This is a genomic window from Gordonia caeni (genome assembly GCF_039537105.1).
Taxonomy (GTDB): Bacteria; Actinomycetota; Actinomycetes; order Mycobacteriales; family Mycobacteriaceae; genus Gordonia; species Gordonia caeni.
The window spans coordinates 171076-281804 of sequence record NZ_BAAAZW010000006.1; the positions used below are offsets into that span (position 1 = coordinate 171076).

The 110729-nt window shown below is 69.5% G+C and carries 124 protein-coding genes and 2 tRNA genes (2 of these 126 only partly in view); 89 read left to right on the forward strand and 37 right to left on the reverse strand.

The window, feature by feature from the left end:
* From ABD732_RS11630 to ABD732_RS11660, 7 genes are all read left to right on the forward strand, one after another.
* A protein-coding gene (locus ABD732_RS11630; RefSeq protein ID WP_344783821.1) for a F0F1 ATP synthase subunit B crosses the window boundary here: on the forward strand, positions 1-316 show its 3' portion. The gene continues 242 nt to the left of window position 1, outside the view; the window shows 316 of its 558 coding nt (coding positions 243-558); its start codon lies off the left edge, out of view; it ends in the stop codon at positions 314-316.
* A 15-nt stretch (positions 317-331) separates the two neighbouring features.
* Positions 332-1147: a F0F1 ATP synthase subunit delta gene (locus ABD732_RS11635; protein WP_344783823.1), complete on the forward strand. Its 816-nt coding sequence runs from the start codon at positions 332-334 to the stop codon at positions 1145-1147.
* 61 nt (positions 1148-1208) lie between these two features.
* Positions 1209-2843 carry a F0F1 ATP synthase subunit alpha gene (gene atpA, locus ABD732_RS11640; protein WP_344783826.1) on the forward strand — a complete coding sequence of 545 codons (1635 nt, stop codon included), beginning with the start codon at positions 1209-1211 and terminating at the stop codon, positions 2841-2843.
* Between the two features lies 1 nt (position 2844).
* On the forward strand, positions 2845-3807 hold the full coding sequence (locus tag ABD732_RS11645; protein ID WP_344783828.1) for a F0F1 ATP synthase subunit gamma: 963 nt from the start codon (positions 2845-2847) through the stop codon (positions 3805-3807).
* A gap of 29 nt (positions 3808-3836) precedes the next feature.
* Positions 3837-5282, forward strand: a complete 1446-nt coding sequence (gene atpD / locus ABD732_RS11650) for a F0F1 ATP synthase subunit beta (protein WP_344783830.1) — start codon at positions 3837-3839, stop codon at positions 5280-5282.
* Positions 5283-5291: 9 nt separating this feature from the next.
* Positions 5292-5669 (forward strand): F0F1 ATP synthase subunit epsilon, encoded by a 378-nt coding sequence (locus tag ABD732_RS11655; RefSeq protein WP_344783832.1) that lies wholly within the window; start codon positions 5292-5294, stop codon positions 5667-5669.
* A 96-nt stretch (positions 5670-5765) separates the two neighbouring features.
* Positions 5766-6218 (forward strand): DUF2550 domain-containing protein, encoded by a 453-nt coding sequence (locus tag ABD732_RS11660; RefSeq protein ID WP_344783833.1) that lies wholly within the window; start codon positions 5766-5768, stop codon positions 6216-6218.
* 1 nt (position 6219) lies between these two features.
* Here ABD732_RS11660 and ABD732_RS11665 read toward each other — a convergent pair whose 3' ends face one another.
* Positions 6220-6810, reverse strand: a complete 591-nt coding sequence (locus tag ABD732_RS11665; protein ID WP_344783835.1) for a cob(I)yrinic acid a,c-diamide adenosyltransferase — start codon at positions 6808-6810, stop codon at positions 6220-6222.
* A 64-nt stretch (positions 6811-6874) separates the two neighbouring features.
* On the opposite strand from ABD732_RS11665, the gene murA reads away from it, so the two are divergent.
* From murA to ABD732_RS11700, 7 genes are all read left to right on the forward strand, one after another.
* Positions 6875-8131 carry a UDP-N-acetylglucosamine 1-carboxyvinyltransferase gene (gene murA, locus ABD732_RS11670; protein ID WP_344783837.1) on the forward strand — a complete coding sequence of 419 codons (1257 nt, stop codon included), beginning with the start codon at positions 6875-6877 and terminating at the stop codon, positions 8129-8131.
* Between the two features lie 312 nt (positions 8132-8443).
* Entirely contained in the window at positions 8444-9715 is a 1272-nt protein-coding gene (gene mdo / locus ABD732_RS11675; protein ID WP_344783839.1) for an NDMA-dependent methanol dehydrogenase, read from the forward strand.
* A 101-nt stretch (positions 9716-9816) separates the two neighbouring features.
* Positions 9817-10902 (forward strand): MadB family AAA-type ATPase, encoded by a 1086-nt coding sequence (locus ABD732_RS11680; RefSeq protein ID WP_344783841.1) that lies wholly within the window; start codon positions 9817-9819, stop codon positions 10900-10902.
* Between the two features lies 1 nt (position 10903).
* Positions 10904-12439, forward strand: a complete 1536-nt coding sequence (gene madC / locus ABD732_RS11685; protein WP_344783843.1) for a MadC family VWA domain-containing protein — start codon at positions 10904-10906, stop codon at positions 12437-12439.
* On the forward strand, positions 12426-13634 hold the full coding sequence (locus ABD732_RS11690) for an iron-containing alcohol dehydrogenase (RefSeq protein ID WP_425553035.1): 1209 nt from the start codon (positions 12426-12428) through the stop codon (positions 13632-13634). The genes madC and ABD732_RS11690 overlap by 14 nt, the downstream gene beginning before the upstream one ends.
* A gap of 2 nt (positions 13635-13636) precedes the next feature.
* The gene (locus tag ABD732_RS11695; RefSeq protein ID WP_344783845.1) at positions 13637-14950 is read left to right on the forward strand and encodes a MadS family sensor histidine kinase; all 1314 of its coding nucleotides are present in this window, start codon (positions 13637-13639) and stop codon (positions 14948-14950) included.
* The gene (locus tag ABD732_RS11700) at positions 14947-15606 is read left to right on the forward strand and encodes a MadR family response regulator transcription factor (RefSeq protein WP_344783847.1); all 660 of its coding nucleotides are present in this window, start codon (positions 14947-14949) and stop codon (positions 15604-15606) included. Before ABD732_RS11695 ends, ABD732_RS11700 begins: the two co-directional genes overlap by 4 nt.
* Positions 15607-15637: 31 nt before the next feature.
* On the opposite strand, the gene mftM is transcribed toward ABD732_RS11700, so the two are convergent.
* The 4 genes from mftM to ABD732_RS11720 form a co-directional block, all read right to left on the reverse strand.
* Positions 15638-16453, reverse strand: a complete 816-nt coding sequence (mftM, locus tag ABD732_RS11705; RefSeq protein WP_344783849.1) for a mycofactocin oligosaccharide methyltransferase MftM — start codon at positions 16451-16453, stop codon at positions 15638-15640.
* 112 nt (positions 16454-16565) lie between these two features.
* Positions 16566-18020 carry an NAD-dependent succinate-semialdehyde dehydrogenase gene (locus ABD732_RS11710; protein ID WP_344783851.1) on the reverse strand — a complete coding sequence of 485 codons (1455 nt, stop codon included), beginning with the start codon at positions 18018-18020 and terminating at the stop codon, positions 16566-16568.
* Entirely contained in the window at positions 18017-19315 is a 1299-nt protein-coding gene (locus ABD732_RS11715) for a hypothetical protein (protein ID WP_344783853.1), read from the reverse strand. The genes ABD732_RS11710 and ABD732_RS11715 overlap by 4 nt, the downstream gene beginning before the upstream one ends.
* Positions 19316-19406: 91 nt before the next feature.
* Positions 19407-20750 carry an MFS transporter gene (locus tag ABD732_RS11720; RefSeq protein ID WP_344783855.1) on the reverse strand — a complete coding sequence of 448 codons (1344 nt, stop codon included), beginning with the start codon at positions 20748-20750 and terminating at the stop codon, positions 19407-19409.
* Positions 20751-20858: 108 nt separating this feature from the next.
* Here ABD732_RS11720 and ABD732_RS11725 point away from each other — a divergent pair, with 108 nt between their 5' ends.
* Positions 20859-21095, forward strand: coding sequence for a phosphopantetheine-binding protein (locus ABD732_RS11725; protein ID WP_344783857.1), 237 nt, complete (start codon positions 20859-20861; stop codon positions 21093-21095).
* On the opposite strand, the gene ABD732_RS11730 is transcribed toward ABD732_RS11725, so the two are convergent.
* The gene (locus ABD732_RS11730; protein WP_344783859.1) at positions 21082-22194 is read right to left on the reverse strand and encodes an isochorismate synthase; all 1113 of its coding nucleotides are present in this window, start codon (positions 22192-22194) and stop codon (positions 21082-21084) included. The genes ABD732_RS11725 and ABD732_RS11730 overlap by 14 nt on opposite strands.
* Before the next feature lie 251 nt (positions 22195-22445).
* Here ABD732_RS11730 and ABD732_RS11735 point away from each other — a divergent pair, with 251 nt between their 5' ends.
* Entirely contained in the window at positions 22446-23738 is a 1293-nt protein-coding gene (locus ABD732_RS11735) for a lysine N(6)-hydroxylase/L-ornithine N(5)-oxygenase family protein (protein ID WP_344783862.1), read from the forward strand.
* 8 nt (positions 23739-23746) lie between these two features.
* On the opposite strand, the gene gabT is transcribed toward ABD732_RS11735, so the two are convergent.
* Positions 23747-25096: a 4-aminobutyrate--2-oxoglutarate transaminase gene (gene gabT, locus ABD732_RS11740; RefSeq protein ID WP_344783864.1), complete on the reverse strand. Its 1350-nt coding sequence runs from the start codon at positions 25094-25096 to the stop codon at positions 23747-23749.
* Between the two features lie 86 nt (positions 25097-25182).
* Between gabT and nucS the strand changes: the two genes are divergently transcribed.
* Positions 25183-25866, forward strand: a complete 684-nt coding sequence (gene nucS / locus ABD732_RS11745; RefSeq protein WP_344783866.1) for an endonuclease NucS — start codon at positions 25183-25185, stop codon at positions 25864-25866.
* A 46-nt stretch (positions 25867-25912) separates the two neighbouring features.
* Here nucS and ABD732_RS11750 read toward each other — a convergent pair whose 3' ends face one another.
* Together ABD732_RS11750 and mce are read right to left on the reverse strand one after the other, a co-directional pair.
* Positions 25913-26794 (reverse strand): hypothetical protein, encoded by an 882-nt coding sequence (locus tag ABD732_RS11750; protein WP_344783868.1) that lies wholly within the window; start codon positions 26792-26794, stop codon positions 25913-25915.
* 124 nt (positions 26795-26918) lie between these two features.
* Positions 26919-27401 (reverse strand): methylmalonyl-CoA epimerase, encoded by a 483-nt coding sequence (gene mce / locus ABD732_RS11755; RefSeq protein WP_344783870.1) that lies wholly within the window; start codon positions 27399-27401, stop codon positions 26919-26921.
* 77 nt (positions 27402-27478) lie between these two features.
* Between mce and ABD732_RS11760 the strand changes: the two genes are divergently transcribed.
* Genes ABD732_RS11760 through ABD732_RS11770 form a run of 3 tightly spaced genes read left to right on the forward strand, consistent with a single transcriptional unit; the run spans position 27479 to position 30032 of the window.
* Positions 27479-28672: an acetyl-CoA C-acetyltransferase gene (locus ABD732_RS11760; RefSeq protein WP_344783872.1), complete on the forward strand. Its 1194-nt coding sequence runs from the start codon at positions 27479-27481 to the stop codon at positions 28670-28672.
* 5 nt (positions 28673-28677) lie between these two features.
* Complete coding sequence (locus ABD732_RS11765; protein ID WP_344783874.1) at positions 28678-29091, forward strand: DUF3817 domain-containing protein; 414 nt, start codon at positions 28678-28680, stop codon at positions 29089-29091.
* 53 nt (positions 29092-29144) lie between these two features.
* Positions 29145-30032 carry a tetratricopeptide repeat protein gene (locus ABD732_RS11770; protein ID WP_344784113.1) on the forward strand — a complete coding sequence of 296 codons (888 nt, stop codon included), beginning with the start codon at positions 29145-29147 and terminating at the stop codon, positions 30030-30032.
* A gap of 267 nt (positions 30033-30299) precedes the next feature.
* Here the strand turns inward: ABD732_RS11770 and glgB are convergent, their stop codons facing one another.
* The 4 genes from glgB to ABD732_RS11790 are packed head-to-tail and all read right to left on the reverse strand — an operon-like array spanning position 30300 to position 36053.
* Complete coding sequence (gene glgB / locus ABD732_RS11775; RefSeq protein WP_344783876.1) at positions 30300-32129, reverse strand: 1,4-alpha-glucan branching protein GlgB; 1830 nt, start codon at positions 32127-32129, stop codon at positions 30300-30302.
* Entirely contained in the window at positions 32126-34132 is a 2007-nt protein-coding gene (locus tag ABD732_RS11780) for an ATP-dependent DNA helicase (protein ID WP_344783878.1), read from the reverse strand. The genes glgB and ABD732_RS11780 overlap by 4 nt, the downstream gene beginning before the upstream one ends.
* Positions 34129-34719: an isochorismatase family protein gene (locus ABD732_RS11785; protein WP_344783880.1), complete on the reverse strand. Its 591-nt coding sequence runs from the start codon at positions 34717-34719 to the stop codon at positions 34129-34131. The genes ABD732_RS11780 and ABD732_RS11785 overlap by 4 nt, the downstream gene beginning before the upstream one ends.
* Positions 34716-36053 (reverse strand): nicotinate phosphoribosyltransferase, encoded by a 1338-nt coding sequence (locus ABD732_RS11790; RefSeq protein ID WP_344783882.1) that lies wholly within the window; start codon positions 36051-36053, stop codon positions 34716-34718. Before ABD732_RS11790 ends, ABD732_RS11785 begins: the two co-directional genes overlap by 4 nt.
* On the opposite strand from ABD732_RS11790, the gene clpS reads away from it, so the two are divergent.
* The 9 genes from clpS to ABD732_RS11835 all read left to right on the forward strand — a co-directional run bounded on the left by clpS (position 36052) and on the right by ABD732_RS11835 (position 42403).
* On the forward strand, positions 36052-36354 hold the full coding sequence (gene clpS, locus ABD732_RS11795) for an ATP-dependent Clp protease adapter ClpS (RefSeq protein WP_344783884.1): 303 nt from the start codon (positions 36052-36054) through the stop codon (positions 36352-36354). The two genes, ABD732_RS11790 and clpS, sit on opposite strands and share 2 nt — an antisense overlap.
* On the forward strand, positions 36354-36935 hold the full coding sequence (gene aosR / locus ABD732_RS11800; RefSeq protein ID WP_344783886.1) for an oxidative stress transcriptional regulator AosR: 582 nt from the start codon (positions 36354-36356) through the stop codon (positions 36933-36935). Before clpS ends, aosR begins: the two co-directional genes overlap by 1 nt.
* Positions 36929-38029, forward strand: a complete 1101-nt coding sequence (locus ABD732_RS11805) for a P1 family peptidase (protein ID WP_344783888.1) — start codon at positions 36929-36931, stop codon at positions 38027-38029. Before aosR ends, ABD732_RS11805 begins: the two co-directional genes overlap by 7 nt.
* A 62-nt stretch (positions 38030-38091) precedes the next feature.
* Positions 38092-38658, forward strand: coding sequence for a rhomboid family intramembrane serine protease (locus tag ABD732_RS11810; protein ID WP_344784115.1), 567 nt, complete (start codon positions 38092-38094; stop codon positions 38656-38658).
* Positions 38655-39449: a glutamate racemase gene (gene murI / locus ABD732_RS11815; RefSeq protein WP_344783890.1), complete on the forward strand. Its 795-nt coding sequence runs from the start codon at positions 38655-38657 to the stop codon at positions 39447-39449. Before ABD732_RS11810 ends, murI begins: the two co-directional genes overlap by 4 nt.
* Positions 39450-39531: 82 nt before the next feature.
* Entirely contained in the window at positions 39532-40311 is a 780-nt protein-coding gene (locus tag ABD732_RS11820; RefSeq protein ID WP_344783892.1) for a cyclic nucleotide-degrading phosphodiesterase, read from the forward strand.
* Between the two features lie 209 nt (positions 40312-40520).
* Positions 40521-41276, forward strand: a complete 756-nt coding sequence (gene rph / locus ABD732_RS11825) for a ribonuclease PH (protein WP_344783894.1) — start codon at positions 40521-40523, stop codon at positions 41274-41276.
* A 6-nt stretch (positions 41277-41282) separates the two neighbouring features.
* Entirely contained in the window at positions 41283-41915 is a 633-nt protein-coding gene (rdgB, locus tag ABD732_RS11830) for an RdgB/HAM1 family non-canonical purine NTP pyrophosphatase (protein ID WP_344783896.1), read from the forward strand.
* Complete coding sequence (locus tag ABD732_RS11835) at positions 41912-42403, forward strand: MarR family winged helix-turn-helix transcriptional regulator (RefSeq protein WP_344784117.1); 492 nt, start codon at positions 41912-41914, stop codon at positions 42401-42403. The genes rdgB and ABD732_RS11835 overlap by 4 nt, the downstream gene beginning before the upstream one ends.
* A 37-nt stretch (positions 42404-42440) precedes the next feature.
* Here the strand turns inward: ABD732_RS11835 and mmsB are convergent, their stop codons facing one another.
* The 5 genes from mmsB to ABD732_RS11860 all read right to left on the reverse strand — a co-directional run bounded on the left by mmsB (position 42441) and on the right by ABD732_RS11860 (position 46964).
* Positions 42441-43307, reverse strand: a complete 867-nt coding sequence (gene mmsB / locus ABD732_RS11840) for a 3-hydroxyisobutyrate dehydrogenase (protein ID WP_344783898.1) — start codon at positions 43305-43307, stop codon at positions 42441-42443.
* 11 nt (positions 43308-43318) lie between these two features.
* Positions 43319-44491, reverse strand: coding sequence for an acyl-CoA dehydrogenase family protein (locus tag ABD732_RS11845; protein ID WP_344783900.1), 1173 nt, complete (start codon positions 44489-44491; stop codon positions 43319-43321).
* Between the two features lie 5 nt (positions 44492-44496).
* On the reverse strand, positions 44497-46047 hold the full coding sequence (locus ABD732_RS11850; RefSeq protein ID WP_344783902.1) for a CoA-acylating methylmalonate-semialdehyde dehydrogenase: 1551 nt from the start codon (positions 46045-46047) through the stop codon (positions 44497-44499).
* Between the two features lie 66 nt (positions 46048-46113).
* Positions 46114-46491 carry a DUF3817 domain-containing protein gene (locus tag ABD732_RS11855; RefSeq protein WP_344783904.1) on the reverse strand — a complete coding sequence of 126 codons (378 nt, stop codon included), beginning with the start codon at positions 46489-46491 and terminating at the stop codon, positions 46114-46116.
* Positions 46488-46964, reverse strand: a complete 477-nt coding sequence (locus tag ABD732_RS11860; RefSeq protein WP_344783906.1) for a transcriptional regulator — start codon at positions 46962-46964, stop codon at positions 46488-46490. Before ABD732_RS11860 ends, ABD732_RS11855 begins: the two co-directional genes overlap by 4 nt.
* Positions 46965-47099: 135 nt before the next feature.
* Between ABD732_RS11860 and ABD732_RS11865 the strand changes: the two genes are divergently transcribed.
* From ABD732_RS11865 to ABD732_RS11875, 3 genes are all read left to right on the forward strand, one after another.
* Positions 47100-49643 carry an ABC transporter ATP-binding protein/permease gene (locus tag ABD732_RS11865; RefSeq protein WP_344783908.1) on the forward strand — a complete coding sequence of 848 codons (2544 nt, stop codon included), beginning with the start codon at positions 47100-47102 and terminating at the stop codon, positions 49641-49643.
* On the forward strand, positions 49640-51346 hold the full coding sequence (locus ABD732_RS11870; RefSeq protein ID WP_344783910.1) for an ABC transporter ATP-binding protein: 1707 nt from the start codon (positions 49640-49642) through the stop codon (positions 51344-51346). The genes ABD732_RS11865 and ABD732_RS11870 overlap by 4 nt, the downstream gene beginning before the upstream one ends.
* Before the next feature lie 34 nt (positions 51347-51380).
* A tRNA-Leu gene (locus tag ABD732_RS11875) sits at positions 51381-51463 on the forward strand.
* Between the two features lie 90 nt (positions 51464-51553).
* Here the strand turns inward: ABD732_RS11875 and ABD732_RS11880 are convergent.
* Positions 51554-53230, reverse strand: coding sequence for a hypothetical protein (locus ABD732_RS11880; RefSeq protein WP_344783912.1), 1677 nt, complete (start codon positions 53228-53230; stop codon positions 51554-51556).
* Between the two features lie 126 nt (positions 53231-53356).
* On the opposite strand from ABD732_RS11880, the gene ABD732_RS11885 reads away from it, so the two are divergent.
* Positions 53357-54859 (forward strand): DUF7782 domain-containing protein, encoded by a 1503-nt coding sequence (locus ABD732_RS11885; protein WP_344783913.1) that lies wholly within the window; start codon positions 53357-53359, stop codon positions 54857-54859.
* Between the two features lie 14 nt (positions 54860-54873).
* On the opposite strand, the gene ABD732_RS11890 is transcribed toward ABD732_RS11885, so the two are convergent.
* From ABD732_RS11890 to ABD732_RS11900, 3 genes are all read right to left on the reverse strand, one after another.
* Positions 54874-56088: a trans-sulfuration enzyme family protein gene (locus ABD732_RS11890; protein WP_344783916.1), complete on the reverse strand. Its 1215-nt coding sequence runs from the start codon at positions 56086-56088 to the stop codon at positions 54874-54876.
* Positions 55997-57199, reverse strand: a complete 1203-nt coding sequence (gene opgC, locus ABD732_RS11895) for an OpgC domain-containing protein (protein WP_344783918.1) — start codon at positions 57197-57199, stop codon at positions 55997-55999. The genes ABD732_RS11890 and opgC overlap by 92 nt, the downstream gene beginning before the upstream one ends.
* Positions 57200-57331: 132 nt before the next feature.
* Positions 57332-59119, reverse strand: a complete 1788-nt coding sequence (locus tag ABD732_RS11900; protein WP_344783920.1) for an AMP-dependent synthetase/ligase — start codon at positions 59117-59119, stop codon at positions 57332-57334.
* Positions 59120-59270: 151 nt separating this feature from the next.
* Between ABD732_RS11900 and ABD732_RS11905 the strand changes: the two genes are divergently transcribed.
* Positions 59271-61007 (forward strand): DEAD/DEAH box helicase, encoded by a 1737-nt coding sequence (locus tag ABD732_RS11905; protein WP_344783922.1) that lies wholly within the window; start codon positions 59271-59273, stop codon positions 61005-61007.
* A 6-nt stretch (positions 61008-61013) separates the two neighbouring features.
* Here ABD732_RS11905 and ABD732_RS11910 read toward each other — a convergent pair whose 3' ends face one another.
* Complete coding sequence (locus tag ABD732_RS11910) at positions 61014-61607, reverse strand: TetR/AcrR family transcriptional regulator (RefSeq protein WP_344783924.1); 594 nt, start codon at positions 61605-61607, stop codon at positions 61014-61016.
* Positions 61608-61701: 94 nt separating this feature from the next.
* Between ABD732_RS11910 and ABD732_RS11915 the strand changes: the two genes are divergently transcribed.
* Positions 61702-62694 (forward strand): ABC transporter permease, encoded by a 993-nt coding sequence (locus tag ABD732_RS11915; protein WP_344783926.1) that lies wholly within the window; start codon positions 61702-61704, stop codon positions 62692-62694.
* A 13-nt stretch (positions 62695-62707) separates the two neighbouring features.
* Here ABD732_RS11915 and ABD732_RS11920 read toward each other — a convergent pair whose 3' ends face one another.
* From ABD732_RS11920 to ABD732_RS11940, 5 genes are read right to left on the reverse strand one after another with little or no spacing between them, the layout of a single operon-like run.
* Positions 62708-63439, reverse strand: a complete 732-nt coding sequence (locus ABD732_RS11920) for an SIR2 family NAD-dependent protein deacylase (RefSeq protein ID WP_344783928.1) — start codon at positions 63437-63439, stop codon at positions 62708-62710.
* The gene (locus ABD732_RS11925) at positions 63436-63645 is read right to left on the reverse strand and encodes a hypothetical protein (RefSeq protein ID WP_344783930.1); all 210 of its coding nucleotides are present in this window, start codon (positions 63643-63645) and stop codon (positions 63436-63438) included. The genes ABD732_RS11920 and ABD732_RS11925 overlap by 4 nt, the downstream gene beginning before the upstream one ends.
* A gap of 32 nt (positions 63646-63677) precedes the next feature.
* Positions 63678-64115, reverse strand: coding sequence for an HIT family protein (locus tag ABD732_RS11930; protein WP_344783932.1), 438 nt, complete (start codon positions 64113-64115; stop codon positions 63678-63680).
* 29 nt (positions 64116-64144) lie between these two features.
* Complete coding sequence (locus ABD732_RS11935; RefSeq protein ID WP_344783934.1) at positions 64145-64861, reverse strand: S1 family peptidase; 717 nt, start codon at positions 64859-64861, stop codon at positions 64145-64147.
* Between the two features lie 9 nt (positions 64862-64870).
* A complete protein-coding gene (locus tag ABD732_RS11940) occupies positions 64871-65407 on the reverse strand; it encodes an MTB12 C-terminal domain-containing protein (RefSeq protein WP_344783936.1) in 537 nt (178 codons plus the stop codon).
* Positions 65408-65704: 297 nt separating this feature from the next.
* Between ABD732_RS11940 and ABD732_RS11945 the strand changes: the two genes are divergently transcribed.
* Both ABD732_RS11945 and acpS read left to right on the forward strand, forming a co-directional pair.
* Positions 65705-74947 (forward strand): fatty acid synthase subunit beta domain-containing protein, encoded by a 9243-nt coding sequence (locus tag ABD732_RS11945; RefSeq protein ID WP_344783938.1) that lies wholly within the window; start codon positions 65705-65707, stop codon positions 74945-74947.
* Positions 74944-75339, forward strand: coding sequence for a holo-ACP synthase AcpS (acpS, locus tag ABD732_RS11950; protein WP_344783941.1), 396 nt, complete (start codon positions 74944-74946; stop codon positions 75337-75339). The genes ABD732_RS11945 and acpS overlap by 4 nt, the downstream gene beginning before the upstream one ends.
* 37 nt (positions 75340-75376) lie before the next feature.
* Here acpS and ABD732_RS11955 read toward each other — a convergent pair whose 3' ends face one another.
* Positions 75377-76009, reverse strand: coding sequence for a TetR/AcrR family transcriptional regulator (locus tag ABD732_RS11955; protein WP_344783943.1), 633 nt, complete (start codon positions 76007-76009; stop codon positions 75377-75379).
* A 17-nt stretch (positions 76010-76026) separates the two neighbouring features.
* Positions 76027-76500: a thioredoxin-dependent thiol peroxidase gene (bcp, locus tag ABD732_RS11960; RefSeq protein WP_344783945.1), complete on the reverse strand. Its 474-nt coding sequence runs from the start codon at positions 76498-76500 to the stop codon at positions 76027-76029.
* A 135-nt stretch (positions 76501-76635) separates the two neighbouring features.
* Here bcp and ABD732_RS11965 point away from each other — a divergent pair, with 135 nt between their 5' ends.
* A complete protein-coding gene (locus ABD732_RS11965; protein ID WP_344784119.1) occupies positions 76636-76860 on the forward strand; it encodes a DUF3618 domain-containing protein in 225 nt (74 codons plus the stop codon).
* A 118-nt stretch (positions 76861-76978) separates the two neighbouring features.
* Positions 76979-77051: transfer RNA gene (locus ABD732_RS11970), tRNA-Lys, on the forward strand.
* An 85-nt stretch (positions 77052-77136) separates the two neighbouring features.
* On the opposite strand, the gene ABD732_RS11975 is transcribed toward ABD732_RS11970, so the two are convergent.
* From ABD732_RS11975 to ABD732_RS12000, 6 genes are all read right to left on the reverse strand, one after another.
* Complete coding sequence (locus ABD732_RS11975) at positions 77137-78174, reverse strand: site-specific integrase (protein ID WP_344783947.1); 1038 nt, start codon at positions 78172-78174, stop codon at positions 77137-77139.
* 111 nt (positions 78175-78285) lie between these two features.
* A complete protein-coding gene (locus tag ABD732_RS11980) occupies positions 78286-78498 on the reverse strand; it encodes a DUF3263 domain-containing protein (RefSeq protein WP_344783949.1) in 213 nt (70 codons plus the stop codon).
* Complete coding sequence (locus ABD732_RS11985; RefSeq protein ID WP_344783951.1) at positions 78492-78944, reverse strand: hypothetical protein; 453 nt, start codon at positions 78942-78944, stop codon at positions 78492-78494. The genes ABD732_RS11980 and ABD732_RS11985 overlap by 7 nt, the downstream gene beginning before the upstream one ends.
* Before the next feature lie 51 nt (positions 78945-78995).
* Positions 78996-79532, reverse strand: coding sequence for a hypothetical protein (locus ABD732_RS11990; protein WP_344783953.1), 537 nt, complete (start codon positions 79530-79532; stop codon positions 78996-78998).
* A 33-nt stretch (positions 79533-79565) separates the two neighbouring features.
* Positions 79566-80543 (reverse strand): hypothetical protein, encoded by a 978-nt coding sequence (locus ABD732_RS11995; protein ID WP_344783955.1) that lies wholly within the window; start codon positions 80541-80543, stop codon positions 79566-79568.
* Between the two features lie 46 nt (positions 80544-80589).
* Entirely contained in the window at positions 80590-81912 is a 1323-nt protein-coding gene (locus ABD732_RS12000; RefSeq protein ID WP_344783957.1) for a hypothetical protein, read from the reverse strand.
* A 228-nt stretch (positions 81913-82140) separates the two neighbouring features.
* On the opposite strand from ABD732_RS12000, the gene ABD732_RS12005 reads away from it, so the two are divergent.
* The 49 genes from ABD732_RS12005 (at position 82141) to ABD732_RS12245 (ending at position 105583) form a co-directional block, all read left to right on the forward strand.
* A complete protein-coding gene (locus ABD732_RS12005) occupies positions 82141-82377 on the forward strand; it encodes a helix-turn-helix transcriptional regulator (RefSeq protein ID WP_344783959.1) in 237 nt (78 codons plus the stop codon).
* 77 nt (positions 82378-82454) lie between these two features.
* Positions 82455-83261, forward strand: coding sequence for a BRO family protein (locus ABD732_RS12010; protein WP_344783961.1), 807 nt, complete (start codon positions 82455-82457; stop codon positions 83259-83261).
* Positions 83258-83560 carry a hypothetical protein gene (locus tag ABD732_RS12015; RefSeq protein ID WP_344783963.1) on the forward strand — a complete coding sequence of 101 codons (303 nt, stop codon included), beginning with the start codon at positions 83258-83260 and terminating at the stop codon, positions 83558-83560. The genes ABD732_RS12010 and ABD732_RS12015 overlap by 4 nt, the downstream gene beginning before the upstream one ends.
* Positions 83557-83871 (forward strand): hypothetical protein, encoded by a 315-nt coding sequence (locus tag ABD732_RS12020; protein WP_344783965.1) that lies wholly within the window; start codon positions 83557-83559, stop codon positions 83869-83871. The genes ABD732_RS12015 and ABD732_RS12020 overlap by 4 nt, the downstream gene beginning before the upstream one ends.
* Positions 83868-84032, forward strand: coding sequence for a hypothetical protein (locus ABD732_RS12025; protein WP_344783967.1), 165 nt, complete (start codon positions 83868-83870; stop codon positions 84030-84032). The genes ABD732_RS12020 and ABD732_RS12025 overlap by 4 nt, the downstream gene beginning before the upstream one ends.
* Positions 84029-84373, forward strand: coding sequence for a helix-turn-helix domain-containing protein (locus tag ABD732_RS12030; RefSeq protein WP_344783969.1), 345 nt, complete (start codon positions 84029-84031; stop codon positions 84371-84373). The genes ABD732_RS12025 and ABD732_RS12030 overlap by 4 nt, the downstream gene beginning before the upstream one ends.
* Before the next feature lie 139 nt (positions 84374-84512).
* Complete coding sequence (locus ABD732_RS12035; RefSeq protein ID WP_344783971.1) at positions 84513-84671, forward strand: hypothetical protein; 159 nt, start codon at positions 84513-84515, stop codon at positions 84669-84671.
* The gene (locus ABD732_RS12040) at positions 84668-85549 is read left to right on the forward strand and encodes a YqaJ viral recombinase family protein (RefSeq protein ID WP_344783973.1); all 882 of its coding nucleotides are present in this window, start codon (positions 84668-84670) and stop codon (positions 85547-85549) included. Before ABD732_RS12035 ends, ABD732_RS12040 begins: the two co-directional genes overlap by 4 nt.
* Positions 85546-86490: a hypothetical protein gene (locus ABD732_RS12045; protein WP_344783975.1), complete on the forward strand. Its 945-nt coding sequence runs from the start codon at positions 85546-85548 to the stop codon at positions 86488-86490. The genes ABD732_RS12040 and ABD732_RS12045 overlap by 4 nt, the downstream gene beginning before the upstream one ends.
* Positions 86487-87044: a hypothetical protein gene (locus ABD732_RS12050; RefSeq protein WP_344783977.1), complete on the forward strand. Its 558-nt coding sequence runs from the start codon at positions 86487-86489 to the stop codon at positions 87042-87044. The genes ABD732_RS12045 and ABD732_RS12050 overlap by 4 nt, the downstream gene beginning before the upstream one ends.
* Positions 87041-87349, forward strand: a complete 309-nt coding sequence (locus tag ABD732_RS12055) for a hypothetical protein (protein ID WP_344783978.1) — start codon at positions 87041-87043, stop codon at positions 87347-87349. Before ABD732_RS12050 ends, ABD732_RS12055 begins: the two co-directional genes overlap by 4 nt.
* The gene (locus ABD732_RS12060; RefSeq protein ID WP_344783980.1) at positions 87342-87650 is read left to right on the forward strand and encodes a hypothetical protein; all 309 of its coding nucleotides are present in this window, start codon (positions 87342-87344) and stop codon (positions 87648-87650) included. The genes ABD732_RS12055 and ABD732_RS12060 overlap by 8 nt, the downstream gene beginning before the upstream one ends.
* A 37-nt stretch (positions 87651-87687) precedes the next feature.
* Positions 87688-87948 (forward strand): hypothetical protein, encoded by a 261-nt coding sequence (locus ABD732_RS12065; RefSeq protein WP_344783982.1) that lies wholly within the window; start codon positions 87688-87690, stop codon positions 87946-87948.
* Complete coding sequence (locus tag ABD732_RS12070; RefSeq protein WP_344783984.1) at positions 87932-88300, forward strand: hypothetical protein; 369 nt, start codon at positions 87932-87934, stop codon at positions 88298-88300. Before ABD732_RS12065 ends, ABD732_RS12070 begins: the two co-directional genes overlap by 17 nt.
* Positions 88297-88500 (forward strand): hypothetical protein, encoded by a 204-nt coding sequence (locus tag ABD732_RS12075; protein ID WP_344783986.1) that lies wholly within the window; start codon positions 88297-88299, stop codon positions 88498-88500. The genes ABD732_RS12070 and ABD732_RS12075 overlap by 4 nt, the downstream gene beginning before the upstream one ends.
* A complete protein-coding gene (locus ABD732_RS12080; RefSeq protein WP_344783988.1) occupies positions 88493-88651 on the forward strand; it encodes a hypothetical protein in 159 nt (52 codons plus the stop codon). The genes ABD732_RS12075 and ABD732_RS12080 overlap by 8 nt, the downstream gene beginning before the upstream one ends.
* Positions 88652-88745: 94 nt before the next feature.
* The gene (locus ABD732_RS12085) at positions 88746-88973 is read left to right on the forward strand and encodes a hypothetical protein (protein WP_344783990.1); all 228 of its coding nucleotides are present in this window, start codon (positions 88746-88748) and stop codon (positions 88971-88973) included.
* Positions 88970-89092 (forward strand): hypothetical protein, encoded by a 123-nt coding sequence (locus tag ABD732_RS12090; RefSeq protein WP_344783992.1) that lies wholly within the window; start codon positions 88970-88972, stop codon positions 89090-89092. The genes ABD732_RS12085 and ABD732_RS12090 overlap by 4 nt, the downstream gene beginning before the upstream one ends.
* Positions 89093-89198: 106 nt before the next feature.
* The gene (locus tag ABD732_RS12095) at positions 89199-89711 is read left to right on the forward strand and encodes a helix-turn-helix domain-containing protein (RefSeq protein ID WP_344783994.1); all 513 of its coding nucleotides are present in this window, start codon (positions 89199-89201) and stop codon (positions 89709-89711) included.
* Positions 89708-90286, forward strand: a complete 579-nt coding sequence (locus tag ABD732_RS12100; RefSeq protein ID WP_344783996.1) for a hypothetical protein — start codon at positions 89708-89710, stop codon at positions 90284-90286. The genes ABD732_RS12095 and ABD732_RS12100 overlap by 4 nt, the downstream gene beginning before the upstream one ends.
* On the forward strand, positions 90283-90834 hold the full coding sequence (locus tag ABD732_RS12105; protein ID WP_344783998.1) for a hypothetical protein: 552 nt from the start codon (positions 90283-90285) through the stop codon (positions 90832-90834). The genes ABD732_RS12100 and ABD732_RS12105 overlap by 4 nt, the downstream gene beginning before the upstream one ends.
* 181 nt (positions 90835-91015) lie before the next feature.
* Positions 91016-91789 (forward strand): hypothetical protein, encoded by a 774-nt coding sequence (locus ABD732_RS12110; RefSeq protein ID WP_344784000.1) that lies wholly within the window; start codon positions 91016-91018, stop codon positions 91787-91789.
* Positions 91786-92154: a hypothetical protein gene (locus tag ABD732_RS12115; protein WP_344784002.1), complete on the forward strand. Its 369-nt coding sequence runs from the start codon at positions 91786-91788 to the stop codon at positions 92152-92154. The genes ABD732_RS12110 and ABD732_RS12115 overlap by 4 nt, the downstream gene beginning before the upstream one ends.
* Entirely contained in the window at positions 92151-92297 is a 147-nt protein-coding gene (locus tag ABD732_RS12120; protein ID WP_344784003.1) for a hypothetical protein, read from the forward strand. Before ABD732_RS12115 ends, ABD732_RS12120 begins: the two co-directional genes overlap by 4 nt.
* Positions 92294-93067, forward strand: a complete 774-nt coding sequence (locus tag ABD732_RS12125; RefSeq protein ID WP_344784005.1) for a DUF7340 domain-containing protein — start codon at positions 92294-92296, stop codon at positions 93065-93067. Before ABD732_RS12120 ends, ABD732_RS12125 begins: the two co-directional genes overlap by 4 nt.
* Positions 93068-93357: 290 nt before the next feature.
* The gene (locus tag ABD732_RS12130; protein WP_344784007.1) at positions 93358-93768 is read left to right on the forward strand and encodes a hypothetical protein; all 411 of its coding nucleotides are present in this window, start codon (positions 93358-93360) and stop codon (positions 93766-93768) included.
* 4 nt (positions 93769-93772) lie between these two features.
* Positions 93773-94024, forward strand: coding sequence for a DUF7427 family protein (locus ABD732_RS12135; protein ID WP_344784009.1), 252 nt, complete (start codon positions 93773-93775; stop codon positions 94022-94024).
* A 115-nt stretch (positions 94025-94139) separates the two neighbouring features.
* Positions 94140-94298, forward strand: a complete 159-nt coding sequence (locus ABD732_RS12140; RefSeq protein ID WP_344784011.1) for a hypothetical protein — start codon at positions 94140-94142, stop codon at positions 94296-94298.
* Positions 94299-94351: 53 nt separating this feature from the next.
* Positions 94352-94495 carry a hypothetical protein gene (locus ABD732_RS12145; RefSeq protein WP_344784013.1) on the forward strand — a complete coding sequence of 48 codons (144 nt, stop codon included), beginning with the start codon at positions 94352-94354 and terminating at the stop codon, positions 94493-94495.
* Positions 94492-94689, forward strand: a complete 198-nt coding sequence (locus ABD732_RS12150) for a hypothetical protein (RefSeq protein ID WP_344784015.1) — start codon at positions 94492-94494, stop codon at positions 94687-94689. Before ABD732_RS12145 ends, ABD732_RS12150 begins: the two co-directional genes overlap by 4 nt.
* Complete coding sequence (locus ABD732_RS12155; protein WP_344784017.1) at positions 94686-94862, forward strand: hypothetical protein; 177 nt, start codon at positions 94686-94688, stop codon at positions 94860-94862. Before ABD732_RS12150 ends, ABD732_RS12155 begins: the two co-directional genes overlap by 4 nt.
* Before the next feature lie 261 nt (positions 94863-95123).
* On the forward strand, positions 95124-95351 hold the full coding sequence (locus ABD732_RS12160) for a hypothetical protein (protein ID WP_344784019.1): 228 nt from the start codon (positions 95124-95126) through the stop codon (positions 95349-95351).
* A 164-nt stretch (positions 95352-95515) separates the two neighbouring features.
* Positions 95516-95854 carry a hypothetical protein gene (locus tag ABD732_RS12165; RefSeq protein ID WP_344784021.1) on the forward strand — a complete coding sequence of 113 codons (339 nt, stop codon included), beginning with the start codon at positions 95516-95518 and terminating at the stop codon, positions 95852-95854.
* Positions 95832-97406, forward strand: coding sequence for a hypothetical protein (locus ABD732_RS12170; protein WP_344784023.1), 1575 nt, complete (start codon positions 95832-95834; stop codon positions 97404-97406). The genes ABD732_RS12165 and ABD732_RS12170 overlap by 23 nt, the downstream gene beginning before the upstream one ends.
* Before the next feature lie 11 nt (positions 97407-97417).
* A complete protein-coding gene (locus ABD732_RS12175) occupies positions 97418-98701 on the forward strand; it encodes a phage portal protein family protein (RefSeq protein ID WP_344784025.1) in 1284 nt (427 codons plus the stop codon).
* On the forward strand, positions 98698-99975 hold the full coding sequence (locus ABD732_RS12180) for a head maturation protease, ClpP-related (RefSeq protein WP_344784027.1): 1278 nt from the start codon (positions 98698-98700) through the stop codon (positions 99973-99975). Before ABD732_RS12175 ends, ABD732_RS12180 begins: the two co-directional genes overlap by 4 nt.
* 11 nt (positions 99976-99986) lie before the next feature.
* Positions 99987-100340 (forward strand): capsid cement protein, encoded by a 354-nt coding sequence (locus ABD732_RS12185; RefSeq protein ID WP_344784029.1) that lies wholly within the window; start codon positions 99987-99989, stop codon positions 100338-100340.
* Positions 100341-100369: 29 nt separating this feature from the next.
* A complete protein-coding gene (locus ABD732_RS12190) occupies positions 100370-101299 on the forward strand; it encodes a phage major capsid protein (protein ID WP_344784031.1) in 930 nt (309 codons plus the stop codon).
* Positions 101299-101631: a hypothetical protein gene (locus ABD732_RS12195; RefSeq protein ID WP_344784033.1), complete on the forward strand. Its 333-nt coding sequence runs from the start codon at positions 101299-101301 to the stop codon at positions 101629-101631. Before ABD732_RS12190 ends, ABD732_RS12195 begins: the two co-directional genes overlap by 1 nt.
* Entirely contained in the window at positions 101628-102020 is a 393-nt protein-coding gene (locus ABD732_RS12200; protein WP_344784035.1) for a hypothetical protein, read from the forward strand. Before ABD732_RS12195 ends, ABD732_RS12200 begins: the two co-directional genes overlap by 4 nt.
* A complete protein-coding gene (locus tag ABD732_RS12205) occupies positions 102017-102373 on the forward strand; it encodes a hypothetical protein (protein WP_344784037.1) in 357 nt (118 codons plus the stop codon). Before ABD732_RS12200 ends, ABD732_RS12205 begins: the two co-directional genes overlap by 4 nt.
* A 2-nt stretch (positions 102374-102375) precedes the next feature.
* Positions 102376-102696 (forward strand): hypothetical protein, encoded by a 321-nt coding sequence (locus tag ABD732_RS12210; RefSeq protein ID WP_344784039.1) that lies wholly within the window; start codon positions 102376-102378, stop codon positions 102694-102696.
* 8 nt (positions 102697-102704) lie between these two features.
* Positions 102705-103022 (forward strand): hypothetical protein, encoded by a 318-nt coding sequence (locus tag ABD732_RS12215; RefSeq protein WP_344784041.1) that lies wholly within the window; start codon positions 102705-102707, stop codon positions 103020-103022.
* Positions 103022-103354: an HK97 gp10 family phage protein gene (locus ABD732_RS12220; protein WP_344784043.1), complete on the forward strand. Its 333-nt coding sequence runs from the start codon at positions 103022-103024 to the stop codon at positions 103352-103354. The genes ABD732_RS12215 and ABD732_RS12220 overlap by 1 nt, the downstream gene beginning before the upstream one ends.
* Positions 103355-103423: 69 nt before the next feature.
* Positions 103424-103864, forward strand: a complete 441-nt coding sequence (locus ABD732_RS12225; protein WP_344784045.1) for a minor capsid protein — start codon at positions 103424-103426, stop codon at positions 103862-103864.
* A 2-nt stretch (positions 103865-103866) separates the two neighbouring features.
* The gene (locus tag ABD732_RS12230) at positions 103867-104391 is read left to right on the forward strand and encodes a phage tail tube protein (RefSeq protein WP_344784047.1); all 525 of its coding nucleotides are present in this window, start codon (positions 103867-103869) and stop codon (positions 104389-104391) included.
* A gap of 58 nt (positions 104392-104449) precedes the next feature.
* A complete protein-coding gene (locus ABD732_RS12235; protein ID WP_344784049.1) occupies positions 104450-104602 on the forward strand; it encodes a hypothetical protein in 153 nt (50 codons plus the stop codon).
* Between the two features lie 34 nt (positions 104603-104636).
* Positions 104637-105236 carry a DUF7426 family protein gene (locus tag ABD732_RS12240; RefSeq protein ID WP_344784051.1) on the forward strand — a complete coding sequence of 200 codons (600 nt, stop codon included), beginning with the start codon at positions 104637-104639 and terminating at the stop codon, positions 105234-105236.
* 143 nt (positions 105237-105379) lie between these two features.
* Entirely contained in the window at positions 105380-105583 is a 204-nt protein-coding gene (locus ABD732_RS12245; protein ID WP_344784053.1) for a hypothetical protein, read from the forward strand.
* Here ABD732_RS12245 and ABD732_RS12250 read toward each other — a convergent pair.
* Positions 105555-106121 (reverse strand): hypothetical protein, encoded by a 567-nt coding sequence (locus ABD732_RS12250; protein ID WP_344784055.1) that lies wholly within the window; start codon positions 106119-106121, stop codon positions 105555-105557. The two genes, ABD732_RS12245 and ABD732_RS12250, sit on opposite strands and share 29 nt — an antisense overlap.
* Before the next feature lie 40 nt (positions 106122-106161).
* On the opposite strand from ABD732_RS12250, the gene ABD732_RS12255 reads away from it, so the two are divergent.
* Positions 106162-110729: the 5' portion of a hypothetical protein gene (locus ABD732_RS12255; protein ID WP_344784057.1), read on the forward strand. Its footprint extends 349 nt past the window's final position; the window shows 4568 of its 4917 coding nt (coding positions 1-4568); it begins with the start codon at positions 106162-106164; its stop codon lies beyond the right edge, outside the window.

Here is a 110729-nt window from a genome sequence, read left to right on the forward strand (position 1 = left end):
CGAACAGCTGGCCGGCGCCCGTGAAGAGGCCGCCCAGATCCGCGAGGAAGCTCGTACCCAGGGAACGCAGATCATCTCCGACATGAAGGCCCAGGCCACCACGGAGAGCGATCGGATCATCGCCAACGGCGCAGCCCAGCTCGCAGCCCAGCGTCAGCAGGTCGTCTCCGAACTGCGCGGCGACGTCGGCCGTCTGTCGGTCGATCTGGCTGAGAAGCTGGTCGCCGCCGAACTGTCGGACGAGGCCAAGCAGGCCGGCACCGTCGATCGATTCCTCGCCGAACTCGACGACGTCGCCGACGAGACCGCGAAGTAAAGGACTGTCAAGTAGATGTACGCAGCGTCAAGCCGTGAGGCCCTCGCCGGTGCCCGCGTCGAACTGGAAGCCGCACTGCGCGGCGTGACGAGTGACGAAGCGGTCACCGTCGGTGACGAATTGCTGTCGGTCGCCGAGACCGTCTCCGGCGATCGTTCGCTGCGTACCGCTCTGGCCGACTCGGCCACGTCGCCCGATGCCCGCGCGGCGATCGCCCGCGGGCTGCTGGACGGCAAGGTCGGCGACCTCACCCGGCAGACGGTGGCCTCGGCCGCCGCCCGCCAGTGGTCCAGCGACGCCGATCTGGCGTCGGCGCTGACCGCTCTCGGGCGGGAGGCCATGCTCCTGGCGGCGAAGGAGGCCGGGCGCCTGGACACCGTCGAGGACGAGCTGTTCCGGCTCGGCCGGACCGTCAAGGACAACACCGAGCTCGAGCAGGCGCTCTCCGACCGTGCGCGGTCGGAGGCCGACCGCGGCGGGTTGCTGGTCACCCTGATCGGCGGCAAGGTGGACGATGTGACCCGGCGGCTGGCCGTCCAGGCGGTGGTGACCAGCTCGGAGGCTCCCGGTGACGCCATCGACGAGCTGTCCGCACTCGCCGCGGCCGCCAACGGCCGCAAGGTCGCGTACGTGACGTCCGCCGGGGAGTTGTCGGCCGCTCAGCGCACCGCGCTGGCCGACAAGCTGTCCGGCATCTTCGACGCGCCGGTCACCCTGCACGTCGATGTCGATCCCGAGCTTCTCGGTGGTGTCGTGGTCCGCGTGGGCGACGAACGCATCGACGGAAGCACCGCCGGCAAGCTGGCGGCACTTCGCCGCAGCCTGCGGTGACCACCCAAGCAACAACGATTCCCAGACCCTTTAAGAAAGCCCAGGAAGAGCAGGCAGGAATATGGCCGAGTTGACCATCTCCTCCGATGAGATTCGGAGCGCGATCGCAAATTACACCGAGGAGGTGCGCGGGGAGGCCACTCGTGAAGAGATCGGCCTCGTCACCGACACCGGCGACGGTATCGCTCACGTGAGCGGGCTGCCCGGCGCCATGGCGAACGAGCTGCTGGAGTTCCCGGGTGGAATTCGCGGCGTCGCGCTGAACCTCGACCTGGACCAGGTCGGTGCCGTCATCCTCGGTGACTACGAGAACATCGAAGAGGGCCAGGAGGTCAAGCGGACCGGCAACGTGCTGTCCGTGCCGGTCGGCGACGCCTTCCTGGGCCGCGTCATCAACCCGCTCGGTCAGCCGATCGACGGCCTCGGCACCATCGACGCCGAGTCCGAGCGCGTGCTGGAACTGCAGGCCGCTTCGGTGCTCGAGCGCCAGCCGGTCGAGGAGTCCCTCGCCACCGGTATCAAGGCCATCGACGCGATGACCGCCATCGGCCGCGGCCAGCGCCAGCTGGTGATCGGCGACCGCAAGACCGGCAAGACCGCGGTCTGCATCGACGCCATCCTGAACCAGAAGGACAACTGGGCGACCGGCGATCCGGACAAGCAGGTCCGCTGCATCTACGTCGCGATCGGCCAGAAGGGCTCGACCATCGCCGGCGTCAAGACCGCGCTGGAAGAGGCCGGTGCGATGGAGTACACCACCATCGTCGCCGCCCCCGCCTCCGACTCGGCCGGCTTCAAGTGGCTCGCCCCGTACACCGGCTCGGCCCTCGGCCAGCACTGGATGTACCAGGGCAAGCACGTTCTGATCGTGTTCGACGATCTGTCGAAGCAGGCCGAGGCCTACCGCGCGATCTCGCTGCTGCTGCGCCGCCCGCCGGGCCGCGAGGCCTACCCGGGTGACGTCTTCTACCTGCACTCGCGGCTGCTGGAGCGTTGTGCCAAGCTGTCCGACGAGCTGGGCGGCGGCTCGATGACCGGTCTGCCGATCATCGAGACCAAGGCCAACGACGTCTCAGCGTTCATCCCGACCAACGTCATCTCGATCACCGACGGCCAGGTGTTCCTGGAGTCGGACCTGTTCAACAAGGGCGTCCGCCCCGCGATCAACGTCGGTATCTCGGTCTCCCGAGTCGGCGGTGCCGCGCAGACCAAGGGCCTCAAGGACGTCTCCGGGTCGCTGCGTCTGGAACTGGCGCAGTTCCGTGAGCTGGAGGCCTTCTCGGCGTTCGCTTCGGACCTGGACGCCGCGTCGAAGGCGCAGCTCGAGCGCGGCGCCCGCTGGGTGGAGCTGCTCAAGCAGGATCAGTACAGCCCGGTCGCCGTCGAAGACCAGATCGTCTCGCTGTACCTGTGCGGTGAAGGCTTCATGGACACCGTGCCGGTGGCCGACATCCGCCGCTTCGAGTCCGAGCTCCTGTCGGACCTGCACCACAGCGCCAAGGACGTCTACGCCAACATCGCCGGCGGCAAGAAGCTCTCGGACGAGGACAAGAAGGCCCTGGCGACCGCCACGGACAACTTCAAGGCCGGCTTCATCGCCGCCGACGGCAGTCGCGTGGTCGAAGTGGCCGCCGACCCGCTGGCCGCTGAGGACGTCGAGTCCGAGACGATCCGAGTGACGAAGAAGACGAAGTAGCATGGCGACCATTCGGGAGCTGCGTTCGCGGATCCGGTCGATCCAGTCGACCAAGAAGATCACCAAGGCGCAGGAATTGATCGCGACCTCGCGGATCACCAAGGCGCAGGCCCGGGTAGCTGCTGCCCGGCCCTACTCCGAGGAGATCACCGAGGTGGTCGCCACGCTGGCCAGCCGTGCGAACCTGGCCGATGTGGCACTGCTGAACGAGCGGCCCTCGCCCAAGCGCGCGGCGGTCCTGGTGGTCACCAGTGACAGCGGTCAGTGCGGCGGCTACAACGCCAACGTGCTCAAGGAGACCGAGGAGTTGCTCTCGCTGCTCCGCTCGGAGGGCAAGGAACCGGTGCTTTACGTCTTCGGGCGCAAGGGGATCGGCTACTACACCTTCCGGGACCGTCCGATCGCCGGCAGCTGGTCGGGCTTCTCGCAGCAGCCGGTCTTCGCCGACGGTGCACCCGCGGTGCACCATCTGGTGGACCTGTTCCTGGCCGGCTCGGGCACCGAAGTGGAGCTGCCCGACGGCAGCGGCCAGATCGATGGCGTCGACGAACTGCACATCGTCTACACGCGCTTCGTGTCCATGCTGACTCAGCAGCCGGTGGTGCGCCGGATGGCGCCGATCGACGTCGATTTCGAGCTGGAGCAGCTCGACCTCGGCAGCGACATGCTCGACGAGTCGCCGGCGGCGGCCGGGGTGCAGGCCGACATCGAGTTCGAGGGTGACAGCCCCAATGAGCTGCTCGACGCCCTGCTGCCCAAGTACGTCGCAGCGCGGATCTTCGCCGCGCTGCTGGAGGCCGCGGCCTCGGAGAGTGCGGCGCGACGGACCGCCATGAAGGCGGCCACCGACAACGCCACGGAGCTGGAGCGGACGCTGAGCCGTCAGGCCAACGCGGCCCGCCAGGCGCAGATCACCCAGGAAATCAGCGAGATCGTCGGCGGCGTCGAAGCGCTCGCGCACTGACCAGACATATCGAGGAAAGAGAAGAAACCATGACTGCAGCAGTCACCGACACGACCTCGGCCGCTTCGGCGACCGCCGGTCGCGTCGCCCGGGTCATCGGCCCGGTCGTCGACGTCGAGTTCCCGCGCGGAGCCGTACCCGAACTGTTCAACGCGCTCCACGCCGAGATCTCCCTCCCGGCCGTGGCCAAGGTGCTGACCCTCGAGGTCGCCCAGCACCTCGGCGACAACGTGGTGCGCACCGTGTCCATGCAGCCGACCGACGGCCTGGTCCGCGGCGCGTCGGTGACCGACACCGGCAAGCCGATCTCGGTGCCGGTGGGCGACGTGGTCAAGGGCCACGTCTTCAACGCGCTGGGCGACTGCCTGGACGCGCCGGGCACCGGTCGCGACGGCGAGCAGTGGGGCATCCACCGCAAGCCCCCGGCCTTCGATCAGCTCGAGGGCAAGACCGAGATCCTGGAGACGGGCATCAAGGTCATCGACCTGCTGACCCCGTACGTCAAGGGCGGCAAGATCGGCCTGTTCGGCGGCGCCGGCGTCGGCAAGACCGTGCTGATCCAGGAGATGATCACCCGTATCGCTCGCGAGTTCTCGGGCACCTCGGTGTTCGCGGGCGTCGGCGAGCGTACCCGTGAGGGCACCGACCTCCACCTCGAGATGGAGGAAATGGGCGTCCTCCAGGACACCGCCCTTGTGTTCGGCCAGATGGATGAGCCGCCGGGGACGCGTATGCGCGTCGCCCTCTCGGCCCTCACCATGGCCGAGTACTTCCGCGACGTGCAGCACCAGGACGTGCTGCTGTTCATCGACAACATCTTCCGGTTCACTCAGGCCGGTTCCGAGGTCTCGACCCTGCTGGGTCGCATGCCGTCGGCTGTGGGCTACCAGCCGACGCTGGCCGACGAGATGGGTGAGCTCCAGGAGCGGATCACCTCGACCAAGGGCCGTTCGATCACCTCGCTGCAGGCGATCTACGTCCCCGCGGACGACTACACCGACCCGGCACCGGCGACCACCTTCGCCCACCTGGACGCGACCACCGAGCTCTCGCGGCCGATCTCGCAGCTGGGTATCTACCCGGCCGTGGACCCGCTGACCTCCACCTCGCGCATCCTGGAGGCCTCGATCGTCGGTGACGAGCACTTCCGCGTCGCCAACGAGGTGAAGCGGATCCTGCAGAAGTACAAGGAACTGCAGGACATCATCGCCATCCTGGGTATGGACGAGCTCTCCGAAGAGGACAAGGTCACGGTCGCCCGCGCGCGCCGTATCCAGAAGTTCCTCGGCCAGAACTTCCTGGTCGCCGAGAAGTTCACCGGACAGAAGGGTTCCGTGGTGCCGCTCGCCGACACCATCGAGGCCTTCGACCGCGTGTGCAAGGGCGAGTTCGATCACCTGCCCGAGCAGGCCTTCAACAGCTGTGGTGGGCTCGACGACGTCGAGGCCGCTGCTGCCAAGATCGCCGGAAAGTAGTCTCCGATCATGGCTGACAAGACCTTCCGAGTGGACGTCGTCTCACCCGATCACATGCTGTACTCCGGGGACGCGACGTTCCTGCGTGCACAGACGACCGACGGTGAGGTCGGAATCCTGGCCAGCCACGCGCCGATCTTCGCGGAGCTCGCGGCCGGCGGCTGTGTGGTCGTCACCGAGGCCGACGGCTCCAAGCTCGCGATCGCAGCCCAGGGCGGATTCCTGTCCGTCAACGGCGACGACGTCAAGGTGCTTGCCGAGTCGGCTCAGCTGGCACACGAGATCGACATCGCCGTCGAGCGCGAGGCGCTCGAGGCCTCCGAGGAGGGGACCGTCGAGTACCTGACGGCCCGCTCCCGGATCCGCGCGGTGGAAGCCGTGAACTGACGAGACGAAGTCCGGAAATGATTCCCGTCACCAGCCGTCCCGACCTGTCGGGGCGGCTGGTGCCGTTTTCTTCCGACCGGCGGAGGTGAGGCGGGCGTGCACTGGTGGAGTTGGCTGATCCTGATCGTGCTCCTGGTGGGCGCCTTCCTGCTCGGCGGCCTGGTCTACCGGGTCCGCGAGGTGCGCAGCGCCGGCACCCCGGTGATCTTCCGGGCGCTGCCCGCCGGCACCGACCGCGGCTGGCGGCACGGTTCGGTGCACTACACCGAACGCGCGCTGGTCTACTACCGGCTGTCCTCGCTGCGGCCCGGCCCCACCGCGATGCTGTCCCGCCGGCACGTCGAGCTCCTCGGCCGCCGGGCCCCGGAGGGCACCGAGCGCGAGATCATGGATCCGGACATGGTGGTGCTCGCTCTGCGCGAGTCCGGTCCGGGCCTGCGTTCGGGTGAGTACGAGATGGCGATGGACCCGATCCTGGTGACGGCGTTCCTGTCGTGGCTGGAGGCCCGTTCGCCGCGCCGGTCACGCCGGCCGGGATCAGCCGCCTGACTCAGCGGGTGCGGTTGGCGCCGGGCACCCACTTCACATCGCCGTCCCCGGCGCGCACGTTCGCCACGCGCGCCAGGATGAACAGCAGATCCGACAGCCGGTTGAGGTACTTGGCGGGCAGCACGTGGGTGTCCTCCGGGTGGGCCTCGACCGCACTCCACGCCGCCCGCTCGGCGCGGCGGGTAATCACCCGCGCCTGATGGAGCAGTGCGGCCAGGGGAGTGCCGCCCGGCAGAATGAACGAATCCAGCGGCGTCAGTTCGGCGCCGAACCGGTCGCACCACGCTTCCAGGCCGTCGATGTAGGCGGCTTCGATCCGCAGCGGCGGGTACTTCGGGTCGGCGACGACCGGGGTGGACAGATCCGCGCCCGCATCGAACAGATCGTTCTGCACGGTCTGCAGCACCTCGGCGATGTCCTGCGGGACGTCCCCGCCCAGGGCGAGGGCCAGACCGATGGCCGTGTTGGCCTCGTCGCAGTCGGCGTAGGCGACCACTCGGGGATCGGTCTTGGTCACCCGGGAGAAGTCCGAGAGGCCCGTGGTGCCGTCGTCGCCGGTGCGCGTGTAGATCTTGGTCAGATGCACAGCCATGCCTAGAAGGTACGCCAGTCGGGGGACGCGATGCCCCGCGCCGCCGATGCCCTAAGCTGACGCCGTGAGTGATCGCTATTTGGTGACCGGAGGAGCCCGCCTGTCCGGTGAGGTCGTGGTCGGCGGCGCCAAGAACAGCGTGCTGAAGCTGATGGCGGCGGCACTGCTGGCCGAGGGGCCGACGGTCCTGACCAACGTGCCCGAGATCGCCGACGTCCCGCTGATGGCGGACGTACTGCGCGGTCTGGGCGCGAAGGTGCAGATCGACGGCGACACCGTGGTGGTCGATGCGCCCGCGATGCCCGACTATCACGCCGACTTCGATGCGGTGAAGCAGTTCCGCGCGTCGGTCTGCGTGCTGGGTCCGCTGATGGCGCGCTGTCGGCGCGCCGTGGTGGCGCTGCCCGGCGGCGATGCCATCGGCTCGCGGCCGCTGGACATGCACCAGTCCGGTCTTCGGGCGCTGGGTGCGCGCAGCGAGATCGAACACGGCTGTGTGGTGGCCGAGGCCGACGAGCTCCGCGGGGCCGCGGTCAGCCTCGAGTTCCCCTCGGTCGGCGCCACCGAGAACATCCTGATGGCGGCTGTGCTGTCGGAAGGCGTCACCACCATCGACAACGCGGCCCGCGAGCCGGAGATCGTCGACCTGTGCGGAATGCTCAATCAGATGGGCGCCAGGATCGAGGGGATCGGCAGCGAGACCCTGACCGTGACCGGCGTGGACCATCTGGAACCCACCACCCATCACGTGGTCGGCGACCGCATCGTGGCCGGCACCTGGGGGATCGCCGCCGCGATGACGCGTGGTGACGTGACCGTCCGCGGTATCGATCCGCAGTATCTGAGTCTGGTGCTCAAGAAGCTGGTCGATGCCGGTGCGCAGGTGGACCGGATGGCCGACGGCTTCCGGGTGCGCCAGGACGAGCGTCCCCGCGCCGTGGACACCGCGACCCTGCCGTTCCCCGGCTATCCGACCGACCTGCAGCCGATGGCGATCGGCCTGGCGACCATCTCCGAGGGGATGTCGTTGATCACCGAGAACGTCTTCGAGGCCCGGTTCCGCTTCGTGGAGGAGATGGTGCGTCTGGGCGCCGATGCCCGGACCGACGGTCACCACGCGGTGATCCGCGGAATCGATCAGTTGTCCAGCGCACCGGTCTGGGCCAGCGACATCAGGGCCGGCGCAGGTCTGGTGCTGGCCGGGTTGGTGGCCGACGGTGTCACCGAAGTGCACGACATCGAGCACATCGACCGCGGCTACCCGCATTTCGAGGAGCAGCTGCGCCGGCTCGGCGGCACCATCGAGCGCGTCCGCGGCTGACGTACCCGTTCCGGCGGCGCGGCACCGCCGCCGCCCGCCGCAGAGCGGCCGATGGGCGGGCACCGAGGGAGAATCTCCCTCCGTGGCGCCGAGAGGGCCGCTGTCGGTTCGCTCTTGCTTCGCCGGAGACGGCTGCGGGTCCGTTCGGGTCCCGGCGCGGGTAGACCTGTCCGATCGGACAGGGGGTCACCTGACCGGTGGGGCCGACCCCGCGCGCAGGGGGTCAGGGGCCCTTGTCGGGGGTGTGACCTGGCGAACAGTCTGAGGAGGTCCGACAGATTCCACAGACCGTTCGACAAGGAGACTTCCGCGATGGCAATCGAGCTAAATCAGATCTGGGATTTCCCGATCAAGGAGTTCCATCCCTTCCCCAAGGCCAAGCTCGGGGTCGGCGCCCACGACATGATCGGCGTCGAGGCCAAGGATCTCGGCATGACCCGCGTGCTGCTGATGACCACCGGTCTGCGCGGCTCGGGCATCATCGACGAGCTCAAGGGCAAGATCGAGTACCAGGGCGTGGACGTCGTCGTCTTCGACGAGGTCGAGTCCAACCCCAAGGACTACAACTGCATGGACGCCGCCGCGCGGTACCAGATGGAGAAGTGCGACGGCATCATCAGTGTCGGCGGCGGCTCCAGCCACGACGCCGCCAAGGGTGCGCGCATGGTGATCGCGCACGACGGCCGCAACATCAACGAGTTCGAGGGCTTCTCCAAGGCCACCAACAAGGAGAACCCGAAGCACATCGCGGTCTCCACGACGGCCGGCACCGGCTCGGAGACCTCCTGGGCGTACGTCATCACCGACACCTCCGACATGGACAACCCGCACAAGTGGGTGGCCTTCGACGACACCTGTCTGGTGGACCTGGCGATCGACGACCCGCTGCTGTACTACTCGTGCCCCGAGCACTTCACCGCGTTCTGCGGCTTCGACGTGCTGGCCCACTGCAGCGAGCCGTACGTCTCGCGGCTGGACTTCGCGCCGTCGCTGGGCAACGCCAAGTACGCCATCGAGCTGATCCGCGACCACCTGCGCACCGCGGTCTTCGAGCCGCACAACCTCGAGGCCCGCACCGGCATGATGCACGCGCAGTACATCGCCGCGCAGGCCTTCAACTCCGGCGGCCTGGGTCTGGTGCACTCGCTCTCGCACGCCTTCAGCGCCTTCTACGACAGCCACCACGGCCTGAACAACGCGATCGCGCTGCCGCGTGTCTGGGAGTACAACCTGCCTTCGCGCTATGAGCGGTTCGCCGACATCGCCCAGCTGCTCGGCGTCAACACGCGGGGCATGAGCACCGTGCAGGCCGCCGACGCCGCCGTCGAGGAGGCCATCCGGATCTCCAAGGACGTCGGCATCCCGGACAACTTCGGTCAGCTGAACGTCAACAGCTACGACAAGAACCGGATGAACACCGGCAAGTACGCCGGCAAGGGTGAAGGGGTCGACACCTCCGAGGAGCAGATCCGCGCCATCTCCGAGCACATGATGGGCGACTGGTGCACTCCGGGCAATCCGCGCACCTGCACCGTCGAGTCGATGATCCCGATGGTGCGCCACGCCATGGTCGACAGCTACTGACGCCGTCCGACCACGCCGCGCGTGCCGCCGGACCCACCCCCCCGCTCCGGGGTCCGGCGGCACGGGCACCCCACTCGACCCTTCGCCGACTCGAGGACACGATGACTGCCACTCCCGTTGCACGCCCCGACGCGCCGACCCCCGACGCCGCCCCGGCCGAGTTCGACACCGTCGAGGCGCTGACCGCGGCCCTGGCCGACCAGGGCTATCTGATTCAGGACGATCTCGGGGTGGTGCTGCACCTGGCCACCCTGCTCGACCGCCCGCTGCTGCTGGAGGGCCCGGCCGGGGTCGGCAAGACCGAACTGGCCAAGGCGCTGGCCGCGGCCTCGGGACGCGAACTGATCCGGCTGCAGTGCTACGAGGGGCTCGACGACTCGCGGGCCCTCTACGAGTGGGACTACGCCCGGCAACTGCTGCACGTGCAGATGCTCCGAGACCGGATCAGTGCCGAACTGGCCGCCTACGACTCGCTGGCCGAAGCGTCTTCGGCGCTGGCGCGCACCGAGGTTGGCGTCTACAGCGAGGACTTCCTGGTGCCCCGCCCGCTGCTGGCCGCCATCGTCTCCGAGCAGCCCACGGTGCTGCTGGTGGACGAGATCGACCGCACCGACGAGGCGATGGAGGCGGTGATGCTCGAGGTGCTCGCCGAACGCCAGGTGACCGTGCCCGAGCTGGGGACCTTCGCCGCGCGGTCGGCGCCGTGGGTGATCCTCACCTCCAACGACACCCGGGAACTGTCGCCGGCGCTCAAACGCCGCTGCCTGCACTTCCAGGTGGCCTACCCCGATGCCGAGCGTGAGCGCGCCATCGTCGCGGTGCGCGCCCCGGAGGTCGAGGAGTCGGTGATCGCCGAGGTCGTGGACCTGGCGCGCCGGCTGCGCGAGTTGCCGCTGCGCAAGAGTCCGTCGATCGCAGAGGTGATCGACGCCGCCCGCGCCGCCGCACGACTGTCCGGCGCGGGCGGCACCCCCACCGACGCCGAGACCATCGGCGGCCAGAACCGCGCGCTGATGTCCCTGCTGGTGAAGTTCGGCAGCGACCTGGACCATGTGCGACGCAGCCTGGGCGACGATGCGCCCGGCGGAGAGACGATCCCGGTCGGCGTGGACGGATCGAGCCCGGGCGGGAGCGTCACCGAACGGGCCTTCGGCGCCGGCCGCGCCCGCAGTGCCGCCCGGAGCTGACGTGGACACCGCGCTCGTCACCGGTACGGCGGGCCGCGAGCGGCTCCTGGTCCGCGTCGCGGTCGAGTTCGGCCGGGTGCTGCGGGCCTTCTCGGTGGCCGCCTCACCGGCCGAGGTGATCGAGATCTGCCGGGTCCTCGACATTGTCGGGGCCGGTGACCTGGACGTGCTGCGAACCGCGCTGCGGTCGGTCAGCGTGAAGTACGGCTACGAACGCGAGCCCTTCGAGGAGGCCTTCTCGCTGTTCTTCCTCGGGCATCCCGCCGGCGCCGGGCCCGCCGACCTGCCGCGGGTGCGGGGACTGCTGTCCGGGCTGCCCGACGAGATCGAGTGGGACGAGGACTTCGACGGTGCCGGCCGGCTGATCGGCGCCGACGAGCACACGGTGGAGATCGGCGACCTGATGGTCGACGACCCGGACGCCCGGGAACGGCACGGCGAGAGCGCGCACCGCGAGGAGAACGACTTCTCGGTGTCCGCGGGCGCCGAGGAACTGCAGGTCGACACGGACTCGTCGAACGTCTCCGGCGGCGTCACCTACACGGTGGAAGTCGATCACGCCGACGCCTCCCAGGTCGGCGAGCTCACCGCCGCGGCCACGCGCGTGGAGGGCACCACGCTCAGCCTGGCCGACGCGGCGGGGCTGTTGCGGGCGCTCGACGCCGCCGACGGACGGCACGCCTACGGCGTGGACGGGGCGGCCGGGCTCGACGACGCCGCGATCGCCGAACTCGAGGAGGCCCTGACCCGATTCGTGGAGGCGCTGACCGAACGGCTGGCCTCGGCCGCGGTGGTCGGCACCGACGACGATCCGCCGACCCGCATCCACCGCGATCAGGCCGACATCGACCGCGCCTGCCACCGGCTGATCCAGCGCATGCGCGGCGCACCCCGCCGGGTCAGCCGCATCTCGGCGGCCGGCCGCCTGGACTTCCGGCGCACCATGCGCGCGGCCCTCGCCACCGACGGGGTCCCCCTGGAACTGTGGCGCCGCCGCCGGACCCCGGGGCCGGTGCGCCTGGTGGTGCTCGTGGACGTGTCCATCTCGGTGCGCCCGGTCACCGGCTTCATCCTGCGGCTCGCGCAGACGCTGCACGCCTTCGGCGACCGCTGCGAGGTGGTGGCATTCGTGGATCGGCCGGTCCGCGTCACCCAGGCGCTGCGCACCGCCTCCCCGGACGGCGCCCTCGCGGCGGTGCTGGCCGCCGACGGCCTGGATCTGTCGGCGACCAGCGACTACGGCCGGATGTGGCACGAACTGCTGGACGAGCACGGCGACCTGATCGGCTCGCGCACCAGCCTCCTGGTGGTCGGTGACGCCCGGCACAACGCTTTCGATCCGCGCACCGACCTGTTCGCCGACATCGCCCGCCGCGCCCACCGGGTGGCCTGGCTGACGCCGGAACCGGAGCGCTATTGGAGCCAGACCGGGTGTGCGCTCGCCGCGTACGCGGAAGAATGTGCGGGAGTGGTGAGTGCACGCGACGGGGCCGAGGTCCTCGAGCGCTGCGACGAACTGGGGAATGCGCTCCGGTGACCGCCGCGCGCACACTGGACGGGTGAACGTAGGAGGAGACTCGGCGATGCGCCGCGTGACCAAGTTCCACACCCCGGAGATCCTGTTCGGTCCCGGGGCCCTGGCCGAGGCGGCCAACGCGGTCGCGGCGCTGGGCGTGAGCCGCCCGCTGGTGGTGTCCGACCGGCGACTGGCCGAGACCGAATGGTTCTCCCGGCTGCTGGCCGATCTGCGCGGGCGGGGACTGACCCCGGCCGCCTACCTCGACGTGACACCGAATCCGCGCGCGGAGGAGGTGATCGCCGGTCGCTCCGCCTACGGCGAGCACCGCGCCGACGGGCTGGTGGCGCTGGGCGGGGGATCGGTGATCGACACGGCCAAGGGGGTGGCGGTGCTGGCCGCCAACGGCGGCCACATCCTGGAGTACGAGGGCATCGACAAGGCGGTGCAGTCGCTGCCACCGCTGGTGGCGGTGCCGTCCACCGCAGGCAGCGGCGCCGACGTCTCGCAGTTCTGCATCATCAACGACACCGAACGCCGCACCAAGGTCACCATCGTGGGGCGCACCCTGGTGCCCAACGTGGCGGTGATCGATCCGGTGCTGGTCACCACGGCCCCGTCCGCGGTGATCGCGCAGGCGGGCATGGACGCGTTGACGCACTGCGTGGAGGCCTTCGTCTCGCTGGCGCGCGGCCGGCTGACCGATGCGCTCGCCGTGGAATCGCTCACCGGCGTCTGGACCAACCTGGAGCGACTGGTCCACGATCCCGCCGACGAGCAGGCCGGCACCGAGATGTCGCTGGCGGCGCTGCGCGCCGGGATGGCCTTCACCAATGCGATCCTCGGGGCCACCCACGCCATGAGTCATCCGGTGGGCGGCTACTGCGACGCCCCGCACGGCACCGTCAACTCGGTGCTGCTCCCACACGTGATCCGGTACAACGCCCAGGTCTGCGCGGAAGACTTCGCCGAACTCGCCGCCGCCGTCGGGCTGCCGGCGTCGGGCAGCGCCCGCTCGGTGGCCGATGGGCTGGCCGAGGCCGTGGCCGGTCTGGCCGAGCGGGTGGGCATGCCGGCGACGCTGTCCCCGCTGGGTGTGCGGGCCGCCGACCTGGACCTGCTCACCGAGCGGGCCCTGAGCGATTCGTGCATGCTGACCAATCCGCGGCGCCCCGAGGCCGCCGGGATCCTGGACGTCTACCGGGAGGCGCTGTAGCCATGAGCGGCCCGGACGTCGATCTCGCCAGCCTGGTGGGACTGAGCAGTGTCAAGGGCGGCCACTACGCGCAGTACCGCGGCACCGCGGCACGCCTGAACCGGGTGATGACGGCACTGGAGGGCATCTCCAAAGCGCTGGTGCAGACCGATCAGGGGCCGGAACAGCTGGTGGTGGCGGTGCTGGAGGCCATCCGCGAGCACCTGGACGCGGACTGGGTGCTGTTCGCCCTGGCCGACGGGCAGCTGGAGCAGGCGGCGCCGCGCCACCTGATCGCCACCCGCGACCAGGGGATCGTGGCCTTCGAGGGCGCCGGGGTGGCGCACGCCCCGACCGAGCTGCCTGTGGCGGTCCTCAACCGCCTCATCGACGTGCTGCGCGGGGAGAAGACGGTGCTCGCGGCGCCGATCGTGGAAGACCATCACCTGCACGCCCCGATCGAGTACGGCGGACGCGTGGTGGGCGGCTTCTCGGTGTGGACGCCCCCGGACCGGCAGGTGGATCAGTCCGATCCGATGGTGTTGCAGATCCTCGCCGGACAGGCGGCGGTGGCGCTGGTGAACTCCGAGCTCTTCCTGGAGACGCGGCGGCGGGCGCAGGAACTGGCCGACCGCAACGCCGAACTCGAACGCACCCAGCGGGAACTCTCCGCGGTGCAGCGCACTGCGCTCCTGAACGTCGAGCGTTCCCGGATCGCGCGGGAACTGCACGACTCGGTGGGGCAGTCGGTGCTGTCGGCGGGGCTGCAGATCGAGCTGTGTCGCGGCGGGGTGCCCGAACCGGTGGCCGAACATCTGGACAAGGCGATGCTGCTGTCGCGGGAGGCGGTCGCCCAGCTGCGCAACGCGATCTACACGCTCAACGACGCCGGCGGGCCGTCGGACAGCATCGCCGACACTCTCGACCGGCTCTGCGAACTGCACATGCCCGAGGAGACCACGGCCACCGTGGTGGTCCGCGGCCGCCCGCGGGAGCTGCCCGGCGAGGTGCAGCACGCGCTGCTGCGCATCGCGGGCGAGTCGCTGTTCAATGCGGCGGTGCACGCCGGGGCCGCCCAGGTGACGGTGACCCTCGGTTACGGGGACGAGCACATCACGCTGGCCGTCGACGACGACGGGACCGGTCAGCCCGAGCACCTGCGGGCGCTGCTGCGGGCGGCGGCCACGGGCGACGTGGCCGGCGGGCGCCGCCGCGGCCTGGCGAACATGGCCTCGCGTGCGGCCGAACTCGGCGGCACGCTGCGGATCCGGCGGTCCCGCGCGGGCGGGGTGCGGATCGCCGTGGACATTCCATTCGACGGTAGGGGCCCGGCATGACCATTCGAGACGGCGGAGCGGCCCCGATCAGGACCGTGCTGGTGGACGATCACGCACTGCTGCGGGAGGGGCTGCGTGCGGTCCTCGAGCGGCACGACGGGATCGCGGTGGTCGGGGAGGCCGGCTCGTTCGACGCGGCGCTGGCGGAGGTGGCGCACACCAGGCCCGACGTGGTGGTGGTGGACCTGAAGCTCACCGCGGGCACCGACTACGAGGGTATGCGCCTGATCTCCGAGCTGACCCGGTGGGATCCGCAGCCGGCGATCCTGGTGCTCACCACTTTCCTCGACGACGACCTGGTGGTGCGGGCCGTCCGGGCCGGGGCACGCGGCTACGTGGTCAAGGACGTCGACACCACCGAGCTGGTGCGGGCGATCCGGGCCCTCGCCGGCGGCGGCAGCGCCTTCGACCCGCGCAGTTCGACGATCGTGATGCGCACCATGTCCGGCGAGCGGAACGTCTCGGCGGAACTGACCGACCGCGAGCGCGAGGTGCTGCGGCTGCTGGCCGACGGGCTGTCGAACGCGGCGATCGGCCGGCGCCTGTACATCTCCGAGTCGACGGTCAAGTTCCACATCCGCAATCTGATCCGCAAGCTGGGCGTCACCAAGCGCACCGACGCGGTCTACGTCGCCAGCAAACGCGGCTACATCTGATCCGCCGGGCCTGCGCGGAGGCGGCCGGGGCTCAGCAGGGTCCGGGGTGATCGAGCACCAGCCAGCCGCCGTGATCGGCGAAGATCTCCGCCGTGCAGCCCGGCCAGCGGCTCGCCCAGTGCGACAGATCGGCGGCGGACAGGCGCTGGCGGTGCCCGAAGTGCCCGGACGGCTCGGACTCGTAGGGGACGGCGATCACCACGCGCCGGCGGGCCACGCGCAGCGCCTCGCCGATGGCTGCCTGCACGTCCGGACCGTCCAGGTGCTCGAGCAGATGGATCAGCGTCACCGTGTCCACCGCGTCGTCCGGTTGGGGCAGGGCGCGGGCGTCGCCGGCCACGGTCGTGACGGCCGCACCCAGGTCGGCCGCCGCCGCATCCAGCAGGTCGAGCGCGCCCGGGCAGATGTCGCAGGCGGTCACCTGGTAGCCGTCCTGCGCGCACTGCAGGGCCAGGAAGCCGAAGCAGGATCCCACCTCCAGTACCGAATCGCCCACCAGCAGGGAGCGGGCCCGGCGGTGGACCGGACTGAACGAGGAGTGGCCGGACCGCAGCTCGCGCACCGAGTTGCGGTAGAAGGCACGCCACCCGGCGGCCGGGTCGGGCCCGCAGTCCTCGACCACCCGGGTGAAGGCGGTTTCGAACTCCTCCTGACCCGCCAGGGCGCCCGAGGAGACCAGGGCGCACAGCCCGGCGACCACCCGGTGGTCGCTGACGGTGGTCTCGTCGAGGGAATGGGTCAGGTGCACGCCGTCGCGGTCGGCGACGGCGGTGAAGCCGGTCGCCCCCGCGCAGCGGCGCACCCGCAGCTCCCTCGCGGGACCGGTGAGCTCGGCGACGACTGTCATGATTCGACGCTAGGGCCGCGGCGCCGGCGCGGGAACTGGCCGAACGGGGCACCCGGCCTGTCCGAACGGACAGGTCGGCGGGGGGCAGGCCGACGGGGTCAGGCCGGCGGCGTCAGGTCAGGGCGATGTACTTGGTGTTGAGGTACTCCTCGATGCCCTCGCTGCCGCCTTCCACACCGAGGCCGGAGGCCTTGATACCGCCGAACGGCGCCGCCGCATCGGAGATCACCCCGCGGTTGACACCGACCATCCCGTACTCGAGGGCGGCGGAGACCCGCGCGACCCGGTCGAGGTCACGCGTGTAGAAGTAGGCGGCCAGGCCGTACTCGGTGGCGTTCGCGCGGGCCACGGCCTCGTCCTCGGTGTCGAAGCCCGAGATCACCGCGACCGGCCCGAAGATCTCCTGACGGGTGATCGCGCACTGTTCGGGGACGTCGGAGAGCACGGTGGGGGCGTAGAAGTGGCCGGGGCGATCGAGCGTGGTGCCGCCGGTGTGCACGATGGCGCCCGCGGCGACGGCCTCGTCCACCAGACCGGCCACCGAGTCGAGCTGTTTGGCGTTGATGATCGGTCCCAGGGCACTGGCGTCGTCGTACCCGGGCCCCACCGCCATGTCGGCGATGCGCGCCGCGAGCGCCTCGGTGAACGCCGGCCGGATGCCGTTCTGCACCAGGATCCGGTTGGCCGCGGTGCACGCCTCGCCGCCGTTGCGCATCTTCGCCGCCATCGCCCCGTCCACGGCGGTATCCAGGTCGGCGTCGTCGAAGACGATGAACGGCGCGTTGCCGCCGAGCTCCATCGACGTGCGCAGGATCTGATCGGCGCTCTGGCGGATCAACTGGCGGCCCACGCCGGTGGAGCCGGTGAACGAGACCTTCCGCAGCCGCGGGTCGGACATCAGAGCTTCCGAGACCTCGGCGGCGCGGGTGGTCGGCAGCACCGACAGCACGCCGGGCGGCAGCCCGGCGTCGGCGAAGACCTGCGCCAGCAGCAGCATCGTGAGGGGGGTGTCCTCGGCGGGCTTGACCAGGATGGGACAGCCGGCGGCCAGGGCGGGGCCGATCTTCCGGGTGCCCATCGCGAGCGGGAAGTTCCACGGGGTGATCGCCAGGGCCGGTCCCACCGGCTGCTTGACCACCAGGATCTGCCCGTTGCCGGCCGGGGCGGTGGCGGTGCGGCCGTGGATCCGAACGGCTTCCTCGCTGAACCAGCGCAGGAACTCGGCGCCGTAGGTCACCTCGCCGCGGCTCTCCGGCAGGATCTTGCCCATCTCCAGTGTCATCAGCAGGGCGAAGTCGTCGGCGCGCGCGGTCACCTCCTCGAAGGCGGCGCGGAGGATCTCGCCGCGGGTGCGCGGGGCGGTGGCGGCCCACTCCGGGCCGGCCTCGACGGCGGTGTCCAGGGCGGCGAGGGCGTCGTCGGCGTCGCCGTCGGCGACGCTGGTCAGCAGGTCACCGGTCGCCGGGTCGGCGACCTCGAAGGTCTGTCCGGAGCGTGCGGCTACGGACTGATTGGAGATCCACAGGCCGGTCGGAACGGAATCGAGAAGGGTGCGCGCACGGGTCATCGTCCCACTGTAGGACGATCCGGCCGCGTCGCGGACGAGGTCGCCGCGGGTGCGGACCCGGTCGTGGACGCCGGCGGTGTGCTCGGGCGCGCCGAACTGCTGTCCGGCGCCGGCCGCGTGCCGGTCCGGGGGCTCGTGCCGGTCGTGCGCTGCCGGGTCTTCTTCGCGGTCTTCTTCTCGTTCTTCGCCTTCTCGGCGACCGCCTCGGCGTGTGCCTGAGGGTTCTGCTTGTTGGCCTCGGCGCCCAGACCGGTCCCGGTCAGGTCGTCCTCGCGCAGGCACATCGACCGGACCACGTTGTGGAAGGTGATCAGGCCGTAGGTGAGGGGCAGACCCAGCACGGCGCCGACCATCTTGGTCGGGGAGACGCCCACGGTGAGTGCGCCGCCGGCGAGCGGCACGCTGGTCGGCGGAACCAGGAGCCCGCCGAGGGTGGTGAACAGGTACAGCGAGAAGTAGTAGGCGTAGTAGGCGGCCGTCAGCGACTTGGTGACGGTGAGGTCGTGCACGCTCACCATCTCGGTCAGGTCGTCGCCCTGGCCGATGTTGTGGCCGAGGCCGATCGCCATGTCCAGCGGTGCGCCGCCGAGGTACCCCAGGAAGTCCAGGAAGCTCAGGTCGACCCCCGCCGCGCCGCCGACCAGACCGCCGAGTTGCGGAATGACGGACAGGATCACCGGACCGACCATCGACAGGGTCGATTCGGTGGAGGTGAAGTCGGAGGGGTCGGCCGGGATCAGGTTGTGCGGGACCGGCGTCGCCTTCATCTGCCGGAGGATCTGGGTGGTCTCGGCGTCGATCCGCCGCTTGGCGGCAGTGCTCGGCGCAGAGGCCTTGGCGTAGTCGGCGGTGCGCGTGAAGATCCGGCCGAGAGAGAGGTCGCCGATCGGCGTGCAGGTGTCGTTGTCGGCCAGCGCCAGCTGGTCGGCGGCGCCCTGGAGCAGCGGGTGGATGGGGACGTCGTAGGTGACGGTCTCGCTGGGCTTGCCGGCCAGGGCCTTCTGCTCATCGGTCACCCGGGCGACACACTGGTTGAGCACGGCGCTGCTGGTGCCCTGGTACAGATACTGCAGGCCGAGGCGCGAGCCGGTGAAGCCGATCTGCAGCAGCTGGGAGACCGGAATTCCGGAGACGCCGACGCTCGGCATCATCATCGCGATGCCGAAACCGAGCGGGGCCAGGATCCCGGCGAAGACGTAGAGCCACACCGACTCGACCGCCTGGCTCAGCGTGATGTTGGCGACCGGAACGGCCTCGTTCTGCTTGCCGTCGCGGATCTTGAGGAGATTGGACACCACCAGCTGCGAGATCGCGGTGCGGTACTGCGGGTCGTCCTGGTCGGCTCCGAGGCTGGACGGATGATTAACAGATCAACTTTGGCTACCCTTACTTCGACGCGGTGATCTCGGACTCGCGGGTATCGATCCCGCGCACGGCGCGCAGGGCACCGAGTGCGGCGGCCGCGACGACGCCGAAGACCACCAGCACCAAGCCGTAGATCACGACCGCTGTCGGTGCCGCCCAGAAGGCGCCGATCGCACCGGCGGCGAGAGCGCCCACCGTGACGCCGCTGATCTCCTGGGCCATCCAGATGCCGTTCACCCGTCCCAGCAGCGGCCCCGGGGTGTGCTGCTGAATCAGCATGTAGCGCACCACCTCCTGGATCGCGTCGAGGAATCCGATCACCAGTACAAGCAGCAGGGCCACCCAGAGCGTGGGGACGGTGCCGAGCACGGCGATCAGGGCGAAGCCGATGATCGCGGCGGTCAGCAGGACCACTCCGGGACGGCGCGTACCGCTGATCCAGCCACTGGTCAGGGTGGCGATCAGGGCGCCGGCGGCGGTGGCCGCCATCAGGAAGCCGACGGCACCGGCCCGGTCGTCGAAGCGTTCGGCGACCAGCGCGGGCAGCAACGCCACCAGGCCGGCGCCCAGCATGGTGACCATGCCGATCAGCATCACCGACAGCACCAGGGGCGACTCGCGGAAGAAGGCGCCGAGCGCCGGCCGGACCGGTGGTGCCCCGGCGACGGTGTCGCCGTCATCGCCGCCGCCGTCGGGTGACCCGGTCGGGGCCGCATCGGCCAGCGTGGCGTGCGGGGGCATCGAGGGCAGGCCCAGCAGGATCAGGACGGTGATGGTGGCCAGCACCGCGGACACGGTGTAGGTCCACGAGACCCCGCCGAAGTTGATGATGAGCCCGGCCACGCCGGGGGCGGCGGCGGTGCCCACGCGGACGGTCAGTGAGCCGAGGGCTCCCACCGCGGCGAGATGGCGGCGCGGGATCATGGTGGGGACCGCGGCCATCAGTGCGGCCCCCGACAACGCGCCGATCAGGCCGTCGATCCCGGCCAGGACGTAGAGCACCCAGACCAGCGGCGTGCCGCCGAAGACGCCGACGGCGTTGAGCGCCAGACCGGCGAACGCGGCGGCGGCGGTCGATCGTCCGGCGAGGATCAGGATGCGCCGATCGAAGCGGTCGGCCAGGATCCCGCCGAGCAGCATCCCGGCGAAGCTGGTGATTCCGGCCACCGCGGTCGCCGCGCCCACCTGCACCGACGAATGCGTCAGCTCCCACATCTGGACCGGCACCGACACCACCAGCATGCCGATGCCGAGCAGGGAGATCGCCCGGGCGATGAAGACGCGGCGAAAGGCCGGGCTGATCCGCAGCGGGGTGATGTCGATGAGCAGTCCGCGAAGCAGTCCTCGGGATCCGGTGGTCGACATCAACGTCCTCTCGTCTGGGTGGGAACCGACTCGATGGGAGATCGGGGTACGCGCGGTGGTGAGTATGCTGACCGCTCGCCGCACCCGATCACCGCCGAAGGAGCCATCATGCCGAATCCGAAACTCGATCGCGACCGGATCATCGCCGACGTCGCCGAGGTGCTCGACGTCCCTCCGGCGCAGCTCACGGATGAGACGAATGTGATGGACCAGGGGCTGGACTCGGTGCGGCTGATGTCGTTGATCGAGCGGTGGCGCGCGGCCGGGGCGGTGCGTGCGGACATCGTGGTCCTGGCCGCGGACCCGCTGATCGGTTCCTGGGTGCGCGAACTCACGTCGGACTGAGATCGGTCGTCGGGTCGGCGGCGGGATCGACGCCCAGCGCCCGCAGCACCGTCGCCAGCTTCGCCTGCGTCTCCACCAGTTCGGCATCCGGATCGGAGTCGGCGACGATGCCGCCCCCGGCCCAGGCTCGGGCGGTGAGGCCGTCGTCGGACACCTCGGCGCAGCGGATGGCGACCATCCACTCGCCGTCGCCGCCGTCGCGTCCGCTGCGGGCCCAGCCCACCGCGCCGGAATAGAAACCACGGTCGCCCTCGGTGGCGAGGATGTGGTCGCGTGCCCGCACGGTGGGCGTGCCGCAGATCGCCGGCGTCGGGTGCACCGCGAGGGCCACATCGAGGGCGCTGAGATCGTGACTGCGCAGTTCCCCGCTGATCGGCGTGCCCAGGTGCCACATCGCCGGTGTCGTCATCAGCTCGGGCCGGTCCGGGACGTCGAGTCGGTGGCACAGCGGCGCGAGCGCATCGGCGATCGCGGCGACCACGTAGCGGTGCTCGGCGAGGTCCTTGGCCGAGGCGGCCAGGGCTCGGCCCCGTGCCCGGTCGACGGCGGCGTCGGTGCTGCGCGGCGCCGAGCCGGCGAGCGGCTGGGCGCTCACCCGCGTGCCCACTTTGCGCACCAGGACTTCCGGGCTGGCTCCGACCAGGGCGGCCGCGCGGCCGGCGGGGGAGAGATCGGTCACGAACAACGAGCCGCGCGGGTCCGCCGACCGCAGCGCCGAGGCCAGATCCCACGCCGCCAGCGGCTCCTCGGCGCGGAGCAGAACGCTGCGCGCCAGCACCACCTTCTGCAGGCCGCCGGCGGAAGCGGCCAGGGTCGCGACGGCATCGGCCACGCGGCGGCGATGCGCCTCGAGCGAGGGCTCCATCGCGTCGATCCGGATGCGGGGCGCACCGGTGACCGGCGCCGGACGCCACGGGCCGTCGTGCACCTCGAGGGTTTCGGGGGCGGTCAGTGCGGCGCGCTCGCGCACATCGAACGGGATGGCGCCTACGACGGCGCGGACGGAGCCGTCGGCCATCGCCTGCGCGGCCTCGGCTGCGGTACCGAGCGATCGGATCCGTCCGTTACCGACGACGTGATAGTTGTTGCGGCACAACATGAATTCCGGATTCCGGTGCGGGGTCGCGCGAGCTGATCGAGCTCCCGTGTGGCCAGTCTCCGGAGCTGTCGTCGACAATCTCCTCGTACTCCTTCGTCGCTGCGGTTCTCGGGCCCGGAAGCGGGGAGGTGCCCCGGAACGGCCCCGGATCGTCCGTCTCAGCTTAGGTTAGACTCACCTATCAAGACGGAGCGAGGGTGTCCGCGACGACGCGAGGTCCGCGAGGCTGCGGACTACCGAGGAGTGAGCAAGTGCGCAGAGAGACTTACCCGATTCTCGACGTGATCGGCATCGGATTCGGTCCGTCGAATCTGGCGCTGGCCATCGCGATCGAAGAACACAACGAGGCCGCACCGGGTGCAGCGCTGACCGCCCAGTTCGTCGAGCGCCGCACCCGGTTCCAGTGGCACCCGGGCATGCTTCTTCCCGGGGCGACCGTGCAGGTCTCGTTCTTCAAGGATCTGGCCACCCAGCGGAACACCCGCAGTGCGTACACCTTCCTGAATTACCTGGCCGAACACGGCCGGCTCGCCGACTTCATCAACCTGCAGGACTTCTTCCCGCTGCGCTCGGAGTTCTGCGACTACCTGCGCTGGGCCGCCGACCGGGTGTCGATCCCGGTGGAGTACTCCACCGAGGTCACTACGGTCGGCTGGGACGGCGAGGTCTTCGAGGTGGAGACTTCCGACGGCGTCTACCGGGCGCGCAACCTGGTGCTGGGCAGCGGGATCCGCGCCAAGCTGCCCGCCGGCGTCACGTCCGGCCGACGCGTCTTCCACAACCACGATCTGCTCACCCGTCTGGCCGAGCTGCCCGCGGCCCGTCACGGCCGGTACGCGGTGGTCGGCGCCGGCCAGAGCGCCGCCGAGGTGACCGGCTACCTGCATTCGACCACCGGGGGCGAAGTGCACGCGGTGTTCGCCAAGTACGGATACACCCCGGCCGACGACAGTCCGTACGCCAACCGGATCTTCGACGCCGCCACAGTCGACGAGTACTTCGGCGCCGACCCGGCGTGGCAGGCGCGCCTGATGAACTACCACCGCAGCACCAACTACTCGGCGGTGGACACCGCATTGATCTCCGACCTGTACGGCCGGGAGTACTCCGAGCGGGTCTCGGGGCAGCGCCGGCTCTTCGTGCACGGCGCCTCGGAGATCACCGACCTCGCCGAGACCGATGACTCGGCGACGGTGCGCGTGGTGAACCGACTCACCGGGGAGGCCGTCGACCTCGAGTGCGATGCGGTGATCTTCGCGACCGGATTCGAGCCGGTCCCGGTGGGCAGCCTGCTCGGTGAGCTGGAGTCGTCGTGTCACGCCGACGCGCACGGTCACCCGGTGCTCGACCGCAGCTACCGCCTGAAGACCGATCCGGAGATCACCGGTTCGATCTTCGTCCAGGGCAATTCCGAGCACTCGCACGGCTTGACCTCGACGCTGCTGTCGAACGTCGCCGTGCGGTCGGGTGAGATCGTCGGGGCGCTCGTCGGCGCCGAGGCGGCGGCGGACCGCGCCGGGGTGCCCGCGTCGGCATTGGGCTGACCCCCGGTTCAGCGCGCGGCGACCGTCGCGATGGCCTCGGCCAGCACGTTCAACCCGTCGGCGAGCAGGTCGTCGCCGATCACCAGCGGAGGCAGCAGCCGGATCACGTTGCCGTAGGTGCCGCAGGTCAGGACCACGACGCCGTGCCGCTGCGCCTCGGCGGCGACCGCCCGGGTGAGTTCGTGCCAGGGCTCGTCGGTTCCCGGATGCACCAGTTCGGCGGCGATCATGGCGCCGCGGCCGCGGATGTCGCCGATCACGCCGGTGTCGGCGGCCACCTGCTCCAGCCGGGCCACGATCGACGCGCCGATCTCGCGGGCGCGGTCGGCGAGCCGGTGACGCTCCATCGAGTCCAGGGCCGCCAGGGCCGCCGCGCACGAGACGGGGTTGCCGCCGTAGGTGCCGCCCAGACCGCCCGGGTGCACGGCGTCGAGCAGGTCCGCGCGGCCGGTGACCGCCGACAGCGGCATGCCGCCGGCGATGCCCTTGGCCATGGTGATCATGTCGGGCACCACGCCCTCGTGGTCGCAGGCGAACCAGTCGCCGGTGCGGGCGAAGCCGGTCTGCACCTCGTCGGCGATGAACACGACGCCGTGCTCGCGGGCCCACTCCGCCAGGGTGGGCAGGAAGCCGGGGGCGGGCACGATGAAACCGCCCTCACCCTGAATGGGCTCGATGATCATCGCGGCCAGTGACGCGGCGCCGATCTGGGTGTTGATCCGGGCGATCACCGCGCGGGCGGCCTCTTCGCCGGTCTGCCCGGCCGGGTCGCGATACGGGTACGACATCGGCATGCGGTAGATCCCGGTGGCGAACGGCCCGAATCCGGTCTTGTAGGGCATCGCCTTGGCGGTCAGTCCCATGGTGAGGTTGGTGCGGCCGTGGTAGGCATGCTCGAAGGCGACCACGGCTTCGCGGCCGGTCGCCAGGCGGGCCGCCTTCACCGCGTTCTCCACCGCCTCGGCGCCGGAGTTGAACAGCACGGTGCGCTTGTCGTGGACCCCAGGAGTGAGCCGGTTGAGGCGTTCGGCGACGGCCACGTAGCCCTCGTAGGGCGTCACCATGAAGCAGGTGTGCGTGAAGTGCCCGGCCTGCTCGGCGACGGCGGACGCGACGGCCGGATCGGCGGCGCCCACGCTGGTGACCGCGATGCCCGAGCCGAGGTCGATGAGGGAGTTGCCGTCGACGTCGACGATCACTCCGCCGTCGGCATCGGCGGCGTAGACCGGGACCGAGGAACCCACGCCGCCGGCGACGGCCCGTCGGCGCCGGTCGGCGAGCTCGGCCGAGCGGGGGCCGGGGAGTTCGGTCACCAGACGCCGCTGCTGGGGAAGTCGGTAGGTGATGTCGTCGCGCATTGCTCGCTCCAGCTGCCGGTCTGAATGTGACGGCGGGCCCCGCCCCCCGGCGTTGAGCTTAGCCAGTTCGCGGTTACGCTGTGGCCGTGCGTCTCGTGATTGCCGAATGCCAGGTCGACTATGTGGGGCGGCTGACGGCTCACCTGCCGATGGCCCGCCGGCTGCTGCTGATCAAGTCCGACGGCTCAGTCAGCGTGCACGCCGACGACCGGGCCTACAAGCCGCTCAACTGGATGAGCCCGCCGTGCTGGCTCACCGAGGAGGAGGCGGTCGAGGGCAGCGATGCCCGGGCGGTCTGGGTGGTGGAGAACAAGGCCGGTGAACAGCTGCGCATCACCGTCAAGGACATCGAGCACGACTCGGTGCACGAACTCGGCGTGGATCCCGGGCTGGTGAAGGACGGCGTCGAGGCGCACCTGCAGGAGTTGCTGGCCGAGCACGTGCAGACCCTCGGCGACGGCTACACCCTGATCCGCCGCGAGTACATGACGGCCATCGGTCCGGTGGACCTGCTGTGCCGTGACGCCGACGGGCAGACCGTCGCGGTGGAGATCAAGCGGCGCGGTGAGATAGACGGCGTCGAGCAGCTCACCCGCTACCTGGATCTGCTCAACCGCGACGCGACGCTGGCCCCGGTCGCCGGCATCTTCGCCGCCCAGCAGATCAAGCCGCAGGCCAAGACCTTGGCCACCGACCGCGGAATCCGCTGCGTCACACTCGATTACGACCGGCTGCGGGGTACCGAAAGCACCGAGTTCCGGCTCTTCTGAGAAGAGCCGGAACTCGTGAGCGGCCGCGGGGAATCGGCCGAAGGGGTCAGGCGCTGGCGCGCGCCGGGCCGTCGGAGTCGTCGGCGTCGCTGTACTCGCCGTCGACGGCGTCGAGCACGTCGGTGGTCTCCATCACCCGGGAGGCGTCGTCCTCGAAGCGGTCCCGCCCGACCAGGGTGCGGTTGAGCAGTTCCAGATCGTCGGTCTCGGTGGTGCCGACCAGATCCAGCTCGTCCTCGGAGAGCTCCAGTGCGCCCGGCAGCGCCGTGATGTGCTCGCGGAGCGCGCCGAGGTGGTCGACGATCTGCTTGTGCGCATCGTGTGCGGCTTGCGCCAGTTCCCGCGACCGGGCCAGGCGGGCGGCGGCGACGTGGTGCGCGGCCCCGCGCAGTCCGGAGGCATCGTTCTCGGCGGCGGCCACGATCGCACGGGCGCGTTCGCGTTCCTCGGCGGCAGCCGCCTCGATGGCGGCGGCCCGCTCTTCGGCTTCGGTGATCAGCTTGTCGGCCTGCTGCTGGGCGAGCTCGAGGGTCCGGGCGGCGTCGGTCTGCGCTTCGCTCCGGGCGGCGTCTGCGTCTTGCCGGGCCACCGAGATCATCTCGGCGGCCTCGTCGCGCGCGGTCGACCGGATCTCGCCGGCCTCCTCGGTGGCCAGTGTCAGCATGCGGGAGAGGCGATCACTCATACCGGTGACCGTGGTCGGCGGCACCGAGAGCGTGTCGACGTCCTCCTGGAGACTGCGTACGCGGGCGCGCGTCTGGTCCAGATGGTTGAGGAGCTCGTCGGAGTGGGCGTGCGCGGAGTCGCGATCCGCGGCCATCATCGCCAGATCGGCTTCGAGCTGACGGATGTGGTCGGTGACCTGATCGCGGTCGTAGCCGCGCATGACGATGGAGAAGGGGCTGTGACGCTGGCCGGGAGCTGACATGTGGGCAACATTAGGCCCGCCGATAGGCGATCTCATGTATCACACGCGGCGTGTTGTGCAGCGTTTTGGTAACGGTGTGGCTGGTGTGACTGGTGTTACTCGCCGTCGGCGAGGCGGTCGGAACCTAGTGCGCGGGCGCCGGCTCCACCAGTTCCAGGAGCACGCCGCCGGAGTCCTTCGGGTGCACGAAGTTGATCCGCGAGTCCGCCGTTCCGTGCCGGGGTTCCGGATACAGCAGACGGACGCCGTTGGCGGTCAGGACGGCCGCCACCGCCTCCACGTCGCGGACCGTGACGGCCAGCTGCTGCAGTCCGGGGCCGCTGCGATCGAGGAACTTCGCGATCGTCGACTGATCGTTCAGCGGTGCCAGCAACTGGATCACGGCGCCGTCGCCGCCGGCGGGGCCGACCATCGCCTCGCGCACGCCCTGCTCCTCGTTGACCTCCTCGTGGAGGTTGACGAAGCCCAGGTTGTCGCGGTACCAGCTCAGTGCCTTGTCGAGGTCGGGCACGGCGATGCCGACGTGGTCGATCCCGAGAACGAGATCGGCGACATCGCTGAGTGCGCCAGTGGCCGGGGTCACGCCTTCCGATGCGGAATTGCTCATGGTGCCACGGTAGCGTTGATCTGAAAGTGCCTTGTCACGAGGTCCGTTCGATTTCCGCCGTCTCAGGAGTGCAGTAGATGTCCGACAACACCACCGTCATCGTCGCCGGAGCCCGGACGCCCTTCGGGCGCCTGATGGGTTCGCTCAAGAACTTCTCCGCCGTCGACCTGGGCGCGATCGCCATCAAGGGCGCTCTCGAGCGCTCGCACGTGCCTGCCTCCGAGGTCGACTACGTGATCATGGGTCAGGTGCTGACCGCGGGTTCGGGCCAGATGCCCGCGCGCCAGACCGCCGTCAAGGCGGGAATCGGATGGGACGTACCGGCCCTGTCGATCAACAAGATGTGTCTGTCCGGCGTGGACGCCATCGCCCTGGCCGACCAGCTGATCCGCGCCGGCGAGTTCGAGTGCGTCGTCGCCGGCGGCCAGGAGTCGATGACTCAGGCGCCGCACCTGCTGCCCGGCTCTCGGGGCGGCTTCAAGTACGGCAACACCGAGCTGGTGGACCACATGGCCTTCGACGGCCTGCACGACGCCTTCACCGATCAGCCGATGGGTGCGCTGACCGAGGACTCCAACGACACCGACGGCTTCACCCGTGAGCAGCAGGACGAGGTCGCGGCGCGCAGCCACCGGCTGGCCGCCGAGGCCGCCGCGGCGGGCGTCTTCGACAACGAGATCGTCGCCGTCGAGATCCCGCAGCGCAAGGGCGACCCGGTGCAGTTCACCGTGGACGAGGGCGTGCGCGCCGACACCACCGTCGAGTCGCTGGGCGGTCTGCGTCCGGCGTTCCGGAAGGGCGGCACCATCACCGCGGGCAACGCCTCGCAGATCTCCGACGGCGCGTGCGCGGTCGTGGTGATGAGCAAGGCCAAGGCGCAGGAGCAGGGACTGACCTGGCTGGCCGAGATCGGTGCCCACGGCGTCGTCGCCGGCCCGGACTCGTCGTTGCAGGAGCAGCCCGCCAATGCGATCGCCAAGGCGTGTGAGCGCGAGGGCATCACCCCCGCGGATCTGGATCTGGTGGAGATCAACGAGGCCTTCGCCGCGGTCGGCCTGGCGTCGATCCGCAAGCTGGGCATCGACCCGGAGATCGTCAACGTCAACGGCGGCGCCATCGCCCTCGGGCACCCGATCGGTGTCTCCGGCGCCCGCATCGTGCTCCACGTGGCCAACGAGCTCGCTCGGCGCGGCGGCGGTATCGGTGCTGCGGCACTGTGCGGCGCCGGCGGCCAGGGCGACGCCCTCATCGTGCGCGTCCCGAAGGCCTGATCGCGATGACTGAGACGACACAGACCTCGACGACCAAGACCTCGTGGGTCAAGAACTGGTTCGACGTCGCCGAGCCGGCACCGCGCTTCCGGCTGATCGCCCTCATCGAGGCGATCACCTGGGCGCTGCTGCTGATCGGCATGGGCATCAAGTACGGCGCCGGCATCGAGTCGGCGACGATGGTGCCGGGCATGCTGCACGGCATCGCCTTCGTGGCCTACGTGGCGATCACCGTCTGGACCGCGGTGGAGCTGCGCTGGAACTGGAAGGTCACCGCGCTGGCGCTGTTCTCGGCGATCCCGCCGTTCTTCTCGCTGCTCTTCGAGTGGTGGGCGCAGCGCAACGGCCACCTGGACCAGTCTGCGGCGTCCCCGGTCGCCGACACGCCCGGCGATGATCATGAAAGAATGCAGGTGTGACCAGTCCCAGGAATCGCCAGCAGGCCGCCGCCGGTCTGCAGGCCGCAGCAACCATGTCCGGAGCCGTCGACCTCTCCGCCCTCGCCGCGCAGGCTGAGGCGAGCCGCGCCGGTGTCAGCGCCGGTGGCGGGGCGCCCGCGGCGCCTGCCGGCGACAACGTGGTCGATGTGACCGACGCGAGCTTCGAGACCGAAGTGATCGGGCGTTCGGCCCGGCAGGTGGTGGTGGTGGATCTGTCGGCCGCGTGGTCGCCGGAGAGCCAGCAGCTCTCGCCGGTGCTGGCCGCGATGGCCCAGCAGTCCGGCGGCCGGTGGGCGCTGGCCCGCGTCGACGTCGACGCCAGCCCGGGCATCGCGCAGGCCTTCGGCGTGCAGTCGGTGCCGATGGTGGTCGCGATCGCCGGCGGACAGCCGGTGTCGGCGTTCAACGGCGTGCAGCCACAGGCGCAGATCCAGGCCTGGATCGACGAGATCCTCGCCAAGGTCGGCGGCGCACTGCAGGGCGATCCGGCCGGTGGGGAAGCGCCCGCCGAGGAGGACGATCCGCAGATGGTGGCCGCCGAAGAGCTGATGAACTCCGGTGACGTCGACGGCGCGCTCGCCGCGTACCGCGCCATCGCCGAGGCCGATCCGGGCAACGCCGAGGCCGCGTCCACGGTGCGGAATCTGGAGTTCATCCTGCGGGCCCAGGGACACGATCCGAGCATCGTCGACAACGCCGCCGCCGGCGACATCGACGCGCAGCTGGCGGCCGCCGACGTACTGCTGCTGGCACAGCAGCCGGAGGAGGCGTTCGAGCGCATCCTCGCGGTGGTGCGCACCACCGCCGGTGACGAGAAGGACAAGGCGCGTACGCGCCTGCTGGAGCTGTTCGAGCTCTTCGAGCCGTCGGAACCGTTCGTGGTGGCCGCGCGCCGCAAGCTCGCCGCAGCCCTCTACTGATCTCCGCGTCGAGCGGAGTCATCTGTCGCGATCGATCATCGGAGGATGATCTCGATCTCGATGCCGGGTCAGATGCTCCGCAACAGCGGCGCTCTCGCAGGAGCAAACGGTTAATTTCCCTTTCTTCCCGCGTATGAGCCGCTGTCGCCGAGCATCCCGTTCGCTAGGCGGGCGGAGTCGAGCCCACATGCACGTCGATTGTCGTGTGGGAGGGCTGATCTCGACTCCGCTCACCCAGCGAGAGGCTCTGTCGTCGAGAACTGTCGGTCAGTGCGGGCCAGGGGTGAAGAACACCGCGGATTCGGCGGGCAGGGTCAGGCGGGCGCTGTAGGGGCGGCCGTGGCTGGGGATCGCTTCGGCGCGGACCGCCCCCAGGTTTCCGACCCCGCCGCCGGCGTAGTCGATAGCGCCGGTGTTGAGGATCTCGCGCCACGTGCCGCCGGTGGGCAATCCGATGCGGTAGTCGTACAAGTCGGCGGTGGAGAAGTTGAGGACGCAGGCCACCGCGTGTCCGGGGCAGCCCGGCTCCGGGCCCAGCCGCAGAAAGCCGATCACCGTGTTGGTGGTGTCGTTGCCGTCGAGCCAGGAGAAGCCGTCGGCACGGTAGTCCTGCGCGTGCAGCGCCGGATACTCGCGATAGAGCCGATTCAGGTCGGCCACCAGCCGGGCGATGCCGGCGTGTGCGGGGTCGTCGAGCAACTGCCAGTCGGGGCCGTCGACGTCGGACCATTCGTTCCGCTGCCCGAACTCCTGCCCCATGAACAGCAGCTTCTTGCCCGGGTGCGCCCACTGGTAGGCCAGCAGAAGACGCACGCCGGCGGCCCGGTCGGAGCCGTCGGGGAGCCGGGTCCAGAGCGTCCCCTTGCCGTGTACCACCTCGTCGTGGCTCAGTGGGAGGACGAACTGTTCGGCCGTGGCATAGGTGAGGGAGAAGACCAGCCGTTCCTGCGCACGGCGGCGCTCCTCGTGCGGCCGGGAGACGAAGTCCAGGGCGTCGTTCATCCAGCCGAGGTTCCACTTGAAGTCGAAGCCCAGTCCACCGCGCGAGGTCGGGGCGGTGACCCCGGGCCAGGCGGTGGACTCCTCGGCCACCACGAGCGCTCCCGGGACCGCCTGGTGCACGGCATCGTTCAGCTCACGCAGGAAGGCCACGGCCTCGTCGTTCTCGTGGGTGCCGCGCTCATTGGGACGCCACTGTCCCGGTTCGCGCGAGTAGTCCAGGTAGAGCATGGCGGCGACGGCGTCCACCCGCAGACCGTCCAGGTGGAACTCCTCGCACCAGAACACGGCGCTGGCGATCAGGAACTCGCGGATCTCGGGGCGGCCCAGATTGAAGGCGTACGTGCCCCAGTCCGGCTGCTCGCGGCGCAGGGGATCGGCGTGCTCGTAGAGCGGGGTGCCGTCGAACCGGCCGAGCGCGAAATCGTCCTTGGGAAAGTGCGCCGGCACCCAGTCGAGCAGCACGCCCAGGCCGCGCGAGTGCAGATGGTCGACCAGGAACCGGAAGTCGTCGGCCGGCCCCAGCCGGGCGGTCGGCGCGAAGTACGAGCCGACTTGATAGCCCCACGATCCGCCGTACGGATGCTCGGTGATCGGCAGCAGCTGAATGTGCGTGAAGCCGTGTGCGACGGCGTGTTCGGCCAGCGGACCGGCGAGCTCGCGGTAGCTCGCGCCCGGGTGCCACGACGGCAGGTGCACCTCGTAGACCGAGACCGGTGCGGTGGCCGGATCGGTGGTCGCCCGGCCGGCCAGCCAGTCGTGGTCGTGCCAGACGTACTCCGACGGTGCCGCGATCACCGAGGCGGTCTCCGGCGGGCACTGCGTGGCGAGTGCGAGCGGATCGGCCTTGTCGCGGGCGATGCCGTCGGCGCCGAGCACGCGGTACTTGTAGGCGTGGCCGGGACCGGCCCCGGCCACGGCGGCCGTCCAGTGCCCGTCGCCGTCGCGTCGCATCGGGTGGGCGCCGGGGTCCCAGTCGTCGAAGTCGCCGAAGACGCTCACCGCGCGGGCGTTGGGCGCCCACACGCGAAACTCCGTCTCAGCCGGCCCGGGACGGGCCCCGAGCCGTTCCCAGAGCGGTCGCCGCGGACCGGTCACGACGACGATGCCCGACCGGCGAGCCGGCCCAGCGCGGCCCGCACCGCGGCCGGATCGGTGGTCCGCCAGAACGGCGGCAGGCCGGCGATCAGGTAGCCGCCGTAGCGTGCGGTCGCCAGACGCGAATCCAGGACGGCGACCACGCCCCGATCGGCGTCCGAGCGCAGCAGCCGTCCGGCGCCCTGCGCCAGCAGCAGCGCCGCGTGATTGGCCGAGACGGCGAGGAAGCCGTTGCCGCCGTGCGCATCGATGTCCCGCTGGCGGGCCGACAACAGCGGGTCGTCCGGGCGCGGGAACGGGATCCGGTCGATCAGCACCAGACTCAGCGACGGCCCGGGGACGTCGACGCCCTGCCACAGCGACAGCGTGCCGAACAGGCACGTCGGCTCGTCGGCGGCGAACTTCTCGATCAGCGTGGACGTGGTGTCCTCGCCCTGACACAGGATCGGGAAGTCGATCCGCTCGCGCAAGGCCTCGGCCGCTTGGGCCGCCGCCCGCATGGAGGAGAACAGCCCGAGCGTACGACCGCCGGCCGCTTCGATGAGGCCGGTCATCTCGTCCAGGGTGGCCGCGGCGGGACCGTCGCGGCCGGGCGGCGCGAGCGCCCGGGCCACGTACAGGATCGCCGACCGCGGGTAGTCGAACGGAGAGCCGACGTCCAGGCCCCGCCAGGAGGCGCCGGGATCGTCGTCGGCCGGCGGCAGTCCCCAGGCACGGGCCAGGGCGTTGAAGCTGCCGCCGATGGTGAGCGTCGCCGAGGTCAGGATCACCACGCTGTCGGTGAACAGCGCACTGCGCAGCAGTCCCGCCACCGACAGCGGGGCGATGTGCAGGCTCCGGCGAGTGTCCCCGCCGCGCAGACGCTCCTCGGCCAGCCAGATCACGTCGCGGCGCGCGGTCACATCCGGCTCGCCGAAGACGGTCAGGATCCGCACCACGGTGTCGTGCAGGTTCTCCACCGCGCTGATCGCCATCTGGCGGGCGGCCGCCGCATCCGCATCGGCGGGCGTCTTGGTGCCCGAGGCGGGCGGGGAGATCTCCGAGCGGGCTTCCCAGAGCCGGTCGCGCAGACTGGCCAGCACCTCGCCGGCACCGCCGGGCAGCCGCGTCCATTCGCCGACGCGGGCGTCGTCGAGAAGTTCTTCCAATCCGGCGGTGACCCCGGCCAGGGTCTCGGCGGTCTCGGTGGAGATCAGTTTGCCCGCCCGGCGGCTCACATAGTTCAGGCCGGCGGCCGAGACCTCCTCGGTGGAGACCGACGTGATCCGGTCCACCAACTCGTGCGCCTCGTCGATCACCACCACGCGATGCTCGGGCAGGATCGTCGCCGGACTCATCGCGTCGATGGCGAGCATGGCGTGATTGGTCACCACCACGTCGGCTTCGCCGGCGCGCCGGCGTGCGGCCTCGGCGAAGCAGTCGTCGCTGAACTCGCACGCCGCGGCGCCGATGCATTCGCGCGAGCTGACGCTCACCTGCCGCCAGGAACGGTTGTCCACGCCGGGGCTCAGATCGTCGCGATCGCCGGTCTCGGTGTCCGACGCCCACTCGCGCAGCCGGGTCACGTCGCGCCCCATCCGGGACAGCTCGAAAGCGTCGAACAGCTCGGCCCCGGGATCGTCGGCCTCCCCGGAGTGCAGCTTGTTCAGGCACAGGTAGTTCGCCCGGCCCTTGAGGATCGCGAACGACGGCTCCCGCGACAGCGGCATCGTCAGCGCCTCGGACAGGCGCGGCAGGTCGCGCTCGGTGAGCTGACGCTGCAGGGCGATGGTCGCGGTGGAGACCACGACCGTCTCACCGCTGTCGACGGCGTGCCGGATCGCCGGCACCAGGTACGCCAGGGACTTGCCGGTGCCGGTACCGGCCTGGACGGCCAGATGCCGCCCGTCGTCGATCGCGGTGGCGACGGCGGCGGCCATCTGGACCTGGCCGTCGCGGCGCGTGCCGCCCAGGGCGGTGACGGCGGAGGAGAGCAGGGAGGGGACGTTGGGCAGATCGCTCACTCGGGCGTGGCACCCGTGTACAGCAGGTCGCCCTCGAACTCGACCCCCGCCGCGCGCAATTCCTTCTCCGCACCGGCCCACGTCGCCGGCGAGATCGCCGCCGTGAAATTGAGCAGCACCCGGGTCGCCAGGCCGGCGCGTGCGGCGTCCAGAGCGGTGGCGCGGACGCAGTGGTCGGCGGCCAGGCCGACCACGTCGACCTCGGTGACGTGGTGGTCGCGGAGCCACTGGGCCAGCGGTGTGCCGTCCTCGTGGGCGCCTTCGAAGCCGGAGTAGGCGGCGCTGTAGGCGCCTTTGGAGAAGACCGCGTCCAGGCGCGCGGTATCGAGATCGCGGTGGAAGGCGACACCGTCGGTGTGGACCACGCAGTGCGGGGGCCAGGAGTCGACGTAGTCGGGATTCTCGGAGAAGTGGTCGCCCGGATCGATGTGATAGTCGCGGGTCGCCACGACGGTCTCGTACTCGTCCATCAGCGTGCTGATGGCCGCGGCCACGGCCGCACCGCCCGGGACGGCCAGGGAACCGCCCTCGCAGAAGTCGTTCTGCACGTCGACGACGATCAGTGCGCGTTCGGGCTCGCGACTCATGATGCCTCCGGTTGGTTCACATAGCGCGTTCCGATGGCCGGATCGCCGTGGCTCAGGCCCAGGCCCTCCCAGGGGAGGGTCACCAGGCCGCGCGCGAGGTGACTGCGCGCCTCGGTCAGCGTGGGCACGCCGTCCACCCGGTCGCCGCCGCGGACGAGCGGGATCTGCAGTTCGCGCAGATTCAGGCTACCGGCCGCCGACTCGGGCACCGCGGCGCCGTCGCGGTAGAGGATCTCCTCCACCACCGTGCCGGTGTCGCGGGCCGCCCGCACCGCGCGCTTGGCGCCGCCGTGGCTCTCCTTGTGGCTCGAGCGCTTGGCCACCGGGAGGCCGTCGACTTCGACCAGTTTGTAGACCATGCCCGCGGTCGGCGCGCCGCTGCCGGTCACCAGCGAGGTGCCGACGCCGTACAGGTCCACCGGCTCGGCGCGCAGCGAGGCGATCGCGTACTCGTCCAGGTCGCCGCTGACCACGATCTTGGTGCCGGTGGCGCCGAGGTCGTCGAGCTGCTGGCGGACCTGGCGGGCCAGCACCCCCAGGTCGCCGGAGTCGATCCGCACCGCGTTCAGGCCGGGCCCGGCCACCTCGATCGCGTTGCGGACGCCGGTGGTGATGTCGTAGGTGTCCACCAGCAGGGTGGTCTCCGGTCCGTGCTTGGCGACCTGCGCGGCGAACGCCGCCCGTTCGTCGCTGCCGCCGGGACCGGTGAACGCCAGCGTCCACGCGTGGGCCGCGGTGCCCGCGCTTGGCACCCCGTAGGTGCGGGCGGCCTCCAGATTGCTGGTGGCGGTGAGACCGGACAGGTACGCGGCCCGGGCCGCGGCGACGGCGGCGCGTTCGTGCGTGCGGCGCGAGCCCATCTCGATGATCGGTCGGCCGGCGGCGGCCGAGACCATGCGGGCACCGGCCGAGGCGACGGCGCTGTCGTGGTTGAGGATCGACAGGGCCAGTGTCTCCAGGACCACCGCTTCGGCGAATCCGCCGCGCACGGTCAGGATCGGGGATCCGGGAAAGTACAGCTCGCCCTCGGCGTAGCCGTCGATCTCGCCGCCGAATCGGTACGACCTCAGCCACTCGAGGGTGGGTTCGTCGACCACCCCGCGCAATGCGTCGATCTCGGCCGGCCCGAAGCGGAAGTTCTCCAGCTCGTCGAGGAGCCGGCCGGTACCGGCGACGACGCCGTAGCGGCGTCCGTCGGGCAATCTCCGGGCGAAGACCTCGAAGACGCAGCGCCGGTCCGCGGTCCCGGCCGCCAGCGCGGCCGAGACCATGGTGAGCTCGTACTGATCGGTCAGCAGCGCGGTACTCGTCACATTCGCTACCCTATAGCTCATGGCGCTCGAGGAAGCGGCACCCGGTACCAGCACCGGTACAGCGGTTGCCGAACCGGAGGCGGTAGTCGACCGTCCATGGGTGACGATCGTTTGGGACGATCCGGTCAACCTGATGAACTACGTCTCCTACGTGTTTCAGAAAGTCTTCGGCTATTCCGAGCCGAAGGCGCGCGAACTGATGCTTCAGGTGCACCACGAGGGCAAGGCCGTGGTCTCCGCCGGGGACCGCGCCAAGGTGGAAGGCGACGTCCGCAAACTGCATGCGGCGGGCCTGTGGGCGACGATGCAGCACGACTCCTGATGCGGACCTGGTCCCGGCGCGGCGCCGGTGCGGATCTGCGGATCTGCTCCAACCTGGAGAGCTACGAGTGTCAGCTGATCGCCTCGATGGTGCATTCCACCTCGGAGATACTCTCCGAGCGTGACGGCTCGGCTCCGCAGGATTCGCTCGCCGATCTCACCGGGATCCGGACCGGGCACACCACCGCGCCCCGCGATGCGACTCTGGGGCGCCTGCTCCCGGACTTCCATCGCCCCGACCAGGAGGAGTCGATGGCCGCCGCCCCGGTGGCCGCCGACCTCAACGGCGCGCTGCGCGGCCTCAACGAACCGCTGATCATCGACGCCAAATTGGCCGCGGCCCGGGTGGTGCTCGACACCTTGCCGCCCGACGGCGGCGACGTGGCGCTCACCGCCGACGAAGCCGACGAGTGGCTCACCGCGCTCAACGACGTGCGGCTGGCCCTCGGGGCGATGCTGGGCCTGGCCGACGAACCCGAGCGGCCCGGCCCCGATCATCCGCACGCCGGCCATTACGACGTCTACCAGTGGCTCACGGTGGTGCAGGAACTGCTGGTCGAGGCGCTGATGGGCCCGTGCTGACACCGCAGGCTCTGCCCGGGGACCGGATCACCGACGTCGCGGGCGTGGTCGTGGGCCACCACGGGCGCCTCGACGACGACGTGGTGATCGGCACCGACACCGAGCCGGGCCGCGGCTGGGCCACCGGAACGACGGTGGTGGTGGTGCCCGACGGCGCGGTCACCGCGGTGGACGTGCGCGGCGGCGGTCCCGGTACCCGGGAGACCGACCTGCTCGATCCGGTGAACACCGTGCTCGGCGCGCAGGCGATCGTCCTGTCCGGTGGCAGCGCCTACGGTCTGAGCGCCGCCGACGGGGTGATGCGGAGCTTGGAGGAGGCCGGCCGCGGACTGTCGATGGATCTGCTCGGCCACGTGGTGCCGATCGTTCCGGCCGCGGTGATCTTCGACCTTCCGGTGGGCGGCTGGCACCGGCGCCCGGACGCCGGTTTCGGGGCGGCGGCGCTGTCCGCCGCCGCCGCCGACTTCGCGATCGGCACCATCGGCGCCGGCACCGGCGCGCGCGCCGGCGCCCTCAAGGGCGGGGTGGGCACCGCGTCGCTGACCGTGCACGACGGTCCCGCGAGCGGGCTCACCGTCGGCGTGCTGGTGATCGCGAACCCGGTCGGCGCGGTGATCGACCCGGCGACCGGCCTGCCGTGGGGAGGCGAGGACCTGGACCACCACGGATTGACGGCGCCGGCGGCCACGGAGGTGGCGGCGCACGCCGAACTGACCGCGAAGGGCACCGTGCTGAACACCACCATCGGGGTGGTCGCCACCGACGCGACCCTGTCGGTGGGCGGGGCCCGCCGCCTGGCGATGTCCGGACACGACGGGCTGGCCCGCGCGATCCGGCCGGCGCATTCGCCGATGGACGGCGACACCCTGTTCGCGGTGGCGACGGGGCAGAAGACCGCCGATCCGGAGAAGGCGGTGCCGATGCCACCAGGCATGGACGCCGACGCCCCCGTCGTCGCGGCGTTGTGCGAAGCGGCGGCCACCGTCACCCGGCGGGCGGTGGTGTCGGCGGTGCTGGCGGCCACGGCCGTCGGGACGGTGCCGGCCTACCGCGACGTGCTCGGTTCCGCGTTCGGCGAGCGGCCGGCCGGGTGACCGGCGCGCCGGTACCGGCCACTCGGCCGCAGTGGCCGCGGTGGCAGCGCTGCGGGGTCACCATGGCGGTGATCGTCGCGGCGCTGTTCGTGATCGAAGGGATCGACGCGGCCACCGACTACCGGCTCGATCAAGCGGGAATCGTGCCGCGGACGGCCGACGGCCTCACCGGCATCGTGTGGGCGCCGCTGCTGCACATCGACTTCGCCCACTTGATCGCGAATGTGGTGCCCGGCGCGGTCCTGGGCTTCCTGCTGTTGATGGCGGGGCGTTTCCTGGCGGTGACCGCCGTGGTCTGGGTGGTGTCCGGCTTCGGGGTGTGGCTGACCGCCCCCGCGGGCACGGTCACCGTCGGCGCCTCGGGCATCGTCTTCGGCTGGCTCACCTATCTGCTGGTGCGGGGGATCTTCAACCGCGACTTCTGGCAGGTCCTGGGCGGTCTGGTGCTGCTGGTGGTGTACGGGGGCATCCTCTGGGGGATGGTCCCGGCGGGCGGCGCGGTCAGCTGGCAGGGACACCTCTTTGGCGCACTGGGCGGTGTCCTGGCAGCCTGGGTACTGGCCGGTAGCGACCGACGGGGTCGTGGCGGCGCAGACCGAGGAGGACCGAGATCGCTGGCGACGACGTGAAACTGGCTCCCATCGGCATCTTCGATTCCGGTGTCGGCGGCCTGACCGTGGCGCGCGCGATCATCGATCAGCTGCCCGACGAGGACGTGCTGTACATCGGTGACACCGCCAACGGGCCGTACGGACCGCTGACGATCCCGGAGATCCGGCGGCACGCGCTCGCCATCGGCGACGAACTGGTGCAGCAGGGCGTGAAGGCGATCGTCATCGCCTGCAACACCGCCTCGGCGGCCTGTCTGCGCGATGCCCGCGAACGCTACGCGCCGATCCCGGTGATCGAGGTGGTTCTCCCGGCGGTGCGCCGCGCGGTGGTCGCCACCAAGAACGGCAAGATCGGCGTGCTGGGCACGGAGGCCACGGTGGCCTCGCGCGCCTACCAGGACGCCTTCGCGGCCGCCCCGAACCTGGAGGTGACCGCCGTCGCCTGCCCGCGGTTCGTCGACTTCGTCGAGCGCGGTGTCACCAGCGGCCGACAGATCCTCCAGCTGGCGCAGGGCTACCTCGAGCCCCTGCAGGAGGCGGGCGTGGACACGGTGGTGCTCGGCTGCACCCACTATCCGCTGCTGTCCGGTGTGCTGCAGCTGGTGATGGGGGACGAGGTGACGCTGGTGTCCAGCGCCGAGGAGACGGCCAAGGACACTTTCCGGGTGCTCACCGAAACCGATACTCTGCACCCGCATTCCGGACGGGGCGCCGCCCGCACGTTCTCGGCGACCGGTGACCCCGATTCGTTCCGCCGTCTCTCGACCAGGTTCCTGGGACCGACGGTCGGCGAAGTGACGCATCTGTAGCCGTGCGGACCCCGAGTAACGGGTCGGTCAAGCCGCCCGGTTCGACAATGGACGGCCGCGGGCTCGTGGCAGAGTGGGTCTCATGCGGTTGACGGTCCTCGGGTGCTCGGGAAGTGTGAACGGTCCCGGCGCCCCGTGCTCGGGCTACCTCCTGCAGGCGGACGGGGAGGACCCGGTGCTGGTGGACTGCGGGCACGGCGTTTTCGGGGAGCTGCTGCAGCACGCCAACCCGAGCCGGGTGGCGGTTCTGCTGTCCCACCTGCACGCCGACCACTGCCTGGATCTGCCCGCGATGCTCGTCTGGCGGCGCTGGGCACCGGACAAGGCCGATCACCGTTCGCCGCTCTACGGCCCGGCCGGCACCGCGCTGCGCATCGGTGCGGCCTCTTCGGAGTACCCGGGCGAGATCGATGACATCAGCGACACCTACGACGTCCACGAGTGGGTGGACCGCTCCCCGGTGACGGTGAACGGCCTGCACGTGGAGCCGTTCAAGGTCTCCCATCCGCCGTCGACCTTCGGTCTGCGGATCACCGGACCCGACGGCGAGGTGTTCGTCTACAGCGGCGACACCGGCTACGCCGACGTGGTGGTGGACCTGGCCCGGGACGCCGATCTGTTCCTGTGCGAGGCCTCCTGGACGCACGCCCCCGGCGAGCGGCCCGAGGACCTGCACCTGTCCGGCTCCGAAGCCGGGGACCTCGCCAGCCGCGCCGCCGCCCGCTCCCTGGCGCTGACCCACGTCGTCCCGTGGAGTGACGCCGACGCGATCCTCGACGAGGCCCGCGCGGCCTACAAGGGGCCGCTGCAACTGGTCCACCAGGGCCAGATCATCGAAGTCCGCCCACCCTTCCCCGGCTGAGCCGCCGCCCACCTGTCGGTGGTCGAGCCGGTCGAGCCGCCCCTTGTACCGTTGGTTGAGCCGGTCGCGCCCGCAAGGGCGAGAGCGTGTCGAAACCGAACCCGCGGTGCACCTGCCGGTCGGCACCGGATCGATACGGCTCGACGTGGCCCGCCGAAATCGGGGTGCGCTCCCGGTGCGGTGGGTCGGAAGCCGATAGAGTTGGGGCCGTGAGCACACGAGCAGACGGCCGCGCCGACAACGAGTTGCGGCCCATCACCTTCACCCGCGGTTTCACCTCCAATCCGGCAGGTTCGGTCCTCGTCGGTTTCGGCAACACCCGCGTGCTGTGCACCGCCTCGGTCAGCCCGGGCGTGCCGCCGTGGCGGCGCGGTTCGGGCCTGGGCTGGCTCACCGCGGAGTACGCCATGCTGCCCGGCGCCACGCACGAGCGGTCGAGCCGAGAGTCCGTGCGCGGCAAGGTCGGTGGCCGCACCCACGAGATCAGCCGCCTCATCGGCAGGTCGCTGCGCGCCTGCATCGACCTGGCCGCACTCGGCGAGAACACCATCGCCCTCGACTGCGACGTGCTGCAAGCTGACGGCGGCACCCGCACCGCGGCCATCACCGGCGCCTACGTGGCGCTGGCCGACGCCGTGACCTGGCTCGGTGCGGCCGGGAAGCTGGCCGACCCGCAGCCGCTGAGCTGCATCATCGCGGCGGTCAGCGTGGGCGTGGTGGACGGTCGCGTCCGTCTCGACCTGCCGTACGAGGAGGACTCGCGCGCCGAGGTGGACATGAACGTCGTCGCCACCGACGCGGGCACCTTCGTCGAGATCCAGGGAACCGGCGAGGGCGCCACCTTCCCGCGCGCCACCCTCGACAAGCTGCTGGACGTCGCGATGGTCGGCGTCGACCAGCTGGTGGTCGCGCAGCGCGAGGCGCTGGCCGAGCCGTACCCCGGCGTGCTCCCGGACGGTGAGTGAGCCGGCATGACCGACGCAGCGGCCGGGACGGTCGTGCTCGCCAGCAACAACGCCAAGAAGCTGGCCGAGCTGCGCCGGGTGGTCGACGCCGCGGGCATCACCGGACTGACGGTGCTCGGTCTCGGTGACGTCCCGGAGTACCCCGAGCCCGTGGAGAACGGTGCCTCCTTCGAGGAGAACGCCCTGATCAAGGCCCGCGCCGCCGTGGCGGCGACACGGCTTCCCGCGCTTGCTGACGACTCCGGCCTCACCGTCGATGCGCTCAACGGCATGCCCGGTGTGCTCTCGGCGCGATGGAGCGGCGGGAAGGGAGATCAGGCGAACAACGATCTGCTGCTGGCGCAGCTGGCCGACGTCCCCGGGTCGCGGCGGGGCGCCGCCTTCGTCTCGGTGTGCGCACTGGTCAACGCCGACGGCGAGGAAGCGGTCGCGCGCGGAGAATGGCACGGCCGGATCGTCGCCGAGCGGCGGGGCGCCAACGGCTTCGGCTACGACCCGTTGTTCGTCCCCGACGACGAGGTGGCCGCAGGCCGCACGTCCGCGGAACTGACCGCGGCGGAGAAGGATTCGCTGAGCCACCGGGGCAAGGCGCTGGCCGCGCTGGTTCCGGCGCTTCGGTCCCTGGCCGCGGCGGACTGATGTCCGACGATCCGATCGCCGCCGCGCGCGCCAACTGGGTGCGCGCCGGCTGGGGGGAGGCCGCCGAGGGGATGACGGCGGTCACCTCGGTGATGCGTGCGCACCAGATCCTGCTGGCGCGCGTGGAGGCGGCGCTGCGGCCGTTCGGACTCAGCTTCTCCCGCTTCGAACTGCTTCGGCTGCTGGCCTTCTCACGTTCGGGCGCACTCCCGATCACCAAGGCCAGCGATCGGCTGCAGGTGCACGTCACCAGCGTGACGCACGGCATCCGGCGGCTGGAGGAGGACGGCCTGGTCCGGCGCAACCCGCACCCCAGCGACGGCCGCGTGACGCTTGTGGAGATCACCGACCAGGGGCGCGAGTTGGTCGAACGGGCCACCGTCGCACTGAACGACGAGGTGTTCACCGCAGTCGGCATCGGCGACGACCAGGTGCGCGCGCTCACCGCCGCGATCGACACGCTCCGGCGCGAGGCCGGGGACTACTGAATCCGCACCCCGCCGATCGCGCCGGAGGAGACTCCGCTCAGCGGAGTGTGGTGATGACGGCGCTGAAGTCGAGCCCGGGGGACCGGTCGGCGAAGCCGCGATAGATCTGCGCGGCATGTTCGCCGAGCGGAGCGCGGGCCCCGGTGGAGACCACGGCGTCCATCGCCAGGCCGAGATCCTTGTTCATCAGCGCGGTGGCGAAGCCGGGAGCGAAGTCGTTGTTCGCCGGTGAGGTGGGCACCGGGCCCGGGACCGGGCAGTTGGTCTCGATGGCCCAGCAGTTGCCGGTGGCCCCGGTGATCACGTCGTACAGGGCCTGATCCTTCAGCCCGAGCTTCTGTGCCAGGGTGAAGGCCTCGCCGACGGCGATCTGCTGCACGGCCAGCAGCATGTTGTTGCAGAGCTTGGCGGCCTGACCGGCACCGGAACCGCCGCAGTGAATGATCTTGCCGGCCATCGGATCCAGTACGGCCCTGGCGGCGTTGAAGGCTTCGTCGGTGCCGCCCACCATGAAGGCCAGCGTGCCGGCCGTCGCGCCCTTGACGCCGCCGGAGACCGGGGCATCGAGCTGCTCCAGACCCCGTTCGGCGGCCATGTCGTGGATGGCCCGGGCATCGTCGACCGAGATGGTCGACGAGTCGATCAGCAGTGCGCCGGTCGGGACGAAGGGCAGCAGCTCCTCGTAGCAGTTCTTCACGATGGCCCCGTTGGGGAGCATGGTGATCACGGTGTCGGCGGTCGCGACGGCCTCGGTGAGGCTGTCGGTCACGGGGACGTTCGCGGACTGGGCGGCGGCACGGGCATCGGCGGAGACGTCGAACCCGATGACGTCGTATCCGTCCTTCACCAGATTGGCGGCCATGGGCCCGCCCATGTTGCCGAGGCCGAGGAATGCGATGTTCATGGTCTTCTCCGTCATCGATCGGTGGTCCGGTGGCGATCGGCGATGGCGCGGCCGATCACCACCTTCATGATTTCGTTGGTGCCTTCCAGGATGCGGTGAACCCGCAGATCCCGCACGATCTTCTCCACTCCATACTCGTGGAGGTAGCCGTAGCCGCCGTGCAACTGCAGCGCCTGGTCGGCGATCCGGTGGCAGGTCTGCGTCACGTGCAGCTTGGCCATGGCGCAGCGTTCGACCTTGTCGGGCTCGCCGGCGTCGAGGGCTGTCGCCGCGCGCGCCAGCATCAGCCGTGCGGCCGCCAGGTCGGTCGCCATCTCGGCGAGCGTGAACCGGATCGTGGGCTCGTCGATCAGCGCCTGACCGAACGCCTTGCGGTCGGCGACGTAGTCGGCCGCCTTGTCGTAGGCGGCCTGTGCGCCGCCCAGAGAACAGGCGGCGATGTTCAGCCGTCCGCCGTTGAGACCGTTCATCGCGATTCCGAAGCCGCGGCCCTCCTGCTCGCCCAGCAGGCTGGACGCCGGGACCCGCACGCCCTCGAAGATCACCTGTGCGGTGGGCTGGGCGTGCCAGCCCATCTTGTGCTCGGACGGCCCGAAGCCGAGACCGGGGGTGCCGGCCTCCACCAGGAAGGTGGAGATGCCCTTCGGGCCGGGCTCGCCGGTGCGCGCCATCACCACGTACAGGTCGCTGACGCCGCCGCCGGAGATGAACTGCTTCACGCCGTCGAGCACGTACTCGTCGCCGTCGCGCCGGGCGCGTGTGGTCAGCGCCGCCGCGTCCGAACCCGCACCGGGCTCGGTGAGGCAGTAACTGGCGACGGACTCCATCGAACTGAGCCGTGGAATCCACTGGGCCCGTTGGGATTGCGTGCCGTAGGCGTCGACCATCCACGCGCACATGTTGTGGATGGACAGGAACGCCGCGACCGCCGGATCGGCGTAGGCGAGCTGCTCGAAGATCCGGACGCCGTCCAGGCGGCGCAGCCCGGAGCCGTCGTGTTCGGTGTCGCAGTAGATCGCGCCCATGCCGAGTTGGGCGGCCTGGCGCAGCTCGTCGACGGGGAAGTGTGCCGCCGCATCCCATTCCAGGGCGTACGGTGCCAGCTTCCGGTCCGCGAAATCGGCTGCGGCGGAGACGATCTCGCGATCGTCGGGGTCGAGGTCGGCGTCGGTGTACCCGTGCATCGCCGTCACTTCATCGTCGGGATGACGAACTCGGCCCCACCGGAGGTGCCGGCCTGACCGGTGCGCACCGCCGAGGACGGGAAGCGCGAGGTGATGGTCTTGGTCTTGGTGTAGAACTGGATCGACGTCGGACCGTGCTGGTTGAGGTCGCCGAATCCGGAACGCTTCCAGCCGCCGAAGGTGTGGTAGGCCACCGGAACCGGGATCGGCACGTTGACCCCGACCATGCCCACCTCGACGCGCGAGGCGAAGTCGCGGGCGGCGTCGCCGTCGTTGGTGAAGATCGCGACGCCGTTGCCGTACTGGTGGTCGTTCGCCAGGGCCAGGGCCTCTTCGTAGTCGGCGGCGCGCACCATCACCAGCACCGGACCGAAGATCTCGTCGGTGTAGATCGACATGTCGCGGGTGACGTTGTCGAACAGGCTCGGGCCGATGAAGAAGCCCTCGCGCAGATCGGTGTCGGAGAAGCTGTCGTCGGCGGCGCCCTGGCCGCGGCCGTCGATCACCAGCTCGGCGCCCTCGGTCACGCCGGCGTCGAGGTAGTGGTGCACGCGGTCGAGCGCCGACTGCGCCACCAGGGGGCCGTAGTCCGACCGCGGGTCCAGGCTGTGTCCCACGTGCAGTCCGGCGATCCGCTCGACCAGCTTCTCGCGCAGGCGGTCCGCGGTCTCCTGGCCGACCGGCACGGCCACCGACAGGGCCATGCAACGCTCGCCGGCACTGCCGTACGCGGCGCCGAGCAGCGCATCGGCCACCATGTCCAGATCGGCGTCGGGGAGGATGATCGCGTGGTTCTTGGCTCCGCCGAAGCACTGCGAACGCTTGCCGCGGTCGGCGGCGCCGGAGTAGATGTACTGCGCGATGTCCGAGCTGCCGACGAAGCCGAGGGCCTTGACGTCGGGGTGCTCGATGAGCGCGTCGACCGCCTCCTTGTCGCCGTGCACCACCTGGAAGACGCCGTCGGGAAGTCCCGCCTCGGTGAACAGTTCGGCCAGCCGCACCGGCACCGAGGGGTCGCGCTCGGAGGGCTTGAGGATGAAGGCGTTTCCACAGGCCAGCGCGGGACCGGCCTTCCACAGCGGGATCATCGCCGGGAAGTTGAACGGGGTGATGCCGGCGACCACACCGAGCGGCTGGCGGACCGAGTGGACGTCGATACCGGCACCGGCGCCCTCGGTGTACTCACCCTTGAGCAGGTGGGGGATGCCGACGGCGAACTCGATCACCTCGAGGCCGCGCTGGATGTCGCCGCGTGCGTCGGCGAGCGTCTTGCCGTGCTCCAGGGAGAGGGTGGTGGCCAGCTCGTCCATCTCGTCGTTGACCAGGGCGATGAAGCGCATCAGGACACGGGCGCGGCGCTGCGGGTTCCAGCTCGCCCACTCCGCCTGTGCAGTCCGGGCCGAGGCGACGGCCGCATCGACCGCGGAGGCGTCGGCCAGGGGCACCGTGGCCACGACCTTCCCGGAGTTGGGATCGTAGACGTCGGCCTGGCGGGCGTCCGGGGCGTCGACGCGGGCGCCGTCGAGGTAATGGGGGATGGTTCGCAGATCAGCCATGCCCCAAATATACTAGGACATCCAAGTAATTGGAAGGTTTGTCGACAGATCTACTGAAACTGCAGGTCAGAGGCTGAAGCGCTCGCGGACCTCGACGGTGCGGATGTGCTCGACCCAGAAGGAGAGCAGCGGAATGGTGCCCGCGAGCACGGTGATGAACGTCGTCCACAGCGACCAGCGCACCTTCATCGCCAGGTCGAGGGTGAACAGGAAGTACAGGAAGTAGATCGCGCCGTGCACCGGCCCGATCCATTCGAGGCCCTCCACGCCGAAGCCGTACTTGGCGATCATCTCGGCGCACAGCACCAGCAGCCAGACACCGGTGATCCAGGCCATCACCCGGAACTTCTGCAACGCGCTCTTGATCGACGCGGGAGACGCGGTCACCTTCTTGGCGGGAGCCGCCTCGGTGCCGGCCGGAGACTGCTGAGGGGTGTCGGTCACTTCTGGTCCTTCGTCGTGCTGGGTTCGGGGCTGCTGGGCTCGGTCGTGACGGGCTCGGTGTTGACGGAAGCGGGGGTGCCGGGGGTGCGGTCGAGTTCCGCGAGGTAGCGGTTGTACTCGGCGGCGGCCGGGTCGTCGGGGGCGTCGCGCAGAGCGGCGACCGCGGGATCGGCGGCGGTCGGGCGTTCGGGCAGGATCCCCTCGGGGATCTCGGTGGGGCCGCTGCGTGAGCGCTGCTGTTCCACCTCGGGGTCCTCCTCCAGGATCACGAAGCGGCGATAGGCCCACACGAAGGCGATCGCGAAAACGGGCCACTGCAGGGCGTAGCCGAGGTTCTGCGCGGTGCCGGAGGCCGACTCGAAACGGTCCAGCTGCCACCATCCCAGAGCCAGGCAGGCCGCCGCGGCCACGGCGACGAGAACGATCAGCGCCGGCCGGTGCCGCCGCCGAGGCTGCTGAGGGGTCGTCTCCACGGTATCGACGGTACCTGTTCATGCGATGTGACCTGCGCCCCGCCGGAGGGAGCCGGGGCGGACGGCGGCCGGGTGGAACTGTGGTGCACGATAGGTAAGCTGACCCTAATCTTCCGGGGTGAGATTGGAGAGCGCGTGGGCAGGGGATTTCAGGGTGCGGTCTTACGGGCACTCGGCGCCAAAGAACATCTGGCCACGGTCACCCGCATCGAGTGGATCTCGTCGGCCGTCGTGCGCCTGGACTTCACGAGCGAGACACTGCTGTATCCCGACGGGGAGCGGCCGTCGGCCTGGATCCGCGCCTGGTTCCCGGACGTCGACGGCGGCAGCAAGCAGTACCAGCGCGGCTACACCCTCGTCGATCCCGATCCCGCCGCCGGCACCTTCGGCATCTACTTCCTGGTGCACCAGCCCGCCGGTCCGGCGTCGAACTGGGCCGTGCACGCCGCGCCCGGCGACGAACTCGTCATGCAGCGCATGGGCGGCGACGGCTGGGAACTCGACGATCCGCAGCCGGCCGGTTACCTGCTGGTCGGCGACGTGGCCTCGTGGCCGGGGATCTGCTCGATCATCGCGGCCGCGCCGCCCGGCGTCGGGGTCCGGGCCTTCCTGGAGTACACGCACGACGACGACCCGCAGCTGTCGATTCCCGACCATCCCGACCTGGAGGTCACCTGGGTGCCGCGGCGCCCGGACGGCCGGGCCCTGGTGGACGCGCTCGGCGACGACGACTATCGCGGCTGGAAGTCGTGGGTGGCGGCGGAGAGCACCGCGACCCGACTGGTGCGCGCCAAGCTGACCGGCGACCACGGGCACAACAAGGGCACCATGCACGCCCAGGCCTACTGGATCCGGGGCCGGGCGATGGGCAAGCAGGTCGAAGCCGAGGAACTGGCCGGCGTGGCCGAAGCCGAGGTCGCCGCAGCAGCGGAGGGAGCGCCCGCCGCGGCGCCGGCGGTCCCGATCGACGACGGCACGTCCGTCCTGCGCCCGGCGCGCCCGGCCTTCATCCTGTCCGCCCTCATCGCCCTGGTCCTGGCGGCGCTGGCGGTGGTGCCGCTGGTCCTGTTCGCCGAGCTGGCCCGCCGTCTGGTCGACGGCGCCGACCGCGAGCAACTGGTCCAGGTCGGGGTGACCGGTGTGATCGTGTTGCTGGTGGGCACTGGACTGAGCGCCGTGCTGATCACGGTGCTCCACTTCTACGACCAGTTCTTCGCCGCCGCCCTGCGGCGCCGGGTGATGGAGAAGTTCACCCGGCTGCCGCTGGGCTGGTTCCTGGGCCGCCGCTCGGCGGAGGTGCGCAAGCTCGCCCAGGACGACATCAACTCGCTGCACTACCTGGTGACGCACGCGGCCGTGGACCTGGTGACCGCCGTGGTGACGCCGCTGGCGATCCTCGGCTATCTGTTCTCGGTGAACTGGACGCTCGCGCTGATCCTGCTGGTGCCGGTGGTGGTCTACCTGGTCCTGATGATCCGGCTGGCGGCCGGTGACAAACCACGGCTGCAACGGGTGCTGCAGTGGAACGCGACCCTGCCCGGCGACGCCGAGCGGTACATCGCCGGTCAGCCGGTCAGCCGGGTCTTCGGCGACCAGGCCACGGTGGATCTGCCCGGCGAGGTCTCGGCGCTGGTCGGATTCCTGAAGCAGTGGCAGCACGACACGATCGACCGCAAGGCGATCCTGATCCAGCTCAACCGCCCGATGACCTCGATGGTGCTGGTCGCGCTCGCCGGCACCGGCCTGATCGTGATCGGGTGGATGCCCGCCGCGGCCATCCTGCCGTTCCTGATCCTGGGCACCTCGTTCGGCGACCGTCTGCTCGCCGCCTCCTACGCCGCCAACGGCCTGCGCGAAGGGATGGCCGCCAAGGCCGGCCTGGACCTGCTGCTCACCACGCCCGAGCTGGCCCGTCCGGACGCCGCGGTGTCGCCGGCCGTCGGCGCCACCCGCGCCGCGGTGCGCTTCGAGCGCGTCACCTTCGGATACACGGCCGGGCGCGCGGTCCTCTCGGACTTCACCCTCGCCCTCCCGCCGGGCGGCACCACCGCCGTCGTCGGCCCGTCCGGGGCGGGCAAGTCCACCGTGGCCGCGCTGGCGGCGCGGCTGTGGGATCCCGATGCCGGTGCCGTCACGCTCGACGGCACCGACCTGCGACTGCTCGACGAGCAGGTCCTGCGCCGGCAGATCGCCGTCGTCCTGCAGGACGTTCAGCTGGTGCACGGGACGGTGGCCGAGAACATCGCGCTCGGCATGCCCGGAGCCACCCGCGAGCAGATCGTGGACGCCGCCCGCACGGCGTACATCGCCGAGGTGATCGAGGGGTTGGCGGACGGTTACGACACCGTCATCGACCGCGACAGCCTCTCCGGCGGCCAGCGCCAGCGCGTCGCGATCGCGCGCGCGATCCTCGGCGATCCGCGCGTGGTGGTGCTCGACGAGGCGACCGCCGCCGCCGACCCGGACTCCGAATGGGAAGTGCGCCAGGGGCTCACCCGCCTGCTGGAGGGGCGGACCGTGCTGGTGGTGGCCCACCGGCTGCACACCGTCGCCCAGGCCGATCTGATCGTCGTGCTCGACGACGGACGGATCGCCGAACAGGGCACGCAACCCGAACTGCTGGCCGCCGGCGGTCTGTACTCCCGCCTGCACGGTCGCGCGATGGAGGCCCTGTCATGATCTACTCCGACATCGCCGCGATCACCGGTGCCGCCGGCCGCCGCGACCGCCTCCTGTTCGTCGGCCTGACGGTGTTCTCCACCGTGTTGCAGGCCGCCTCGGTGATGACGCTGATCCCGGTGCTGCACGCCCTGTTCGGCGACCAGCCGTCTCAGGCGTGGCCGTGGGTCGGGCTGCTGGTGGCGCAGCTGGTCCTGGCGTGGGTCGCCGACGGCCTGGCCACCCGGGCCGGGCTACGGCTCGGATTCGGGCTCATCGACGCGATCGAGGTCGCGGGCCTGTCGGCCATCCGGCGGCTGGATCCGGCCGAACTGCACTCGCCGCGCGCCTCCCGGCTCCGGGACCTGATCTCCACCGCGGCACCGGAATCGATCTCGGTGGTGGTGCTGCTGGGCTCGCCGCTGATCCATGCGCTGCTGCTGACGCCGCTGCTGGCGCTGATGCTCCTCGCGGTCGCCTGGCAGCTCGCCCTGGTGGCCCTGGCCGGCGGGATCGCGATGTTCCTGGCGCTCGTCGCCGGGCGCCGCGCGGTGGCGAAATCAGAGGAGGCCTTCGCCGATGCCGGCCGCGAACTGGACGACCGCGTCCTCGAGTTCGCCTGGGCTCAGCCGACGCTGCGCGGCGCGGGTGTCGGCACCGGCACGCTCGACGGGGTGCTACGTGCCTCCCGCAGGCGCGGCCTGCGGCTGCTGGCCTGGCAGATCCCCGGCGACACCCTGTTCTCGGTGGTGCTGCAGCTGGTGCTGCTGGCCTTCGGCGCGACCACCGTCGCGCTGTACCTCTCCGGCGACCTGGAGCCGGTCGCGGCGGCCGCGATGATCGTGGTGCTCCTGCGGATCGTCGAGACCACGGGCTCGTTGTCGTTGCTGTCCACCCCCTCGGCATCGGCGGCCCGCGTGCTGACCTCCGTGCGCGAACTGGTGACCGAGCACCAGGCGGCCGGCGATCCGCGGGCCGGTGTCGTGCGCGGCACCGGTCTGGCCCGCGGGCTTCGCGCCGACGGCCTCGACTTCACCTACCCGGACGGCACGCGGGCACTGCGCGAGGTGGATGCCGACTTCCCGGCCGGTGCCATCACGGTGATCGTCGGCGGCTCGGGGTCGGGCAAGTCGACTCTGCTCGACGTGCTCTCCGGGCTGCGCGAGCCCACCGGCGGCGCAGTCCTGGCCGACGGCGTCCCGGCGGCCGCACCCGATCGGCTCGCCGAAGCCTCGGTGGTCTTCCAGACCACCCAACTGCGCCCGGGGACTCTCCGGGAGAACATCGGCGCCGTCGACGACGCGGCCCTGCCCGCCCTGGCCGAGCGGGCGCAGCTCACCGAACTGGTCGAGACCCTTCCGGCCGGCTGGGACTCGCGGGTGGGGGAGTCCGCCAACGCCCTGTCCGGCGGCGAACGGCAGCGCGTGGGCCTGGCCCGGGCACTGGCGAAACCGGCGGGGGTTCTCCTGGTGGACGAAGCCACTTCGGCGCTGGACGCCATCACCGAGCGCGCGGTGGTCGACGCCCTGGAACAGGTCCGCGGTGAGCGGACGACGGTGATCGTCACCCACCGTCCGGCGCTGGTCGCGCTGGCCGATCAGGTGATCGTGCTCGACGACGGTCGCGTCGTCGACTCAGGCAACGTCGAACAGTTGCTGGCCCGCGGCGGCGTGTTCGCCGACCTGTGGACCCGTTGGCGGCAGACCGAGGGCTGGCAGGTCTGACGCAGGCGGGCGCCGGGTATTCTCGGGTGCGCACGCGTGAGTGGCGGAATTGGCAGACGCGCTGGATTTAGGTTCCAGTGTCCGAAGGACGTGCGGGTTCAAGTCCCGCCTCGCGCACCGTCACGAGTCGCGGCATCGTCGATCGGCGCTGCCGCGACTCGGTGTTCTCAGTCACCGGTCCCGGCACCGTCACAACGTCCGGGAAGGTCACCGGCCGGGGCGACGGGCACTACTGCTCGGCGCCGGTGGCTGCGGGCGACTGGACGTCGCGCTCGACGAAACTGCGGGCCTCGACGAGGCCGAGGTCGACGGCGTTGCGGACCGTCGCGGCTTCACCGAGGACGAGGGCTCGGACGTGCGGACCCCGGCGGCGTAGTCGCGCTGCTTCTTCTCGGCGCCCAGCCCGGTGCCGGAGGTGTCGTCCTCGCGCAGGCACATCGACCGGATGACGTGGTGGTAGGTCACCAGGCCGTAGGTGAGCGGCAGGTTGAGAAACCGGCCGAGGATCTCGAACGGTGACACCGTCAGGCCGCCGTTGACGATCGGCTCGGTGAGTGCGGAGCCGATCGTGGTGAACAGGTGCACCGCCAGGTGATACGAGAAGTACGCGGCCGTCAGGGACTTGGTGACGGTGAGGTCGTGCAGCGACACGGTCTCGTCGAAGCGCGCGCCCTGGCCCAGGTTGTGACCGAGCCCGATGAGGATGTCCAGCGGTGCGCCGCCGACGAAGGGAATCGCGCCGCCGATGTAGGAGCCCATCGTCTCCACGGTGTTCCAGTCGTCCGGGTCTGCCGGGATCAGATGATGCGGAATCCGGACGGTCCGCATCTGCCGCAGGAGACGCGTGGTCTCGGCGCCGATCTGCCGCTTCGCCGCGGCGTTCGGGGCCTGGGCCTGGGCGGCCTCGCCGGTGCGGGTCACGATCCGGGCCAGCGTCAGATCGCCGATCGGGGTGCAGGTGTCTGAGTCGGCCAGGGCGAGCTGGTCGGCGATCGAGGAGATGATCGGATGGATGGGGATGTCGTAGACGACGTCCTCGCTCGGAGCCCCCGCCAGCGCCTTCTCCTCGTCGGTCACCTGAGCGACGCACTGATTCAGGACGGCCTCGCTGATCGCCGAGTAGACCTGGGTCAATCCCAGCCGGATCACGGCGAAGCCGATGGTCAGCAGCATGCTGTACGAGACGAAGCTCAGCGATTCGATGGGGCCGCCGCTGAGATCGATGATGTTCGGGGCCAGCTCCACGCCCAGGCGTGCCGGCGCCAGCACCCCGCTGAAGAAGTACAGCCACGCGGTCTCCACCGCCTGCGAGAGGGTGATGTTGGCGACCGGAATCGCCTCGTTCTGCTTGCCGTCGCGGATCTTCAGCAGCCCGGAGATGATCGCCTGCGAGTGCGGTGACCGGTACTTGGTCGCGGGATCGTCGTCGGAGGCGCCGAGTGTCTTCGGGTGGTCCGAGATCGCCAGGGTCGACACGGTGATCCGCTGCATCTCGCGCTTGATACGCGGCTGATCGGCTAGGACGGCGGCGCGCACCTGCGGGGGAAGACTGGGGGACATGGACGCGACCAGTGAGTCGTACACGACCGCCAGCGTGGTGAACTCGCCGCTGACACAGGTGGTCTCGTCCGGCCTGTCCTTCGCGCTGGGCAGGAGCGGGGCGGCGGACCGGGCGATCCGATCCTGCCGCTGCTGGTACGACTCCGCGGGTGGTTCGGCCGCGGGCTTCTCGGCGGCAGTCTTCTCGGCGGCCGGCACCGCGGTGATCACCGACGTGCCGCGCACCAGTTCGACGGCCCGGGCATCGGGAACCGCGGCGTTGGCGAGCAACGCTGCTGCGACGACGATGGTGACTACTTCGAAGACCGAGCGCCGGAGGCGCACGTGGACAGCAGACGTTTTCACAGTTCTCCAGATACCCGACATACCAGATCGAGGCTGAGCCTAACCCAAGAGAACACTGAGCGTGCGGCCCGGTCGCATCCCCCGTCGGCCGGTAGCCTTGGGCCGGTGAACAGACCTGTGCCCGACGACCCCGTACTGATCGACGTCCTGGGCCGGACGCTGCGCGAGCACGGCTTCACCTCCGACGGTGTCGCGGAGCTCCTGGGGCCCGCGGCCGGCGAGTCGCTGGTCGGCGGCACCTGGTGGCCGGCGCTGCGTGCCACCGAGCGTGCACCCGAGCATCTGGACGTTCGGGCGACTCTCGTCCGGCTGTTCCTGCTCGGCACGGTCGAGCCGGAAGGTGCTGTAACGCAAGCATTCTCGCCGTCGACTCCGGGCGAGCTGGTGGCCCAGGGGGTGCTGGCCGTCGCCGACGGCGGTTACCGGGCCGAGATCGACATCCGTCCGCACAGCTCCGACGATCGCGACTTCCTGGTGGTCTCCGACCAGGACGCGCTGCTGCGGGACGGCCCGCTCGAGCACGACCACGTGCTCGGTATCGGCGGGGCGTCGATGTCCCTGGCACAGGCTGTGGTGCGCACGCCGGTCCGGCGGGTGCTGGACCTGGGGACCGGATGCGGGATCCAGGCGCTGCACCTGGACTCGCACTGCGAGCATCTGGTCGCCACCGACACCAATCCGCGGGCGCTGGCGCTCACCGCGGTGACGGCCCGCCTCAACGGAATGGACTGGGATCTGCGGGAGGGCAGCCTGTTCGAGCCGGTCGCGGGGGAGAGGTTCGACCTGATCGTCGCCAACCCGCCGTTCGTCGTCGGAGCCGGCGCCCAGGACTACATCTACCGTGACTCCGGTGTCGCCGGCGACGGGATCAGCCGGCAGCTCATCGAACAGGTCGGCGAGCACCTGGAACCCGGCGGCATCGCCCAGGTGCTGGCCAACTGGATCGTGCACGACGAGCAGGACTGGCAGCGGCGGATCGGCGAATGGGTACGGACCAGCGGCCTGGATGCCTGGGTGGTGCAGCGAGAACTGGCCGACCCGATCAGCTACATCTCCCTGTGGATCGCCGACGCGGGGGAGCCTCCCGAGGCGGCGGCGCGGCGCGGAGCGGCCTGGCTGGACTGGTTCGAACGCGAGCAGATCGCCGGCATCGGCATGGGCCTGGTGACCCTGCGCAAGCCCGTCGGCGAGCGCGCCCCGGACGTGGTGATCGAAGAGATCACCGCCGCCGGCCAGGAGGTCACCGGTTTCGAGGTGCAGGCCTGGTGGGCGCGCCGCGACCTGCTGCGCGAACTCGGCGACGACGACCTCCTGGCCGCTGCGCTGAGCACCTCTCCGGTCTTCCTGGAATCGCAGTCGCTGCCGGGATCGCAAGGCTGGCAAGAGATCTCCGCCGCGGTGACCCGCCCCGGCGGCCCCGGCGCGGTCCTCGGCGTGGACGAGGTGATGACCGCTCTGCTCGCCGGGTCGCGCGGCGAGGTGCCGCTGGCGATCCTGATCGAATTGCTCGCTGACTCGTACGGCGTCGACGCGGCTGCACTGGCACAGGCCGCGTTGCCCGTGGTGCGCGAGGCGATCGGCCGCGGGATCGTCTACGTCGCCGAGTGAGGCGATAGCGGCGGTCAGTTCCGGCAGGCGTCGTCCAGGGCCGCGGACAGGTCGGCGCGCAGATCGCCGACGTCTTCCAGCCCCACCGAGAACCGCAGATGACCGTGGGTGCGGAAACCCTCCGGGTAGGCGGCCACGCGCGGGCCGCCGGTGCCCACGTGCACGATCAGCGACTCGTCGTGGCCGACCGAGACCGCCGAGGTGATCACCCGGAGGGAGTCGATGAAACGGTTCTGCAGGTCCGGATCGCCGTCGAGGGCGAAGGCCATGATCCCGCCGTAGCCGCGGCCGGCGAACTGGCGTGCGGCCACTGCGTGCTGCCGGTGACCGGGCAGTCCCGGGTAGGCGACGTAGGCGATGCGCTCGTCGGCGTCGAGGAATCGGGCCAGTTCCAGAGCGGAGGCCTGGTGGCGCTCCAGCCGCAGCGGCAGCGTCACCGAGCCGCGCATGATCAGCCAGGCGTTGAACGGCGAGATCACGCCGCCGACGTCGACCATCGCCTCGGCCCGGATCGGTTCCACCAACTCGGCGCGCCCGATCACCGCTCCGCCCATGGCGTCGCCGTGGCCGTTGATGTACTTGGTGAGCGAATGCACCACCAGGTCGGCGCCGTCGTCGAGCGGCCGGTAGAGCGGCGGCGGGGTGAACGTGGAATCGACCATCAGGAAGACCCCGTGGCGGTGGGCGAGTGCCGCCAGAGCGCCGATGTCGGCCACCTTGGTGGTCGGATTGGCGATCACCTCGGTGGCGATCAGCTTGGTGTTCGGCCGGATCGCGGCGGCCACCGCATCCAGGTCGGTGACGTCGACGAAGGTCGCCTCGATCCCGTACTTGCGCGGCAGCAGCGTGGTCCACAGCTTGTACGTCGCCTCGTAGGTGGTGTCGGAGACGACGACGTGGTCGCCCGAGCTGACGTGGGTGAAGAACACCGCGTGCAGCGCGGCGACCCCGGAAGCCAGGACCAGCGCGTCCTCGCCGTGCTCGAGCGCAGCCAGTTTGTTCTGCAGGGCGATCTGGTTGACCCCGGTGTTGCGCGTGTAGGTCAGGTGGTCGGGATTGGACCAGTCCATCGTCGACGGGTCGTAGGGCAGATGGTACGAGTTCGCCATCGTGATCGGTTCACGGATGGCGCTGCCTTCACCGTGCGACCGGTTCCCGCCGTGCACGCTCAGGGAGGATTCGCCGAGACTCGCCGGCTTGCTCCGGTCCGGTCGCACCGAGTCGCTCACGTCGCCCTCCTGGGAATCGACCGCCGGCCAGCACGAGCGGCAGGCGATGCAGCTTGTCGATCCGCCACCGCAGGCGGACCTCGGCCCAGCACCAGCAACCGGCGAAGACGGCGAGCACCATCAGCGCCGACAGTCCCGGGCCCCACGGCCGGAAGACGATCCACGTCGGAATGGCGAGCAGGGCGACCGCCTGGATCACGTAGGAGTCCAGGCTGCGTGCCCCGACCATGACCAATGGGCGGAACCAGTCGTGCGTCATCCACTGTAGGAGTCGCCGGAAGACGGCGTACACGCAGGTGACCGCGAGCCACGCCGCGACGACGCGCACCGGACCGAGACCGACCTTGCCGATCAGGTCGGGACGGGTGGCCAGCCAATCGCCGAACCACATGCCGTGGGCCAGCGTCACCCAGCCGACCGCCGCGGCCGCCAGCAGCGCGGGCAGGGCGGCGTCGAGCCGCTGCGGGATGCGCCAGTCGGTCCACTTCCAGCCGATCACCATGGCGGGCACGAACAGCACCTGCCAGGCCATCCAGTTCTGGATGGGGCCGCCACCGGGATGGGAGGTGATCACCATCCCGGGCAGCGAGACGGTCTGGCTGAGCACGTAGCCGACGCCGGAGGCGGTCAGCACCCGCGGCCACTGCCGGTGCTTCAGGAGGGGGAGTACCAGGAAGGCCAGGGAGAGCAGGATCAGATAGACGACGAGGATGCTGCCTCCGCTGGGCAGGAAACGCAGGGTCACCATCCACCACAGCTGCCGGCCGATCGGGAGGTCGGGGGGCAGGACGGCGATCAGCCGGAACTGCGGGGCCGTCAGGTACAGACCCGCGATCACCGCGGCCAGCGAGATGAAGACCTGCGCCACGTAGAGAGCGGCGAGCCGGCGGGCGAGTCGGCCGTAGGCGTAGCGGAGCGTGAAGCGGTCGATCCACCCCCGGTAGACGATGCCCAGCACTAGTCCGGAGAGCAGCACGAAGGCGCTCATTCCGTCGACGAGCGGATAGGCGTGCGTGGGACGGGCGATCAGCATGCCGTTGGCGAAATGGAGACTCACCATGCTCCAGATCGCCAGACCGCGGGTGGCGTCGATCGCCAGGTCTCGCCTCATAGTGCCTACCGACGGTACGGCGCGCCGCCCCCGAAGTGGGGACGGCGCGCCGTGACGGGTGAGGCCTATGGGGCTAAATCATACTCGTGGTGCTTCAGGAAGCTCCTCGGTGATCAGACCCACATCATCGATTCACGTGTACAGATCGGCGATGGCCTGCTTGTACGTGTCGTGGATGACGTTGCGCTTGAGCTTCATCGTGGGAGTCAGCTCACCGGTGTCGATGGTGAAGTCCGTCGCCAGCACGTCGAACTTCTTGATCTGCTCGGCCGCGGATACCTTGGCGTTGGCCGAGGCCACCGCCTCCTCGAACTCGGCGCGCAGCACCGCATTGGTTGCGAGATCCTCCATCGAGGTGTCCGCCGGCAGGCCGTTGCGCTCCAGCCAGCCCGGAGCGGCCTCGGCGTCGATGGTCAGCAGAGCGCCGATGAACGGCTTCTGATCGCCGACCACCAGGCACTGGCTCACCATCGGATGCGCGCGGATGGTGTCCTCGAGCTGCGCGGGCGAGACGTTCTTGCCGCCGGCGGTGACGATCAGCTCCTTCTTGCGGCCGGTGATGTAGAGGTACCCGTCCTCCAGGCGGCCGATGTCGCCGGTGTGGAACCAGCCGTCACGGATGGCGTCCGCGGTGGCCTGGTCGTTCTTCCAGTAACCGGTGAAGACCACCGGGCCGCGCAGCAGCACCTCACCGTCCTCGGCGATGGCGGCCGTGACCCCCGGAACCGGGCGTCCGACCGAGCCGATGCGGCTGTGCTCGATGTTGTTCGCGGTGACCGCGGCGGTGGTCTCCGAGAGACCGTAGCCCTCGAAGACCGGAATGCCGACGCCGCGGAAGAAGTGGCCGAGGCGCTCGCCCATGGGTGCGCCGCCGGAGACGGCGGCCTCGCACCGGCCGCCCAGTGCGGCACGCAGCTTGCCGTAGACCAGCTTGTCGAAGACGGCGTGCTTGAGACGCAGGACCAGGCCCGGGCCGCCGGTGTCGAGCGCTCGGCTGTACTCGATCGCGGTATCGGCGGCCTTGTCGAAGATCGATCCCTTACCGCCGTCGATGGCCTTCTGGCGAGCCGAGTTGTAGACCTTCTCGAACACCCGCGGCACCGACAGCACGTAGTGCGGCTGGAAGACGCCGAGGTTCTCGACCAGATTCGGCAGATCGTTGGTGTGCCCCAGCACGACGCCGTTCTCCATGCAGCCGACCGCCACCACGCGGGCGAAGACGTGCGCGAGCGGCAGGAAGAGCAGGGTGGACTTGCCCTCGGCCAAACCGGGGCCCACCGAGTCGCGCACGGCGGCGCACTCGGCGATGAAGTTGGCGTGGGTCAGCACCACGCCCTTCGGGCGCCCGGTGGTGCCGGAGGTGTAGATCAGGGTGGCCGCGTCGGAGGAGCGCGAACCGGCCTCCCGCTCGTCGAGTGCCGAGTCGGGCACCTCGGCGCCCCGCTTGCGCAGCTCGGCGATGGCGCCCTCGTCGATCACGAGCGTCTCGCGCAGGTCGCCGGCGGTCGCGATCACCTCGGCGTGCTTGGTCCGCTGGTCGGCGTTCTCGACCACCAGCACCTTGGTGCCCGAGTCGGTGAGGATCCAGTCGACCTGGTCGGGGGCGGAGGTCTCGTAGATGGCGACGGTGGTGGCCCCGGTCCGCCAGATGGCGTAGTCGAGGAGGCTCCATTCGTACCGGGTGGAGCTGAGGATGGCGACGCGGTCGCCGGGCTCGACGCCGGAGGCGATCAGGCCCTTGGCCACGGCGTCGATCTCTTCGGCGAACTGGAGCGCGGTGACGTTGAGCCAGTGGCCCGAGTCGCCGAGGCGCTTGAACACCGGAAGCGTCGGGTTGTTGCGACGCAGATCCTGAATGCGGGTGATGGTGGTGACGTCGTCGCCGACAGTCAACGTGGAGGGAGTGGTGTACTCCTGCATGGCATGCAACCCCTCGGAGAGTGTGAAATATTCGCGAACGGACGGTTCGGACGAACCTCGTGAAACGAAACCCTACCAGCGCGTCAAGTGGTGCATGTCACAGGCCTGTTACGGGGTAGAATACCGTCTCAATGACTACTTATGAGCGCCCATGAGCGACGCCGACACCACTACGACAGCGACCGGCTCGTTCGACGACTTCGGCATCGACGACCGGGTGCGCGATGCGCTGACTGATGTCGGCTACGAAACGCCTTCACCCATCCAGGCCGCGACCATCCCGCCACTCATGGCCGGGCGGGACGTGGTCGGACTGGCCCAGACCGGCACCGGCAAGACGGCGGCCTTCGCCATCCCGATCCTCTCCAAGCTGGACACCAGCGCCCGCAAGCCGCAGGCGCTCGTGCTCGCGCCGACCCGCGAGCTGGCCCTGCAGGTGGCCGAGGCCTTCGGTCGCTATTCGTCGAAGATGCCCGAGGTGAAGGTCCTGCCGATCTACGGCGGCCAGAGCTACGGGATCCAGCTGTCCGGCCTGCGCCGCGGCGCCCAGGTGATCGTCGGCACCCCCGGCCGCGTCATCGACCACCTCGACAAGGGCACGCTGGATCTGTCGGAACTGGCGTTCCTGGTGCTCGACGAGGCCGACGAGATGCTCAGCATGGGGTTCGCCGAGGACATCGAGCGGATTCTGGCCGACACTCCCGACCGCAAGCAGGTCGCACTGTTCTCGGCCACCATGCCGGCGACGATCGGGCGATTGGCACGCAAGTACCTGAACGACCCCGAAGAGGTGAAGGTCAAGTCCCAGACCTCCACCGCGGCCAACATCACGCAGCGCTACCTGCAGGTGTCCCACCAGCGCAAGCTGGACGCCCTGACCCGGGTGCTGGAGGTGGAGCCCTTCGACGGGATGATCGTCTTCGTCCGGACCAAGTCGGCCACCGAGGAACTCGCCGAGAAGCTGCGGGCCCGTGGACTGTCGGCGATGGCCATCAACGGCGACATGGTGCAGGCGCAGCGCGAGCGCACCATCAACCAACTGAAGGACGGCTCGATCGACATCCTGGTGGCCACCGACGTGGCTGCTCGTGGTCTGGACGTCGACCGGATCTCGCACGTGGTCAACTACGACATCCCGCACGACACCGAGTCGTACGTGCATCGCATCGGCCGTACCGGCCGCGCGGGCCGCTCGGGCAACGCGCTGCTGTTCGTCTCGCCGCGGGAGCGGCATCTGTTGCGGGCCATCGAGCGGGCGACGCGCCAGGACCTCACCGAGATCGACCTGCCTTCGGTGGAGGACGTCAACGCCCAGCGGGTGGTGAAGTTCGGCGAGTCCATCACGCGCAACCTCGAGTCGGACAACCTCGATCTGTTCCGCGGCCTGGTCGAGAGTTACGCCCGCGACAACGACGTGGCCCTCGCCGACGTCGCCGCGGCGCTGGCGCTGGAGACCCGTGACGGCGGCTTCCTGCTGGCGCCCGACCCGCCCGCGGGGCAGCGCCGGGAACGTCCGGAGCACCGGGACCGTGGCCCCAAGGGCGGCGGCGGCAAGTTCGCCACCTACCGCATCGCGGTCGGCCGTAAGCACAAGGTCTCGCCGGGTGCCATCGTCGGTGCGATCGCCAATGAGGGCGGGCTGACCCGCGCCGATTTCGGCAACATCAGCATCCGCGACGACTTCTCCCTGGTGGAGCTGCCGGAGGACCTGGATGCCGGGACCCTGGGGATGCTCAAGCACACCCGGATCGGCAAGAATCCGATCGACCTGCGCCGCGACCTGGGTGCGCCGCGTCAGCGCGGCGGCAACAAGGGCAAGGGCGGTTACGGCAAGAAGGACCACTGGGGCAAGCGCCCGCAGCGGGTGGCCGGTCGCGGCCGCAGCTGATTCGGCTCAGTCGGCGTCGATCACGGCCTGCACGCGCGGACCGTAGACGTCGATCATCTCCTGCGTGGAGGCCCTCGTGAAGGCGGGGGCCGCCAGCACGTACCGCATGGTCGCCACTCCGAACAGCATGCTCGACAGCACCCGGGCGGTGTCCTCGCTGATGCCGGCCTCGGCCGCGATCAGGGGCAGCATCGTCCGGGAGGTGAACTCCCCGAACGCCCGGGCGGCGTAGTCGTCGACGACGGCCGACCGGAGGAAGCCCTGGAGGGCGGGGCCGGACTCCGGGCTGTCCCAGGTGGTGAGGAACCCGGTCGCCAGACGCAGCCCGAGCCCCTCGCGCGGCCCGCGGGCGGCAGCGGCGACCAGTTCGGCCGGATCGATGGGCAACTCCATCGCGGCCAGGAACAGCCCGCGCTTGTTGCCGAAGTAGTACGGCACCAGGGCCACGTCCACGCCGGCTCGCGTCGCCACGGCGCGCATCGTCGTCTTGTCGAAGCCGCCGGAGGCGAACAGTTCCCGCGCGGCGCGGCGGATGTCGTCGCGGGTGGTGCTCGGTCCGGCGCGGCGGCCGCTCCGGGCCGGGGTTTCGGGGGTGCTCACGACCACGACTCTAGCCGAATTCATCAGTTGTTGACATCGGCCCAGGCGGGGTTCTACCGTTCCTTCAACATCTGTTGAAGTCGAGAGGGGCCTCGTGGCCGCCGTGCCTGTCCGGAAAGTCGCCGCCCTGATCGTGGGCCTGGCCGTCCTCATTCCGCTGATCCTGCTGATGTTCATCGGCCCGGCCTCACGCGGCGCGCCGCACGACGTGCCCATCGGCCTGGCGGGGCCGGCGCCGGCCGTCGCGCAGGCGACCGGGATGCTCGAGCAGGGGCAGCCCGGTGCCTTCGAGGTGCACCGGTACGACGACGCCGCGGCACTTCAGGCCGCGACGGCCGACCGTGAGGTCTACGGCGGACTCGCACTGGGACCCGACCCGGTCACCGTCGTGGCCACCGGGGCCAGCCCGGTGGTGGCGACGACGCTGACGCAGCTCGGCGCCCGGGCCGGTGGCCCGCAGACGCGCGTGCTCGACGTCGCACCGCCGGCGGAGTCCGATCCGCGGGGCGCGGGCTTCGGGTCGATGATCCTGCCGGTCTTCATGGCCGGCGCCGTGCTGGGTATAGCACTGACTCAGCTGTTGCGCCGGGTGCGGCTGATCGCGATCGCACTGCCGGTCGGTGCGGCCGTCGTCGGTGCCACCAGTATCGGTGTCGCGATGGCGGCCGGGGTGCTCTCCGGCGGCTTCTGGGCGCAGTGGCTGGCGATGTCGGCGGGCATCTTCTCGATCGCCGCAGTGGTGGCCGGTCTGGTCTCGCTGATCGGGCTGGCCGGCATGGGCGTGGCCGCGCTGCTGTTCATGCTGGTGGGCATGCCGCTGTCCGGAATCTCCATGCCGCCGGAGTATCTGCCGTGGATCTGGGGTGAGGTGGGGCAGTGGTTCCCGCTGGGCGCCACCGCGAGCGCGCTGCGCGGCGCGGCGTTCTTCGCCGACGGGACGTTCCCCGGGACGGGGACCGGCATGGCGTATGCGGCATTGGCGATGTGGATCGTCGTCGGCTACCTGTTGCTGGGCCTGGCGGTGCTCAAACGGCGGCGTCTCACCGCCGACGTGCTGGCTTCGCGGAGCGAACCGGCCGCCGCCTGAGGATCGGCGCGCCCTATCCGACCAGCCGGGGCAGGCCCTCGGCGGCCGTGGCCGGCAGTCGCAGGCGCACACCGGTCAGTTCGGACGGCTCGGGGTTCACCTCGAGCACCGGCACCCCGCCTCGGGCGGCGGACTCGGGCAGTCCGGCCGCCGGATGAACGACGCCGCTAGTGCCGACCACCAGCACCAGGTCCGCCGCGGCGAAGGCCTCCTCGGCGCGGGCCCAGGCGTCGGCGGGCAGCAGTTCGCCGAACCAGACGACGCCGGGGCGGATCCGTCCCGGACAGGCGGTGCATGCGGTCAGTGCGGGGTCCAGGGCGGTCTCGACGGACGCGGGCCTCCCGCAGCGGTCGCAGCGCGGCGCGAACAGGCTGCCGTGCAGGTGGCAGACGTCGCCGCCGCCGGCGCGTTCGTGGAGGTCATCGACGTTCTGGGTGATGATGCTGACCGATCCGCCGTCGGCACGTTTGTCGTCGGCCAGCCGGGAGATGGCCCGGTGGCCGTCGTTGGGCGCCACCTCCCGGACCCCGGCCGCGCGCTCGGCGTACCACGACCACACGGTGCTCCGGTCGCGCTCCCAGGCCTCCGGTGTAGCGAGCTCCGCCGGGTCGAAGTGGGCCCACAGGCCGGTGAGCGCGTCCCGGAAGGTCGGCACGCCGCTCTCGGCGGACATTCCCGCGCCGGTGAACACGACTACGTTCGCGGCGGCGCCGACCATCTCGCGCGCCCGATCCAGGTGGTTCATCCGACCTTCCGGTACTTCTTGTGCATCGCCTGTTTTGTCACTCCCAGCAACAGTCCGATCTCGGCCCACGACAGCCCCGCGTTTCGGGCGCGGCGCACCGCGACCTCCTCGTCCCGGGCCAGATCCCGGCGGCGGGCGGCGATCCCGGTCAGCTGCTCGATCGGTGTTTCGCCGGCGTCTCCGGCCTCGTCGAATCCGGTCTTCATGTCATCGAGGATGCCGCACCGGCGGCCGGTCGTCAACCTTGGTTGACGGGGTCTGTGCCGAGTTCGGTGCGCAGCATCTCCGCGATCGCCGCCAGATCGCCGGCGCGGCGCGTGAGGAAGCCCTTGGCCAGCCCCAGCTTGTCGCCGGAGTGGCGGGGCAGCACGTGCAGGTGCGTGTGGAAGACGCTCTGGAAGGCGGCCCGGCCGTCGTTGAGTGCCAGGTTCACCCCGTCGGCGCCCAGTGGGCTCGAGCGCATCGCCGCCGCCACGCGCTGGCCTGCCTGGAACAGGCGGGCGCCGGTCTCCGGCGGCAGGTCGGCCAGGCCGGTGGCGTGTGCGCGGGGGATCAGCAGGGTGTGACCGGGGCGCACCGGGCGGATGTCCAGGAAACCGATGATGGTGTCGTCGGCGTAGACCAGTTCGGCGGGCCCGGTGCCGTCGACGATGGCACAGAAGATGCAATCCGGCATGTGCTCGAGGATATCGGCCCGCGCGGGTGTCAGCGGTCCACCCAGATCTTGAAGCCTCGGGTCCAGTCGTTGTCCTGGCCGGCGATCAATGCGTGCAGCCCTTCGATGGTCTGAGCCTGTGCCTGGCCGCTGGAGGCGGTGAGATCGTCGAAGTCGCTCGACGAGCTCATCCCGGCGAGTACCGGCCTGCCCGCGGAATCGCCGTAGTACCAAGGGCTTCCCGAGTCGCCGCCGAGGACCACCATGCGCGCCTCGATCAGTTGATAGCGGGGCGCCTCGTCGGCGTTGACGATGTCGGTCACGGTGCCGCCGGTCTGGCCGGTCCGTTCCCCGAACTTCCAGACCTGCTGGCCCACCTCCGGGTCGGCGGCGTCGGCGAAGAACGGTTCGATCGTCCACCGGGCGTCGATCTGTATCAGGCTGTAGCCGCGCGGATCGGTGTTGTTGTACCTGCCGTCGCGGTCGGGATCGGCGTCGTCAAGCCAGCTGACCACGGTGCCGATCGGCGCTCCCCCCAGGGTGTACACCTGTTGTCCGGAGTCGGTGGCGCAGTGGCCGGCTGTGACGGCGAGCCGATCGTGGTCGGCGTTGTAGGCGAAGAAGCCCAGTGAGCACATGCCGTCGCCGATCGCGATGCCCATGCCGACGCTGAGTGTCGGGGCGGCACGGGCCGTACCGGCGCCGAAGGTCAGGGCGGCCGCCACGACGAGTGCGGTGAGCAGGGCGAGGGCGCGTGTGGGTCGCATCGAATCCCCTCAGTTCCCGGCCGGCGGCGAGGGGACCGGGCAGACCGGCGATCGTAGATTCGCTGCAGCGACCACCGAGCAGGTGAACTCGGAGGTGATCAGCCAGTGTCCGTCCTCGTAGATCATCGGGACGTCGCGATCCTGAACGCCTGTCGGGCTGGTGACCTGCGCGACGGCGACGGCCCCGGCGGGTGTTCGGCGCACCTCGGTGACGGTGAGCGTGAGGTGGTTGGTTTCGGCTGCCTCGGTGAAGCGGTCGACCAGCAGCGGGTCCTGGGCCCCGTATTCGAAGACCGCGGCCTTCTGTTCGATGGTCATCGACCCGGCGAAGGCCTGTGCGATCGACTGGTTGAGGTCGGCTGCGGTCGGCGGCTCGGCGCCCGGGGGTGGCGGCTCGGCCGTCGTCGAGGTCTCGTCGCCGGCTGTCGGTGGGGGACCGTCCGAGGCTTTGGCGGCCTCGCCGCCTTCGGCACATGCGGTGAGCACCAGGGCCAGTGCGGCGCAGCCGGCGACCACCGCGGAGTGAAAGCGCGGCGCACGGGTCATGAAACTTCTCCTGCGGTCTGGGGTACCGAGAAAGTAGCAGCAATGCACACCCAAATAGGCGAACCGCCGGGGGTGTGGGACCGGTCACGCGAGCCGCGCATGGTGATTATAACGAATCAATAACGGTTTCTGTGGACCTGAAATCGCTGGCCACGCCGGTTACTCGCGGTTCTACCAGCGGGTATACGCCTCAGTCGGGGCCAAACATGAGGAAAGCCTCATATTCGAGTGTCATCATGGACGTCGTTCTGCGAATTCTCGCCGACCGCCTCGACCATGCACTTTTCAGGAGAGCCTGTGACCCTCGACCAGTTTCGTTCCCGCTCGCGTAACGACCGATCTGCCGCACCGGAACCGAGTCTGCTCGACCGTCTCAATCAGGGGGAGGCTTACGCCGTCAGCTTCGGCGGTCAGGGTGGGGCCTGGCTGCCGACGTTCACCGAAGTGGTGATCGACGCCGACCTCGAAGAGTCGATGACGAAGGTGATCGACGACGCCGCGACCCTGCTGGCGCCGATCGCCGACGACTTGGCCCGGGCCGGTGTGCGGCCCTTCGAACCCATCGCGTGGCTGCGGGCACTCGATGAGGACGCCGCCGTCCCCAGCGACGCCGACCTCGCCGAGGTCACCGTGTCGCTGCCCGGCGTGCTGCTGAGCCAGTTGGCGACCATCGCTTCGGTCGCCAAGCAGGGCCTGGACACCGCGGCCGTGCCGCCGATCGCGGTGGTCGGCCATTCGCAAGGCGTGCTCGCCACCGAGGCGCTGGCCGTCGACGGCCGGTTGCGCGACGTCGAGGATGCGCAGCTGCTCGCCCTGGCCCAGCTGATCGGCGCGGCCGCCGCGCTGACCGCGCGCCGGCGTGGACTGGCCGGCACCGCCGATGCCTCGCCCATGCTGTCGATCTCCCAGGTGGTGCCGCAGGACGTCGAGGTGCTGCTGGCGCAGTACCTCGGCGGGCTGCCCACCGATCAGCGGATCGGTTCCCCGGTCGTCGCGGTGAACAACTCCCGTCGCGCGGTGGTGCTCTCCGGTGCCCCGCGCCACCTGGCCGCCTTCCAGGCGCTGTGCGAGGAGCGGGCCGTCGCGTCGGCCGACGAGATCAAGCGCAAGGTGACCGGCGGCTCGCCGTTCGCCCCCGTCTTCGAGAACGTGATGACCACGGTGCCCTTCCACCACCCCGACATGGCACCGGGCATCGCCCTGGTGACCGAGTGGGCGCAGCGCTGCGGCCTGGACCCGGCGCTGGCGCACCGCTACGCCGATGCGGTGCTGGTCCAGCACGTCGACTGGGTGGCCGAGGTGGCCGAGGTGGTCGCCAGCGGTGCCCGCTGGCTGCTGGACTTCGGTCCCGCCGAGATCGCCACCCGCCTGTCCTCGTCGCTGGTGCGCGGCCAGGGACTGGGCGCCGTGCCCGTCGCCACCCGCGGCGGTCAGCGCAACCTGTTCGTCCCCGGCAACGTGCCGGAGATCTCCGCCCCGTGGGCGTTGTATGCGCCGCGGCTGGCCGAACTGCCCGACGGCCGCACCGTGGTCGACACCCCGTTCACCCGGCTCACCGGCCGGTCGCCGATGATGCTGGCCGGCATGACCCCGACCACCGTCGACCCGGCGATCGTCGCGGCCGCGGCCAACGCCGGCCACTGGTCCGAGCTCGCCGGCGGCGGCCAGGTGACCGAGGCGATCTTCGCCGACAACCTGGCCCGGCTCACGCAGCTGCTGGAGCCGGGCCGCGAGGTCCAGTTCAACTCGCTGTTCCTGGACCCGTACCTGTGGAAGCTGCAGCTGGGCGGCAAGCGCCTGGTGCAGAAGGCCCGCGCGGCGGGGGCGCCCATCGACGGCGTCATCATCACCGCGGGCATCCCCGAACTGGAGGAGGCCGTCGACCTGGTCGGCGAGCTGAATGAGGCCCAGCTGCACTACGTGGCCTTCAAGCCCGGCACCATCGAGCAGATCCGCTCGGTGATCCGCATCGCCAACGAGGTCCCGGAGTTCCCGATCATCGTGCAGGTGGAAGGCGGGCGCGCCGGCGGTCACCACTCGTGGGAAGACCTCGACGACCTGCTCCTGGCCACCTACGGCGAACTGCGCGACCGCCCGAACGTGGTGGTCTGCGTCGGCGGCGGGATCGGCACCCCCGAGCGTGCCGCGGACTACCTCACCGGCGAGTGGTCCGCGCGCCACGGCTACCCGCTGATGCCGCTGGACGGCATCCTGATCGGCACCGCCGCCATGGCCACCCTCGAGGCCACCACGGCGCCCGAGGTGAAGAAGCTGCTGGCGCAGACCCGCGGTTGCGAGGACTGGATCGGCGCCGGCCACAGCGAGGCCGGCATGGCGTCCGGGCGCAGCCAACTGGGCGCCGACATCCATGAGATCGACAACACCGCGTCCCGGTGCGGCCGGCTGCTCGACGAGGTGGCCGGCGACGCCGACGCCGTCGCCGAGCGCCGCGACGAGATCATCGCGGCGATGGCCGGCACCGCCAAGCCGTACTTCGGCGACGTGGACGCCATGACCTATCGCCAGTGGCTCACCCGCTACGCCGATCTCGCGGTCGGCGACGACGCGCAGTCGCCGCTGCCGTGGGCCGACGTCACGTGGGCTCAGCGTTTCACCGACATGCTGCAGCGCACCGAGGCCCGCATGCATCCGCTGGACTCGGGCACCTTCGTCTCGCTGTTCGACGGCGACCTCGAGAACCCGCACGCCGCGATCGAGACGCTGGGCGCCGAGCACCCGGAGATCGACACCGACATCCTGCACCCGGCCGACGTGGCCTTCTTCCTGGAGCTGTGCCGCACCCCGGGCAAGCCGGTGAACTTCGTCCCGGTGATCGACAAGGACGTCCGCCGCTGGTGGCGCAGCGACTCGCTCTGGCAGGCGCACGATCCGCGCTACTCCGCCGACGAGGTCTGCGTCATTCCGGGGCCCGTCGCCGTAGCCGGCATCACCGAGGTGGACGAGCCGGTCGGGGACCTGCTGAACCGTTTCGAGAGCCACGTGGTCGACCGTCTGCGCACCAGCGGTGAGCACTCCTGGCCGGCCGATGCGCGCCGCCGCACCGGTGAGGTGCCCTCGGCGGGCCCCATCACCATGCTGCTGGAGTCGGTCGACGTCTCCTGGGCCGGACGGATCGTCACCAATCCGATCGCCCAGTTGGGCGACCTGGACTGCTGGGAGGTCTACGACGGCCAGGTGGCCGACCACGGCCCGACCGGCGCCCGCCTGACCATGCTCTCCGAGGACGGCATCTACCCGGCCTCCTTCGAACTGACCGTGCCCGTCTCGGGCACCACCGTCACCATCCCGCTGACCGTCGACGGCAGCTGCCTGGACGGCGCCGTGCCGAGGGTGGGCGTCACCGAGGCCGCCACCGCGATGCGGGAGTTGCTCACCGTGGCCGCCGGCGGCACCCTCGCCGACGTCGCCGCAGGTGCGGCGACCGCCACCGTGCCCTGGATCGCCGACTCGGTCGCCGATCACAGCGGCGCCACCGCGGGCAGCCTGCCGCGGCAGTTCGCCCCGGTCACCCCGGCCGTGCCGCTGGGCTTCGCCCTGCCCGACACGCTGGTGGTGGCCTGCTGGCCGGCCGTCTTCAGCGTCCTGGGCGCCGCCACCACCGAGGACGGTGTGCCCGTGGTGGAGGGTCTGCTCGACCTGGTCCACCTCGATCACGCCGTCGAACTGACCGGTGAGATCCCCGCGCACGACACCGACCTGAGCGTCACCGCCCGTCTGGGCGAGGTCTTCGACGCCGGTGTGGGTCGCGTGGTGGAGGTGGACGTCGACGTGCGCGCCGGCGACGCCCCGGTCGCCACCCTGCACGAGCGGTTCGCGATCCGGGGCCGCAGCGGCGACGCCGAGCTGACCGATCCGGTGCGCGCCGGCGGTGCCCTCGACGACGAGCGCACCGGCACCCGCAAGCACGTACGGACCGCCACGATCACCGCACCGGACAAGATGACCGGCTTCGCCGTCGTCTCCGGCGACCGCAACCCGATCCACACCGACTCGCTGGCCGCCAAGCTCGCCGGCCTCGGCGACCCGATCGTGCACGGCATGTGGCTCTCGGCCGCCGCGCAGCAGGTCCTCACCGCCGCCGACCGGGATAACCCGGTGCCCTCGCCGCGTGCGCTGCGCGGCTGGACGGCACGCTTCTTGGGCATGGTGCGCCTGGGTGACCAGATCACCGTGCGCGTCGACCGGGTCGGCATCGACGCCGGTCGCGACGTGGTCGAGGTGACCGCGAAGGTGGGCGACGACCTGGTGATGGCGGCGACGGCCCTGCTGGACGCGCCCCGCACCGTCTACGCCTTCCCCGGCCAGGGCATCCAGAGCAAGGGCATGGGCCTGGAGGCCCGCTCGCGTAGCAAGGCCGCCCGCGAGGTCTGGGACCGCGCCGACGCACACACCCGCGAGGCCCTGGGCTTCTCCATCCTGGCCGTGGTGCGCGACAACCCGACGACGCTGGTCGCCGGTGCCCCGGGCGAGGACCCGGTCACCTACCACCATCCCGACGGCGTGCTGTTCCTGACGCAGTTCACCCAGGTCGCGATGGCGACGCTGGGCGTGGCGCAGGTCGCCGAGCTGCGCGAAGCCGGCGGCTTCGTCGACGGGGCGATCACCTGCGGCCACTCGGTCGGCGAGTACAACGCCCTGGCCGCGTGTGCCGGGGTGCTGCCGCTCGAGGCGGTCCTCGAGGTGGTCTTCCAGCGCGGCTCGGCGATGCACCACCTGGTGCCGCGCGATGAGCAGGGGCGCAGCGACTACCGCATGGCGGCGATCCGGCCGAGCCAGTTCGGGCTCGCCGACGACGACGTCACCGCCTTCGTCTCCGGAATCGGTGACGAGGTCGGCGAATACCTCGAGGTGGTCAACCTGAACCTCCTGGGTTCGCAGTACGCGATCGCCGGTACCGTGCGCGGTCTGGAGCACCTGGAGACCGAGATCGAGCGCCGCGTCGCCGAGTTCGGCGGCAAGCGCGCCTTCATCCTGGTGCCCGGCATCGACGTGCCGTTCCACTCCACCGTGCTGCGGGCGGGGGTGCCCGAGTTCCGCGGCAAGCTGGAAGATCTGCTGCCCTCCGACATCGACCCGGAGATCCTGGTCGGCCGCTACATTCCGAACCTGGTGCCGCGCCTGTTCACGCTGGACCGCAGCTTTGTGCAGGAGATCGCCGATCTGGTTCCCTCCGAGCCGCTGAACGCCGTGCTGGCCGACTGGGACTCCTGGTCGCAGCGTCCGGCCGAGCTGACGCGCGTGCTCCTGATCGAGCTTCTGGCCTGGCAGTTCGCCAGCCCGGTGCGCTGGATCGAGACCCAGGATCTGCTGTTCTCGGCCCCCGATCACGGCGGCCTGGGCGCCCAGCGCTTCGTGGAGGTGGGCGTCAAGAGCGCGCCCACGCTGAGCGGCCTGGCCCGCAACACGCTGAAGCTGCCCGGTTACGCGGCCGCGGCCACCGAGGTGGTCAACGCCGAGTCCGACGCCGATCTGCTGACCGGGCAGGACGCGGGCGCCGAGCCCGAGCCCGAGGAGACCGAGGCGCCGGCCCCCGCGGCCGACGCTCCGGCCGCCGCACCCGCGGCAGCGACCGCTCCGGCGCCTGCTCCGACGGCGGCCGCCGCCGGCCCGCGACCGGACGACATCGCCTTCGGCCCGACCGACGCGGTCCGCGCGGTGATCGCCCTGTGGACCAAGATGCGCACCGACCAGATCGGCGCCGTCGACACCATCGAGGCGCTGTGCGACGGCGTCTCCTCGCGCCGCAACCAGCTGCTGCTGGACGTCGGCGCCGAGCTGGGACTCGGTGCGATCGACGGCGCCGCCGAGGCGGACATGACCGCCCTGTCGACCACCGTCGATTCGCTGGCCCGCGGCTACCGGCCGCTCGGCGACGTCCTCTCCGACGCGGTCGGCGACCAGCTGCGCAAGGTGGCCGGCCCGCTGGGCAAGCGCCAGTCCTACGTCACCGACCGGGTGACCGGTGACTGGCAGCTCGGCTCCGGCTGGGCGCTGCACACCGTCGTCGCCCTGGCGCTGGGCACCCGTGACGGGGCCAGCGTGCGCGGCGGCGAGCTGGGCGACCTGCTCGAGGGCCCGGTGACCAACACCGAGGCGCTCGACGCGGTGATCGACCGCGCCGTGCGCGGTATCGGCCGGGCCCGCGGCATCACCGTGGAACTCCCGGTGGCCGCCTCGGCCGGCGGGGCCGCGGTTGACGCGGCCGCGCTCGGCGAGTTCGCCGAGCAGGTGACCGGCCCCGACGGTGTCCTGGCCGCGGCGGCGCAGACCGTGCTGGCCAAGTTGGGGCTGGCCGAGGTCGAGTCCGCTCCCGAAACCGACCCCGACGCGGGGCTGCTCGCCGAGCGGGTCAGCGCCGAACTGGGTTCGGACTGGCAGCGCACCGTCGCACCGGCCTTCGACCCCGAGCGCGCGGTCCTGATCGACGACCGGTGGGCCACCGCCCGCGAGGATCTCGCGAACCTGTGGCTCAGCGATGCCGACGCCCTGGAGACCGACTACGAGACCATCGTCGCCCGGTTCGCCGCCACCGGTGAGACCGTGGCCGAGCACGCGACCTGGTGGCAGGGCAAGGCACTGGCCTCCGGCCAGCCGGTCCATGCGCGCCTGTACGCGGATGTCGCGGCGGCCGCCGAGGACGATCGGCCCGGGGAGTACGCCGGCGACATCGCCGTGGTGACCGGCGCCTCCGCCGGTTCGATCGCCGCCGCCGTGGTGGGCGGCCTGCTGGCCGGCGGCGCCACCGTGGTGGCCACCACCTCGCGCCTGGACGGTGCGCGGCTGGCCTTCTACAAGAAGCTCTACCGCGAGCACGCCCGCACCGGCGCGGCCCTCTGGGTGGTGCCGGCCAACATGGCCTCCTACGCCGACGTCGACGCGCTGGTGGAGTGGCTGGGCAGCGAGCAGACCGAGAACCTCGGTGCCTCCACCGCGGTGATCAAGCCGGTCATGCGGCCCAGCCTGCTGTTCCCGTTCGCCGCACCGCGGATGGCCGGTGACCTCACCGACGCCGGCCCGCGCGCCGAGCTGGAGATGAAGGTGCTGCTGTGGTCGGTGGAGCGCCTGATCGGCGGTCTGTCCGCCATCGGCGCCGACCACGACATCTCGGCCCGGCTGCACGTGGTGCTGCCCGGCTCGCCCAACCGCGGCATGTTCGGCGGTGACGGTGCCTACGGCGAAGCCAAGGCGGCGCTCGACGCGCTGGTCACTCGCTGGAAGGCCGAGGACTCCTGGAAGGGCCGCACCAGCCTGGCGCACGCCCTGATCGGCTGGGTGCGCGGCACCGGGCTGATGGGCGCCAACGACGTCATGGTCGACACGGTGGAAGCCGCCGGGGTCCGCACGTGGAGCACCGAGGAGATGGCCGGCGAACTGCTCGGCCTGTGCTCGCCCGAGCAGCGGACTGCGGCGAAGACCGCACCGGTGGTGGCCGACTTCACGGCCGGCCTCGACGCCGGATCCATCGACCTGAAGGCGCTCGCCGAGCAGGCGCAGGCCGCCTCGGCTGCCGACGACGAGGCACCGGCCGATTCCGAGGACGACGCCGTCCGCGTGGCGGCGCTGTCCGCACCGGCCCGTGCCGAGCTGGGGCACCGCATCGACTGGGCCGAGCTGGACGCGCGACCGGAGGATCTGGTGGTGATCGTCGGCGCCGGAGAAGTGGGGCCGTACGGCTCGTCGCGCACCCGCTTCGAGATGGAGGTGGACGAGAAGCTCTCGGCCGCAGGCGTTCTCGAGCTCGCATGGAGCACCGGACTGGTCACCTGGGACACCGCGCCCAAGCCCGGCTGGTACGACGTGGAGTCCGGCGACCCGGTCGACGAGGCCGACATCGCCGAGCGCTACCACGACGCGGTCCTCGAGCGCTGCGGCATCCGCCGCTACGCCGACGAGGGGGCGATGGTCGACGGGGCGGCGCCGCTGCTCGAGTCGGTCTTCCTCGACGAGGACCTGAGCTTCGCGGTGCCGACGGAGGCACAGGCCCGTGCCTTCGCCGCCGCCGACCCGGAGCGCACCCGCGTGGCACCCAACGCCGACACCGGCGACTGGACGGTCACCCGCCTGGCGGGCACCGAGATCCGGGTGCCGCGGCGCTTCGAGCTCTCGCGCACCGTCGGCGGCCAGATCCCGACCGGCTTCGACCCGGTCCGATGGGGCGTCTCGCCCGACATGGCCGAGTCGGTGGACCGCGTCGCGCTGTGGAACCTGGTGGCCACCGTCGACGCCTTCCTGACGGCCGGCTTCTCGCCGTCGGAGCTGATGCGCTGGGTCCACCCGGGTCTGGTCGCCAACACGCAGGGCACCGGCATGGGCGGCATGACCTCCATGCGGTCGCTGTACGTCGACACCCTGCTGGGTGAGTCCAAGGCGAACGACATCCTGCAGGAAGCCCTGCCGAACGTGGTGGCCGCGCACGTGGTCCAGTCGTACATCGGCAGCTACGGCGCCATGATCCACCCGGTCGCGGCCTGCGCGACGGCGGCGGTCTCGGTGGAAGAGGGCGTCGACAAGATCCGGCTGGGCAAGGCGCTGTTCTCCGTGGCCGGCGGCTTCGACGACCTCGGTATCGAGGGGATCGTCGGCTTCGGCGACATGTCGGCGACCGCCGACTCGGCGGCGATGAGCGCCAAGGGCATCGACGAGCGCCGCTTCTCCCGCGCCAACGACCGGCGCCGCGGCGGCTTCGTCGAATCGGCGGGCGGCGGCACCGTGCTGCTGGCCCGCGGTGACGTGGCCGCGCAGATGGGCCTTCCGGTCCTCGGCGTGGTGGCCTGGGCGCAGAGCTTCGGCGACGGCGTCCACACCTCGATCCCGGCTCCGGGGCTGGGCGCGCTGGGCGCCGCCCGCGGTGCGGCGGACTCGCCGCTGGCGAGCTCGCTGGCCGCGCTGGGCGTCACCCCCGACGAGGTCGCGGTGGTGTCCAAGCACGACACCTCGACGCGGGCCAACGACCCGAACGAGTCGGAGCTGCACGAACGCCTCGCCTCGGCGATCGGCCGCAACAGTGGTGCGCCGCTGTTCGTGGTCTCGCAGAAGTCGCTGACCGGTCACGCCAAGGGCGGTGCGGCCGCCTTCCAGCTGATCGGGCTCTGCCAGGTGTTGCGGGACGGCGTGATTCCGCCCAACCGCAGCCTGGACTGCGTCGACGACAAGATGGCCGAGTACCCGCATCTGGTGTGGGCGCGCGAGCCGCTGGCGATGGGCGAGCGGTTCCCGCTCAAGGCCGGTCTGCTGACCAGCCTCGGCTTCGGGCACGTGTCCGGTCTGATCGCCGTCGTCCATCCGGAGGCGTTCATCGCGTCGCTGCCGGACGAGCAGCGCGAAGAGTATCGGGAGCGCGCCGCGCAGCGTCTGCGCGACGGCCGTCAGCGTCTGCTGGCCGCCATGTGCGGCCAGGAGCCGGCGTACCAGCGCCCGCCGAACCGCCGGTTCGACGAGGCCGTCGATGAGCACGATGCCGAAGCCGCCGTGCTGCTGGATCCGCAGGTCCGCCTCGACACCGAGGGGGCCTACCGGTGAGCGTGATCGGAATCGGGATCGACGTGGTCGACGTCCCGGCCTTCGCCGAGCAGTTGGAGCAGCCCGGGTCCACCATGCTGGTGAGCTTCCGCACCGGTGAGCGCCGCGACGCGGCGGCGCGCACCGGTGACGAGGCGCAGCATCTGGCGGCGCGGTGGGCGGCCCGCGAGGCGGTCATCAAGGCGTGGTCGTCCAGCCGTTTCGCGCAGTCGCCGGTACTTCCGGAGACCGCGATGAACGACGTCGAGATCGTCTCGGACAACTGGGGACGCCCCAAGGCGCGTCTGCACGGCGACCTGGCGAGGTACCTGGCGAACGTCCGGATCCACCTGTCGCTGACCCACGACGGCAACACCGCCGCCGCGGTCGCGATCCTGGAGGACGACGACTAGCCGTCTGACTGCACGGAACCGACCGCCGGTGGCTGATTCAGCCGCCGGCGGTCTCTTCCAGCAGCAGGTATCCGGCCAGCATGCGCTTGAGTTCCTGGACGGTCTGGTCGTGGTCGTGCCCGTCCTGCACGGAGAAGCTGAGCAGTGAGAACGCGGTGTGCACCAGTACCTGTGCCATGACCGCCCGGCGGTCCCGCTGGGTGGGGGTCAGCGGTGCGAGCAGACGGGCGACCTGTTCGGCCAGGATCTTCTCGTTGAGGGAGGCGGTCAGGCGGGTGGCCGGCGTGGACTGCACGGCCAGCCAGACCGCCCGTCGCGACGGATCGGTGCGCCAGAGCGCGGCGAGGTGGTCGAGGAACTTCTCCAGCAGTGCAGGCCATTCCAGCGAGGGGATCTCCTCGGAGAAGGCGGTCAACTCGTCCCGGACGCCCGCGGTGTCGACGCGATCGAGCTCGCAGACGATCACGTACTTGTTGGCGAAGTACTGGTAGAGCGTGCCGATCGGCACGTCGGCGCGGGTGGCCACCTGCTCGCAGGTGAGCGAGTCGAAGCCGTCGTCGATGAGGACCTCGCGGGCCGCGGTGAGGATGTCCTCGAATTTGCGGCGGCTGCGTTCCTGGGCGGGCCGCTTGCGGGGGACCAGCGGCTCGGTGGAGGTGGGACCGGACATCGGTGGGGCGCGGCGATCTATAGGGACAGGTCGCGGCGCAGCTTGGCGACGTGACCGGTGGCGCGCACGTTGTACTGGGCCGCGGCGATGGTGCCGTCGGCGTCGACCAGGAAGGTCGAGCGGATCACGCCGGTGACCACCTTGCCGTACAGCTTCTTCTCCCCGTAGGCGCCGTAGGCCAGCATGACCTCCTTGTCCGGGTCGGACAGGAGCGGGAAGTTCAGCTCGTCGCGGGCCACGAACTTGGCCAGCTTCTCCGGCTTGTCGGGCGAGATGCCGACCACCGCCACACCCGCCTCGTTCAACTCGGCCAGGTTGTCGCGGAAGTCGCAGGCCTCCTTGGTGCACCCGGGCGTCATGGCGGCCGGGTAGAAGTACACGATCACCTGGCGTCCGGCGTAGTCGGAGAGGGAGACCGTTCCGCCGTCTGCGTCGGTCAGAGTGAACGGGGGAGCGGTGTCGCCGACCTCGAGTCGACTGTTGGCAGCCATGACTTCACCCTAGCCCGACCGCGAGGCCGGGGGAGCGCAGTGGTGCCGCCGGAGTTCCGCCGGTGATCCCCGCTGGGTAGTCTCGATGCGGTGCAGGCGTCAGGCCTGCGGAACGACGAACTGTGGAGGTACCGCGTGGCCGACGACACCGAACGCATCGAGAAGGAGATCGCGCAGGCGCGCGAGGAGCTCGCGACGACGCTGGATCAGCTGGCCGAGCGCGCGAACCCGCAGCGGCTCGTCGGCGATGCCAAGACCAAAGCGCTCGCCGTGCTGTCCTCCCCGCCGGTCAAGTTCACGCTGATCGGTGTCGGAGGTCTCGCGGTCGCTCTGGTGGTCACCAAGATCGTGAAGAAGTAGTAGCTGGGGGCCCGCGACCGCAGCCTTCGCTGCGGTCGTGCCCTTGGTTCGGCCCGGCTGACCTGCCGATTTCTCATGTTCGCAGATCGCCTGTTACTGTTTCTTCTCGCAAGGCCAAGCGCCATTAGCTCAATTGGCAGAGCAGCTGACTCTTAATCAGCGGGTTCGGGGTTCGAGTCCCTGATGGCGCACGTAAAACCCCCTCTCACCAGCAATGGCGGGAGGGGGTTCTTTCGTATGCTCGGGTCGACCCACCGGAAACCCACCGGAAACGAATCAGACCACCCGCACCGGTGCCAACGTGTCCAGCGCTGAGGTCACATCCCGTGCCTGCGCCCGCCGCTCCCGGTAGTGCCGCTCCAGCACCTCCCGCGTGTTTCCCAACTGCTCGGCCGCGACCTCCGTGCCGTACTCGTCCGCCACGACCGTGCCGACCGTGCGCCGCAGGGTGTGAGGTGTCACCCAGTCGAACATGTCGGCCGGGCCGTCAGCGTTGCCCTGGGCGTCCAGGACGACGTTCTGACGGGCCTCACGGAGCTGCCTGCGCACGTTCGCCGGGGACCGGGGTGTACCTGCCCGGGACGGGAAGATCAGCCCGCTGGGCAGATCCCGCGCCTTCTGCCGGCGCAGCGCGGCAACAGCGAACGCCGGCAGCACCACCACCAGATCGTTGTCGCCGCCCTTCGTGCGGTGCAGTGTCAATGTCGGCGGCTCCGCCAACGCAAGATCCGACCACTGTGCCGGCAACATCTCCGCGATGCGTCCGCCGACGCCGAGGAATACCTCGAACAGGTCCGGCAGATCGGCCGCGCGGGGCGGGCCATGACCATTGCTGCCCGAGTAGGCCGCGATCCGGCCCCGCAGGATCGCCAGCTCGTCGGCGGTGAGCGCACGGGGCGCCTTCCCCGCCGACTTACGGGGCGTGGTCTCCCGCACGGGGTTGCGTTCGATGGCGCCGTGCTGCACCGCCAGCATCATCATGCCCACCAGCACGATTCGGCAGCGCTTGGCGACACTGCCGGTCTTGGTGTCCAGGAACCGTTCGAGGAGCCCCACGGTGGCCTCCCTGACACGCACCTTCCCCAGGGCCGGGGTGATGTGGGTGGTGACGGTCTGCTCGTACAAGGCCAGTGACGATTCGGCCAGATCGTCCTTGCGCCGGCGCGCAAGCCACGCCTGCGCGAGATCGGCCAGGAGGGTGTCGGCGCTGATGTCGTCGCTACCGTGCACCCGGGAGCGTTCCGTGAGGGCCGTGGTGAGTGCGCGTTCGGCTTTCGCGCCAGAGGTGGCGTAGCGCTCGACGCTGCGGGTCACGCCGTCGTAGTCGCGGTATCGGGCGCGTGCCCGCCACCTGCCGTCCTCGAGTTGGGTGCGGTTGATCTTCCCCCACGAGCCGAGGGGGAGGGGTGGTCGTGCCATCGTTTCCTAGTGGTGTCGCGTGCGTAGGCGGCGTAGCCGGTGCACGAGGATCGGATCGTGGACGAGGGCGTCTTCACGATCGAGAAGATGATTCAGGCGCTGGTAGTAGCGTGTGGGCGTCATCCCGAGGCGCTCGCTGATCGCGGCGGCCTGGTGTCCGGCCTGACGCCATTGTGCCCCAGCAATGTCGAGGATGGCTTGTTCTTCGGTGCTCAGCATGCCGACTCCCCGTGCGGAACGCTCCATGACCAGTCGCCGTCGCAGGCGTGCTCGATCTGCGCGACCTCGAGCGGATCCAGGTTCTCCATGCGGGCGTGCACGAGGGCCTGGTCGACCCAGAGGTGTTCGGCGAGCGCGCCGGCGTCGGGGTGGCGCAGCCACGCGAACGCGTCGCACAGCTGCCGCAGCGGGATCATCCGCCGCGCGGTCTCGGCCTCGACGATCTGTTCCTCGACGGCCGGGTGCGGGTGTTCGCGGCCGCGGCGCTCGAAGTGGATCAGCTCGTGCGTGAGCGTCGTCCGCCGCTCGGCCTGTGTGAGGCGGTCGTGCAGCCAGATTAGGTCACCGTGTGCGGCGCCGCGCCGGCCAGGCGGCAGGGGAGTGTGCTCGACGGAGACATGTGGGTAGTGGTCACGCAACCAGTGCCAGGGGTGCCATCGCTTCATGCCCGTGGACGGTAGGCGGACCCTACGACAGAAAATGCCTCTGACCAGGAACTACATCGGTGTCATTCGGGGCAACTTGTTGATCTGTCGGTATGCGGACCCGACTCGCTTGATGCACATCAGCACGGTGAGCACGAAGTGCGTCACGAATGCGACTAGGACCCCGGTCCACCAGGCATTCACGCCCTGGCTGTTCGATGCCGCTGCCGCGATCATCGCGAGCACGGTCGTCAGAAGACCGCACAGGACGGCGTAGTTGACGTTCGCGAAGAGTTCGTTGACCAGCGTGACGAGCGGACCCTTGCGGTCTACGCGCGGATCTCTGTCTAGCTGCATCCGCAGCTGGAACACCCAGATCACCAAGCCGAATAGGAGGGCGGTGAAGGTTGCCAACCCGCCTATGGATGCCCCGATCTCTTTCATGCGGAGGCCTCGCGATGCCATGAGCGCACCGACGAGCGCGCCTAGCGCGGCTGGCACCCCGATCACAACAACGAAGTCACGGGCGCGCACCTTCTCCGAATTGACATCGACAAGCGTCCGATAGTGGTCGTAGACGGTGGTGCGGACGCTGAACTTGCTGCTCACATGCGTCACCTCCACTCGCGGCGTCGATCGGGGCTACTCGGCCGCTTCGAGTTCTCCGCCCCTCACCTCTAGTCTCACGTCCCGGTCATCATCCGTCCAGGTGCCGACAGAATCCGTTGCGCCCCATGTGAACCCACATCGACGGTACAACTCCTCGATGTGGGTGCCGAAGACGTACTGCCGGATCCTATCGGTGGACCACTGCTCTTCGCCGTGGTTGGACAGGACGTAGCTCAACGTGGGTCGCTTCTCGAGGCCGATGACGAACGTCTTCTTGCGTCCGTTCCGCTCCAGGGTGACTTCGACGTCGGTAGTGTCTTCGAACTCGGTAAACCCGAGAACCTCAGAAGCGGAGATCTCGCCGGCAGTGAGTTGGTCGTAGATGGCTCTCGGGAGTGTTCGATTGCCACTTGCGGGCACGAGTGTGTGGGCGAGTTCGCCCCAGGCCGCCTTAACGTCTCCCTGATCGGCCCGGTCAGATCTCGGCTTGCGGCGGAACGCACTGACTCTCGTGAGGTCGGCGTACTTGAGCCAGGCCTCGGACTCGACGACAGATGTCGCCTCGAGGATGTGGTCAGGGTAGGCGAGACGGAACTTGTGCCTGAAGAGGTCGAGTAGGCGGAGAACGCCGGACCGGTTTGATGAGCGCTCGACGAAGACCAGCGCGGATGTTGAGCCCCGGGGGAGGGTGAACAGTCCGTGCGTGACGACTGAGATCGCGTCGCCACTGTCGTAAGTGTCCTTCTCGGCCATCGTCTCGACGTCGGTGATCTTGCCGTTCTCCCCATACTGGCCGACGTCGACTGCGACTGTCGCCGATCGGCCGTGCGTTTCGAGGCCGTCGACGTTTGCGTAGCTCTCGGTTTCGTCGCGCAGGAGTTGATCCGCGGTGACGTCTGCCGCGAATCCGTAGAACGCGTGCAGGAGGTCGAGTCCGTCTGGTAAGTCGGTGAGGTCGATCCGGGTCTTTCGGTCGCCGACAGGGTGCGCCCAGAGTTCGGTGACGGTCATCGTACGTCGGGGCATCTGCCCTCCTGTTCGTTGTGACGTTGGTTGCTCACGCGCCGTCCTCCGGCCCATCCGGATCCGGCGCCTCAGCCGCCACATCCTGCGCCGCGTCGAAACGCTCCCGCTCCGACAGTCCGCCGACATCACGAGCGGCGAGCGCGTACCCCGACTGCCGGGACCTGCTGTCGAGGAGCTCGTGTAGCGATGCGTCCGTTTCGTCTCTGAGCGCGGTGGTCTTCAACCGCTGAAGCATTGGAGTGTGTGCGTCGAGTGCATGGACAGCTGCCTCCGCGCTGAGAACCAAGGCTTCTAGGTCCTTGATCAGGGCGAGATCAGCTCGCGATGGGTCGGTTCGTCGGGTTGCTCGGGCCGCGAGTGATATCGCCATCGCAGCAATGCCGCCAGCACGGCTGATGATGGAACCTGACGCCTGGACCGCTGCGACAATCTCGGGGGCGGAATTCGGGTCGACTTCGATCTGGATGCGCCGCCAGATAGATTCTGCGGAGAGGATCATCTCGGAGTATGCGGCGATCAACGGCGCAAGCGATTCCGGCAACTCGGGCTGGTCTTCACGTGCGATCCTGGCAAGGATATCGCTGGCAGTGCCGGCTGTCGTCGCGAGACTTTGGACCAGCGCTATCACCTCCCGGCCATCCTCACTGTTGGTGAGCACTGTGACGCTGGTCTGGTCTTCGTATGATTCGCCATCTTGCTCGCCGGTACTCTCACCGACACCTGAGATCCGCCGTCCGGTCTGGGTAAACGGGGTCTTCTGCTCTTCGTGCGCTTTGCGCGGCGCTCCCTGTGCCTCGTCCTTAGCGGCCATTGTGGCGAGGTAACGGTCGCGCAGAGCGAGGTCACGTCGCCGCTGGTACTCGGCAGCGGCCGGGGTATGCCACCAAGACTCCTTCCATGGGGTGTCTTCCGCTTCGAAGTCTTCGCCCGGGTTCCACGGCGGAGTCCAGGGTCTTCCGTCCTTGAGTTGGTGGGACATGACAAGCACTTCTTCGAGTTCGTCGCGGGCTTCGTTGATCTTGATGCCGCGCGCCCTGGCGTAGTCGAACGCGACGCGGAGTAGGTCAGCCTGGATCCGCGAGTAGTCGCGCGCGAGTGATTCAGGCGATGGGCCGGTGTCGCCCGCCGCGGTCGCCATGACGACTTCGAGGGGGACGGCGGCGAGGTGAGCGAGTGCTTCGATGGTCGCCTGGTTGATCTTGCCAACGTCTCCGCGCCGCAGGCGGTTGATCGTGGCGTGTGAGAGTGAGTAGCCGGCTTCCTGGGCGAGTTCTGCAAGACGCCTCCCTGAGGCTCCGTTGTGGCGCTTGGAAGCAGCGTCGATCAGCTCTCCGAGCGTGGATGGTTTGTCCATGTCCTGAGCCTGGCCTGTCGTCGTTTGCTTGTACTACCCACCATCACGGCGTGTCTGACAACTTACCGGTCGAGAGTCGCATGTCACGCGGCACACAAGCCGCTTGTCACCTTGACAACTGCTGGAACATGGAACATGATTCAGTTGTCAGAACGACGATTGGAGTGCATGATGGTCGCCACAAGGGTTCGACGTCCGAAGCCGCCAACTCGACGGAAGGAGGTTTGGATGGAAGTGAAAGACGGCGCAGTGATCCGCCGGTGCCGGAAGGAGAAGCGGTACTCGCAACGCGAACTGGCGTTCCTGGTTCGGCGATCACAGAACACGATCCACTTGATCGAGTCCGGGAAGCTCCGGTCCATCAGCGAAGACCTTGCGGTGGCCCTGGCTGCTCGGCTTGGCCGTAACTGGGACGAGCTCTTCATCGCGCACGAAATCGTGCCCGTTGTGGAACATGCCTCATGAGCCAAGTGTCAATACGAAATGAAAGCGGCCCCCGCCTGCTGCAACAGGACGAGGGCCAGATCGAGATAGGAGTCTCAATGCAAGATCAGCCTAGCAGCGCCCCGGCGCTGTTCCGCTACGACGACGACACCCAGGTCCGCGTCGTGACCATCGACGGCGAACCCTGGTTCGTCCTCGCCGACCTCGCCGGCGCGCTCGGGATCACCGCGACCGGTCGCCTCGCTGCCCGACTGGACGAGGGTGTGCGCCAGACGCACACCCTCCACACTGCGGGCGGAACGCAGAGTATGACCATCGTGTCCGAGCCGGGCATGTACGAGGTCATCCTTCGCAGCGACAAGCCCGAAGCCGTCACCTTCCGGCGCTGGCTCACCGGCACCGTTCTCCCGGAGATCCGCCGCACCGGCAGCTACAACGTCGCGCCGGCACTCGAAGGTCCCGAGTTGATCGCCGCGGCCCTCATCGAGTCGCAGAAGATCATCGAGGCTCGCGAGCAGCAGATCGCGCTCCTCTCTGCACCCGCGAAGTCGTGGCAGCTGCTGGCTGATGCGAGCGGAGACTTCTCTGTGGCCGAAGCGGCGAAGATCCTTTCCCGCGATCCGTCGATCACCACGGGCCGGGACCGGCTGTTCGCGTACATGGCCGAGGCGAAATGGATCTTCCGGTCACGCAATCACCGCGGCGGCTGGGAGGCCTATCAGACCGCGGTCGATACCCGCCGCCTGGTTGAGAAGCCGGCGAAGCCGTTCCTCAACTCCAAGACCGGCGCGTACGAGCTGCCCGCCCCGACGATCCGCGTCACCGCGAAGGGGATCGGGAAGTTGCACGAGCTGATGGGCGGCACCGAACCCATCCGCTTCATCACGGGGGAGGAGTCGGCATGACGATCTTCGATGCTCTCGAAAAGGTCGACCGCCACCTCGGTGAACTCGAGTTCCGGGCGAGTTTCGCACCGCCCGTCGTTGCTGGGGCGCACTGCTCATGTGGTCGGCGGATGGAGGTCCGGGATGGCCGGATAACGCTGACCGACGACGAGCTCGCCGCCGCGGCCGACGTTGCGCCGGCGGATGTCGTCGCCCGGATCGTCGCCACGGTCAATGCCTGCCGTGATCTGGAGGTGTCGGCGGCACTGGCCGAGTTCGATGACGCCCACTGGTGCTGCGGGAGCGGTGACCTGTCATGACGATTCTGTCCCCGCTGATCCCGTCCGAGGATCTCGCCGCTCTGCGATCGGCGCTCCGCGAACACGCGGCTGGCCAACAGGAGGAGTCCGCGTCCGCGCAGTTGCGTCGCCGGATTGTGCGGGCTGCGCAGGAGCGTGCCGCGCACGCCGAGCGCGCGTTCGAGATCGAGTCGGCCGAGTACGTGGCCCGGCACCTGTCGACTGCGATCCGAGCCTGTGACCACGAGAAGCGGCGTCTCCGCGCGCTGCACGCGGACGTCCTCGAAACCCGGGCCGCGGCCCGCGAGCTCGCCAGAGAGGTGACCCTGTGATCCCGCTGCCTGTTGTTCGTGCGAGACCCCGCAACCCTCTGGTCGGTGACCGCATCACATCGGTCCACTCCTACAAGCGTGGCCGGGTCGTCGCCTACACCGCCGATGGTGTGCGCGTGGAAATGTCGCCCGCCGACGTGATTGTCGAGGTCCTGTCGTGACCGCGGTCGCGGCGACGCTGCCGCAGTTCTCCCGTGAGGACCTGGACAAGCTCGGTGTCACCTGCGACGTCGTGATGACGGCCAGGGCGCTCGGGGTGTCCGAGCGGCACGTCCGCACTCTGATCGACCGCGGCGAGTTCCCGATCCGTGTCCTGCGGATCGGCTCCCGGATCGTCATCCCGACCGCCGACCTCAAGGCGTACGTCCTCGGGGACACCGTGCTGCAGCCTGACCTGATCGGCCGCCTCGATGACCTCCTCGAGTCGCACCGTGAAGTCGTGCGGCTCCTCGGGATTCTCGTTGCCGCACAGGTGACCCCGGCCGCCGGGCACGCCTCATGACCCGCCTGTGGCAGTCCCTCCAATCGGTGTGCGGCCTGCAGCCGCTCGACGTACTCCCGACCATCCCTCACCCGCTCGCCGAGCTCGATCGCCTCGAAGCGATCCGCCGGCACCCCGCCTCATATTGAAAGGACAAGTCGTGACCATGCTCATCGGCTTCGCCATGATCATCTCGGTCATCGCCGGCCTTGCTCTGGGCCTGTGCTGGCCGACCCCACCGCCGCCCCCGGTGGACGCCACCCATCCGCTGAACGCGCTGATCGGATCCCGCATCGTCGATGAGGGGGAGTTGCGGTGATCGCGCCGGGCTCACCGGAGTGGCTGCGCCTCATCACCCCGTCGAAAGTGCCCGCGATCCTGGGGGTGTCGCGCTGGCAGTCGCAGTACGCGCTGTGGCACCAGATGGCCGGCCGCCTCGAACGTTCCGAGCCGAAAGCGGCCCAGCAGGACGACTTCGACTACGGGCACGCCGCCGAGCTCGCGGCCGCCGAGTACTGGCGGTACAAGAACCCGGGATGGCGGATATCCCGCGGCGAAGTGCAGTTCACCAACCCGCACCTGCCGTTCGAGCACGTCGCGACGATCGACCGGCGGGCCTCCCGTGGCCGCGGCCGGCGCGTGGTGGAGATCAAGACCGCCCGCGACCTCGCCGAGTACGGCGATGACGGCACCGGTGCGGTCCCGCAGGACTATGCGGCGCAGATCCTGACGCAGATGCTCATCACCGGATGGCACAGGCAGGCGGATGTCGTGTTGTGGCCGCAGTACGGGAAGCCGCGGATCTACCAGGTGGGGTGGGACGCCGACGTTGCCGCAGTGATCGTCGACCGCTGCACCGCCTGGGTGGAGTCCCTCGCGGCCGGCACACCACCGGACCTGGACGACTCAGTGTCCTGCTACGAAGCGGTCCGCGCCCTGCACCCCGACATCGACGGCTCGACGGTCGAGATCGATCCCGATCTGGCGGTCCGCTATCTGGCCTTGGACGCCGAGAAGAAGGACGTCGAACAGCAGGCTCGGGCCGCTAAGACCCGGCTGCTCGACGCGATGGGTACCGCGCGGATCGCAGCTGTCGGCGGGGTGAAGATCGCCGACCGGCGTCCCGCCCGAAATGACCAGGTCGCCCTGTACCCGGCGACGAAGAACCTCGAACTACTTCAGGAGAACGCAGCATGACCAGCAACAACATCACTACCCCGGCCGCGACTGAGCTTGCGGAGATCGATCCGGCCGCGTCGGTTCTGCCGGCGGCGACACCGACGGCGGACGCTACCGCGACGCTGCTGCAGCATGCGCAGACGATGCAGGCTGCGCATCAGCTGGCGACGGCGTTGTGTTCGTCGGAGCTGGTGCCCGCAATGTACCGGGGGAAGCCGGATAACGGTGCGGCGGCGATCTTGTATGGCGCTGAGCTCGGATTGAGCCCGATCCAGGCGATGCAGCAGATCTTCGTCGTCCACGGTGCTCCGGCGATCTACGCGAGAACGATGGTCGCGCTGGTGAAGTCGAAGGGCTATCTGGTTCAGACGGTCGAGTCGTCGGACGCGTCGGTGACGGTTGCGGGCCGGGATCCGCGTACCGGGGTGGAGGAGGTGTCGACGTGGACGTTCGAGCGGGCGCAGAAGGCCGGTTACACGAAGAACAGCAAGTACGGCACGGATCCGCAGGGCATGTTGTACGCGAAGGCGGCGACGGAGGTGTGCCGGAAGCTCGCCCCTGAGGTGTTGCTGGGCATCGCGTATTCGCGTGAAGAGCTCGAGTTGGAGGAGCCGTCGGTGCCGGTTCGGCGCCGTGGTGGTTCGGGTGTGGCGGGGTTGAAGGCGACTCTCGCGGTCGACCCGGAGGCGCAGCCGGAAGCGCCGGCGCAGCCAGCCCAGGAGCCTCAGCCGGTGCCGGAGGCGGCCGCGGAGCCTTCGATCACGGCGGCGCAGTTGAAGAAGCTGCACACCCTGCTGACCAAGTGGGACCTGACGGACCGTCATGCGGCGTTGGCGTGGCTGTCGCAGCAGGTGGATCGGCCGCTCGGCTCGTCGAAGGACCTCACGAAGGTGGAGGCGGCTGAGCTGATCGGGTTCATCGAGGCTGAGCAGGCCAGCGACGCGGAGGCCAGCCGATGACCGAGACACCGACCCCGAAGCCGGGGGAAATCTGGATCACGGACGGGGCGGACGAACCGGTCGAGTACCGCACGGACGGCTGGTACTGGGTGATTACCGGCAACCGCTGCTTTCGCCAGGACCGCACGCCCATCCGCCGCCTGGTCGGCTACACCGTCGAGCACGTGGAGCGGCTGCGGGAAGTGCTGCGCGACCTCCACGCTGACGTGCTCACTGAGGCCCGCGTCGAGCGTGACGAGGCCATCGCCCGCGCCGAAGCCGCCGAAGTCGCACTCGCCGACGCAGCGTGTCCGACGCTGGACGACATCGCCGAGCACGAGCCGTGGTGGGTACTGCGGGCAGCGGCGGACCTGGCGGGCCACGCCTGCGACTTCGACTGCCGTCCCGCCGCTCTGCGAGCACTGGCCGACGAGTTGGAGCGTGAGCACGCCGAGAAGGTCGAGCGGGACCGGCTCGTCGTGCGTGCCACAGAGGTCTACTCCGCCACGATGGGGCACGAGACCGCGCTCGCTGCCGTTGTGGACGCCGTGCTGGCCGAGGCGGTGGACCAGTGAGCGCGCACTCTGTTGTTGCGGAGGGCCTGGCAAGTCACCGCGTCCCGTTCCCCGGCGTTATCGCCAACTTCGCGCTCGCCGCCCTCTCGAAGGCCGGGTACGCGGTCGTGAAGCTGCCCGAGGCGGTGCGGAACCGCCGCGGCGAGCCCGAGTGGCATTCGGGCTTGGCAAAGATCGGCCTCAACCAGAATGGGGTCTTCTGGACTGGCACGTTCCAGCCGGCCCCGAGCGATGTCGAGGAGTTCGCCGCAGCCCTGCTCGCTGCAGAGCGTCACAGGGTCGCCGAGGCGGTGGACCATGACTGACCGCGACGTGCTCACCGAAGCGTGGGAGCGCCTGTCCGTCAATCGCCTGGGCACGTCCGCGTTCCGAGAGGCCGACAAAGACCTGGCCGCGATCCAGCGCCTCGTAGACGAGGTGGAGCGACTGATCGCTGCGAACGCCGAACTGGTCAGGCGTGGCCTTGGTGCCGCAGAGAAGCGTGACGCTGCCCTGGCCGCTATTGAGCGGGTACGGAAGGTGAACCCCGACTGCGATTGCCCGTGCTGCGACGGGTGGTGGCTGGGGATCGAACGCGCCCTAGACGGCGGTGAGCGCGATGAGTGAGCGCGTGCCAGCCGACCGAATAGAGCGGATCGTCGGAGTGAAGCGGCACCCGACCAAGCACATCGGTCGCGTCGTCACAGACGAGCAGGCCGTCTACATCATGCACCCAGAGTCCTGCCTCCGCTTCCACGATGACCTGCGTGAGTGCCGCTACTCGCGCGCCCTGGACAACGGAATCGACGTTGACGAGTGGCGGGGCCATGAGGATCGTCCGGTCGTCCTGAGCGCACTGGCGGCCGTGCGGATCTATCCGAGGTTCGATCAGAGCACCCTGGACGGCGGTGAGCGCGATGAGTGACCGCGACATCATCGCCGCGCATAGCTTCATCGAATACGCGTGGGGCGGCGGATTCTGCGAGTGCGGCCACACCTGGAACGACCAGCAGTGGCGCGAGCACCACGCCCTCCACGCCGACCACGTTGTCGCCGCGATCCGTGAGGCCCGCACCGTGCGAACCGTTGGAGAACTCAACGCCCTGCCGCACCTTTCCGTCGTCCGCGAGGGCGGCAAGTACGGCTCTGTGTGGGAGCGGCACTACGGGAACGCTGGATGGAAGTACTTGTCGGGCACGTTCACCGCGCCGGTCCGCAATGCGCCGCAACTGCCCGCGCTGGTCCTGTACCGCCCCGACGAGGACGGCATCCGATGACCGGCCGAGACACCGCCGTGCCGGACCTGCTGGCCAATCTGCGGGACTCTCTGCGCACCTTAGCGGCCGCCGACTACATGGCTGATGTGCTCCCCGAAGTCATCTCCGACGACCGGCGACACGTCCTCGCTGATGACTGCTGGTGTGAGCCAACCATCCGGCCGTACCGGCGAATCCACGAAGGAGCCAGCGATGAGTGACCGCGACCCGTGCCCCTGCTGGAAGCACGTCACCTTCCACGCCGGTCACTGCTGCATGGCCGACGACGGTCACGGCAACCCGACCAGCGACGACGACTACCGACTCGGACAGCCCGCGCCCTGCGGACACGGACCAGGAGGTGCGCAGTGACCGGCCGCCCGTGGATCGACCTCGCCCTGTACGGCGCCACCTTCGTCGCGATCCTCGCGCTCGCCGTCGCCCTCACGAGGGGCGAACAGCGGTGATGGCCGGGATCGGCATCGAGACACCGGATGCGTCGTGGCGGTACGCATCCACCCTCTGGCCACGAGACATCTCGCCGATCTACTTCACGACCAGAGCGTCCGCCGAGAAGTACGACCGTCAGACGCAGCAGGCGATCGGCTGCCTTCCCGGTATGACGACCATGCGTATCGAGCACCGGGGCGACGACGGGCAGTGGGTTGCCGTGGACGAGGGAGAACAGCGGTGATCCGCCTCGCCGCCGCCTGCCTCGCCGCAGCGGTCGCCGGCACCGCCTACGCCGTCATCCGCCACCTCAACGCGCGGCCTGTCGAGCACAACGCCGTGACCGGGACGGGGGAGCAGTGACCAACCCGTACGAACCGCCACCCCGCCGCGACTGGCTCGCCATCACCATCAGCACCCTCGGTCTCCTCCTCGCCCTCTGGTGCCTCACCTGGCTGGTGATCACCCCATGACCGGCCCCTACACCCTCCACGACCCGACCGGCGTCCTCGCCGACGAACACCACCCCACCCGCCACGCCGCACGCGCACGCACCGAAACGACCCTCTGGCACACCCGCCCCTGGATCATCCGCGACACCGCCGGCACCACCATCGCAAGGAGAAGAAAGACCGTGACCACCCGCGAAGAAGCCGCCCACCGCCGGCAACGCGTCGCCACCCTCAGCCGCGAAGGCCACCAGATCGCGGACATCGCCGCCGCGCTCGGCGTCACCCCGCGCACCGTCCAACGCGACCGCGCCACCCTCGGCCTCGTCAAGCCGACGCCGCCACGCCTCGACGACACCGAGCTCGCCCACGCCGCAACGCTTCTCGATGACGGCTGCTCGTACCAAGAAGTCGCCCGCACCCTCGGGCGGTCGGCCACCCCCCTCCGTAGACGGCTCCCCGGCCGCGGCTGGACGAAGAAGCAAGGCGGCCAGTGGGGCATGTTCATCCGTTACAACGGCGGAGCGGCATGACCGCACAACTCGACCTCCTCGACCTTCTCGCGGAGACCGCCGACGAACCGCCCCGCCCGGAACCCAAGCGGACCCCGCTGCGCCTGACAGACGACGAGAAGCTGGTGATCTGGTGGCAGCAGACCCGCCTCGCTCTGCCGTCCCTCGCGGTCCGTACCGACTGGACCATCCGAACCCTGCGCGACTCGTACAGCGGTGGAGGTGACTACCGGATCGGCCGATCGTGGGACAAGACGCGGATCACCGTCACCTTCCATGACCGGAGCCCCGCGTACGGCGGCGACTGCCCGCCCTCCTGCCGCCAACACGGCCCCGACCTGGGCGCCTACACGCACCTGTGCGCACCCGGCGCCCGCGGACACGGGAACGGCTTCACCGACACCGGACGCACCCACACCGCCGAACTCCGCTGGACCCGCCTCGCCAAGTGGATGACCTCACTCACCGACGCCGACCGCTCCGAGATCGCCGCCTGCGGCCAGCACTGGCTCGCCCTCCCGCGCCTGCACTGGCCACTGACCCGACTCCTCGGACCGCGCCCCGCCCTCGACGCCGTATTCCAGGAGACCCAATGACCGCCCGGATCACGCCCGAGCAACTCGCGGCGATCGACCAGCTCCGCGCCGAAGGCGCCTCGTACCCGCAGATCAGCGAACAAGTCGGAGTCAGCGTCACCACCGTCCGCCGCAGATGCGGACACCGACCCGACTGCGCCGTCGAAGGCTGCACCCGACAGGCACACTCCCGCGGCTGGTGCTCCACCCACTGGGGACGATGGAGCAGACACGGAACCCCGGTCTGCAAGAGCTGCCAGGCCGACGAGATGGCGCGCAGCGGCCTGTGCAAGCGCTGCTACGCGCTCGGCGCCGACACCGAACGCCTGATCAGACGCGCCAAAGAGCGGGAAGCGTACGCCCGAAAGGCCGCGGAGAAGAAGGCCGCACTCGCCGCGAAACTCAAGACGCCGGTGGAGCTCTTCGAGTCTCTCGACCCCGACGACGGCGACCCGCCGGCGTGCCCGCGCGGCTGCGGTCGGCCCCGCCACTACCGGCCCGCGATTGCCTGCCCGCCCATCGGGCTGCCTGCCTGCGACGGCGGCCAAGCACAGGACGAGGTCGCGTGAGCACGCACCACCAGTGCCCACAGTGCGCGGCGCCCATGCTCGCCCCCAGCCGAACCCCGTGCGCCGCCTGCACCATCCCCGCCAGCGACACGGGCTGCCGTCACTGCCGGGCACCCATGAGCGACCCAGATGACCACACAGCCGGCGCGCACCTGATGTGCGCCGAGAAGGACGGTGCGAATTGAGGATCAGATCGATCAAACCGGAGTTCTGGAGAGACGAGACGGTAGTCGACCTGTCGATCAGTGCGAGGCTGACCTTCATCGGCCTCTGGTCCTACGTCGACGACAACGGGGTGGGGGATGCGCGGGTGTCCGCAATCGTCGCCGACCTGTATGCCGACGACATGTCGCGAGACCCTCGCGAGTGTCTCGCGAGGGTCTCGGACGACCTGGAACAACTGTCTGCAACCGGGCTCATCCTCATCTACGACGACCCAACCCACCCCCGACGCTCCCTCTTGTTCATTCGGCAGTGGGCGAGGCACCAGAAGATCGACCGACCGTCGAAGGGCCACGGCTACACCCTCCCAACTGGGCAAATGCTCGACGAAGCCGACACTCGCGCAATGCTCGCGACACCCTCGCGAGTGTCTCGCGCAAATGTGGCTCCCGGAACAGGGGAGCAGGGGAGCAGGGGAACAGGGGAAGTTACTCATGCATCCCACTTACGTGCCGCTGGCGCCGACACGGCAAATGAATCCCCATCGTGGAATGACGATCGAGACGCCGCTGAACGCGCCACCGATCACCGGCACGCCGCGATCGCACAACGACAGCGAGACCTCGAAGCACGAGCCGCAGCAGAACGCGCAGAGATCGACGACTGCGACCTCTGCGACGACCGCGGCTACTGGGGCGGCCGCGTCTGCACCCACGACCCCGAACTCACCGACCGCGCCGCCCGCGGCATTGCCGCCGCCAGAGCCGCACTCACCCGAAAGGACCCCGCATGACCCGCAACCACAGAAGCGCCAAAGCCGCCGGCACCCGATTCGAACGCAACATCGCCGACACCCTCGCCCAACACGTCGACGACCGAATCGACCGCCGAGTCAAGACCGGAGCGAAAGACCGCGGCGACATCGGGGGAGTGCGCCTCCACGGCCAGCGCATCGTCCTCGAATGCAAGAACACCAGCCGAATCAACCTCGCCACCTGGATGCGCGAAACCGAAGACGAACGCGGCAACGACGACGCCCTCGCCGGACTGATCATCCACAAGCGCCACGGCAAAGGCGACCCCCTCGACCAGTGGGTGACCTGCACGCTCCGCGAACTCATCGCGATCCTCCGAGCCAACCGGATCGAGGAACCGTGACCACCCCCGGCCCGTACTGCCTCGTGTGCGAGAAGCACCTCACCGCCGACGTCGCCAACCACCGCGACCGCCACGGCTGCGGCCCGCACTGCCTACCCGAACACGAACTCGCCGACCGCTACCACCGAGAGGACCACCAGTGACCGCCCCCGCCACCAACGAACACCTACTCCCCATCACCAGAACCCAACTCGGCGACGCCATCCACACCCTCGCCGGCCGCCAACGCCTCACCGTCGACCGCGACCAACACGACATCCTCACCGACCTCGAACACACCTACCGCGAACGCCGCCGCACGATCATCGCCCAACACGGACACGACACCGCACGCGTGCTCACCGACCTCCAACGCCGCCACGAAGAAGCCATCACCGCCGCCACCACCCACACCACCTGGACCGACAGCCGATACGCCCAACTCTGCGCAGCCCTCGAAACCCCCAAAGCCACCGGCCGCCAACCCCACGCCGGATCCCAACCACCCCTCTGGGTCGACGCCCTCGACCTCCGACACACCATCACCACCCACGTCACCGAATGGGCACACACCTGGCAACTCGGCACCACCCACACGATCACCGCACTCCACGCCCTCGCCGACCGCACCTGGCGCCCCCAAGACGTCGCCGCCATGACCACCATCACCCAAACCTGCCTCCGCTGGTCCAGCGCCATCGACAGCCTCTTCGACCCACCCAAACGCCTCACCCTCGCCGCACCCTGCCCCGCATGCCAAGTCGCCACCGTCCACCGACCCGACAGCGCAGGAGAATGGGTCCGCCAACCCGCCCTCCAAATCACCGACCGCGGCTGCGAATGCCTCAACTGCCGGCACCTCTGGGACCCCACCATGTACCGCCACCTCGCCAACGTCCTCGGCTGCAACCTCCCCGAAGGCGTCCTCGAATAGCTGGCGCGTGTCGCTGCTTGCACACCCGCCAGCCACCTGGCAGGGTGGGTGACGTACCAGAAGGCTGCCCAAAACCGGGCAGCCTTCTGCGTTTCAAAGGGTCCGCGTCCCTGCCGCTTTCAGCGAATCGTTCCCGGCTAAGCCTCACCCACGATCGCGCCTCTCGCTGCGCGAGGTGAACGCTGCGCGCACCCACCAAGCCCCGACGTCGCCACCCCGCGCACCAACAGCGCCCGCACCTGTCGGTGCACGACGACGCCTCGGGGCATTCTTCCCGCGAGGAGGCCGACATGCGCAGTGACCTGACGCCGATCACCATCACCGGCCTCCCGACGCAGGTGTTCGACACCCTCGCCGACGTGGCCGCGCTGCACGCGATCGGCGGCCGCCGCGTCCTGTACGTCATCGATTCCCCACGGGAGAACGCGCGCACCGCGATCGACGAGATCGCCGCCCGCATCCCGGAACCGCTGGTCGAGTCGAAGCGGATCAGCGGCGGCTCCTACGAGCTGCGCACCCGCACCGGCGGATACGTCAATGCCAGAACCACGGGAGCGAGCGGAGTCCGTGGCCTCACAGTCGACACCCTGATCATCGACACCACCCTTACCGAACGCCGCCTGCTCGAGGTGCTGCCGTGCCTGATGGGTTCGCAACACCACGACGGGCCGGCCTGGTACCAGGCAGCACGGATCGACTAGACCCATGACCGGTGCACGAGCCTGGGCCTGCGTGGTCGGCTTCATCGCCGCCGTGGACGTGGCAGCCATCTACCGCGACCGTCCCGACCAGACGCTCTCCGCGACCATGGACCGGGCGCGAGCCCTCAACCCGCTCACCGACACGGTGGTCACCTTCGCTGTCGTCGCAACAGCCGGACATCTGCTGCGCCTGTGGCCGAGCAAGAGCGACCCCTTCCGGCTGGTCGGCCTCGGACGGCGCGGAGTCCGGCGATGAGCACAGTCGCCGACCGCTTTGTGACGGACCAGTCGGGTGAATCCTGTTTCTACTGCGGACTGGACGACGCACCAGAGTTCGCGGCGTGTGAGAAGTGCTACGACGGGATCGTGCGATGAGCTTCCTGCCCACGGTCTCGCCCCGCTCACTCGCCGACTGGATCGGGGAGCTCGTCACCGACGCCGCACGGCCCCTCGCGCACGCCGTCGCGCGAGACCTCGCCGACCGCATGACCATCACCGTGCAAATCCGCTTCGACAAGGAACAGCCGTGACCGGATGTGGCGGATGCAGTGGCCTCGGCGCGCACTCGCCACGATGCCGGACCATGCCCGGCGCGCACTGGAAGCGCCTCGCCGACCAGGCCGGATCACTCGGCGACGCGATCGGAGCGAGCGACACGGCAGCGGCAAATACCGCCTACGACCTGGCCGCACGATTCACGAGCAACTGGCGAAAGGCCCAGCCGTGAGCGAAGAGGCGCCCATCCTCGAGGAAGTCTTCTCGTGCTGCGTCCACGTGGGCGACACCTGCTACACCGACCTCACCGGTGTGACCCTGGCCGAAGGCGAGCTCTACGACCACCAGACGTCGCCGGGCGGCCCCTGCGACCACGAGCCAGAGGCGTTCATCCCGCTCGCCCCATGGAAGCGCTCGCGGCGATGACCGGCCCTGAGCACGTCGACACCCAACCGTACGAGCGCCCCTACGCCTGCCGCGAATACGCGATCGAACGCGAAGGCGCACCCGGCGCGCACTGCGTACTCGAACCCGGCCACGACGGCATGCACCGCGACATCCGCGACCAGCCGTTCCACGTCCACTACCCGAGGCGGTGACCATGCGCTGGTGCCACCCCTGCAACCGCCACCGCATGGCCGACTGCGCCATCGTCTGCCACGCCGACCGCACCCGCGAACACCAACGCGACTGCGACACCTGCACCCCAGACCCACCAGCAACCAGTGCCCACACCCACACCACCTGAACAACGCGGACTCGACCACGCGCACAGGCGCCAACGCGCCCGCCTAATCCGACTCCTCGACCGCAAAGCAGCCCAAGGGCTCACCACCCCCTGCTGGTGGTGCGGCAAGCCCATGCACAGCGACCCCGCACGCAACCCCGACGGGGCACCGCTCGAAGCCGACCACTCCAAGGCGCGAGCCATCCACGGCCACAAGAACAACCCCGCAGACCGCCTCCTGCACCACCGCTGCAACCGACAACGCGGCGCCGGAACCCGCGACCACCAACGACCGGCCCTCGCCGGCCACACCGACACCCCGGCCGGCGACCTCGGCCACCTCGCCATGCCCTGGCCCTAGTAAACCCGCAGTTCACAGCCTCGGGGTCCGCAAACATGCAGGTCAGCGCACTGCTTGCACATGCAAGCGGCCCGACCCTGAAAATCCTGAGGGGGGCGGGGGGAGCGCCACTCCTGGTGGGGGAGTGAAAGTTTTTTGTACGGCCGTCGGAGAACGGGGGCGGAATGGCTGACGACGAGCAGGAATCTCGCCTTAGTGCCCGCGGCCGCCGCCTCTGGGACGAACTGGTCAGTGAATCGACTCCTGAGACGACGAAGGCTCTGATCGAGGAAGCGTGCCGCACAGCGGACCGCCTGGACCGGCTGAACTGGGCGTGCAAGCGTGACGGGATCATCGAGCTCATCGAGCGTGAAGACCTTGACGGCACGTACTCGATCGAGATCGGCAATGCGATGGCCGAGGCCCGGCAGCAGGGGCAGGCGCTCAAGAACTTGCTGATCGAGATCGGGAAGCGGAGCGAGAATCCGTCAGGGGTTGAGGATGACATCCTCGACGGTCTCTGACTTCGATGTCGATGCGGCGTTCGCGGAGATCAGCGCCCGGGAATGGCCGACCCTAGAGGGCCGCCAGACGCCGAACTCGCTGGCCTTCTCGGAGGGCAGCATCGAGCTCGGCGCCAAGGCTGCCGAACTGGCGCGGCGGGCCGGGAAGATCCGCGCAATGCCGTGGCAGCGGTGGTCGCTGGACAACATCATGGCGAAGGCCGCCGACGACAGTTGGCTCCATCCCGAGTGCTGTCTGATCGTGCCGCGGCAGAACGGCAAGTCGCTGATCTTGTCGATCCGCGTGCTGTACGGCCTGTTCAAGCTCGGGGAGAAGATCATCTTCTCCGCGCAGCAGTGGGAGACCGCGAAGGCGCTGTGGAAGCGCACCTGGGCGATCATCAAGAACACGCCGTCGCTCCGGAAGCTGGTGGAGTCGCACACGTGCTCGCAGGGGCGCGGAACGATCGTGCTGGCCTCGGGCGCCGAGGTCGTGTTCACGACCAGGTCGGCGAACGCCGGCCGCGGCCTCGACAAGGTCGATCTCGTCATCTACGACGAGGCGTACGACCTCACCGAGGCCGACATGGCGGCGCTGTCGCCGACGAAGATGGCTGCCGACGATCCGCAGACGATCTACACGTCGTCGGCGGTGAATCAGGAACAGCATCCGAACGGCGATGTGCTGGCGTCGGTCCGCAAACGCGGGCTGGCCGCCGAGGAGGGGCTGTTCTTCGCCGAGTGGATGGCGCCGGAGAGCATGTCGCGTGAGGAGCCGGCGACGTGGCGGTGGGCGAACCCGGCGATGGGTGTCATCCAGACGGTGAAGAAGTTGACCGCGGAGCTGGCGTCGTTCACGACGCCAGCGGGCCGGAAGAGCTTTGACGTCGAGTACCTGGGGCGCGGTGATTGGCCGGAGCCGGAGGCCGTGCACGTGTCGTGCTTTGACGCGGACGGGTGGCTGGATATGACTGACCTTTCGCCGTCGCTGACGGGGTCGATCTGTGTGAGTGTGGCCCGCGCGCCGAAGGGTGGTAAGTGGGCAGTCGGTGCGGCTCAGCGAACCACGGACGGACGCAAGCACATCGAGATCGGGCTGTTCCGTGCGGCCGGGCTCGATGAGGTCGTCGAGTTCGTCGAAGAGCTCGTGGAGGCGTGGGATCCGGGGGCGGTCGTGGTGGATCCGCGTTCGCCAGCGTCCGCGATCATCCCGAGGCTCACGGAGGCGGGAATCGAGCCGGAGACCGCTTCGACCCCGCAGATGGCGGCCTGGTCTGGCGGATTCCTGGAAGACGCATTGGCTGGCGACCTGTCGCACACCGATCAGCCAGCACTCACCGACGGGGTAGCGGCGGTCGCCCAGCGTGTTCTACCGCAGGGCGACTTCGTGTGGTCTCGCACTGATGACGGATCGGCGACCCCTGTGGAGGCGGCGACGCTCGCTGTCGGCGGCTTGATCGAGTTCTGTTCGGCCGCGCCGGTGGAGCGTGCTTTGCCTGTGACGACGTCACCCAAGACCACGACGATGAGCAACCGATCTGCGGGCCTCGACCTGATGGCCGCGAGTTTCTGATGGGAGGGCCTGTGACTGCACCTGAACGTCCTCTCCCGGCTTCACCGGCCGTCCGCGAGAAGGGATATGTCGTCCCGGATGCCGGGCTGATGCTCGGGATGACCTTCGAGGATTGGCGGACGGGCGAGCAGGTGCCGGAGCTTCGGTGGCCGTTCAGCTTGCACGTGTACGCGCGGATGGCGCGTGAGGATTCGCGGGTGTCTTCGCTGCTGGCGGCGATCAACCTGCCGATCCGCCGGACGTCGTGGCGGATCGATCCGAACGGGGCCCCGGACCAGGTGGTCGGATTCGTCGCGCGGAACCTTGGGCTGCCGGTCGTCGGTGAAGCTGGGGACGCTGACCCGTTGCCGCGTGCGCGTGGCCGGTTCTCGTTCTCGCAGCACCTCGCGTGGGTGCTCGACGGCGTGAACCCGTTCGGGCACTCGGTCTTTGAGCAGGTGTACCGGTACGACGAGGACTTGGGGCTGTTCTGGCTGCACAAGCTCGCGCCGCGGCCCGCATCCACGATCGAGGCGTTCGAGACGGCTCGTGACGGCGGTCTGATCGCGGTGGTGCAGAAGGAAGCGCACGCGGGGCAGACGGCTCGGCTGCCGGTGAAGCGGCTGGTCGTGTACACGCGCGACATGGAGCCGGGGCAGTGGCAGGGCCGGTCTCTGCTGCGCCCGTCGTACAAGCACTGGCTGCTGAAAGATGAACTGATCCGTGCGCAGGCAGTCGCGATCCGCCGCAACGGCATGGGCGTTCCCATTGGGACCGCGCCGGAAGGTGCGTCGCAGGATGAAGTGAACGCGCTCTCGGAGATCGCGCAGCAGTACCGCGGCGGCGATAACGCCGGCGCGGCCCTTCCAGCCGGCGCCGATCTGAAACTCCTTGGCGTCCAGGGGAACCTGCCGAACATTCAGCAGGCGATCGATTACCACGACAAGGCCATCGCCCTCGCGGGGCTGGCGCACTTCTTGAACCTGGCGGGCGGCGGCTCGTACGCGCTCGCGTCGGTGCAGGAGAACACGTTCGTGCAGTCGGTGCAGTCCTTCGCCGAAGGGATTCGCGACACCGCGAACGCTCACATCGTCGAGGACCTGGTCGATGTGAACTTCGGCCCGACGGTGCAGGCGCCTCGGCTGGTGTTCGACGAGATCGGATCGCAGCAAGACGCCACCGCGAACGCACTGAAGTTGCTGGTGGATGCCGGGCTGCTGTCGCCGGACGTGCTGCTCGAGCAGTCACTTCGTCAGCGTCTGGGCCTGCCGCCCCGCACAACCACCGACCCTGAGCCGTCCGAGGAGGACGCATGACCATCACCAGCCTGTCGCGGCTACTGGCCGATCCGGCCGCCCGCACCGTTGTCGCCGACCGCGACCAGCCTGCGGACACGACCCCGGCATGCCGAATCGGCGCGATCACCAACAGCTCTGGGCGCTCACACGCAGAGGTGTTCATCTACGGCGCGATCCACCCGTGGCCGTGGGAAGAGATCGGGGAGGTCGGCGCCAACGGATTCGTCACGAAGCTGTCCGGCCTGGACGTCGACGACATCACGGTGCGGATCCATTCACCCGGCGGCGACGTTTACGACGCACTCGCAATCACGAACGCGCTGAAAGCCCACCCCGCCTACATCACTGTGGTCGTGGACGGCCTGGCCGCCTCCGCAGCGAGCTTCATCGCGCAGGCCGGAGACAAGATCATCATCCGCCCGAACGCCGAGATGATGATCCACGACCCGTCCGGCGGTGTGCGCGGCAACTCCGCGCAGCTCGTCGAGTACTCGAAGTGGCTGGACCGCGCCGCCGACAACATCGCGGCGATCTACGCCGACCGCGCCGGCGGCGACCCCGGCGACTGGCGGACAGCCATGCGAGCGGAGACCTGGTATTCGGCGGCCGAAGCGGTCGAGGCCGGGCTCGCTGACGAAACCCACTCCGACCCTGCAGCCGAGACGGCGGCGACCGAAGACGACCGGGACGGGGAAGCGGCAGCAGCCGCGTTCGCCGATCTCCGGCGCGCGTACGCGCACCAGTGCCGGGCAGATGCCCCGGCACCTTTCATGCCCTCCGACCAGGTGGGCCGACAGGAAGGATCTGACATGGCCCTGCGCCAGGAGATCGCGGCCCGCCTCGGTATCGCCGAGGACGCCGACGAGAGCACCGTGCTCAACAAGATCGACGAGCTCACCGAGCTCGCCACCACCCCCGACAAGCCGTCGGATGCTGCCCAGCTCACCGCGCTCGCCGAAGCGCACGGTCTGCGGGTGGTCGACGTCGACTGGTTCACCGAGATGGAGGCCGCGATCGAGCAGGCCGCCGCCGACGCTCAGGCCCGCCGCCTGGCCGACCAGGCGCAGGTCGTCGAGAACGCGATCGAGGCCGGCAAGATCACCCCGGCCCGCCGCGAGCACTTCGTCGCCCTGATGGCGGCGGACGAGGACGGCACCGCCGCCCTGCTGGATTCGCTGCCGGCGAACCTGGCCGTGCCGACCGACGAGATCGGCCGCCAGCCCGACACCGACGAGGCCGAGAAGTCGGCCTACGACGCCCTGTTCAATCCCGCCTCCGGCGACAGCAAGTAAGGAGCCACATCATGGCTGAGCACACCCCCAAGTTCCTGCCGGGCGCGAACGTCACCCGGCGCGCGTCGGCCGCCGTGACCGGCGGCCAGGTCGTCGAGATCACCGGCGACGACACCATCGGCCCCGCCGCTGCGGAATCGGCGAAGGTGTACGGCGTCGCCTCGAACGACGCCAAGGTCGGTGACCTGGTCACCGTCCACACCGGAGGCGCGCACCCCCTGAAGACGGCCGGCGCGGTCGCCGCGGGTGCGCAGGTGGAGGCCGGTGCCGCTGGCACCGTCCGGACCCTCGCCGATGGTGTCGCCATCGGTCTGGCCATCTCGGGCGCCGCCTCCGGCGGCAACGCCCTCATCGACCTGCGCTGACCGGCGCGACCACCTCAAGGAGACACAGAATGTCGAATCTGACCTACCCGCCGGCGCCCGTGCAGGTGACCGGTGACGTCAAGACCATCCACCAGTTCCTGAAGGAACCGACGTCGATCGCGAAGTACGTGCAGACCCTCGCCGATCAGGCCCTGATCGCCGACGTATTGCTGCCGAAGACTCACACCACCGAGTCGGGCAGCTTCGTGGTCGAGGAGCCGGTCGAAGCCGGTACGACCACCGACCCCGAACCGGTGGCACCGGGCGGCGAGTACCCGCTGACCAGCATCAAGTCGGGCGACTCGCATGCGGTGTCGACGCTCAAGCGTGGCTTCGACGCGCTCATCACCGACGAGTCGGTGTCGCGCCGCAAGTTCTCGCCGGTACAGGAGGCCTTCACCGGCATGCTGTACCAGATGACCACGGTCATCGACTCGCTGGCGCTGTCGGCGGTCACCTCCGCGGTGTCGCGGTCGGAGAACGCGATCGCCCCGTGGGGTGCGACCGGCCACAACCCGCTGCGTGACCTGCTGCTGGCGCGGGCGAAGGTGTCCGCCCTGAAGAAGGGCCTGCACCTGAACCTGTGCGTGGTCGACCTCGAGACGGCGGCCATGCTGGCGTCGGACGAGAAGATCGCAGCACTGCTGAAGCGCGAGGACGGTTCGGCGCCGGTGTACACCGGCAACCTCGGCAACCTCGGGAACTTCCAGATCCTCACCTCCGAGCACCTGCCCGTCGGCGCCGGTAACGCGCTGCTGCTGGACTCGACCCGCCTCGGCGGCATGGGTGACGAGAACCTGCACGCCCCGGGCTACACCAAGGCGCCGGGCGGCAAGATCGAGATCAAGACGTGGCGTGAGGACGGCATCGACTCCCAGCGTGTCCGTGTCCGCCGCGTCACCGTCCCGATCATCGAGGACGCCGACGCCGGATTTATCATCGAGGGAGTCTCGGCCTGATGTTCCGCGTCACCGCTCCGCTCGTCGTGGTGCGATCCCACGACGAGACGGTGTACTTGACGGTCGGTCACATGGTCGACGGTGTGTCGGAGGCGGACGCGGCCCGTCTGGTGAAGCTCGGCATGATCGAGCCCGCCGACGGCGTCGCGGACGCCCCGGCTCCCGTCGTACCTGAGGCGCGGCAGACTGCCGTGGCTGAAGGTCAGGATCTCGGGAAGCCGAAGAAGACGCACGGCCTCGACAAGTGGCAGGCCTATGCCGTGTCGCAGGGGCTGACCGACGAGGACATCGCCGGTGCGTCCAAGGCCGAGCTGATCGCGCTCATCGGATGAGTGCCGTGCCGGCGCCGTTCGTGACGGTGGAAGAGCTCGAGGCTTTGTGGCGTCCGATGAAGGACGTCAGACAGTCTCAGTGGGCTGAACTGCTGTTGGTGGCGGCGTCGGCATGGATCCGGGAACGCAAACCGGGGATCGCCGCGGATGATCCGACCGCGAAGATCATCGCGGTGGCCGTGGTGAAAGCGGCTCTGCTGCCAGGGGATTGGCAGGGCTACAAGTCGTGGACCCGCACGATGGATGACGCCACCACAGCAGCGGTGTTGTCGAATCCCGGCGGATACCTCGATTTCGATGCGGCCGACGCATATGCGCTGCTCGGGATCTCGCTGAACCCGTTGCCGGTCGGGAACTTTCCGCGCGACGACTACGGGCCGATGCTGTGAGCTACAGTGCCGACCGCACCGGCCACGGCCGCTGGTGCACGGTCCTCGCCCCGCACCCCGGCATCCTGTGGACCGACGACCACGGCGCCCTGGGCTTCCAGGCGGTCGGGAAGATCGCCACCGATGACGGGATCGCGGACTACGACGGCCACGACCTGCACACCGTCATCGACGCGCTCGCGAAGGCGGGGATGACCGCCACCGCGGCGTTCGACACCCTGGCTTCCCTACACGGACGTGACCTCAAGGCAGGGGAGTTGGACACGTGGCGGCCCGACCGCAACCGTGCGCGGCCCCGACTCGGTGAGCTGCCGCCGTTGCAGTCCACCGCGCAGGTGATGGACGAGTTGTGAGGATGACCCGCGACGAGCGTCGGCAGGCGTTCGCGTCCATGCCTGACGCTGACCCCGGCAAGCGCATGTTCCTCCTCGGCTTGCGTTGCGCGGCACTGCAACACGAGACAGTGAGTGAGGTCCAGCGGGAGCGGGTCGACGGCGAGCTACTGCCGCAGGTGCGGCGGATCGAAACCGTCCGAAAGAACAACCTGCGTGGCGAACTGTCCCTGCGGATCGACAAGGCCACAGCCCTGTTTGCCGACATCATGGGCGACTGGTCGCCGCGACCCGACAACCCGATCGCCCGCCAGGTGCGGGCCGAGATCGGGATCGACCTGTAGGAGGAGCCGTGGATCCGCTCGGAGTGTTCTTCACGCAGCCGCTCGATGTGAAACGCCTGATCGGCACCGGCCCGTACGGTGACCAGCACGCTGACGCGGTGACGGTCTCGTGCCGCCTGCGGTGGGAGAACAAGATGGTGCGAGACGGCTCTGGCGAAGAGGTGGTCGCCGCGGCCACGGCGTCGATGTCTGCCGCGACACCAATCATCGCGGCGGGGTCGCTGGTGCGGACGCCGACCGGCCGGTGGCGGAAGGTGATTGCCGAAGCCCGACACGTCGGCGGCTTCGACATGTCGCCGGACTACTACTCGATCGAGATCTCCTGATGGTCAACATCGACTCTGACGACAGCTTCGATGAGATCAAGGCTGCGGTCGCCGACCGCGGGATGGAAGCTCTGCGCGCGGGTGCAGAGTTGTTGCAGTCCGAGGCGCGTGCCCTGACGCCGAAGGACTCCGGTGCGCTCGCGGCGTCGCTGCAAGTGACCGTGTCCGGTGATGAGGCTGCCGTGCACACCGACCTGCCGTACGCGGTCAAGCAGCACGAACGGCTGGCGTTCGCCCACCCGAACGGTCAGGCGAAGTTCTTGGAGACGGCGTTGGCGGCGAGCCAGTCCGATATTCAGGCCGCGATCGCCGAGGTTCTGGACCTCTCTTAGTCGTCGGCCGCGGCCGGGTGCCCTCCCTCGGCTGCGGCCGGCTCCCACCTGTCTGATTGGAGGTTCCTCGTGCGTGCTCCGGCCGTGAACGATCTACTCGACTCGTGTGCCCGTCATCTCGATGAGCGCGGCGTCGCCACCTACAGCCTGTCGGGCGTGTACTCGGCGCCTACCGCTCCGGCAGTGTTCTTCGGGCAGTTGTACGACCAGCCTGATCGGGCGGTCGCGATCAACCACTACCTGACCGTCCCGGACCCGATTACTCACCTCGGGAATCCGAGCATGCGTTTCCAGCTGCGGTGGCGGGGCGACAAGAATCCGACCACCGTCCACCAGCTTGCAGACGCCGCGTTCGGTGTCCTGCACACATTGACTCCCGGCTCGTGGCCGGGTGGCCTGCGCTTCCTATGGGTGCAGCGCCTCATCGTCGCCCCAATCGAGCCTGACGCCTCTGGGCGCTGGGAGCGGTGCGACTCGTACGAAATCCAGCTCAACCCGATTGGAGCATGATCATGCCCGTTCTCACTCCGCCTGATGGAGGCCTGCTCGACACCATCCCCGCCGGTCTGTACGCGGCGCAGGTTCTCCCGAAGGGGGTGGACCTGGCCACCGCGGACGACGACGACTGGGTGTTCGTCCAGGGCTTCAAGAAGTTCGATCCGCAGTTCGATCCGCAGTCCGAAGACGACTCCGACATCACCATGGGCGGCTGGGCGTCCGAGGCCGGCACCAGCAACGGCCTCAAGATCGCCGTCGAGGGCCTGTACAAGGGCGCCTCCAGCTCGAGCACCTTCACCCCGGATCCCGGCCTGAGCGAGGTCATCGAGGCCGGTGAGGGGATCGGCGACGTCGACATGGTGCGCCCGTTCCGTTTCTGGCGGACCGACGCCATCAACGAGGCCTATCAGGGTCGGTTCCTGTGCAAGGTCAAGAAGGAAGGCGGCGACCCGAAGGAGCTGCAGAAGTTCTCCGGCGAGCTCATCTGCAAGGGCAAGCCCACCAAGATCAGCAAGCCCGAAGCACCGACGGGCCCTTGATCGCCGTGCCCGGGCCCACCACCTACCCGGGCTCGGCGCTCTACCCAGGAGGTAACTGATGGCACTGAACGACTGGGCCGACGGGGCGGGCGGCGGTACTCCGCTGTCTGCCGCCCGGCTGAACGAACGCGACGCCGCGATCGTGGCACTGCAGCAGGCAGTGGCGGATCTGACTGGGCGTGTGGAAACGCTCGAAGCCGCCGCCGAATAACTGAACACCAAGCTGAAAGCAGGAGGGCATTTCAGTGACTGACAGCAAGGATGGGTTCGGCGATCTCGCCGTATTCCACGACCCGAATCTGCACCTGACGATTCGGGGCAAGAAGTACACGATCCCGCAGCCGAACGCGAAGGAGGGTCTGCGTATCCGGCAGTTGTTCGGGGCGCAGTTCCTTTCCGACGCAACCGAAGTCGAGGAGATCATGAAGCTGATCGGCGCCGAATGGGTGCCGGACATCAGGACCTCCGAGGTGCGTGACCCGATGACCGGGGCACCGGTCCTCGACGACGACGGCAAGGCTGTGGTCGCTGAGGAGGATCACGGCATGTGGGCAGGCGGCCTGTGGGACGAGATGGTCGCCGACGGCGTGACGTGGGAGGAGCTGCTGCATGTTGGCCGCACCGCCCTGATCGACGTCGGCGTGGGTCGGATCGCCGCGCAGGTGCATTGGGAGTCGGGCCTGACGCCGACGCTCCCGGAGGCTGAGGAGCCGGAGGGAAACCCCCTGCCCGCCCCGCCGGCACCGAATCGGGAGGCGCGGCGGGCGGCAGCGAAGAAGGCTCCGGCGAAGAAGGCTGCAGCGAAGAAGGCCGCACCGCGGAAGAAGCCCTCGCCCAAGGCCTGAAACCGTCCCGCTACGGCGGGTTCTACGATCCGCGGCCGGGCGCGTACGGCCCGAATGATCCGGGTGGCACGGATTGGAATCCGGTCACCGAGATCCGCGACCGGTACGCGGCAGCACCACCGGAAGCGGACGAGCCGCGAACGGTGCGCGTGACCTTGTTCGACGTCCTCAAACACTGGGGTGCCGCCGAACTTGACCTGCACGAGGTGTGGGGTGTGGATGTCGAGGACGACGCGCTGATGACAGCCCGGTCGTGGCGCTGGTTGGAGCTCCGTCTGTCCGACCTGGTGCACCGCGGGCCGCGGCTCGCGCCCGCGCTCAGGGGTGGTGCGGCGGGGGCTTTCTGACGACAAACTGTGTGTCGGGAGCCGGTGGACGGGGTGTCGCGCTTCGGGCTGGATGGGCCGGTTTCTGCGGCTTCGGATTCGCCGCACTGACGATGGTCGCCACTAGACCGAGCACTAGAAGCGCGGTGAGCACGCCAGTAATGATCGACCAGAGCACACTCCCGGACGAGATTGCCCACGCGAACACGCCGATGCCGATCGCGACCATCACGATTATCCCGAGGATGGCCTCGGTGTCACTGGCCTCTTTCGGTGGCGCTGCAGATCGCACTGGGCGTGCGGATGCGGCGAAGTTCGGCGACGGGGAGTTGCCCGTGAAGCGCTGGGCATTTCCGGTCTGATTGAACGCCCCGCACGCCTGGCAGCGCAGCTTCTTCTTCGTGAGCAGTGGTGCAGCCGCGCCGGCGACTCCGAATGTCAGGACGCCAGCCGCGCCGCCGCCAAGTCGAGCGCGGTTCGTTCGGCGCTCAGTGAAGTTCTTTCCCCCGCAGGTTGCGCACCGAAGTTCCCCAGCTTCGTCTACCTGAATGTCCTTCATGCCCGGATTGTAGTCCGACTCTCGTCACAAGGAGGTCTGTATGGCCCTGGTAGTTGGTCGCCTCCTCGCTCAGCTCGGCATCGACGATGCCGGCTTCTCGTCGGGCATGAATGCTGCGCAGCAGCAGTATCAGCGGACTGGCCAGTCGGCGGCGCAGATGGCGCGCACAGTGGAGCAGTCCGCGGCGAAGGTGCAGTCGGCGCGGGCGTCGGAGCAGTCGGCGGCGCTGCGGGTGCAGGCTGCCGAGAAGAGTCTGAATGCTCTCCGCAAGTCGGGGGAGACTGACGCGCTCAAGCTGGCTCAGGCAGAGTCGAAACTGCAGACGGCACTCGCTTCGCAGAACCAGGCGAAGATCCGGGCGGCGAACGCGGCTCGTGGTCTGTCGGCAGCGCAGCGCCAGCAGGCGTCGGCGTCGCAGCAGGTGTCATCGGCGAACCAGAAGGCCACCACCTCCACGAACAACCTCGCCGCGTCGGCGACGCGCGCGAAATCTGCGCTTGCCTCGATCGGCGTAGGCCTGTCACTGACCGCGGTCGTGGCGGGAATGACCCAAGCTGTCGGAGCAGCGCGCGCACTCGGCGCACAGACGAACCAACTGTCGGTGATCTTCGGAGACAACGCAGGGCAGATCAAGTCGTGGGGGTCGACCGCAGTCGACTCCATGCGCATGTCTCAGCGGGAAGCCCAAGGCGCGGCGATCCAGTTCGCGACCTTCGGTAAGGCGATGGGCCTGTCGGGGCAGGAGCTCGTCAAGTTCTCCACCCAGCAGACCAAGCTCGCCGCCGACCTCGCCAGCTTCCAGGGCATTCCGGTCGCGGACGCCGTTGAGGCCATGGGGTCAGCATTCGCCGGCGAGACCGAAACGATGCGCAAGTACGGCGTGCTCCTTGATGAGAACACGATCAAGCAGGCCGCCTACAAGAACGGCATCGCCGAGGTTGGAACCCAGCTCACGGCGCAGCAGAAAGCGCAGGGCGCCTACTTCGAGATGCAGGAGCAGCTCGCCCACGTCAACGGAGACGTGGAGCGCTCGAACGGAAAGTTCGGCGCCTCCCTCAAGACGTTGACGGCGCGGCTCGAGGAGACGCAGGCCGCGGTGGGCGACAAGTTGATTCCTGTCGTGCAGCCATTTGTGGACCTTCTTGCTGGCCCTGGACTCTCGGCGGTACAGGGTTTCGCCGGGGCTATCGGCGCTGCAGGTAGTGCATTCGGCTCCCTGCCCGGTCCCGTGCAGGCGGCGCTCGCCGCAGTCGTCGCCTTCCGGATCGCGCAGCGCGTCGCTGGCGATCAGATGACCGCGATGGGCGCGCGGATTGCTGGTGTCGTGACCAGCTTCCGAACGCTCGGCGCGGCCGCCACCGTGCAGACCAGCATGGGCACCGTCGCCATGGGTCGATTCGGCACATCCATCGCGCGCCTGGGAACCCATGTCCCCGTCATCGCCCGAATGCAGCAGAGCTTCGTGAACGCCGCGGTGAGCGCAGACCGTTTCCCGCGCTCGGCAGGTGCGATGGCTGCAGGCATGACCGGCATTCGTTCGGCGGCCGGTGGACTGATGGGAATGCTCGGCGGCCCGTGGGGCATCGCCATCATGGGCGCTACCGCCCTGCTTGGGATGTTCATCCAGAAGAAGCAGGAGGACGCGCAAAAGTCTGCCGAGGCGAAGGCCAAGACCGAGGAGTGGGCGCAGGCTCTCGTGGCCTCCGGTGGCGCGATCAACGACAACATTCGGCAAATGGCGGCGCATGAGCTGCAGCAGAAGTCGTTTCTGGAGATGGCGCAGGCGGCTGGCCTTGGCATGGACCGGCTAACCGAGGCGATCCTTGGCACCAAGGAGCAGTACGAGTCTGCTCGCGCCACCATGGACGACTACCTCCGCACTCAGCTGGAGGTCAACCAGGGGAACTTCGCCTCAGACTTCGCCCACCAGACGATGATGAACGGCCTCGACGGGGTACGTAATAGCTACACCGACGGTCAGCGTGCGGCGGCGAACATGGGGAAGGCGACCGGCGACAACAAGGTTGCATTCGATTCGGCCACGCAGTCGACGACGAGCATGTCGAAGGCGATGGAGGACTACAAGGAGGAGACCGGTGGCGCGGCGGCTCAGGTCGACAAGCTGGCGAAGGCACTCAAGGGGCTCGCGGACGACAAGCTGACTCTGGAAGAGGCCGATCAGTCGTGGCATGACAACATGCGCGACCTGAACAAGACGCTCGGCGAGACGACCGACGCGCTGATCACACAGTCTGGCGCGATCGACGTCACCAGCGAGGCGGGGTCGAAGCTGCAGGACGCAGTGGTCGATCAGCGCGACGCCTATTTCGATGTGGCAGCGGCGGCGAAGCGGTACACCGATGAGCAGCAGGCGCTCGGGAAGATGGATGCCGGGCAGGCGCTCGACCACATCAACGGGAAACTGGGGCCGCTGCGGCAGAGCTTCATCGACGCCGCCATGGCCGCGGGTAAGTCGGCAGACGAGGCCAAGCGGATGGCCGACCACTACCTCGGTCTGCCGGGGCAGATCACCACACAGCTGGAGCTCAAGGGCGTCGACGCGGCGATCTCGAAGCTCGACTCGCTCAAGGTGAAGGGCGCCCAGCCGGTCAAGGGCACCTACAACATGGTCGATAACACGCCGGAGGTGCGGCGGCGCCTCGACGACATCAAGGTCCGATACTCGATCGTCGACGGCAAGATTGTCATCAACCAGGACGACATCCAGCGCGCCGACAATGCGCTGCGCGACCTTGGCTTTCAGACGGAAGCGCTGCCCGAGGGCTACATCAAGATCACCGATACCTCGGACGAGAACATCAACCGACTCAAGTCGCTCGGCATTGAGGTGCAGACCCTCCCGAACGGCACGATCGTCATCAACCCAGACGACGCCGCTTTCTGGACGGCAGTGCAGCGGGCGCAGCAGCCGGGCGAGAAGAAGATCTGGATCAGCTACGAGACGCGCGGTGAGCAGCAGGCGTACGTCGACCGGATCGCCCAGTTCGCCGAGAATGCGAACGGCTCGATCCGGCAGCGCGCTGACGGTGCGCTGGACTCTCCGCAGATTCAGTCTGGCTCCGGTATGGGCCGCTACGCCACGACCCCGTTCGGGCCGGTGCAGTGGGCCGAGGGCGAAACGGACTGGGAGGCTTTCATTCCCGGAGCCCTGTCGAAGCGTGGCCGGGCGACGGCGATCCTCAAGGAGACTGCCCGCCGCTTCGGGTACGGCCTGGCACCGCTGGCGGATCTGGCGCGCGGCGACTACACGCCGGCCATGCGCGAAATCTGGGGCCTCGAAGAGGACAGCCCGATCGTCGACGCGATCCTGTCGGCCCGCCGCCGGGTGATGGCCGAGGGTGGGATCACCGCAGGCGGCCTCAAGAACTACATGCGCGGGATTGACGGCGCCAGCTACGTGTGGGGCGGCTGGGGCCAGGGCTTCAACACGGACTGCTCCGGCGGCCAGTCCATCGCCGTCAACGCCACGAACGGCAACAGTAGCGCCGGCACCGGCCAGCGGTCGGCCACCGGCGGCTACTCGTCGTGGCTGCCCGCGCAGGGCTACCAGCTGGGCCGCGCTCCGGCCGGTGTGCCTGCGCACGAAGTCGGCTGGTCGTCTGAGCACGCGTCGGGCACGATCTTCGACCCGCAGGGCGGGGACGTCAATATCGAGATGGGCGGCGGGAACGGCGGCGGCGCCTACGGCCGCGGTGCGGTGTCGTCCCGTGACGGCCAGTTCCCGAACCAGGCATGGAAGGCACTGCAAGGCGACGCGGGCACTGGGGTCACCGGTGTCGCGCCGGCGGCGACCGAACGGGAGCGCAACATCGACGCCGTGGTCGCAGAAGGCAAGCGGCGCGGCAAGTCCGACAAGGAGATCAAGTCGGCGGTGATGACGGTGCTCGCCGAGACCAACGGCGAGAACCTCGGCCACGGCATGGACGGCGACAACGCCGGACTGTTCCAGCAGCGCGACTCGTGGGGCACCCGCGAAGAGCGCATGAATCCGACGACCGCCGCGGGCAAGTACTTCGACGCGATGGACAAGGTCGATGGCCGCGACTCGATGTCGGAGGCCGAGCTGGCGCAGGCCATCCAGCGCTCCAGCGACTCGTCCGGCGACATCTATGCGGCCAAGTCCGCCGAGGCCGACCAGATGATGGCTGCGTCGATGGCCCGCCTATCCGGTGGCACGACGACCAACAACATCACCATGGGCGGCACAGGTGGTGTCGGTGGCGGCAACGTGTTCGTGACCGGCGGCCACCTGGACTACATCGGCGGCAGCCGCGGCTCTGCCGACACCACGCCGACGACACCGGCAGCGCCGGACAAGCCTGACACGGCAGACTCCACAACCGGCGACGGTTCACTGCGGCTCACGTCGCCGCTCATGCGTGGCCAAGATCCGCTCCGCTTCCAAGAGGGCGGCACGATCCCCGGCACCGGGACCGGCGACAAGATCCCGCTGCTCGGCGAGCCGGGCGAGTTCATCGTCCGCCGCGACGTCGCCCGGCGTCCCGGAATGCGCGACTTCCTCAAGAAGCTCAACACCGGCTTCTACGGCGAGGTTCCGCGGTACCAAGACGGCGGCACGGTCGGCTT

What these genes read in the sequence shown, in the direction of transcription:
- ABD732_RS12130 (WP_344784007.1), top strand. Translation starts at nt 93,358, where the DNA reads ATGCGCAGTGACCTGACGCCGATCACCATCACCGGCCTCCCGACGCAG.
- clpS (WP_344783884.1), top strand. Translation starts at nt 36,052, where the DNA reads ATGGCGCTCGAGGAAGCGGCACCCGGTACCAGCACCGGTACAGCGGTT.
- ABD732_RS12210 (WP_344784039.1), top strand. Translation starts at nt 102,376, where the DNA reads ATGACCCGCGACGAGCGTCGGCAGGCGTTCGCGTCCATGCCTGACGCT.
- ABD732_RS12250 (WP_344784055.1), bottom strand. Translation starts at nt 106,121, where the DNA reads ATGAAGGACATTCAGGTAGACGAAGCTGGGGAACTTCGGTGCGCAACC.
- ABD732_RS12155 (WP_344784017.1), top strand. Translation starts at nt 94,686, where the DNA reads ATGACCGGCCCTGAGCACGTCGACACCCAACCGTACGAGCGCCCCTAC.
- mdo (WP_344783839.1), top strand. Translation starts at nt 8,444, where the DNA reads ATGGCAATCGAGCTAAATCAGATCTGGGATTTCCCGATCAAGGAGTTC.
- mmsB (WP_344783898.1), bottom strand. Translation starts at nt 43,307, where the DNA reads ATGAACATCGCATTCCTCGGCCTCGGCAACATGGGCGGGCCCATGGCC.
- ABD732_RS11900 (WP_344783920.1), bottom strand. Translation starts at nt 59,119, where the DNA reads ATGCAGGAGTACACCACTCCCTCCACGTTGACTGTCGGCGACGACGTC.
- ABD732_RS12000 (WP_344783957.1), bottom strand. Translation starts at nt 81,912, where the DNA reads ATGGACAAACCATCCACGCTCGGAGAGCTGATCGACGCTGCTTCCAAG.
- ABD732_RS11720 (WP_344783855.1), bottom strand. Translation starts at nt 20,750, where the DNA reads ATGTCGACCACCGGATCCCGAGGACTGCTTCGCGGACTGCTCATCGAC.
- ABD732_RS12050 (WP_344783977.1), top strand. Translation starts at nt 86,487, where the DNA reads ATGACCGAGACACCGACCCCGAAGCCGGGGGAAATCTGGATCACGGAC.
- atpA (WP_344783826.1), top strand. Translation starts at nt 1,209, where the DNA reads ATGGCCGAGTTGACCATCTCCTCCGATGAGATTCGGAGCGCGATCGCA.
- ABD732_RS12115 (WP_344784002.1), top strand. Translation starts at nt 91,786, where the DNA reads ATGACCCGCAACCACAGAAGCGCCAAAGCCGCCGGCACCCGATTCGAA.
- ABD732_RS12160 (WP_344784019.1), top strand. Translation starts at nt 95,124, where the DNA reads ATGCACAGCGACCCCGCACGCAACCCCGACGGGGCACCGCTCGAAGCC.
- ABD732_RS11810 (WP_344784115.1), top strand. Translation starts at nt 38,092, where the DNA reads ATGGCGGTGATCGTCGCGGCGCTGTTCGTGATCGAAGGGATCGACGCG.
- ABD732_RS12095 (WP_344783994.1), top strand. Translation starts at nt 89,199, where the DNA reads ATGACCGGCCCCTACACCCTCCACGACCCGACCGGCGTCCTCGCCGAC.
- ABD732_RS11710 (WP_344783851.1), bottom strand. Translation starts at nt 18,020, where the DNA reads ATGACCCGTGCGCGCACCCTTCTCGATTCCGTTCCGACCGGCCTGTGG.
- ABD732_RS12140 (WP_344784011.1), top strand. Translation starts at nt 94,140, where the DNA reads ATGAGCTTCCTGCCCACGGTCTCGCCCCGCTCACTCGCCGACTGGATC.
- ABD732_RS11655 (WP_344783832.1), top strand. Translation starts at nt 5,292, where the DNA reads ATGGCTGACAAGACCTTCCGAGTGGACGTCGTCTCACCCGATCACATG.
- ABD732_RS12020 (WP_344783965.1), top strand. Translation starts at nt 83,557, where the DNA reads ATGACGATTCTGTCCCCGCTGATCCCGTCCGAGGATCTCGCCGCTCTG.
- ABD732_RS11905 (WP_344783922.1), top strand. Translation starts at nt 59,271, where the DNA reads ATGAGCGACGCCGACACCACTACGACAGCGACCGGCTCGTTCGACGAC.
- ABD732_RS11850 (WP_344783902.1), bottom strand. Translation starts at nt 46,047, where the DNA reads ATGGCTGATCTGCGAACCATCCCCCATTACCTCGACGGCGCCCGCGTC.
- ABD732_RS11995 (WP_344783955.1), bottom strand. Translation starts at nt 80,543, where the DNA reads ATGACCGTCACCGAACTCTGGGCGCACCCTGTCGGCGACCGAAAGACC.
- ABD732_RS12185 (WP_344784029.1), top strand. Translation starts at nt 99,987, where the DNA reads ATGGCTGAGCACACCCCCAAGTTCCTGCCGGGCGCGAACGTCACCCGG.
- ABD732_RS12080 (WP_344783988.1), top strand. Translation starts at nt 88,493, where the DNA reads ATGAGTGACCGCGACCCGTGCCCCTGCTGGAAGCACGTCACCTTCCAC.
- rdgB (WP_344783896.1), top strand. Translation starts at nt 41,283, where the DNA reads ATGACCGACGCAGCGGCCGGGACGGTCGTGCTCGCCAGCAACAACGCC.
- ABD732_RS11730 (WP_344783859.1), bottom strand. Translation starts at nt 22,194, where the DNA reads ATGTTGTGCCGCAACAACTATCACGTCGTCGGTAACGGACGGATCCGA.
- ABD732_RS12230 (WP_344784047.1), top strand. Translation starts at nt 103,867, where the DNA reads ATGCCCGTTCTCACTCCGCCTGATGGAGGCCTGCTCGACACCATCCCC.
- mce (WP_344783870.1), bottom strand. Translation starts at nt 27,401, where the DNA reads ATGAGCAATTCCGCATCGGAAGGCGTGACCCCGGCCACTGGCGCACTC.
- ABD732_RS12100 (WP_344783996.1), top strand. Translation starts at nt 89,708, where the DNA reads ATGACCGCACAACTCGACCTCCTCGACCTTCTCGCGGAGACCGCCGAC.
- ABD732_RS12135 (WP_344784009.1), top strand. Translation starts at nt 93,773, where the DNA reads ATGACCGGTGCACGAGCCTGGGCCTGCGTGGTCGGCTTCATCGCCGCC.
- ABD732_RS11760 (WP_344783872.1), top strand. Translation starts at nt 27,479, where the DNA reads ATGTCCGACAACACCACCGTCATCGTCGCCGGAGCCCGGACGCCCTTC.
- ABD732_RS11790 (WP_344783882.1), bottom strand. Translation starts at nt 36,053, where the DNA reads ATGAGCTATAGGGTAGCGAATGTGACGAGTACCGCGCTGCTGACCGAT.
- ABD732_RS11645 (WP_344783828.1), top strand. Translation starts at nt 2,845, where the DNA reads ATGGCGACCATTCGGGAGCTGCGTTCGCGGATCCGGTCGATCCAGTCG.
- ABD732_RS12220 (WP_344784043.1), top strand. Translation starts at nt 103,022, where the DNA reads ATGGTCAACATCGACTCTGACGACAGCTTCGATGAGATCAAGGCTGCG.
- ABD732_RS12165 (WP_344784021.1), top strand. Translation starts at nt 95,516, where the DNA reads ATGGCTGACGACGAGCAGGAATCTCGCCTTAGTGCCCGCGGCCGCCGC.
- ABD732_RS11820 (WP_344783892.1), top strand. Translation starts at nt 39,532, where the DNA reads ATGCGGTTGACGGTCCTCGGGTGCTCGGGAAGTGTGAACGGTCCCGGC.
- gabT (WP_344783864.1), bottom strand. Translation starts at nt 25,096, where the DNA reads ATGCGCGACGACATCACCTACCGACTTCCCCAGCAGCGGCGTCTGGTG.
- ABD732_RS12045 (WP_344783975.1), top strand. Translation starts at nt 85,546, where the DNA reads ATGACCAGCAACAACATCACTACCCCGGCCGCGACTGAGCTTGCGGAG.
- ABD732_RS11665 (WP_344783835.1), bottom strand. Translation starts at nt 6,810, where the DNA reads ATGGCTGTGCATCTGACCAAGATCTACACGCGCACCGGCGACGACGGC.
- ABD732_RS12190 (WP_344784031.1), top strand. Translation starts at nt 100,370, where the DNA reads ATGTCGAATCTGACCTACCCGCCGGCGCCCGTGCAGGTGACCGGTGAC.
- ABD732_RS12200 (WP_344784035.1), top strand. Translation starts at nt 101,628, where the DNA reads ATGAGTGCCGTGCCGGCGCCGTTCGTGACGGTGGAAGAGCTCGAGGCT.
- ABD732_RS11635 (WP_344783823.1), top strand. Translation starts at nt 332, where the DNA reads ATGTACGCAGCGTCAAGCCGTGAGGCCCTCGCCGGTGCCCGCGTCGAA.
- ABD732_RS12195 (WP_344784033.1), top strand. Translation starts at nt 101,299, where the DNA reads ATGTTCCGCGTCACCGCTCCGCTCGTCGTGGTGCGATCCCACGACGAG.
- ABD732_RS11845 (WP_344783900.1), bottom strand. Translation starts at nt 44,491, where the DNA reads ATGCACGGGTACACCGACGCCGACCTCGACCCCGACGATCGCGAGATC.
- bcp (WP_344783945.1), bottom strand. Translation starts at nt 76,500, where the DNA reads ATGGCTGCCAACAGTCGACTCGAGGTCGGCGACACCGCTCCCCCGTTC.
- ABD732_RS11925 (WP_344783930.1), bottom strand. Translation starts at nt 63,645, where the DNA reads ATGAAGACCGGATTCGACGAGGCCGGAGACGCCGGCGAAACACCGATC.
- ABD732_RS11955 (WP_344783943.1), bottom strand. Translation starts at nt 76,009, where the DNA reads ATGTCCGGTCCCACCTCCACCGAGCCGCTGGTCCCCCGCAAGCGGCCC.
- ABD732_RS11765 (WP_344783874.1), top strand. Translation starts at nt 28,678, where the DNA reads ATGACTGAGACGACACAGACCTCGACGACCAAGACCTCGTGGGTCAAG.
- mftM (WP_344783849.1), bottom strand. Translation starts at nt 16,453, where the DNA reads ATGACAGTCGTCGCCGAGCTCACCGGTCCCGCGAGGGAGCTGCGGGTG.
- ABD732_RS12005 (WP_344783959.1), top strand. Translation starts at nt 82,141, where the DNA reads ATGGAAGTGAAAGACGGCGCAGTGATCCGCCGGTGCCGGAAGGAGAAG.
- ABD732_RS11935 (WP_344783934.1), bottom strand. Translation starts at nt 64,861, where the DNA reads ATGCGACCCACACGCGCCCTCGCCCTGCTCACCGCACTCGTCGTGGCG.
- ABD732_RS12235 (WP_344784049.1), top strand. Translation starts at nt 104,450, where the DNA reads ATGGCACTGAACGACTGGGCCGACGGGGCGGGCGGCGGTACTCCGCTG.
- ABD732_RS11870 (WP_344783910.1), top strand. Translation starts at nt 49,640, where the DNA reads ATGATCTACTCCGACATCGCCGCGATCACCGGTGCCGCCGGCCGCCGC.
- ABD732_RS11725 (WP_344783857.1), top strand. Translation starts at nt 20,859, where the DNA reads ATGCCGAATCCGAAACTCGATCGCGACCGGATCATCGCCGACGTCGCC.
- ABD732_RS11785 (WP_344783880.1), bottom strand. Translation starts at nt 34,719, where the DNA reads ATGAGTCGCGAGCCCGAACGCGCACTGATCGTCGTCGACGTGCAGAAC.
- opgC (WP_344783918.1), bottom strand. Translation starts at nt 57,199, where the DNA reads ATGAGGCGAGACCTGGCGATCGACGCCACCCGCGGTCTGGCGATCTGG.
- ABD732_RS11940 (WP_344783936.1), bottom strand. Translation starts at nt 65,407, where the DNA reads ATGACCCGTGCGCCGCGCTTTCACTCCGCGGTGGTCGCCGGCTGCGCC.
- ABD732_RS11700 (WP_344783847.1), top strand. Translation starts at nt 14,947, where the DNA reads ATGACCATTCGAGACGGCGGAGCGGCCCCGATCAGGACCGTGCTGGTG.
- aosR (WP_344783886.1), top strand. Translation starts at nt 36,354, where the DNA reads ATGCGGACCTGGTCCCGGCGCGGCGCCGGTGCGGATCTGCGGATCTGC.
- ABD732_RS11920 (WP_344783928.1), bottom strand. Translation starts at nt 63,439, where the DNA reads ATGAACCACCTGGATCGGGCGCGCGAGATGGTCGGCGCCGCCGCGAAC.
- ABD732_RS12085 (WP_344783990.1), top strand. Translation starts at nt 88,746, where the DNA reads ATGGCCGGGATCGGCATCGAGACACCGGATGCGTCGTGGCGGTACGCA.
- ABD732_RS12010 (WP_344783961.1), top strand. Translation starts at nt 82,455, where the DNA reads ATGCAAGATCAGCCTAGCAGCGCCCCGGCGCTGTTCCGCTACGACGAC.
- ABD732_RS11930 (WP_344783932.1), bottom strand. Translation starts at nt 64,115, where the DNA reads ATGCCGGATTGCATCTTCTGTGCCATCGTCGACGGCACCGGGCCCGCC.
- ABD732_RS12105 (WP_344783998.1), top strand. Translation starts at nt 90,283, where the DNA reads ATGACCGCCCGGATCACGCCCGAGCAACTCGCGGCGATCGACCAGCTC.
- ABD732_RS12075 (WP_344783986.1), top strand. Translation starts at nt 88,297, where the DNA reads ATGACCGGCCGAGACACCGCCGTGCCGGACCTGCTGGCCAATCTGCGG.
- ABD732_RS11680 (WP_344783841.1), top strand. Translation starts at nt 9,817, where the DNA reads ATGACTGCCACTCCCGTTGCACGCCCCGACGCGCCGACCCCCGACGCC.
- ABD732_RS11695 (WP_344783845.1), top strand. Translation starts at nt 13,637, where the DNA reads ATGAGCGGCCCGGACGTCGATCTCGCCAGCCTGGTGGGACTGAGCAGT.
- ABD732_RS12060 (WP_344783980.1), top strand. Translation starts at nt 87,342, where the DNA reads ATGACTGACCGCGACGTGCTCACCGAAGCGTGGGAGCGCCTGTCCGTC.
- ABD732_RS12145 (WP_344784013.1), top strand. Translation starts at nt 94,352, where the DNA reads ATGCCCGGCGCGCACTGGAAGCGCCTCGCCGACCAGGCCGGATCACTC.
- ABD732_RS12180 (WP_344784027.1), top strand. Translation starts at nt 98,698, where the DNA reads ATGACCATCACCAGCCTGTCGCGGCTACTGGCCGATCCGGCCGCCCGC.
- ABD732_RS11980 (WP_344783949.1), bottom strand. Translation starts at nt 78,498, where the DNA reads ATGCTGAGCACCGAAGAACAAGCCATCCTCGACATTGCTGGGGCACAA.
- ABD732_RS12170 (WP_344784023.1), top strand. Translation starts at nt 95,832, where the DNA reads ATGACATCCTCGACGGTCTCTGACTTCGATGTCGATGCGGCGTTCGCG.
- ABD732_RS11690 (WP_425553035.1), top strand. Translation starts at nt 12,426, where the DNA reads ATGCGCTCCGGTGACCGCCGCGCGCACACTGGACGGGTGAACGTAGGA.
- ABD732_RS11750 (WP_344783868.1), bottom strand. Translation starts at nt 26,794, where the DNA reads ATGTCAGCTCCCGGCCAGCGTCACAGCCCCTTCTCCATCGTCATGCGC.
- ABD732_RS11985 (WP_344783951.1), bottom strand. Translation starts at nt 78,944, where the DNA reads ATGAAGCGATGGCACCCCTGGCACTGGTTGCGTGACCACTACCCACAT.
- atpD (WP_344783830.1), top strand. Translation starts at nt 3,837, where the DNA reads ATGACTGCAGCAGTCACCGACACGACCTCGGCCGCTTCGGCGACCGCC.
- ABD732_RS12015 (WP_344783963.1), top strand. Translation starts at nt 83,258, where the DNA reads ATGACGATCTTCGATGCTCTCGAAAAGGTCGACCGCCACCTCGGTGAA.
- ABD732_RS11770 (WP_344784113.1), top strand. Translation starts at nt 29,145, where the DNA reads ATGTCCGGAGCCGTCGACCTCTCCGCCCTCGCCGCGCAGGCTGAGGCG.